This is a genomic window from Novosphingobium sp. SG919, assembly GCF_012932495.1.
Taxonomy (GTDB): domain Bacteria; phylum Pseudomonadota; class Alphaproteobacteria; order Sphingomonadales; family Sphingomonadaceae; genus Novosphingobium; species Novosphingobium rhizosphaerae.
Map to the genome: position 1 here is coordinate 1,947,901 of NZ_JABCNG010000001.1, position 115,343 is coordinate 2,063,243.

A 115,343-nucleotide genomic window follows, 5' to 3' on the forward strand; every position below is an offset into this window, starting at 1 on the left:
ATGCGCCGCCAGCGCTTCAAGATCGGCGCGATCGCGCACCCAGATACCAAGGGCGGCAAAGCCGGGCTCCCCGCGCTCGGTGGCATGAAGGAACGGTGCGCGCCCGGTGCCGCGCATGAACAGGCGATCGGGTTCCTGCTCGGCCACCGAATCCGCCATGCCGAAATCGAGCAGGAACGCCCGCATCCTGTCGAGGTCGGGCGCGCGAAAGCGCACATAGGCGACGTCGTAGGCTTTGGCGATGCTCATGATATCTCGCTCCGCGATGGGCCGGCCGAGACCCCGCGATCGGGCGGCGGGCCAGGGATTGCCCGGCTGACGGTGTCCGCGCCGGACTTCAAGTTAATTAAACTATATAGTCATTTTTGACCAATTCGGTCAATACGCCATTGGCGGTGCGTCCCCCCGAATGCACCGCCAATGGGTTTCTGCCTGCGTCCGCACCTGCCGGGGTGCGCATGGCGCGTGCGGGCCACAGGCAGAACCGGTCAATCCGGAGTACAAACGCCTTCGATATGGCCAAGGCCGGCGATCTCGCAGCGGCAAACATCGCCGGGCGAGAACATCGCCTGCGGACGCCGGGCCCAGCCCACGCCGCCAGGTGTGCCAGTGAAGATGATATCGCCCGGCTCCAGCGTCATCGCCTGCGACAGATACTCGATCTGCGCCCACACATCGAACACCAGGTTGCCGGTGTTGGACGATTGGCGCACTTCGCCATTCACCGTGCAGGTGATCGCGGCCCCATGGGGATCGGGCATCTCGTCGGCCAGGGTAATCCACGGACCGAACGGCGAATGCCCGTCGAACGACTTGGCAACAGACCATTGCGGGGAATGGCCCTGCCAGTCGCGGACGCTCACATCGTTGCCAACGCAATAGCCAAAGACGGCAGCAGGTGCGTCTTGGCGGCTGATGTTGCGCCCGCCCTTGCCGATCACCGCGACCAGCTCCACTTCATAGTCGACGCTGTCGGGCGACGCCTTGGGCAGCGGGATCGGGTCGAACGGGCCCGAGGTCGAGCTCGACGCCTTGAGAAACCACATCTGCTGTTCGGGCCGCGGACGGCCGGACTCGGCAATGTGGTCGGCATAGTTGAGACCGATGGCGAGGATCTTGCCAGGACGGCGGATCGGCGCGAGCAGGCGCACCGTGTCGAGCACGATCCACCCCGTTTCCGAAGCCTCTAGCGCGCGCAGGCGATCCTGCCAGGCGTCGAACCCGGCGATCAGGTCGATCATGGCCGGTGCCCCGGGAACGGGCAGGATCGCCCCGTCCTTGACGATGCCCACCTGTTCGGCGCCGCCGGCCTCGAATGTTGCGAGTTTCACTCTGGTCTATCCCTCTGCTCGAACCAGCCGCGACACGCACCACGCGTCGCGGCGGCTTGCCTGTTTCATTGCCCTTTCAGCGCGGGCGATGTTAGGTGCCTCAATCGGTCAGAAATGAACGCGAACGCCCATGCGCAGTGTGCGCGGCTCGACCACGCGGCTCAACCGCCCCTCGACCGGGGCAGCATCGAAGCCGGGAATATAGGACTGGTACCAATAGGCGATGTCTTTGTCCTTGCTGGCCAGGACGTTGAGCACTTCGCCATAGACCTGGAAGGCGCCGAAGGTTCGTGCCGCGCGGACGTTGACGACGTTGCTGCCCTTGTCCCGCTGGGAATTGTCCTCGACCAGCGGATAGGGCCCGAGATGGCGCAACCGCACGCTGGCTTCCCACGGCCCATCGACGACGGAAATACCCGCCGAGGCTGCGTTTTCAAAGGCATTGGGAATGTATTGACCGTTGTCGTAGCGGGCATGGCTGGCAGTGTAGTTGCCATCGAGCGCAAGCCACGGCACCGGGCGCCAGAACGCCACCAGTTCATAGCCGCGTCGACGGCTGGCAGCGGTGGGTTCCACGGCATTGGAATCGCCCACGAACTTCAATTCGCTGCCAAGGTCGAGCCACCAATAGGTTGCCGTCAGGCTGAAATGCCCGAGCTGGAAGCGCGCGCCCAGTTCCTTGCCCGTTCCCGGCACCAGCACGGGCACCGGCGTGGTCGTTACTGCACCACGCACGTCGTTGGAGTGGAAGCCGCGCCCCCAGCTGGCATAGAGCTCGACGTGGGGGCCGACTTGATAGGCCACTTGCAGCTTGGGCGAGAGGATCGCGTCGTTCCCCCTTCCCTGCCCCAGGGCCACGGCCTCGGGATCGAGCGCGTGGACCGAATAGTGATAATAGTCCCCGCGCAGGCCACCGATGACGCGCAAGCCCGAAAGGGGACGCCAGGTGGCCGAAGCGTAAAGCGCTGCCGACGCTTCCTCCACCGAATAGGTGCCCTGCGACGCAACGAGGCGACGGGCATCGGTGTGCAGCACGCCGACGCGGCCGATATCGTCGTAGCGGTTTTCGGTACCGATTGTCAGCGCAAGGCGATCGGAAACGGTCCAGTCCCGGCTGCCGGTCAGGCCGTAGATCTTGCGCCGGTCGACCTGGTGGATCTGTGCGCTCTGCCCGGCCGCATCATAGTACTCGGGGTTGGAGTACATGTTCCAGTTGTAGTACTGGAAATAGGCATTGGCGCGCCAGTCTTTGCCGGTGTAGCCAACATTGCCGATCAGGCGGGTGGTTTCCCCCGTCGCGGTGGGATCGGGCGAGCAGTAGGCATTGGCACAAAACGACGAGCCGATGATCCGCTCAGGGATCTGCTCGGTCGGCCGCCAGGTGCCGCGATAGCCATGCAGCGTCACGTCGAGTTCGCCAGCGCCAACGGGCCGGACATATTTGACGAAGCCGGCATAGTGGCGCAGCCGCTCGGGCTGTTGCCACGGCCCGTCATAGACCCGGAAATCGCCAACCGCGGTGAGCAGGCCGCCATCACCGGTCTTGATCGTGCCGCCCGCCGCAAGCCGGCGATGCCCATAGGAGCCGATCTCCGTCGAAATCCACGGGGCATCGTACTTGCGGATGGTGGTCATGTAGGCCGCGCCGGCCATGGCAAAGTCGCCGCCATCGGCGCGGTAGGGCCCTTTGCGGAAATCTTCGCGCGCAACGATTTCCGGGATCAGTCCATTGAGGTCGAGATAACCCTGGCCGTGGCCGTGGGTGCGGAAGTTCATCTGCACGCCATCGATATAGGTGGTGAAGTCCGAGCCGTGGTCGAGGTTGAAACCGCGCAGGAAATACTGGTTGGCCTTGCCGCTGCCCGAATGCTGCGCGGCGACCATGCCAGGAACGGCCTCCAGCAATTCGGCGGTGCGCAACAGCGGCCGCACCAGCAAGTCCGAACCACTAATCGTCCCTTCGCTCGCCGATTGCGCCGTGCCGATCTTCAATTCGCCGCGGCCGAACACGACGATGTCGGCGCCACTTGTCCCAGCCTGTGCGGGCGCTGCATCCGGGGCGGGCGCTGCATCCGGGGCGGGCGTTGCATCCGGCGCTGGCGTTGCCGCTTCCTCGGCGAAGGCCGGCATGGCGGCCATCGGCATCATGGCGAGGACCGCGACCGATGCGACGCGGCGAGGCAAACTGGTGTGCAAGACTTCATCCCCTCAGGTGTTCTTTGACGGCGTGGCCGGCGTGCCTGTGCGGCAGCCGCGGCGAACACCGTCGGTTGGTAGGCATCGCCTTGGGGGCAAGTTATCGGGAACGCATGCACTTTACCGTTGCGATCGACGTTTTGTAACGCAATCCTCGTTCTCGTAACTATCTATAGAATATGAATTTTATTCAAAAGACATTGATAGCCCCGAAACGACGAACGCCGCCCCCACCTAGTGGCGGGGACGGCGCTTGTCAGCCAGGATCGCGCGACGCGGCGATCAGATCGGATAGTGGCCCGGTTGGGTTTCCATGGTGATCCAGCGCAGCTCGGTGAAGCTGTCGATCCCGGCCTTGCCGCCAAAGCGCCCATAGCCAGAGGCGCCGACACCGCCGAACGGCATCTGCGCTTCATCGTGCACCGTCGGGCCGTTGACGTGGCAGATGCCCGACTTGATCTGACGCGCCACTTTCAGGCCGCGTGCGGTATCGCGGGTAAAGACCGCAGCCGAAAGCCCGTATTCCGTATCGTTGGCCAGTTCGATTGCATGGGCTTCGTCGCGGGCACGAATTACGCCCACGACCGGACCAAAGCTTTCATCGCGGAACAGCTTCATGCCCTGCGTTACGCCATCGACGACATGCGCGGGCATCAGCACGTTGTGGGTGGTTTCGCCGCCGACCAGCAGCGTGGCGCCCTGCGCCAGCGCGTCGTCGACCAGCGAGCGACAATGCGCCACGGTCTTGGCATCGACCACCGCGCCCAGCGGGGTCTTGCCCTCGCGCGGGTCACCCACGGCGAGCGTTTCGACCTTCGCCTTGAAGCGCATGGCAAATTCTTCGGCCACGGCTTCGACCACGATGATCCGCTCGGTGCTCATGCAGATCTGGCCCTGGTTCATGAACGCCCCAAACGCCGCGGCCTTGACCGCTTCATCCAGGTCAGCATCTTCCAGCACGATCAGCGGCGCCTTGCCGCCCAGTTCGAGCAGGCAGGGCTTCAAGTGGCCGGCCGCGCGGGTGGCGATGATCTTGCCCACTGCGGTGGAGCCGGTGAAGTTGATCCGGCGCACGGCCGGATGGTCAATCAAGGCACCGACGATTGCTGCGGCATCCTCGGGCGCATTGGTCACGATCTGCACCGCCCCGTCCGGCAGGCCGGCAGCCTGAAAGGCTTCGACGATAAGGGCGTGGGTGCGCGGGCACTGTTCGGAAGCCTTGAGCACCACGGTGTTGCCGCAAGCCAGCGGCATTGCAATCGCGCGCACGCCCAGGATGATCGGCGCGTTCCATGGCGCGATGCCAAGCAGCACGCCGACCGGCTCGCGCACGGCCATCGCGATGCACCCCGGCTTGTCGCTGGGGATCACTTCGCCGCCGATCTGCGTGGTCATCGCCGCGGCCTCGCGCACGATGCCCACGGCCAGCATGAGGTTGAACCCGGCCCAACCCTCGGTCGCGCCGATCTCGCCCATCATCGCGGCGATGAAGTCGGGTGCGCGCGCTTCGAGTTCGGTGGCCGCGTTCAGCAGCAACGCCCGGCGGGCATTGGGGCCAATCGCCGCCCAGGCGGGAAAGGCGGCCTGGGCCGCATCGCAGGCCGCTTGCGCATCGGCCACGGTGGCCGCGGGGGCTAGGGTGGCAACGTCACCGGTCACCGGGTTGCGCCGCGCAAAACTGCGCGGCACCGGGGTTTCGATCTGTGCAACGCTCATCGTGCTCTCTCCCGTTGTGCAGTCGTGCTGCATTGCTTGGCCTGGTTCAGCCAGCGTCGGCAAAGCGGTTTTCGATATGGCCCAGGCCATCCACGGCAACGCGCACCACGTCGCCCGCCTTCATGAAGCGATGCCCCGCGATGCCAACGCCGGCCGGCGTGCCGGTGGCAAGCAGGTCACCCGGCTCAAGCGTCATGACCTGGCTGAGATAGGCGATCTGGTCGTAGATGTCATAGATCATCTCGCCGGTCGAGGCACGCTGGCGCTCTTCGCCATTGAGTTCGAGCGTGAGCGTGAGCGCGTGCGGATCGGCCACTTCGTCGTCGGTGGTGATCCACGGGCCGATCGGGCCGTGCGTGTCGAACGACTTGCCTAGCGTGAAGGTTGGCGAACGGAACTGCCAATCGCGCGCGGTAACATCGTTGCACACCACGTAACCGGCGATGACCGATCGGGCATCCTCGCGCGAGACATGGCGGCAGCGCTTGCCAATCACGACGCCGAGTTCGGCCTCGTAGTCGACCATGTCGGGCGCAGAGCGCGGCACTTCCACTTCGGCATAAGGCCCGTTGATGCAGGTCACCTGCTTGTTGAACCAGATCTGGGTCTTGGGCGCAGTCACGCCCGCCGCTTCGGCTTCGTCGACATGCGACTGGTAGTTCATGCCGATCGCCAGGTACTTCTGGGGATCGCCGATCGGCGCTTCGAGAGTGACGTCAGCCAGCGGGAACGAAGGTTCGGACAGCGCATCGATCGCGCTGCGCAGCGCATCGAAATCTTCCAGCAGGGCGCGCATCGAATCCCCGGCACCGGGCGCGGCCGCGCTGATATCGACGACATGGTCGCCAACCACCTTGCCAAGGCGGGTGCGGCCATCAACGGAAAACCTGGCAAGTTTCATCGTTCGCAGTCCTTTCAGATCATCGTCCCAGAGCGGTGGCGCGGCCTTGCCGCAGGCGGCCGCGGCGGATCGCGCCCGGCCTTGGCGGCGGGAACGTCGCGCCTTGCTTTTGGCTGACTAGTTTGTACAATGATGACTGTCTAGTTCATTTTTAGCACCAAGACGGCCAGGACAGGAACGATCCTGCGCGGCCCTGGGCACGACGAACCAAGGCCGGAAACGGCGCTCATCAATCACGGGACGGAGGATAAGGAATGGCAGCGAACGCCGCCGAGGATGGCCAGCGTTATACCCGCGTCGCGATCGTGCTCCATTGGGCAATCGCGATCCTCATTATCTACAACCTGGTCAGCGGCCTGCTGGTCTGGGACATCGGCCGGGCCTGGTTCAAGGCGCACAAGCCGTTCTATGCGTTCGGCATCACGTCGCACTTGTCCTCCGGCCTCACCGTGCTCGCGCTGACGATCGTGCGCATCGTCTGGCGCCTGATGCACGAGCCGCCCGCGCATGCGCCTGGAACAAAGACATGGGAGCGGCACGCCGCCCATCTTGCTCACTTCCTGCTTTACGCCGGGATGGTGCTGATGCCGCTGTCGGGCTGGGCGATCCTTTCGGCCCATCCGCCGGTCGGGTCGGAAGGCGCCAAGATCGCGCGGATGGCGATGGGCGCATCGCCGATGGCCGCACCGGCCCCGGGCGCAGCCAAGGCTCCCCCGCCCCCCGGCCCCGGCGCACGCCCCGGCGGTCCGCCGCCGCCTCCGGGTATCTGGTGGCTGGTGCCCCTGCCCGCGATCACCCCGATTGCCGAGATCGGCCGCGAACCCGGCGGCGTGAAGCCGCAGATGGAACTGCACGAGGAATTCGCCGCCTGGCACAAGGTGGGCGGATACCTGATGCTGGCGCTGTTGCTGCTCCACATCGGTGCCGCGCTCAAGCACCAGTTCATTGATGGCCAGGCCGAATTGCAGCGCATGAGCCTGCGCCGCCGGCGCGACGCCTGATCACCCAACCGCAACAATGAAGGGCCGCCGGGACATAAATCCCGCGACCCTTTTTGTGTTTAGGTGGTGAACCACAAACGGCGAGCATATCGGGCCGAAGCGAACGCCGCGAAGGCTGGCTGCCTTTGCAAGGGGCACTTCGGGCTGAGATAGAAGCCATTTCGGCGTCCCGTCGGGATTTGAACCAAAGCCCCCGCCACAACGCGGCCTTTGGCCTCAAACCTCGGGGGCGCCATTCATGAATTCACACTCTAGTCCACGCCAGGCGCGTAGACCTTATGGCAGGCGTTGCAGGCATCGTTAATTTCCATGCCGGCGGCCATATAGGTATCGTCGTTGCGGCGCCCCGTGGTCTCGGCAACGCGCAGCGCCGCGGCACGCAGGCGAAGTACCGCTTCGGTCCACGCGGGCTGGTCCACGCGGCGCCCAGGGATAAGCAGGACATTGCTCAGTTCGGCCAGCATCTGCGCATCGTTGCGCGCTTCCTGCCACTCCTGGTCGGTGCGGGGAAACAGCGAGCGGAGGCCCTTGTCGTCCGAGACATAGCCCTGTCGCTTCCATGTCTGCTGCGCAGCGTGGCTCATCACCTCGGCCATGAAGCGCTTCATCGGCAGGCGCGTGTCATAGGGCGTGGCATCACCAACCGTTCCAGACGCGGCGGTGGTGGTCGCCCCGGCAGTGGGTCCGCCAAGCGGCGCGAAACGCTCGACAGGGCCGCGAACCGTCGCGGTAATCACCACGGGGCTGGTGCCCGTGTTCTTCCAGAACCAACCGTGACGCCCGGCAAATCCGGCTGTGAAGCGACCTTCGCCATGCGATGCCGTCCCGCGGGCATAGGAGGTGTAATCGCCCGGCCTTGACGGCCGTTCGGGATCGCCGTGGAATTCGAACTCGACCGGCTGGCCATCGGTCGCCCACTGATAGGTCATTGCCACGCCGGCGGCCATTACCGCCTTGGCCTCGCGCCCGCCAAAGGGGCCGATCACCATGCGCACTTGCCGCGCGCCATCGGGCAAGGTCGTCACGCTGTCACCAGCAGTGGCAGTGGCGGCAAGCCCGGCTCCATCGCGCTGGGCAACCTTCATCGCCCCCATCTGCGTCAGGCCCAGCACGCGGCCCAGCCCGGTGATGTCGATCCCCCGCTCGGCGGGCAGCACCGCCACCACGAGGATCAGGGCGGACATACCGACGGCGGCAGCCACGGCGGTATTGAGACCACGCCGCGATAGCGGCTCGGGTGAAACGGTCACGCGGCACCTCCTGCGATGAGACCGGCAATCTGCTGGCCGAAAAGAACAAGACCCGCCGTCATCAGGGCGACGTTGGCGACCAGCGCCTGGCGAGGGAAACGGGGGCTGCGGCGCCACCACGACATCACCAGCACGATGGCGCCCAGCGCCATCAGCTGACCCGCCTCAACCCCCAGGTTGAAGGCGACGAGATTGACCACCAGCCCGTCCCGCGCGAGGCCGAGATCCTGCAGCTTGGTGGCAAGACCCAGGCCGTGGCACAGGCCAAAGCCGAGCACCATCAGCCGCGGGTCGGGCCGCCACCCAAACCAGCGGGTGAAGGCATCGAGATTATCGAGCGCCTTGTAGACGATCGAAAGCGCAATGATGGCGTCGACGGCGCGCGGATCGACCGGCAGCGCCAAAAGCACGCCGAGGATCAGCGTAGCGCTGTGACCAAGCGCGAAGAGCGATACGTAGAGTGCGACCTGCCGCCAGCGAAACAGGAAGAACACCACCCCCACCAGGAACAGCAGGTGATCCGTGCCCGTCACCATGTGTTTGGCGCCCAGATACGCGAAGGGACCCGACTGGATGCCATGGGTCAGCGCCAGGAACCCACGATCGCCTTGGGCCACATCGTGCGCCAGCGCCGAGCCGGCCAGGCCGAGTAAGGACGCCAGGGCCATCACCCCAGCGCACCCGGCCCGCAGCGCCACCGAAAACCGCCTGCCGTCCATCGCTCTCCCCTGCCTCGTTTGTGCAGAAGGTCTGCGCTAGCGGGATCGGGTCACGCTAGTTTCGTACGGTGACGGATACGATGAAACGCGCTTTTCGGGGTTGCCGCCGCTTCATCTTGCGCTGGCGGCGGGGCGTGGCGACGCGGCCGGCGCAGGGCTCGACGGCGCGATGTCCCCAGGCTGCCAGATCCCGCCGTCGCGGATGGGCCGGGCAAGGACGAGCGAACTGCCCAGGTTGAGGTTGCCCTGGGTGCGCACTTCGAACAGCGCCTCGAAAGCTCCATCGCCGGTGCGCGTGTCGATGGCATCAAGCTGCGCGCGATCGGCGGCGATCTCGGCCATTTGCACCACTGCCGCGTCGCGCGTGCCCGCCACGATGACGATGCGATTACCGGTTGGCCCGATCAGGCTGGCGATATAGCCATAATCGCGTTGCGGCACCTTTCCGGCCGCAACCAGGCTCCAATCGGAGCGGAACCGCCTGCCGCTGGGCTTGTCGACCAGTTCGTCGAAATCCTCGCCCAGCCGGAAGCCCGAGGCGCGGAACAGCGGATCCTGCAAGGGGCCAAGCCCGCTGAGGAAACCGATGTAGACGATGTTGGCGGCCTTGAACACGTCGGGCTTCACATCTGACATGGCTTCTACCGGCGGCCGCTCGGAACTGCGCATGGCTGCGGCATTGACCGTGGGGAGTATGCTGCGCAGCGCCATCCCGGTGCTGACCGGCAGGTAATGCAGGTCAAGGTCCATGTTCTGGCCGACCTTGTCGGGATTGAGCAGCAGGTAGGCATCGAGATCGGCGCGCGAATTGATCGCGAAATCGCGTACCAGGCGAGTCACCACGATCCCGTCGCTCGCCTCGCCATAGACATAGTAATCGCCCAGCACGACCATCATCGGCCGGCGATTGTCGAGCAGCGGCTTCCACAGCTTGTTGAGCACCGGGCCAGCCCCAACGGGTGGCCGCGTGCTGTAGATTGCCCAGCAGACAAGATTGAGCAGCACCAGGCCGATCGCAAGCGCGACGAAGGGCCGATCGGCCAGCCGCCGACGCCAGCCGGGCTGTGGGGCTGCATCGACAGGAGACGCGGGGGCCAGGGCAGCCGGTGCCGCGGCGGCCGCCTCGGCGTCTTCGGGCGTTGCCAGGACAAGGCGGTATTCACCCAGCGGGATCGACAGCCGATCGCCCGCTTCCGTCGCACGCGCATAGTGTTCGCCCAGCTTGCGCCGCAGCCGGTGGATGTAGACCCGCACCGATGCGTCGAGCATGACGTCGAAATCTTCGCGCTTGGCAAACACCTCCTGCGCGATCTCGATCTCGCGCGGGGTCTGCCCCTCGAGAGAGCGGGCAAGCAGGTAGTCGAACAGGCGGATCAACGGTTCCGACCGGCCCAGGTCGCCGCTCTCGCGGACGCGGGTCGCCTCGGCCGCGAGCCGTTCGCCATACGTGGTCTCGGCCAAGTTCATCCCCCCTCGCTACCAAGCCTGCCGACACGGGCAAGCGCAAAGTGCATTTGGCCGCTTACCGCCCGGCTCGGGCCCGTTACGCAAGGTGTAACCTGAAGATAACTGTACGTTGCTGGACGCAAGACTGGGGAAAAGCCACCCGACTGTTCGATGACCGCACCATCTTCGAAAGCCGCGCCGCCGCGCGCGCGCCGCCTGCTCCTCATCTTGCCGCTGATCGCCCTCGGCACGTTGGCGATCGCCGTCGCCATGTCGCACGGCGGCAAGGCCGCCGGCGTGTTGCGCGCGGACCCAGAGACGATCCTTGACGATCCCGCGCTGCGCGAAACCGCGCTCAAGGCCGGGAAAGAGGTTTTTGCGCAGCATTGCGCCGCGTGCCACGGTGAAAACGGCAAGGGTGACACCCGTATCGGCGCGTCCGACCTGACCGACCGCGACCGCCTCTATGGGGATGGCACGGTGTCGCAGATCGAGGACATCGCACGCTATGGCATCCGCGCCGGCAACAAGCGCGGCTGGAACCTTGCGGTGATGCCCGCCTATGCCTCGCCCGTGCCCGACAAGGCCGAAGCGCTGCCGCCGCAAAAGCCCGCCGACATCGAGGCGCTGACCCAGTTGCTGCTCTCGTTCACCGCGCGGGCCACCGACGAAGCCGCCGTCGCGCGCGGGCGGCTGGTCTATTCGAAGGCCGGCTGCTGGGACTGCCACGGTCGTGACCTGGGCGGCGATCCGGCAATCGGTGCACCCAACCTTACCGACGATGTGTGGATCTACGGCGGCCGCGCCGACGATATCCGCCGCTCCATCTCGCATGGCCGCGCCGGCACGAGCCCGGCATTCGGCCGCACCCTCACCCCCGCGCAGCTGCGCAGCGTCACGGTCTATGTGGCCTCGCTGTCGCGAACCGAACAGGACGGGAAATGACCAACCAGATTGCCTCACCCGACGGGCCTCGCGCCTGGACCCGCGACCTCGACAAGCCCATGGCGCGGCGCTCGCTGCTGCTCGCCGCAGCCGGCGCGCTCATCGGCCTGGGCATCGCCGGCTATGGCCTGTTCACCGCGCAAGGCACCCGCACGGCATCGGTGCCGGCCGAAGACGCCGCACTGGTCAACAATGTGCCGGTGCTGCGCGCCGACCTGATCGCACAGACCACCGCGCTCCATGGCATTCCTTATGCGCAGGCAAGCCAGGCGCAGCGCAAGGCCGTGCTCGACGGCATGATCCGCGAAGAGCTTTACGTCCAGCGCGGGATCGAAATGGGCTTGGCCAACGACGATATCGATGTGCGCCAAGCGCTGGTCCAGGCCACCGAGGGACAGATCGCGCAAGATGCCGCCACTGCCAAGCCGGCCGAGGACGAATTGCGCCATTGGTATGACACCCACCGGACCCAGTATGCCAGCGAAGGCATGATGACGCTGCACGAATGGCTTGCCCCGCGCGGGACCGATGCGGCGCGGCTTGTTGCCTCACTGCGCGCCGGGGCCACGCCAGCCTCGCTCGGCCTGCGCACGACCGGCCGTGTCGACGATGGCGAGGAATTCTACTTTGCTGCCGAGGAACACCTGGGCAAACCGTTGTTCGCCATTGCCAGGACCATGGCCGATGGCGCGGTTTCCGACCCGCAACCGGCGCCCGATGGGATGCATATCCTGCAGATGGTGCGCAACCGTCGCCCGGTGCCGACCGCGTATGATGCCGTGCGCGACCAGGTTTTGCGTGATTTCATCGCCGACAAGGTGGCGCGCCTGCAGGATGGCAACAACCGCTTCCTGCGCAAACGGGCCGATATCAAGATCGCGGCCGATCTCAAATGAGCCCGCGCCCCCTTGCCCGGCTGCTGCTGACCCTGGCCGCTGCGCTGTTTGCGCCGTTTTCTGCCGCAAGCGCGCACACCCGCTCGGAATCGCATTCGACCTGGCTGGTCGATGGCAGTTCCGTCCACCTGACCTTTTCGGTGGCCGATCTGGAAGCGCGCCGGCTGACACCCGACGGACGCCCACCCAATAACCCGCAGCTGATCGGCTACCTCCTGCCGCGGGTGGGTGCCACCGCGGGGGGCAAGGCCTGCCCCATCGCCGGCAAGCCCCGCCCGGTTGCCGCGGCAACCGGCTATCGCCGGGTCGAATTCTTCTACGATTGCCCGTCGAGCGAAGGCATCGTGCTGCACGACACCGCATTTTTCGAAATCGTGCGAACCCACGTCAACATGGCGCAGATCCAGACGGCGAAGGGCGATTTCGCCGAAGACGTGCTGACCGCCGAGTCGACCGAAATCGACATGACCAGCGCGCAGGGCGGCGAGATCGAGGGCGCCGGGTTCTTCACGTTCGTGAAGATGGGCATCATGCACATCTTTACCGGCGTCGATCACATGAGCTTCCTGCTCGGCCTGGTGCTGATTTCGCGCCGGTTCAAGGACCTGATCTTCGTGATCACCGGGTTCACCATCGGTCACAGCCTCACTCTGGCGCTGGCGGTGACCGGGATCATCCGCCCGCATGCCGAATTCATCGACGCGCTGGTGGCGCTGACGATTGCGCTGATTGGCGTGGAAAACCTTGCCGTGCAAATCCGTCGGCCCGGCCTTTTCGCGCTGTGGACCGCCGGCGCGCTGTTCGGCATGGCCGTGCTCAAGCTGCTGGGCATAGGCCTGCTGCCCTTTACCCTGCTGTTTGGCGCCGGGCTTTTTGCCTCGAACTATCTGATGGTGGCCGGCCATGTCCGCGATGCCGATCGCCTGCGCCTTGTCGTCACGCTGGTGTTCGGTTTGATCCATGGCTTCGGCTTTGCGGCCGACCTGCTCAACGAATCGATCCCGCCGGCCAAGCTGGCCGAGCTGCTGGTCGGGTTCAACCTGGGCGTGGAAATCGGCCAGTTGACGGTCGTCTCGTCGCTGGTGGCCGTGGTCACCGTGCTGCGCCGCTATCGCCTTACGCTGCCGCGCCCGATCACCGTTGACTTGTGCGCCTCGTTTCTCGTGCTCGAGGGCGTCTACTGGTTCGTCAGCCGCAGTTACAGCCTGAGCTGACCACCGCTGTTCCCTGCCCCACCCGGGGCGCTTCCCACCTGCGCCCTTCTCTTCGGAGAAGGGCGTTTTTTTGCGCCCAGCGCCCCGCCAGGCGCAGTGCCACGCCACCCGTGTGGCACCCCATTGGATACGCACGCCGTGCCGCTGCTGCGCCCGGCATTCGCCTCGGATCGAGCTTGCGCGCAGGACGGGCACAGCAACCCTCGCCCTGCCCAACGCCGATCAGGCGGCAACCCACCGTCCACGCCAAAGGACCCTGCCGTGCTGCACACCACCCCTGCGCAATGCTGCACGCAAAAAAGCCGGGCCGATCCTTGAAGGATCGGCCCGGCTCGTTCGGGCAATGCGTTGTGCCAGGCGATCAGGCCAGCGGGTAGGCGTAGCCGATCCAACGGCCAAGGAAGATGATCACCAGCCACAGCGTGAGCGACGTGACGCCGGCGACGCGGGCGCTGATGGACGTGGGCAAGCGATCGTCCCACTCGCCGATCTTGCGATAGGCGGTTATGTGGAACACCGCCATGTTGATCCCGGCAATGGCGATCGCCACAAGCTTGAGCCGGAACGGAATGCTCTCGGCATAGCCGGTGGCGTTGGACACGAACAACAGCGAGCCGGTGATCGCCGCGATCACGAACGCAACCCAGGTAAAGGGCAGCATATCCATGATCAGCTGGCGGGCGCCACGACGATGCGAGGCAAAGCCGAGCAGGCGCAGGTCGACGATCACGATAGTGCCGACCACGACGGCAATCATCAGGACATGGGTGCTTTCGATCCACGGAAACAGGGTGCCGCTTTCGCGGATGGCCGTGGCGATCGACGAATCGTAGAGCGCCTGAAGCAGGCCGCCTTCGGAGCCATCGGGTTCCATCTCTTATCCTCCAGACAAATTTCGTTTTTTACAGGTAGGCGATCCAGCGGCCGCAGAAGATCACCACGATCCAGATGGCCAGCGAAGCCCAGGCCAGCGGCTTGACCAGCGCAGCGGCGCGGGCGTGCTCGGCCCGGTATTCGGGGTGCAGGATCGGATAGCGGAACAGCAGGGTGAGCACGAAGCCGGTCAAGACCAGCGCCATCTTCGCCCAGAATGCAGTGTTGGTCAGCACGCGGTAGGGTTCGGCCATGCCGAGCACCAGGCCGCTGCACAGCAGGATCGCCAGCGACGTCCACATCCATGGCAGATGGCGGCGGACCACTGCCTGGGGCGTCTCGTCGGTGGCGAGCACGCCGGCAAGGCGCAGGTCCATCACGATCGCCGAGCCGACGACGCCGGCAATGGCGATGATGTGGATGCTCTGCACCGTGGGGATGATCCAGGTGGCTTCACGGATGCTCGTGCTGAGCTCGGAGCTATAGAGATTGCTTGCGAACTGTTCGACGGACATGTCGGTGGGTTCCTCGGGATTGGCAGGCAGTCGGCGTTCATCGGAAGTGCCGGCGGCGCGAGCGGCCGGGATGCACCTCCACGCATGCAGCGATGACCGAGCCTGCGGGACAACGCTTGTTATTTACGGTTCCAGGCAACAAAGCCCGGCGTAACAAGCACGTTACGGTTGCGCCGGGGCGGGTGCGCCGCTGCCTGCGGGCGGCATCGGCGTTCCAACGTCCCAGTGCTCGACCAGTTGGCCATGGGCGATGCGGAACATGTTGAAGATATAAGTGGGTCGCGGGCGGCCGTCGGGGCCGGGCAGGTCCCGTGCGGTCAACAGCATGACGCGGTCGCCTTCGGCCATGACCGCGACGGTGCGCGCCGGGGGCATGCCCTTCATTGCCGGCATCGCCTCGAACATGGCAATCAACTTGTCCCGCGCGCTGCCCGGTCCAGGCAGGTCTGCCAGGCCCGCAGCGTGCTGCACATAGTCAGGCGAGAGGAAGCGCTCGGCAATGCCCCGGATGCGCTCGCGGGTCGTGCCAGCGGCATCCGCCTCGTCAAGCGCGCGATAGAATTCGAGCACCAGTTGCTTGTTCGCAGCCTCGGCCGGCGCCGGGTGGGCACCGGCTGAAGTCGCGACCGCGAACAGGCCCGAAAGCGCCAGCGCCAGAGCGCCCTTGCGGAGCGGGCTCATTCCTGCGGCTCGGGAATAAGGCCCGCATCGGGGCTGACGCTGGGATCGCCGACCTGCTCCTCGCAGTTGTATTCGGCAAAGACGGCCTGGTGCGGAATCCAGCCATAGCTGCGCACGATCGTCCACGGCGCGGTATAATACGTCGGGTCGACGATGGTGGTGGCAATTTCCAGGAAGGGAACATGGCCGCCATCATCGACCTTGCGGATGCGCTGGATCAGCTTGCCTTTGGCCGACAGCGGCGTGCCATCCACGTCGAGCCAGATCGACTGGCGGAAATCGCTGCTCTCGACCACCAGCGTGTTGCCATCCCAATGCCCGACCGAGCGCCCCATGTATTGCTTGGCGGCCGGCAAAGGCGCGCGCTGCGGATCGAGCGAAATGTACCAGCGTCCGTGGTACTCCTCGAACACGAACTCGACGTAATCGCGCGTCTGGGTGATCAGGAACGGGAAATTCAGGTCCCGCTGCCACTGCGGGCCAGGCGGCCGGCAGATCGCGGACGCATTGATGAACGGCGTGCCTGCTGCCAGCGACTTGACGCGCCGCGCCAGCACTTTGGCACCTTCCATCGTATAGGGCGCCGGAGCGCCATAGATATCCTTTTGCGAACGGAACTGCAGCGGCTGGTTGTTGAACCAGGTGCCCTGGAAATCGCGCGGGTCCGACGCTGGCATGGCAGCATCGGCCGGCAGCGGCGGACGCGGCGGCAGGACACCGGGCCCCGGCGGCGGCAGTTCGGCCACCAGCTTCTGTGCCGGGGTCAGGACCGGCCCGGGGGGCGGGCCCCCAGCGGGCGGGCCGGCCGAAGCGCCGGGTGGCAGGCGAAGCTGGCCACCTTGCGCGGGCGGGCCATCAGCACCGCCGGCCGGCGGTGCCTGGGTGGCGGACGCACCCGGCGGTGGCCCGGCAGGCGGTTGTTGGCCTTGGGCCAGCGCCGGGGCGGACGCTGCCGAGAGCAGCAACGCGAGCGCGGAAGCGACCGTGCCGCTCCTCCGCCCGCCCGGAAACGGAAAGGGGATCGTCATGCAGACTTGCTCCAGATCGGGTGGCAGGCGCCTCAGCCGGGGAATGCCGGCTTGTGGGCGGTGATGCGGTCGAGGCAGACATCTTCGGGGAAGATCGCGTCGGGCTGGCGCTTGTAGGTCACCACCGCTTCCCAGGGATGGGTGAAGTAGGCCGGATCCTCGATCGTAATGCGATCCTCGAGCGTGTCGGCATCGAGCAGGCGATAGCGCTCGGTCACCTTGAGGTCGTATCCGTGCGGGACAAGATCATCGATCAGCGTGCGGTCGGACGCGCCTTCCATTACCGAAACCAGCGTATCGCCTTCCCAGTGTCCCTTGGACTTGCCGGTGGCGGTGGGCACCAGGCCCTGCCCCAAAAGATCGGGCTGGGGCGGCACACCCACGTTGATCTGGCGCAGCGCGCGGTTCCATTCATAGTCGAACGTCACCACGCCCTGGCGATACCAGATCTTGAAACGCATTGGCGACAAGGCCAGCCGCGGCACGCCAGGATTGGAGCAGCGCGACAGGGTGATGTCATAGTCGTCGATCTTGTTCTGCGCCCGCAGCTTGCGATTGGCCTCATAGGCCTTGCGGCCCTCGGCGGTAAACGGCACGGCGCCGGCAACAGGCTTGAGCGTCGTGGTGGGTGTGGCGATCTTCCACACCCCCTCGATCGCTGGCGTGGCGGGCTGGGCTGCGGCCTGGGCAGCGCCGCCCAGCAGGACAGCCGCCAGCAAGGCGCGCAGCGCCGGGCGCGCGCGGGTGGTTTCGATCGCCATGTCGGATCCTTCAGTTGCCGCCCGCGCGGGCGGCTTCGACGTCGGAAAAGGTCTTGCCACTGGGCAGGCGCAGGCTCGCCATGGCCCCGCCGGGCTGGCCGCTGATGTTCGGGTGGAACACCACCTTGACCTTGTCACCACGGCGGAAATCGCGGGGCGTCAGACCCTGCTTGGAAAACATCAGCGGGCTGCCGGCCACGATCGACATCTGCCGCTCCTGCCCCTTGTCGATGTAGATCAGCACCATCGAGGAGTGCGGCGCGCCCCAGCGGAATTCCTTGAGCGTGCCATCGACCGACACCGTGCGGTTCATGTCGTAGGCCGCAAAGGAGTGGTGCGCCAGCGCCGGTGCGGAAAGGCCGAGGGCCACCGCCGCAAGGGGCGCCGCCAGCCGTGCTCTTTTCAACGTGATCATTATGTTACTCCAAACGGGCGGCCCCGGATGGACGGCACGGACGATGCCTTTCCGGCACGTCCCTTCATAACGGCGGCACAGCTGCGCCACCGCCAGGATCGGCCAGTCGCTTGCGCAGGTCATGCAAAGTCCGCAATCGGACTGGCGCCTTGCAGGCAGGACCGGGCCGTTGGCTCGTCGTGCGGTTCCATCCTTGCCCCCCACCCCATGACGGTGAGCGTCAGGTTGACCACATGCTAGATCGCTATGCCGCAGAAGTTAGATGAATCATCTCGTTGGCAGGAGCGGTCAGGCCACTGCGCGCAGAACCTCGGGCAAGGGCTGCATGACATCGAGCTTGAGCTGGGCAAGCGCGTCGGCAGCGGCAACGTCACCGGCCTGGATCGCCGCGAGAATGCGCCGGTTGAGCGCAATCACGTCACCGCGGTCCACCGGGGGCATAGGGTCTGCCGCCAGGAACACGCTCGCCACGCCCAGCGAGCGCACGACCATGGCCAGCAGGGCGTTCCCGCTCAAATCGAGCAACAGGTTCTCGAGCGTCAGGGCCTCGAACGCATCGTGCTTGGGCACGGTCAAGGCCGGGGCGACAAGGCGGCCGGCAAGCTGCCGCGCCGCAGCCAGGCCCGGCGCTCCGCTCACCAGCAGGGAGATAGCCTCGCGATTGTCGCGCGGCGAGGTGGCGCTGGCCATGAGGCAGGGCGCCAAAAGGCGGATCACCCCAGTCGGCGCGGCCGGCGGCGCCAGTTCGGCGCCCTTGCGGCCCTGGCGGCAGCGCACGATGCCGAAGTCCTGGAGGATGCGGCGCGCCTGGCGAACCACCGCGTCGGTATAGCCCAGGCGCATCGCGGTTTGCCATTCGGCTTCCTGGCTGGCAGGACTGCCGCTCAACTCGCGGGTCAGCCGCGCGGCAAGCGCCATGGCAGACTTGCGGCCTGACAACGAAAACGCCCGCTCCGCGATTTCCAGCGAGATGATCGGTGACGCCGCCTGGTCGCTTGCCCCCAGCACATCGAGCCTGGCGATGGCCGCAGCAAGATTGCCGTTGCAAACCGCTTCGGCAAACACCGCATCGTCATCCGGCGCCTCTCGCCCGGCGGCCGTGCGCACCAGCATTTCGGCAAGCCGTGCCAGCAGAACCATCGTCGTGTTGCCGGTCTGTTCGGCCAGCGCCACGGCAAAGCCGTGCGAAGCGCCCGGCGTGATGGACGCCACCGGCGCGATCCGCCGGCGGATCGCCGCGCTGGCAACCATGCGCCACACCAGTTTCCGGAATTCCTCGATCGCCGCGCGCGTTTCGCCCGCCAGCGCAAGATACATCAGCACCGCGCCGACAATATCTTCGAGCGCGGGCGCAGCCACGAACAACCCGCCACCCGGCCCGCGTCGCACGTCGAGCAGGCCACGCGCTTCGAGAATGGTGATCGCCTCGCGAAAGGCGGGGCGGCCAAGGCCAAGGCGCTTGCGCACGTCGGGCAGCGCGCCGAGCGACTGGCCCACCGGCCAGCCCTGTCGCAGCAGGCCCATCTCCATGTCGTGCACCGCCTCGTGCGCCAGACTTGCCGGATCGAGCGCTCCAAGCATGCAGGCGCTGATGCGCTGGAGTTCGTCCGCGCCGCCTGCCCGCGTAAGGTCAGCCATAACCACTTTCCGCCTTCTCCCAAGGTCCTCTCGCGCCGGCCGATTTTCGGCTCAGCCCTTTATGAATTCTGCGTCGAGGACGACCGTGACCTTGCCCACCATGCGCGACATTTGCGTCTGAGTAAATTGGGCGGTGTCGATAACCATCGAGCCCGTAAAACCTGCCGTCGGCGCCCCTTCCATCGAGCGACCGACGCCGACGAGTTCTGCCTCGATCGTAGCGGGCTTGGTCACGCCCATCAGCGTCAGGTCACCATCGATCAGCGCATGGCCGGGCGTGGTCTGGCGCACGCTGCGCGACACGAACCGAGCCTCGGGATAGGCGGCAACATTGAGCGATTGCGCGCTTTCCGGGGGAATCTTGTAGACGATCGGAGCGTAGAAAGGCTTGGCGTCAACCGTCACGTCCAGCGCGATGGCCCCGGCATTGGCGGGATCCCACTGCAAGGTGCCCTGGCGCACGCCAAAGCGCAGCACGTTGTAGGACATGCCACGGTGCAGCACGCGTGCAACCACCGACGAATGTTCCAAGTCGACGTTATAGCGGCCCGCGGGCGCTGCGGCCGGATCCTTGCTGGCCGGGGCCATGGCCACGGCCGGTGGCATCGGCGCGGTGGCCGGCGCACCCTGCGCGTGAACGAAACCGGCGATGCCTGCCGGAATGGCGGCCATGGCGATCAATCGTCCCCAGGTCATGCCCATCGTGAACTCTCCCGTTTGCGGTGCCGGAACCGACCGGTCTTCCGTTTGGCGCCGCAATGAAACGCGGCCGCCACGCGCCGGCCTGCCGGCAAAAACCTTGGCCACGGGCCAGAATCGGTGCAAAACTGCCGATGCTGCCTGCGACTCCGAATTATTTGACCTATTTAGTCATATTTGAACATTACGGTCAAGTAAGGCAAAAATAGCGCTGCGGCTTGGGACGGACCCTGGATACCAGGCCCCGCCCCGCGCCACGCAGTAGAGATGCCTCAGGCCGGCTCGACCGCGCGGTGGGCATTCATCGCCACGCCGATGCCAGGGCCGCTGAACGCCACCATTTCGGCATCGACATATTCGATGATGTCGAGATCGGCGATGCCGTTGACGATGTGGGACGAAAGCGGCAGCTGCTCGAACGTGGCACGGTGCCAGTTGACCGCACCCTTGCCCGTCCAGCGACGGAACTCGAATTCGTCAAAGCTGATATTGACCTGCGCACCGCCACTGCCGGCCGGCGCCGCCGAGGTGGTGACATAGGCCAGGTCGGCGCCTTCGCTGCCATTCGGGCTCGTGCGGGGCATGTACTTGTAATACATCTGCGCCCCGCCGTTGGAGCCAGGCAACTGCTTGACCGGATTGGCTTCCTCGACGAGATTCGACATCTCGATATCGAAGAAGGTGTGTTCATACCACGAGGCTTCGCACGTGGCGTGGCCCGCGGCCTCGTCCCAGGCAATGTCGGTGAAATTGGCGAACATCTTGGGGAAGCCCAGCTCTTCGCGACCAGTCATGATCGCGTCTGGCGCGCCTTCCCAGATGATGGGGCACAGTGCCCCGTCGAGCCGCTCGGTCTTGCCCTGATACGTTACCGGGAAATCGACCGAGAGGATGCCATAGCCACGGCCGGCCAGCCAGTAGAGGTCCTTGAACCAGGCGCAGCTGACCGACACGATCGGTTCGCCACGCAGGCTGAAACCGACCGGCAGTAGCTTCTCGAGCTTGGCAGGATCGGTCCGATAGGCAACCTTCATCCATTGTGCGCGCATCCGCCCTGCTTCCTCGGCCGTCCACATGCGACCTTCGGGATGCTGGCGCGGACCGGGCGCAGGGCCGAACATGATCGGCATGCGATAGCGCGAAGAGGAATCGGGAATAAACGTCATGTCGATGCTTCCGTTCGTGTTGGAGTGAATAAAAGGTGGTGATGGCCCTGCCCCTGCCCGGCCATGAAACCGGTGGGCACGGCCGAGTCGGCCCAAGCCGGCGAGGCGAGAGGCGTCGATCTGTGAAACTGGATTGCAGGTGCCGGATGCGCGTTGTGCACGTCCACGCAACCCGTGCCCCGTCAGGCGTGCTCTCTCCCGTTCATGCTCATTTCTGGACTATAAAGTCATATTTGAACCAATTGGTCAAACTCAAACTCGCTGTCTGTCCCAAAGGGCAGGACACCGCATGTGCGAACATGACAAGAACGCAATTCATGCATCTATCTTGTCCGCCACCGCTTGCTAGGCCCATGTCGATAGTGGCGCGGCAAAGACGACGCCCAGTCCTGCCCAACAAACAAGTCTGACACGGGGAACGTCAGGAAACGTGAGGGGAAGATAATGAAGCGAATCCCATATATGATGTCGACGTCGCTGCTGGCGGCACTAGCGGCCGCGCAGCCTGCTTTCGCCCAAGAAAGCACGCCTCCCGCTCCAGAGCATGCGGCCAGCGACACCGGCAACGCCGGCCTTCAGGAAATCATCGTCACGGCCGAGCGCCGCTTCAACACCGCGCAACGCACGGCCGCCGCGATCAGCGTGCGCACCGGCGCGGATTTGCAGCTCCAGGGCCGCTATGAACTCAAGAACATCCTGGAAGATGTTCCGGGGGTTTCGGGCGGCGCCTCGTTCGGGGTGAACACCTCGCAGGCCGGCGGCACCGACAATGCGGCGACGGGCCTGGTGTTCCGCGGCATCCAGTCGAACTCGGGCGTGGGTGGCAGCGCCACGTCGACCGCAGCGGCCGCAGCGATCTATGTCGACGATGTCTACAACGGCATCGGTGGCGGCTACGACATCGGCCGGGTCGAGGTTCTGCGCGGTCCGCAAGGCACGCTCTATGGGCGCAGCGCCACCGCCGGCGTGGTGGCGATCCACACCAACGATCCCGATTCCAAGGCGATTGCCGTCAATGCCACGGCCGAAATCGGCAATTACAACCTGCGGCGTTTTTCGGGCGAAGTGAACCTGCCGATTGTCACCGACAAGCTGGCGCTGCGCGTTTCGGGCAACCACTTCGAACGCGATGGCTATTACACAGCCCAGGGCGACGCGCGCCGCAGCACCAGCTTCCGCGGCAAACTGCTGTGGACACCCACCGAAAACTTTTCGGCGCTGCTGGGCTATGCCCAGGAATTCAACCAGACCCGCTCTGGCGGTGTCGCGGTCAGCCAAGGCTCTTCGCCCACCGATTTCGTCTTCGTGCCCCAGGCAGTGGGCACCGGTCGCAATCACTTCCGGCAGTACTGGGCCAACTTCAACCTTGATCTTGGCGCCGTGGCGGTGACGTATATCCCGGCCTATCGGACCTGGTACCAGAACGCCACGACGATCGCGCGCAGCGCCCCTCCTGGGCCGAACATCGACAACTTCGTCTATGTTCCCAAAGACAACTTCATGACCCACGAGGTCCGCATCCGCAGCACGGCGACCGACAGCAAGCTGCGCTGGCAGGCCGGCTTCATGTACTATCGCAACGCGCTGAGCGAGACGAACAACCTGTTCAATCTCGATCTGCCGCCGGCCGGCGCCTATCTGTTCAAGTCGAACACCCACAAGGTGACGACGGCCGAAGGCGTGTTTGCCGAAGCGACCTATTCGTTCACGCCCGAAACCCGCCTGACCGCGGGCCTGCGCTATGACCACACCAAGATCGAAGTGGACCAGGACTACACCGGGTTCACCGGCATCACGGCGTCGCTCAGCGGGCCGCAGCGCGTCGCCGCGTTCAACAACGTGACCTACAAGGCGCGTCTCGAACACGACGTGACGCCACAGAATCTGGTCTATGCCTCGATCTCCACCGGCTTCTCGCCGGGGGACACCTCGCTGACCCAGGACCTTGCCGGCGTGCCCCAGGTCCAGGTGCTCAAGGCGCAGACGCTCACCGCCTATGAAGTGGGCACCAAGAACCGCTTCCTCAACAACCGCCTGCAACTCAACCTTGCCGGGTTCTACAACGACTACGGCGGCTATCAGACCGCAGGCATCAACGTGGCGCCTCCCGGTCCGCTGCGCATCTTCCAGACGATCACCGTGCCGGTGAAGACCTATGGCTTCGAGTTCGAACTGCAGGCGCGGCCCTGGGCGCGCGGCACGTTCCAGCTCAACGGGTCGTACACCCACGCGCGCTATGGCGACTTCGGGATCTATGCGGCGTACTTCTCGACGCATGAGGTTTCGCCCTCGCCGCCGTGGCAGGTTGCCGCTTCGTACGATCATCGCCTGAACCTGGGCGATACGACGTTCGTGATGCGCGGCGCGCTGCGCTTCGTTTCGGCCCACGACAGTTCGCGCATCACCGTGCAACAGGCGCTCGACGGTGCCTCGCCCTATATCCGCGTGCCCACGGTGCTGTTGGCAGACCTCAACGCCAACTGGATCATCAACGATCACCTGTCGATCGCGGGGTATGTGCGCAACCTCACCGACAAGCGCTATCTGCCCGACAACTGGAACGTGGCGCAGGTGACGGCGGGCAATCCGCCGGTCGTGACGGTTTCGGCCAACTCGCTGAGCGAGCCGCGCACATTCGGGATGCTGGTCGACGTGAAGTTCTGACCAGCCCCACCGGCACCAGCCAACGCAACGGCGCTGCCCGGCCCCAGCCGGCAGCGCCGTTTTCGTTGGCGAAATTGCCGGGCGCTCCGCCGCCCCACGTTGCGGCGCTCCGCAGCGGTGCCAACGGCAAAAGGCCGGAGCAGGTTGTCCCGCTCCGGCCTTTGCTGCGTCATGGCTGTCAGCCGGCGCGCTGACGGCGCGCCGGCCAGATCGTCAGCGATCCTGCGCCTTGTCCTTGACGTTCACCTCGAGCTTGCCCGTATCGGGATCGAGATAGTCGCGGTTGTCGGTGCAGGCCCATTCCTGCGGCTCGTTGCGCCGCTCGATGCCGCGGATGAACTTGCGCGGCGGAAGGGCATAAGGGCTCTTGAAGATCGTATCGTCGTAGATCGTCGTCTGGATTTCGAGCGTGTTGAAATCCAGCAAGCGCATCCGCTCCACCAGGCGCAGGTTCGGGCCATGCGGACCGAACACCACGCCCGCCAAGGGCGAGTGATCGCCCTGCACCCGCACGTCATTGGTCAAGCGGCCGATCTGGAACACCGTATCGGGCGCGAGGCCGGTGGTATCGACCACCAGCGTCCCGCCTTCCCAATGCCCGATCGATTCCCCGAGGTATGAAGGATTGGGCATTTCGCTGTGCTGCCGCCCATCGGTGTGGATGAAGCGCGTCATCCCCGACGTCTCGATATAGAGCGCGATCATGCCGGGCGACTGGAAGAACTTCATCGGCATGCCACCGATGTTCTGCACGAACGGCATGCCGAGCGGCTTGCAGTTGGTGAACGGGCTATCCTCGGCGGGCTTGTACTTGGCGATATAGTCACGCGCGAACGGCGTGTAATCGGGCGGCGTGGAGAAATCATCGGCGATCGGGTTGATCGACTGCCAGGTGCCTTGCCAGAAATCGGGCTGGCGGGCGATCTCCTGCCAGGCCGCAGCCTGTTGCTCGGGCGTGCGCGCCACGGCCGGTGCATCATCGGCGCGGGCTGCGGGGGCGGCAAGTGCCAGGGCCGACAGCGCGACAAGCGCGCCGGTGCGAAGCTGGCGATGAACGCGGTTGGGGCTCATTTGTAGGGTTGTCCCTGCGGCTTGGTGGGAACCTTGACCGGGCCGCCGGCCAGGGCCTGGCCGTTGGAGCCGGCCGGATCGACCAGGACCTTGCCCTTGGCCAGGAACACGTTCTGGATCGAACCGATCGGACGCCCATCAAGACCGGGGTGCACATCGACCACGATCTTGTCGCCAGACTTGATGTCGCCCGCGTTCCAGCCCCAGCGCGCCATCATGTTGGGGCTCGATCCAACCAGCGACCATTGCTCGGTGCTGCCATCGGCCTTGCGCACCACGACGATGAGCCAGGTATGCGGATTGGCCCAGGTGAACTCACGCACCGTGCCGGTCAGCGTGGTCAGCTTGGCCATGTTGAACTTGGCGAAGGAGTGGTGCGCGTCGGCGTTCTGGGCCCAGAGCGCGGCCAGCGCGGCAAGGGCAAACTTCCATTTGCCGTGTCTTTTATGCGGTACGTCCATGGTGACACTCTCGCTATGCATAAGGTTCTGCCAGTAAATTGCGCGCATCAGCCGGCCGCCTTGGCCGCCCGCGCGCGGATCGCGTAGCGCCCGACCGACATGATGCCGTTGGGATCGACCGCGTCCTTGATCGTTTCCAGGAAATCGCGAAGCGCGTGGTCGTTGTAGGAATAGGTGCCCATGATCAGTTCGTAGAACGCAGGGGCGGTCCGGTATTCGCCCCAGCCACGCTCTGCGGCCACTGTCACCAGTTCCCGGAAAATCGCACGCACCTTGGCATTGACCTCGGGCGAGCGCGTCACCGGCAGGCCCATGGCGAACAGGAACGCGCGCTCGAAGATCGCCGAGGGGAACTGCAGCGGCAGGCCAGGCAGCTTGTACTTGCGGCCGATCCGCGCAAACACGTCCATCGCCTCGATCGCGGCCTCCCCCGTGCGCGGAATGACCGGCGAGAAGAAGATGTGGCCGACGACCTCCTGGTCCTCGTAGGTGTACATCGGGCCCAGGCTGAACGTGCGCAACGAGGGAATGCCGAGCGGACCTGGATCGAACATCCGGGCGACGTCCTCGGCCGGCAGCGGCAGGGCACGGACCGGGTTGAGCGTGAATTGCGCGCCGGGAATGGCGGAAACGGCCTCGCGGATGCACTCCCACTGCGCCTCGATGAACCGCGCCGGGCCATAGAGCTGGAATTCGCAAGACCAGAACGGCAGGCCGGCCGCCTGCGCCGCCGCTTCCAGCTTGGTCATGTCGGCGCCCGCCGGGTCTTCAAGGATCACGCGGATCGCGGGATCAATCGCTGGCGGCCCGCCGAAATGGGCCGCATCGCCACGCGTCCCGGTCGTCGGGCTGGACAGCGTCCACAGCCCCTGCACGATCTTGCCCTGCTCAAGCCGGCCGATGATATCGACCAAGGGGATGATGTCGTGGAACCGCGGCACCGTCAGCACCCCAGTGGCGTGGCTTTCGGGCTGGGGCATCAACCAGAACCCCATCTTGGTGACCACGCCAAAGTTGGACTGCTTGAACAGGCCATCGATGCGCGGGCCAAAGCCAGGGCGGAACTGCTGCCATGTCTTGGCGCCGGGCATGGCCCCCATGCCGGTGCGCAACACGCGCCCGTCGGGCAAGACCACTTCCATCCCGCATTGCGCATCGAAATGGTTGCGATAGGGGGCCAGGGTCACGCCCACCCCGCCATCAAGGGCGTTGCCGATCAGGCTCCCCCAGCCGGGACTGGGGCAGTCGATCCACAGCTTCAGGCCCTTTTCCTGGATGTAATTGTACAGATCGAAATAGCTGACCCCAGGCTCGACCACCACGTAACCGTTGCGTTCGTCGATCTCGATCACGCGGTTCATCCGCTTGAGATCGAGGACGACGCTGCCGGCCACGGCCGGGGCGGCGCCACCATAGCCCAGGTTCTTCCCCGTCGAGATGGGATAGACCGGGATGCGATAGCGATTGGCGATCCGCACCAGCGCGGCCACCTCTTCGGCGCTGGCGGGGGCGACGGCAGCCGCTGCGCGCGGTTCGTCAGCCTCTCCCCACAACACCGAGTAGGAATCGCGGTAGAGTTCGAGATCCTCGTCGCTGGTGAACAGCCAGTCGGCGCCGACCACTTCGGCAAAGGCCCGCAGCGCGGCCGCAAAATCGGCCGGGCTGACGTGGGGGGGCACGTTCACGGTCAACTCTCCTGTCGAGCGGCGCGCAAGGGGGCGCCGGCTCGCTTGTGCATGGTCCACACGTGCAGCCGCCCGGCCTCGCACGATCGGTTGTAAGTTGCGCGCCCGGCTTGCATGGCCGGCGCGGCGGGCGCGATGGCACCCAGCGCGGTACCCAGGGCGCGGCTGCAGGCTGGATCGTCGGCGGCATGGCAGGCATGGCCGGTGAGACGGAAACCATGATCCGCGGCGATCTGCTCAAGGCAGAACAGCGTTGCACCCGACGTCACGCCCGAAACCGCCTGGCTGTCCGCAAACATGCGCGCCATCGCGGCATAGCCGGTCACATCAGGGGTGAACTGCAGCACCGATGCCGGCGCGGCGGCGAGCCTGCCGGACAGCTCGCGCGGCAAAGGCGCCCTGCCGTCGATGACGACGGCATCTATCGGCCGCCAAGCCACCCGCGCTTGCGCGCCAGCACCCAGCCCTGCGCCACCTGCCAGCGCCAGCGCTCCGCCGAGCATGGCACGCCGGGTGCAGACGGGCGTGAGCAAGTTCATGGCTTGCCCCCGCCAGACCGGCGGCGGGCCGGCGGCTTCGTCAGGTAAGTGGCAACAGCCGCCAGTTCGGCGTCGCTGATCTCGGTCTTGCGGAACGAAGGCATGAACGAAATGCCTTGGCGCACCACCTGCCGCACATAGTCGGGCGACAGGTCGCTGCGCTGCTCGAGGATTGCGGGCACGGCGCCCTGGTACTTGCGCTGGAGCGCCAGGCTGCCCGGCCCGGTGGGCGTGGCATGGCAATCGGCGCACCACTTGCGATAGACCGGCAGCGCTGCAACCGGCGCTGAGGCCACGGGCTTGCCTGCCACAGGAGCGCGCGCGGGCCGGGCCTGCCCGATGGCAGCCCCCGCGCCCAACGCCAAAACGGCGGCCAGCACAACGGGGACGCGGGTTGCGGCCCCGCGCCGATCCACGCCCGAATTGCCCTGCATGTTACTTCGCTCCGATGACCGTCTTGCGCTGCAGAATCCGCCACTCGCCGTTGCGCTTCTCCAGCACGTCTTCGTAGTGCCCGGGCAGGCCGACCGTGGTGATCTTGGTCGCAAGGTCAGGATAGACGCTCACGAAATAACCGTAGTGCGTTGCCCGGGTGGCACTCTGGAACTCGAAATGGTGGCTCAGCGACAAGTGCCACGGCGGATTGCCGTTGCCGATGGCATTGACGCGCGGCATTCCTGCCGGCGCGGCGCCAGGACCAGCCGGTGCGCCAGGCGCCCCAGGGCCACCCGGCCCACCAGGCGGCGGGAACCCGGGTGGTGGCGATCCGGGCGGACCACCGGGCGCGCCGCCCGCCGAAGGCGGGGGCATCGCCGCCGCGCGATAGGGCATCGTAAAGCTCTTGCCGGGTTCGGGCTCGGCGATGATCGTTGCTTCGGGCCAGAATGCCCGGTCGAAGCGCGCCATATCGTGCTGCTCAAGCCCGAGCGTGTAGTTGTCGACCGCATCGTTCACGCCGACCCAATCGTCCACGGTCGGATGATAGGCCGCAGCGGCGGGCGCCGTCTGGGCCTGCGCCCCGGCCGCAGCGGCGAACGTCAGGACGCTCCCCGCCAAGGCCATTGCAAGTTTCATATCGCGCATCACGTCCGCTCCCCGGCAAGGCTCGATGAACCTTATTTGTTGGCTTCGTTTTCCTTGAGCTTCTTGAGAACCGCTTCCGGATCTTCCATCACCGTCGCATTGGCATTGGGATCGAAGTTGACCGGATCGTCGGCGGTTCCGCAAACCCACTCGGCGGGCCAGCCGGCTTCGCCGCGGTTGCGCTTGAAGATCTGGGGATCGGCCTCGTAAGGCTTGGTCCAGATCGTGTCGTCATAGATGGTCAGGCGGATTTCCATCGTATCGGGATCGAGCAGGCGGAAACGTTCCACCATGCGCATGTCCGGCCCGTGCGGACCAAAGATGGAATCCGGCGGCAGGACCAGGCGCCCCGTGCCCTTGCCCGGGAAATTGGTGTACTGCGTCAGCACGTCATCATGGAAGCTGATGCTGTCGACCACCAGCGTATCGCCTTCGAAATGCGCGACCGATTCACCCAGGTAGCTGGGGTTCGGCCGGTCCGAATGCTTCCCGTTGAGACGCAGGAAGCGCGTCATGCTGCTGTTTTCGATATAGATCGCGATCATGCCCGGTTCGTAGAAGAACTTGAGCGGCGACCCGAGGCGCTGGATGATCGGCATGCCGGGCGTCTTGCAGCCTGCCCCGGCGAACGGAATGTCCTCGATCGCCTTGAACTTGTCGGCATGGGCCTTGGCCTGCGGCGTCAACGGCGTGCCATTGGCCTTGTCGAGGAACGAGGTAACGCTCTGCCAATTCCCGGTGAAGAAATCCGGCATCCGCGTCACGTCACCCCAGGCCGAACCCAGTGGCTGGGCGCCGGCCGGTGCCGCGGGCGCAGCAGGCGCGGGCGCTGCAGGTTGCGCCACGGCCAAGGTCGTCGCGATCGGCATGGCAGCGCATAGCGCGGCTGCAAGCACGGTCTTGGAATGAAACATCGATCGACCTTTTCGCTTAGCGGGGGTGCGGGGCAGAACCGGGACCGCCAGGGCCGCCAAGGCCGCCGCCGGGCGCAGCGCCAAAGCCCGAACCGAGCACGCGGCCAGTGGACAGGCGCACTTCGTTGATCAGGCCCACCGGCTTGCCATTGCGGCTAGGGAAGCCCGAAACGGTGACTTTGTCACCAGCCTTCATGTCGTGAGAATTCCAGCCGCTGCGGGCCAGCATACCGGCGCTGCCGGCCTCGAAGCCCCAGATCACCTGGGTGCCGTCGGGCTTGACCGAACGCAGGTAGAGCCACGAATGCGGGTTGGACCAGACCCACTTTTCCACCGTGCCACTCACGACGACCTTCTTGGTCATGTCAAACGGGGCGGCCGAGTGGTGGGCCGACGCCGGCGCCGCGACCAGGGCAAGAGCCGGGCCACCAGCTACGATCAGCGCGGTTTCCAGCAGGCCGGGGAAGCGAGGTAAACGAAACACTTTCACCGCAGTCACCTTTCGAAGTTTCAGGCACGCCTCTCCAACGGCACGCCCCCGCTGGCCCCATTGTGCCGGCGGTTGTCCCATTATGTGCGCCCAGCCGCGTCCGAAAGCTAGGTGCCACAATTAGATGTCCGCGCCGGGCACTGCCGGGCAATTGGCGGGAAACTGCGAATTTTTGCACCTAACTCGGATCGGGCCAAACGATACGATCGGCCTAGCATGCAGCGCGCCGGCCGGTCTCTTCCGCCGGCAAGCGCATGCGGCGGGCGTCGCTTGCCCGCCCTTCCCGTTCCTGACCAAAAGGGCCCCATCGCGTGAAGCTCGCGACCATTCGTAATGCCACGCCCGACGGCGCGCTCCACCTTGTCTCGCGCGATCTGTCGCGCATGGTCCCGGCCGCGCCGATCGTGGCGACGCTGCAGCAGGCCATCGAGCAGTGGGCGCTTGTCGCGCCGCGCCTGGCCACGCTTGCCCAGCAGCTCGAACTTGGCGCGGCACCTGGCACGACGCCGTTCGAGCCCAGGCTCGCCGCCGCGCCGCTGCCGCGTGCATGGCAGTGGCTCGACGCCTCGGCGTTTCACGCGCATGGCGACTTGCTTGAAACGGTCTTCGGCATCGATCCGCCCCCCGAAAAACGCACCGTTCCGTTGATGTACCAGGGGGCGGGCGACGACCTGCTGGGCCCCTGCGACGATATTGCACTCCCCAGCGCGGACGATGGCATGGATTTCGAAGGCGAAATCGCCGTGATCGTCGATCGCGTGCCGATGGGCACGCCGGCCGATGTGGCCCACCGACATATCCGCCTGCTGATGATCGCCAACGACACCAGCTTGCGCGTGCTGGCCGGGAAGGATCTGCGCACCGGGTTTGGCTTCCTCAATTCCAAGGCTTCGACCAGCTTTGGCCCCGTGGCGGTAACGCCCGACGAACTCGGGCCGGCCTGGCGCGACGGGCGCATCCACCTGCCGCTGCAGGTTCATTGGAACGGCACGCTGTTCGGCAGGCCGCATTGTGGCGCGATGGGCTTTTCGTTCAGCGAACTCATCGCCCACGCCGCGCGCACCCGGAACCTTGCGGCGGGCACGATCATCGGCTCGGGCACCATTTCCAACGACGATTTCCGCACCGTCGGTTCGGCCTGCATCGCGGAACGGCGCGCGATCGAACTGATCGATGAAGGACAGCCGCGCACGGCCTACATGGCGTTTGGGGACAGGGTCCGCATCGAGATGCTCGACGAAGCCGGGGCATCGATCTTCGGCGCAATCGACCAGGCCTATGTCCGCGCCGCACCGCCGGCCCTACCCCACGCCTAGCCGAAGGAAACGAACGGTGACGGGAAAAGCCTTGCCTCCGCCGATGCCAAGGATCGACCGCCGGCGCGTGCGCACCCGCAGCGCGCTGATCGGGGCCGGCCAGAAGCTGTTTGCCGCGCGATCGATCGACGGGGTGACGATCGACGACATCGTCGCTGCCGCCGACGTTGCCAAGGGCAGCTTCTACAACCATTTCGACGACAAGGAGACGCTGGCTGAAGCCATCGTCGAACTGGTCCAGGGTGACTGCGAACGCGAAGTGCAGCAGGCCAACCATGCGATCCAGCATGCCGCCTGCCGCATGGCGCGGGCCATGGCGGCGCTGATCCGCTATGCCGAGCGTCATCCCGATCGCTATCGCGCGATGGTCAACCTGTCGAAGCGACGCGCCCAGATGGATGCGCCGATCAACGCGGGCCTGCGGCACGACATCCGGACCGGGCTCGCCAATGGCGAGTTCTCGGCGCTCTCGGTCGAAGGCGGGATGCTCACCGTATTCGGGTTGGTGGCCACCGCCGTCGATCATCTCGTGGTCGCCACACCGCGGCGCGAACCCTCTGAAGTTGCGCGCGAAATGGCATTCCTGCTGCTGCGTGCGCTGGGCGTGCCAGGCGAGCGCGCCAGCCCCATCGCCGAACGTGCCGCGCAAGAGGTCTTCGCCGGCAGCGACGGCTGCTGACCTGCACCATGGGGCAGGCGGCGTGCGAAAAGCTGTACCGAGAAGTTGACTACTTCGTATAATAGTGGGATACATCGGGCAGATGGTGAGGATGACGATTGGTGGATATCAAGGCACTGCGGCTGAAGGCGACGCTGTTCGCGCTTCCCAAGGTTTTTGCGCTTAAGGCAAAGGGCAGCCCGCAGTTCCGGGCCTTTCTCGAACAGAAGACATGCGTGGTGCAGATCCGCCTGGCGGACGGCAGCATTGCCCGCAACTATGCCTTCGACCGCGGCCGGATCGTCAGCCGCAAGGGGCTGCACCCCAGCCCCGACGTGGTGATGCAGTTCAAGGACGTCGATACGGCCGTTGCCCTGACCACCCCGCCGATCAACTATGCCGAGGTGATCCACGCCGGTAAGAACTTCCGCGTAGCCCTGATGGGCGACGAGGATCTGATCGCATGGTTCACCCAGCTCGCCTCGCGCCTTGATTCCGACGGTTGGAAGATGGGCGAGCCCATGCCCGACGGCAGCACGCGCTATACCCAGATGACCAACGGTGGCCCGCTCCACGTCTACGTCAAGGACGGCAGGATCGTGCGCACTGCAATCATCGAATTCACCAAGGACGATCCCGAGACCTGGACGATGGAGGCCAGGGGCAAGCGCTTCACCCCGCGCCGCAAGGCTTATGTCGCGCCGCATTCGCTCGCCATGAAGTCGATCGTCTATTCCGAAGACCGCCTGCTCTACCCGATGAAGCGTGTCGACTTCGATCCCGACGGCGAACGCAACCCGCAGAACCGCGGTACATCGGGTTATGAGCGGATCAGCTGGGACGAGGCGCTCGATATCGTCTCCAAGGAAATCCTGCGGCAAAAGCAGGTCCATGGGCCCGGCGCGATCGCGCTTGCCCACCCTTCCCACCACCAGTGGGGCAATGTCGGCTATTACCTGTCGGCGATGATGCGCTTCGGCAATACCGTGGGCGTCACCCGCGTGATGCTCAACCCGGACAGCTGGGAAGGCTGGTACTGGGGGGCGATGCACCACTACGGCAATTCGATGCGGCTTGGCGCGGCTGCCGGCTATGGCGGCCTGGAGGATGCGCTCAAGGAAGCCGAGCTGATCGTCTACTGGTCGAGCGACCCGGAATCGCAGTTCGGCGCCTATGGCGGCACCGAGGCGAGCGAGCGGCGGCTTTGGGCCAAGGAACTCGGCATCGAAGCGATCCACATCAACCCGCACTATTCGCCCACGGCGGCGTTCACCGGCGGCAAGTGGCTGCCGATCCGCCCGGGTACTGACACCGCCCTGGCCCTGTCGTTGATGTACGTGTGGATCCAGGAAGATCTCTACGACCGCCATTTCGTCGAAAACCGGTCTACCGGGTTCGACGAATGGAAAGCCTATGTCATGGGCGAAACCGACGGCGTGCCCAAGACCCCCGAATGGCAGGAGGAAGAAACCGGCATCCCGGCGCGCGAGGCCCGCGCACTGGCGCGGCTGTGGGGCCGCAAGAAGGTCTACCTGGGCTGCGGGGTCAACGGTGGCGGCTTTGGCGGCGCGTGTCGCAATGCCAGCGGCATCCAGTGGGCGCGCGCCATGGTCATGCTCATGGCCATGCAGGGCTGGGGCCGCCCGGGGGTGAACTTCGGCAATCTCACCAACGGCACCCCGGTCAATCTCGAATTCTATTTCCCCGGCTATGGCGAAGGCGGGATTTCGGGCGAACTGATGGCCACTGGCTCGGCCACCAACAATTACGTTCGCATGCCGCACCTGCTGTCGATGAACCCGGTTCCCCAGATCGTCCCGCGCCAGAAGCTGCCCGAGGCGATCCTCGAAGGCTTCGCCGAAGGCTACCTGCTGGAGCCGACCAGCATGGAAATCCAGTTCCGGCCCTACTTCTACCCGGCGCCGGGCTGTTCCAAGATTCACATGCTCTATCGCTATGGCGGCTCGTCGATGGGCACGATCGCCAGTTCCGCGCGCTTTGCCGAAATGTATCGCTCGCCCGAACTGGAATGCGTGGTGGCGCAAGGCATCTGGAACGAAGGCGAAACCCGCTTTGCCGACATCATCCTGCCTGCCTGCACCCAGTTCGAGCGGCATGACATCGGCGAATGGTCGAACTCTTCGGGCTTCGGGTATCACTGGCAAGCCCAGCTCAACCACCGCGTCATCGCCATGCAGCACAAGTGCATCGAGCCGCTGGGGGAATCGAAGTCCGACTACCAGATCTTCTGGGACATCTGCAAAAGGCTGGGTCTGGGCAACTATTACTCCGAGGGCTGCTCCGAGCTCGACTGGGCGAAGCGCGTGTTCGACTCGTCCGACCTGCCCAAGCACATCTCGTGGAAGAAATTCCTGCGCAAGGGCTACTACGTGGTGCCGCCCGAAAAGCCCGAGACGCGGGTGGCGGTCGACATGCGCTGGTTCTATGAAGGCCGTCCCAAGGACGTGCCCGAGCCCTTCCCGCTGCCCGCCGGATATAGCCACAAGTGGCTCCATGGTCTTCAGACCCAGTCGGGCAAGTTCGAATTCGTGCCCAACTCGCTCAAGCGGTTGCGGCCCGAACGCCCCGACCGCCCCGCGCTGATGCGCTATACCCGCCCGTTCGAAGGCGCGCGCGAGGGCGAGCGGTATCGCCGCTATCCCATCCAGTTGCTCACGCCGCACCAGCGCTTCAGCTTTCACACCGCGCAGGACGGCAAGGGCAGCGCGATCAGCGATCTTGCCGATCACCGCGTCTGCGTCGATGGGCACTATTACTGGATCGTGCGGATCGCCGAAGACGACGCGCGGCGGCGTGGGATTGCCCACCATCAGCTGGTGCGCGTGTTCAACGATCTGGGCAGCGTGATCTGCGCGGCCGAAGTGACCAACCGCCTCGCCGCCGGCGTCGCCCATTCCTATGAATCGTCGGCGAGCTACCAGCCGCTCGGCGAGCCGGGTGCATCGCCCGATATCGGCGGCTGCATGAACATCCTCACGCCCAACCGCATGCAGGCAGACGGCACCGTCGCCTCGGCCGGATCGCTGTGCCTTGTCGAAATCGAGGCCTGGTTGGGCACGTCCACGCTGCAGGAAGCCGCCGAATGAGCAAGTACAACCTGATCTTCGATGTCGCGCGGTGCAACAGCTGCAACAACTGCGTGCTGGCGACCAAGGACGAATACCTGGGCAACAGCTTCCCGGGCTATTCCGAACCCGCACCGCGGCTGGGTGACCTGTGGTTGACGCTGGCCCGGCACGAACGCGGCGCCGCGCCGATGATCGACGTGTCGCACTATATCGAGACGTGCCAGCAGTGCGATAATCCGCCGTGCCTGACGCCCGAGACCAGCGATGTCGTCTCCAAGCGCGCCGATGGGATCGTGGTGATCGATCCGGTCAAGGCCCGTGGCCGCAGGGACCTGGTGGGTACCTGCCCCTATGGCCAGATTCACTGGAACGAGGAATTGCAGCTGCCGCAGAAGTGGTCGATGGATGCGCATCTGCTCGACAACGGCTGGAAAGAGCCGCGCGCCGTGCAGTCTTGCCCGACACAGGCCCTCACGTTGGCCAAGCTGGACGACGCGCAGATGGATGCGCGCGCAAACGACGAGGGGCTGGTTCGCCTCCACTCCGAACTCGGTACCCGCCCACGCATCTGGTACCGCAACTTCGACCGCGTCAGCCACTGCTTCCTTGGCGGTGCGCTGGTTCGCCGCGAGACCGGGCGCGAGGATTGCGCCGCCGGCCTGCGGGTGCGCCTGCTACAAGATAACAAGGTCCTGATGGAACAGGACAGCGATCCTTTCGGCGAGTTCAAGTTCGAACCGCTCGAGGGTCGGGGAGAAGTCTACCGACTCCAGGTGGCCCATGCCACCGGCGCGGTCGTCTTCGAAACGGACGTCACCTTGGATGACAACACCTATCTCGGAGTGATCGAAGTCCGGTGAGCCATCGGGTCGGTGTTTCCACCGACAAGAAGGACTTACCCATGGCAATATCCGAAGAAACCGCCCGCGAGGAGATCCTGGCCCGCAGCGACATCCGCCCTTCGCAATTGGCCCATATCGTGCTGCGCACCGCGCAGTTTGCGGTCATGCGCGATTTCTACCTGGCGTTCCTGAACGCCCGGGTGGCCTATGAAAACGCCTTTGCCAGCTTTCTGCGCTATGACGAGGAACACCACCGCGTGGTGATCATCGCCATGCCCGGGCTGGCCCCGGTCCAGCCCCGCGCCTCCGGCCTAGAGCACTATGCGTTCAGCTATGCCTCGCTCGGTGGCCTGCTCGCCACCTACCAACGGCTCAAGGCCTTGGGGATCAGGCCGGACTGGTGCCTCAACCACGGGTTCACGATGTCGATCTACTATCGCGATCCCGATGGCAACCAGGTCGAAACCCAGTTCGACACCATGGCTTGCGCCCAAGCCGACGCCTACATGCGCAGCCCCTATTTCGACATCAATCCGATCGGCGTCGACTTCGATCCCGAAGTGTTGCTCGCCCGCTATCTGCGCGGAGACCCGATGGGCGAACTGATCCGCTTTGGCTCGGCGCCCTACCCCGAGGGCGCGCGCCATATCCGGCCAGGCGGCGTGCCCGATTACGACTTTGACGGCGCCCTGTTCGCCAGCACGTCGGCCCCAGCAGGATAGGTCACGACCTAGATCGCACCGCCGAGGTGGTCGTCTTCGTCCGCTGGCTCGGGAAACAGATCGGCGACTGCCTTTTCGGCAATCGACTGCGCACGCCGGGTGCTCACGCCCAGCGCGCGCAGCAGGATGAATGCCATTTCGCGCGCGACCTCGGGCGGGGCGCTGCGCGCGCGGGTTGCTGAAAGATACTCCACGGCGGTGGCGATCAGCCCGAAGACGGTGAGCATCCCGCCCTGCAGGGTGATGCCGCTGAATTGGCCAACATCGAGCCCGGCGGCGATGTCGCGGCGCAGCCCGGCGTTGATCGGAGCCTCGATGTTGGTGCGCCGCTTGGACAGGCTGACCATCGAGCGATAGCGATCCGGGTGCGCGCGAGCGTAGCGGATCAACGCCGCCATGGCCCTCGCGACGCGACTGGCCGGATCGGTCACATCAAGGTTGGCACTGGCCACCTCGCGTTCGCAATCGCCTTGTACCAGATCGACGATCGCGCCGGCCAAGCTCTCCTTGTCGTCGAAATGGTTATAGAAACTGCCCTTGGCGACATCGGCTGCGGCGACGATATCGTCGATCGTCACGCCGTCGATCGAACGCGCGGCAAACAGGCGCTGCCCCGCCCCGATCAATGCCGATCGGGTACGCAGGCGCCGACGGTCTACCTTGACCTCGTGGGCGTCATTGGTGGGTTGCGACACGGCGAGTCTCCGGCAGGCTGGGCGTCCATGCGATCCACCGCAAAGCCCGAATGGCATGCGGCAATTTGACTGCGCTATTGCACAAAACGGGCGATGAGCAACCCCCTCAGCGGCGCGGCCGATTGCCAATGCGCATTGGCCAAGGGCGAAATACGCCTGTTCCAAGGGGTAAGGTATCCCCCAGGGCACCGCGCTCTCCATTCAGGCCATGGCTGGAACCGCTGGCGTCAAGCGCGTCGGCAGTTCCAGCATGCTGGCGAATTGCGCGATCGCTGCCGTCAGCGTGGGCATCATCATTCCGCGTTCCGTGCCAAGTGGCGCGTGACGCGGGCGCGCGGCGACCCAACCCATTGCCGCTTGCGGCAGTGCCTCGATCCGCCCGGTCGGAAGGTTGAGCGCGGTGGCCAGGTCGACGGCGAAATCGGCCCACGACACGGCGCCAGCATTGGCAAGATGCCACAGGCCCGTTTCGCCATCGATGACCAGATCGACCGTCACGCGTGGCAGATCGGGCACATAGGTGGGCGACGTGACGCAGTCCGCCGCGGCGGCAAAGCTGCGGCAGGCATTGGCAAGCGCAACGGCACCGACATGGTTTGCCGCCAGGCAGGCAGCGGGGTGGCTTCGGCGTCATCCACCCGCACCAGCCCGCGGCATTGATCACCGCGCAACCGGCCGGGTGGAATATCGGGTTCCTGCCAGCGGCCGCCTGATCTTGAGCTGGGACCGAGCGGCAACGCGGCCAACCTCGCCAAACCACTTCGCTTGGCGCCGATCATCTTGATCGGGCGTTCGCCACCGATACCGGCGACAACGACTGGGCGATATAGAGATAGTCCGGGTTGAACTGGCCCCGCGCGGCCAGGCGATCGGGATCGGGAATATCGACGAGCGACGAGCGGAATACGCATAGCCGTTCTTCGCGCAACTTGCGCATCACCCGGTTGACGTGAACATTCGTCAGGCCGCAAATTTCGGAAAGATCGGCCTGGGTCAGCGCCAGGGTGAAGCGGTGGCCATCGCTCAACCCCGCCGACACCAGCCGCGCATTGGTTTCGCACAGGAAATGCGCGACCCGCCCCATGGCATCCAGCCGGCCCAGGCGGAACAGCCAGGCGCGGTGGATGGCCGCGTCAATCAGCGTGGCAAACCACAACTTGCGCATGAGGTGGGGCCGCCCCACCAAGATAGCCTCCAATGCGGAATGCGGGATCGTGGCGGTCTTGGCCGCGGTGACAGTCTGCACATCGTGGTCCAGCTCTCCCAAGGGAAAAGCATGCAGATCAACAAAATCGCCGGGAAAATGCACCGCAACCAGTTGGCGCAACCCGCGGCGATCATCGATGTAGCGAGACACGATGCCTTCTATCAGCAGCGTGCTGTAATCGAGTTTCACCCCGGCGCGCACGATCGTTGCTCGCGGCGGCAGGGTGTTCACCTCCACGACTGCTGATTCCAGGGCCGCGCGTTCATCGTCATCCAGCCTGACGCCGCGTTTGCCGCGTAGAAACCTCTCGGTGAACATGCACGCTCTCCTCTCACGTCGCGCGTATGCCCGTTGCCGCACCACGAAGCAGGTGCGCGGCATGCGGACGGTAAGCTGCCATCAATCGTATCAACGCAGGTTAGTTTGATCCGCGTTCCTGCAACTTCCCTGATCCCCTGGGGTTCCGGTCGAGACGCTGCGCGTAACTTACGACGCCATCATGCTTTTGCTGGCGGCGCCGGCACCACCGCTCGCAGCGATCAATCCAGCTGACAATCCGCTCACCGACAAGGACACGACATGGCGATCAAGCCCGAGAACACGGAATCTTCCGCACCACCCCCCGGCACTTTGGCGCCTGCGCAGCTTTCCGGGACGGACCTGGGCGGAGAGACGCCAGCAAAGGCATCGCCCGTGCCCGCCGATGCCGACATCAGCTTTTCGTTCGACGAACCGCTGGGCGATGGCGGCGAGACGCACCAGGTTGCCGATGGCGACGTGGCAACGCTTACCACGCAGCAAGGCATTCCGGTGTCCGATGACCAGAACAGCCTGCATCAGGGCGCGCGCGGCCCATCGCTGCTGGAAGACTTCCATTTCCGCGAAAAGATCTTCCATTTCGACCATGAACGCATTCCCGAACGCGTCGTGCACGCGCGCGGCTATGGCGCGCATGGCTATTTCGAACTGACCGACAGCCTGGCCGACGTATCCCGCGCCGACGTGTTCCAGCGGGTGGGCGAACGCATGCCGGCGTTCGTGCGGTTCTCAACGGTTGCAGGCTCCAAGGGCTCGTTCGACCTTGCCCGCGACGTGCGCGGGTTTGCGGTCAAGCTCTATACCCAGGAAGGCAACTGGGACCTGGTGGGCAACAACATCCCGGTGTTCTTCATCCAGGATGCCATCAAGTTTCCCGACCTGATCCACGCCGCCAAGCCCGAGCCGGACCGCATGTTTCCGCAAGCGCAGACCGCCCATGACAATTTCTGGGATTTCATCAGCTTGAGCCCGGAAAGTTTCCACATGATCATGTGGACCATGTCGGACCGCGCCATTCCGCGCTCCTTCCGCACCATGGAAGGCTTTGGCGTCCACACTTTCCGCCTGGTCGATGGCGAAGGCAAATCGACCTTCGTGAAATTCCATTGGAAGCCCCGCCAGGGCCTGCAATCGGTCGTGTGGAACGAAGCGGTCAAGATCAACGGGGCCGATCCCGATTTCCACCGGCGCGATCTGTGGGATGCCATCAACGCCGGCGATTTCCCCGAATGGGATCTGGGCGTCCAGCTGTTCGACGACGCGTTTGCCGATAGCTTCGATTTCGACGTGCTCGATGCCACCAAGCTCATTCCCGAAGAGCTGGTGCCGATCCGCATCGTCGGCCGCCTCGTGCTCGATCGGGTGGTCGACAACTTCTTTGCAGAAACCGAACAAGTTGCCTTCTGCACGCAAAACGTGCCGCCGGGCATTGATTTCTCCAACGATCCGCTGCTCCAGGGCCGCAACTTTTCGTACCTCGACACGCAGATCAAGCGCCTGGGCGGCCCCAACTTCACGCATATCCCGATCAACGCGCCGAAATGCCCGATGGCGCATTTCCAGCAGGACGGCCACATGGCCATGCGCAACCCCAAGGGCCGCGCCAACTATGAGCCCAACAGCTGGGGTCCCACCCAGGGCGGCCCACGCGAAGACCCCGCCCGCGGGTTCGTCACCCACGCCGAGACTGCCGACGGGCCCAAGCAGCGGGTGCGCTCGGAAAGCTTTGCCGATCACTACAGCCAGGCCCGGCAGTTCTATATGAGCCAGGCGGCGATCGAGCAGAAGCACATCGGCGATGCGCTGGTGTTCGAGCTGTCGAAAGTGGAGCGGCCGGACATTCGCGCACGCACTGTCTCGCACCTGCGCAACATCGATGAAACGCTGGCGGCCACCGTGGCCGATGGCCTTGGCCTCGCGCTTCCCGAGGCGGCCGTCGCGGCGCGCGAGACGATGACGGACCTGCCCACGTCCGACAAGCTCAGCATCGTCAAGAACAACCCAGAAAGCTTCAAGGGTCGCAAGCTCGGCATTCTGGTCAGCGACGATGCCGATGTCGATCTGGTGCTGGGGCTGGTCGATGCGCTTGAAGCCGAAGGCGCGGTCTACGAAATCGTCGCGCCCAAGATCGGCGGCGTCACGCTGTCGGACGGAACGACGCTTGCTGCCAAGCACAAGATCGACGGCGGCCCGTCAGTGCTGTTCGATGCGGTGGCGATCGTGGTTTCGACCGATGGCGCAGACCTGCTGGCGCGCGATGCGGCGGCCAAGGACTTCGTCACCGATGCCTTTGCCCACTGCAAGTTCATCGGCTTTTCGGCCCAGGCCGAAACGCTGTTGGTTGCCGCCGGCGTTGCCGGTTTACTCGATGAAGCCTGCCTGCCGCTTGACGTGACCGAGGATGCAACCGCGTTCATCACGGCCTGCCGCACCTTGCGCTATTGGCCGCGTGAACTCACGGTCGATCTTGACGCGCAGAGCTGAACAGGAATGAGGGGTTTGCCGCAGCCAGATCGTTACGGATCGTGGTTGCGGCAACCCCCGCCTCCCCCATGGCATGGGTGATCTGGTCCAGACCAAGCACGACATCGCCGGCCGCATAGAGACCGGGCAGCGAAGTGCGCTGGTGGCTATCGACCAACACGCATCCTTCGGCGGCAAGGTCGGCGCCCAGGTGCTGGGCAAGTTGCGAGCGCACCGTCGATCCGAGCGCGGGGTACAACGTGTCGAAAGCGCGCGTTTCCCCCTCGATATCGAGTTCGATCTTGTCGAGCCCCAGCCGCATCGCATGGCACCGCCCCGCCAGGATAACGCCCGCATCGGCGAGGTTCTCCAAAGCTGTGGCGTCCAGGTCGTGGCCCGATGCCGGGGCGACAAGGGTGATGCGCGAGGAAAAGGACCGCAAGAACAGCGCTTCGCCGCAGCCTCTTTCGCCCGTGCCGAACACGGCAATGTTCAATTCGCTGGCTTCATGGCCATCGCAGATCGGGCAATAGCGGATAAGCCCGCGGGCAACGCCCTGGTCGTGGTCCGCCTCGCTCAACAGTTGAGGCCGATGATTGACGACACCGGTTGCCAGCAGCACGGCCTGGGCCCGAATGGTGCTTTGTGCCGTGCTCGCGACGAAGCCAGGGCCGCTTCGCACAAGCCCGGTTACCTCGCCCCGCCGCAGATTGGCACCGAACCCGCGCGCTTGGCGGCGCATGCGGTCAAGCAGCACCGGCCCGGCGATCCCATCGGGAAAGCCGGGCGTGTTGTACGACATGGGGATCGATGCCGCCCGGCTTTGGGCGCCATCGACGACGGTGACGGAAAGATTGAACCGTGCGAGATAAATCGCTGCGGTCAGGCCCGCGGGCCCACCGCCAATCACCAGGCAGTCGCAATTCGTGCCTGCCCACTCATCCACGCGGCAGGCCCTGCCGATGGAGGACGCGCCGGCGATCATCCGGCGATCGCCGGCGCATCAGGGTCATTTGCTCGCCTGGGCCATCAGTTCGGCCTTGCGCGCGGCCAGCTGTTCACCAAGCTTCTGAAGGTCGAGATCGCTGTCCTTGCTTTCGGGGAACATCTCGCCTTCTTCTTCCTCGACGTGGTGGTTGATATATTCGCCCAGCACGGTCACCTTGGCGTCGAACAGGCGGTCGCCAGCCTTCATCGCCTGGATTTCGGCGATCAGTTGCTTGGCGCTGGCGTGCTCCACTTCGGCCTCGTCGAGCAGATCATCGTCATCGATCGCCTCGCGCGTGGCGGGATAGTAAATCTCTTCCTCGATCTGGGCATGAACGATCAGGGCAAGGCAGATCTTGTCGGCCAGTGCCTGCTTTTCGGCATCGTCTTCCAGTGTTTCGTACTTCTTGAAGAAGTCCTTCACTTCCTTGTGATCGTCCTTGAGCAGCTTGATCGCATCGCTCGGCTTGGACGCGGCGCGCGCGGTCTTGCGGGCGGTCTTGGATGCGGGTGCCGAGGCCTTGCCCTTGGTGGTCTTGGTGGTTGTGGTCATGCGGAGGTCCTCATCACGATCGCGGATAGCCCGCGCGTTTCCACATGAACGTTCGGCAGAGTGAACGGCGCCGGCAGCGGCCTGAAAACTAACCTCGATCAAAGCGAATTTTAAATGCCGCCAGACCGGCTGCATGAACATCGCGCGCGATGCGGCAAAGCTTCCGTGTCCATTACGGCGCCAAAACGCTCGTTCATGCGGGCGTTAGGCCCCCTGCTTGCGCAGCCTTGATCGTGTTCGACAGCAGGCAGGTGATGGTCATCGCTCCAACGCCCCCCGGCACCGGCGTGACTGCGCGCGCATGGTCCATTTCATCGATCGCGGCATCGCCGACCAGGCGATCCTTCTGCCCCGCACTCCCCGCCAGCCGCGTGATGCCGACGTCGATGACCACCGCGCCCCGCTTTACCCAGAATCCACGCACCAGCGCGGGCGATCCCGCCGCGGCAACGACGATATCGGCCTGGCGCGCGATCTCGGGCGCTCCAGCTGGCTTACGAGCAGCGGATCATCCCGCGCAAGATCAGCCTGGACGAGTTGTTCGATCCGGCGATGCAGGCGCTCAACTGACGCGAGAGCCTTTGCGGCCGGTCATGGCGGCGTGGCGGCGGCATTGCGCCGTTCCATCATGTCGCGCTTCCACCGCTGGCGCAGTGCGGCCGGCCGGATGCCGTGCAGTTCCTCCAGGAAACGCGCGGCGAGGATACGATCGGCCCGGAAATGCCGGAAATCCTGCCGCAGCTCGCACCACGCAGCCAGCATCCGGGTTTCGTCAAGGAAGCCGACGATGACCGGCCAGACGACGCGGCAGGTCTGATGGCCGTGCTGGTCGATATAATCGATCTCGATCTTGCAGCCGGCGCGGATCCATTCGCGCGCGCGGGCAAGGTCGATGCCATCGGGGACTGGCGTGGTGATCGACCGCGTGCCGATGGCCGGATCGGCGATAAGGGCACGCAACTGGTCGGGCACGACGCGGGTGATCTTGGCGATCAGGTCGCGCGCGGCGTTGGCAAGCACCGGGTCACCGCGACTTGCCACCCACTGGGCACCCAGCACGGCTGCCTCGATCTCGTCGGGTGTCAGCATGAGCGATGGCATGTCGAACGCATCGTCGAGGATATAGCCGAACCCGGCCTCTCCCTGCACCGGCACGCGCTGGGCGATCAGATCGGCCACGTCGCGATAGACCGTTCGCTGCGAAACCTCGAGTTCACGGGCGATCTCTGCGGCAGTCACCGGCCGCGACGAGCGACGAAGAATCTGGATGATCTGGAACAATCGATCCGCTCTGCGCATGATGGCATCTCCTGCTGACAGAATGCTGTCAGCAGGGTCGGTGTACAAGGTAAATCGTTCTGCACACCGGTGCATAACCCCTTGCCTTGAGAGGAACCGCTCGATGATTACCCTTTTCCACGCGCCCAAGTCGCGCTCGTCCCGCATGATCTGGCTGCTTGAAGAGATCGGCGTTCCCTATGAAATCCGCCCGGTCTCCATCTTCCGGCCGATGACCGGTGACGGGCAGCCCGACCCGGCCAATCCCCATCCCGACAAGCGCGTGCCCGCCGTCGTCCATGATGGAAGGCTGCTCGCGGAATCGGTTGCGATCGTGCTCTATCTGCTCGACGCCTTTCCCGAAGCGAACCTTGCCCCGGCCCAGGCCGATACGGGCCGCGGCGATTACCTCACGTGGATGGCGTGGTACGTTGCCGAACTGGAACCTGCGCTGTTCGCTGCCCAGGCTGGCGACCTTGCTGGTTCGGCGCAGAAGCAACGCGGCCATGACGCGGTCGTCGCGCGGTTGAGAAATGCGCTCGCCGCGGGCCCTTATGTCATGGGAGACGCGTTCACCGGGGCTGACTTGCTGATCAGCAGCGCCATGACGTTTGGCCGCGCGGCCTTTCCGGCCGACGCCCTGTTCGATGCCTATCTCGAAAGGTGCCGCAACCGCCCCGCCGCCATCCGCGCACTTGCCCTCGACGATCAGGCGGGCCCCCAGCCGGCGGCCTGACGCCGGCCGCACGATCCGCAGCAAGGCCTGATCAGCACCGTTGCCACGGCGCGCCCCGCCGTGGCGCGGGGTTTATCGCGCGTCCATCACGCCGCCCGGGCAAGCCGGCGCAGGGTTTGCGGCGGCTGCCCATACTGCCGCATGAAGGCTTCGCGCATGCGGCGCAGATCGACAAAGCCGCTTTCCTGCGCGATCTGGTCCATCGGGTGGCGCGTTTCCTCGATCATCAGGCGCGCGGCTTCCAGGCGGATCTGCTCCACCGCCTTGGCCGGCGTCTGGCCGGTTTCGGCGCGGAAGGCGCGGCTGAACTGGCGCGGGGAAAGTGCCGCAACCTCAGCCAGCTCCTCCACGGTGAGCGGATTGGCGAGATGCGCCTTGGCAAAGATCAGCGCCTTCTGGATACGGTCACTGCTCGGCGAAAGTTCCAGCAGTTCCGAATGCTGTGATTGTCCGCCCGCGCGGCGATGATGCATGACAAGCCGGCGGGCGACTGCCGATGCCACGTCGCGGCCGAGATCCTTTTCGATCAGGGCCACTGCAAGGTCGAGCCCCGCAGTCAGCCCTGCCGATGTCCAGACCGGCCCCTCATTGATGAAGATGCGGTCATCCTCCACCCGCACATCGGGAAAGGCTGCCCGCATCTCGCGCGCGTAAGACCAGTGGGTGGTCGCCCGCCGGCCATCGAGCAAGCCCATCTGGCCCAGCAGGAATGCCCCGGTGCAAAGCCCGGCCACCCGGCGCGCCTCCTTTGCCATGGTGCGCAGCCTTTGGAGCACCGCCTCGTCCTGCTGGGGCGGCGGCACCAGGCCGGCCAAGAGCAGCAACGTGTCGATCGGTCCAACATCATCAAGCCGGACGGTGGGAACGGCAAAGCCACTCGACGACATGATCGGCCCGCCATCGACCGAGGCAATCGACAAGGTGTAATAGTCTTCGCCCTGCAGACCGTTGGCGAGTTCGAAGGCCGCCTGCACGCCCAGCGCGAGAAACTGAAATCCTGGCGTCAGCACCATCGAAACATGTGGCACGGTGGTTTCCGATCTTATGTCCTGAAAACGTACTTTCTACGTCATATCAGACATCACGCATCAGGTCCATAAGGTCCGTGTCGAGAGCAAGCACGCTCTCTTGCCAGACAAGGACCAAGGCCATGAACACCAAGGGTACTGCACTTATCACCGGCGCCTCCACCGGGATCGGCGCGATCTATGCCAATCGCCTGGCCGCGCGCGGCCACGATCTCATCCTGGTGGCGCGCAACAAGGACAAGCTCCAGTCGCTCGCCGCGACGATCTCGGACAAGACGGGCCGTGCGGTGGAAGTCCTGGCCGCCGACCTTGGCGATACTGCCGATCTGGCGCGGGTCGAAACGGTGCTGCGCGAAGACGCGAGCATTTCGGTGCTGGTCAACAATGCCGGCATCGGCACCCACACCACGCTGCTGGAAAGCGATGTGGAGCGGATGGAAGCCATGGTGCGCCTGAACGTTACCGCGCTGATGCGGCTGACTTATGCCGCGGTGCCGGGCTTCGTGGCGCGCGGCGGCGGCACGGTGATCAACATCGCTTCGATCGTGGCCGTGGCGCCCGAACTGCTCAACGGCGTCTATGGCGGCACCAAGGCTTTCGTGCAGGCCTTCACCACGTCGCTCAACCACGAACTGTCCGCACAGGGCATTCGCGCCCAGGCGGTGCTGCCCGGCGCAACCCGCACGGACTTCTGGGCGCTTGGCGGCCTGCCGGTGGAGCATCTGCCCAGCGAAATCGTGATGCGGGCCGAAGACATGGTCGACGCCGCGCTGGCCGGGCTCGACCAAGGCGAAACCAGCACGATCCCGGCACTGCGCGACGTGGAACTGTGGCACGCCTTCGAAGCTGCGCGCCGCGCCCTTGGCCCGCAGTTGTCGGCGACCCAGTCCGCCCCGCGCTTCCACGCCGCGGCCTGAACCCGTCCCCACCCTCACCAAGCAGACAGGATTGAACCGATGAAACTGACCGGCAACACCATCTTCATCACCGGCGGCACCAGCGGCATTGGCCGCGGCCTTGCCGAAGCGCTGCACAAACTTGGCAACAAGGTGATCATCTCGGGCCGGCGCACCGCGCTGCTGGCGGAAGTGACCGCAGCCAACCCGGGAATGGCCGCCATCACGCTGGATGTTACCAGCCTCGACAGCATCCAGGCGGCGGCACGCGAGCTGATCGAAAAGCACCCCGATCTCAACGTGGTATTCAACAACGCCGGCTTCCTGCCGTTCGACGATGTTTCCGGCCCGGTGGACGACGCGCTGACGCAGGACCTGATCACCACCAACCTGCTGGGCCCGATCCGCGTGACATCGGCCTTGATCGAGCACCTCAAGACCAAGGCGGACGCCACCGTGCTCTATACCAGCAGCGTCCTGGCCTTTGTGCGGATCGCGAGCAACGCGGTCTATTCGGCCACCAAGGCGGCGCTCCATTCCTTCGCGCTGTCACAGCGCTTCCAGTTGCGGAACACCAATGTGCGCGTGCAGGAAATCGCGCCGCCGTGGGTGGATACCGATCTGATCTACAAGAGCGGAGACCCCCGCGCGATGCCTTTGCCCGATTTCATCGAGCAGACGCTGGTCGCCCTGGCGGCGGACGATCCCGAAGTGATCGTCGAGGCCGTCCGCCCGCTGCGCGACAATCCGGGCGCAAACGAGCATGCCCTGTTCGACGCGTTCAACCAGAGCCTGGTGGAAAACCCGATCCCGGTCGGGGCCTGACCGCCCCGCGGCGGGAGAGGCGCAGCGTCGGCCGCCCCTCTCCCGCGCAGGCACGGCGCATTCTTGCGGGCCGATCAGGCGCCAAAGCCGCCATCGATGGTCTGCATCGAGCCGGTGATCATGGCGCCATGTGGCCCGGCAAGGTAGGCAGCCAGTTCGGCAATCTCGTCGCCCCGCGCGTGGCGCTTGATCGCCATGAAGCCGTGCATCATCGCTGCCATCGGCCCTTCGGCCGGGTTCATGTCGCTGTCGGTCGGCCCAGGCTGGATGCTGTTGACCGTGATCCCGCGATCGCCGAAATCGCGGGCCAGCCCCCGCACCATGCCCTGCAGGGCCGCCTTGGTCATGGCATAGGCGGCGCCGCCGGCAAAGGGCATGCGATCGCCATTGACCGAGCCGATGACGATGATCCGGCCATCATCGTTCATGCGCCGCGCCGCTTCTACAGCAGCATGATAAGGCGCCCGGATGTTGACGTCGATCATGCGATCGATGTCATCGGCATCCAGGTCCAGCGGGTTGCCAAGCACCAGCGTGCCGGCATTGACGACCAGGACATCGAGCGCGCCGCGTTCGGCCACGGTGGCAATGAGCGCTGGGCGGTCGGCGCTGTTCGCCTGGATTGCCTTGGCGCCCGTCTCGGCGGCTATCGCGTTGGCCGCGTCGTGCGAGCCTGCATAAGTGAAGGCAACCGAAGCGCCAGCCGCGCTGAAGCGGCGAACGATTGCAGCACCGATGCCCCGGCTGCCGCCGAGGATCAGGATATTCTTTCCGGCAAAATCACGCATGATCAGTCTCCTGTGAATCGATTTCCAGCAAGAGCGAACCTTTTGCGTGTCAGGCCCCTCCCGCTGTCTGGACCTGAAGATGCCAACGATGCATCGTTCGAACTAGCCATACAATTCTGGAACTGGATGACGGAAAATCCGAACAATGATGAAAGTTGACGGTATTGCCGCATTCGTCGCCACGGTTGATGAGACGTCGATCAGCGCGGCATCACGGCGGCTTGGCCTTGCCAAGTCGGTGGTCAGCGAACGGCTGGCCGAACTGGAACGATCGCTCGGCGTGACCCTGATCCAGCGCTCCACTCGCAAGCTGACCCTGACGAGCGCGGGCCAGGCGCTGCTCCCCCGCGCACGGCGCATCCTGCGCGAAATGGAAGAGGCCATGACCGAACTCGACGCCAGCAGCGGCAAGCTGGCGGGACCGCTGCGCATCTCTGCCCCAGTGGGATTTGGTACGCTGCACCTTGGCCCCGCCATTGCCCGCTTCCTGCACGATCATCCCGGCATCGAGATGGCCCTCGAACTGGACGACAGCTTTGTCGATGCCGCAACCGGCGGGTTCGATGCGGTCTTGCGGCACGGCGCGATCGGGGATGGCCGCCTCATCGCGCGGCGCCTGGCGCGCAGCCGGCGGTTGCTGGTTGCCTCACCAGCCTATCTTGCCTTGCACGGCGTCCCTGCCTCGCTGCCCGATCTCGAACGCCATCGCGGCGTGCTCTATGCCAACCGGGCGGGCGACTGGCGCTTTGCCGTGAGTGCGGGCTGGTCGGTGGTCAGGCCCAAGGCGCCCTTGCGCGTCAACAACGGCCTCGTGATGCGCGACGCTGCCCTCGCCGGCCTGGGATTGGCACTGCTGCCCTCTTTTTTCGTGCACGCGGAAATCCGCAATGGCGCGCTAGTGGAAATCGACGTCGGCGCGCCGGCAGAAGGCGCGGAACTGTTCCTGACTTATCCGCGCGATCACGGCGCGGCGGCGAAAATCCAGGCCCTGGGCGAAAGCCTGCGGCGTAGCTTTGGCGACCCGCCCTATTGGGAAGCCTGACGGCACCGCGCCAGTCATGGTGGCCCTCAGGCCAGCTCGACTTCCAGCGGCAGGTTCGCCAAGGCATAGAGCGTGTTGTTGATCCGGCGCGTGGGCGGCGCGGCCAGGCGCAGCGCTGCGACGCGATCGACCAGCGCGTCCAGCACGATTTCCGCCTCCTGCCGGGCGATCATCTGCCCCAGGCACTGGTGAATGCCGAACCCGAAGCCGACATGGCCACTGGTCTGCCGCGTGATCACGAATTGGTCGGGATCGTTCCATTGCCGCGGATCGCGGTTTGCCGCGGCCAGGAACGTGACGATCTTTGCGCCTTCAGGAAGGGAAACGCCGCCAAGCTCGACCGCGCGCGTGGTCGTGCGGAAGAAAACCTGCGCGGTCCCTTCCCAGCGCAGCGCTTCCTCGAACGCGCGCTTGACCAGCGATCGATCGCTGCGCACGGCCGCCCAGGCTTTGGGATGCCGGGCAAAGGCGTGGATCATGTTGCCGATGCCGTTGATCGTGGTGTCCACGCCGGCCGACAACAGCGAGCGAACCAGCAGCTCGCATTCCGGCTCGGCCAGACCGGCTTCGCGTCCGAAATCATGGACATCCCGCCCCCACCCGCCCGGTTGCAGGTTCTGATAGCGGCAGGCATCGGCTATCCACGCCTGCGCTGCCTCGATCCCCACCAGGCTTTGTTCGAACACGGCGTTGCGCGGGCCAAAGGCGTTGAAGACCGACGTGGCATAGGCCAGCAGGTGATCGCGCCCGTCAGGCGGCAGGCCGACCATGTCGGGGAAGATGCGCAGCGGAAACAGCTCGGCAAGCTGGGTGACGGCATCAAACCGGCCGCGTTTCACCGCCGCTTCCACCAGGTCCGCCGCCACTGATCGCCATCCTTGGGCCAAGGCCTTGAGCCGCGACAGGGCAACCACCTTGTTCATCACGCTGCGGGTTTGCCGATGCAGCGGCGGATCGCGTTCGAGCAGCAGCGAGGGCGTGCGGAATGGCGTTTCGCGCGCGAAATCGGCCAATCCCACCCCCCGGCTGGAACAGAATGTCTGCCAATCGGTGAGCACCTGCTGCACTTGCGCATGGCGCGCGACGCCAAACACGCCATAGCGCGGGAACCACAGCACCGGCCCTGCTTCGCGCAGCGTGGCGTGATGGGCATAAGGATCGGCCAGGAACGCCGGGCTGAATGGGTCCAACGCAATGCTTGCCGGTTCGCTCGTCGTGACAGTCATGGCCCCTCGTTCCACCGCTTGCTTGTGTGTCCGGCATAGAGGGGCAACGTCACGCTGTTTACCTGATAACCTCGATAGCCTAAATCCAGAATATGAATATCTCCCGCCTCGACATGAACCTGCTGGTGGTGCTCGACGCCTTGTTCGAAGATCGCACCACCACGCGCGTGGCCGAGCGGCTGGGGATGAGCCAGCCGATGGTCAGCTATGCCCTGGGCAAGCTGCGCCAGACCTTTGGCGATGCCTTGTTCGTGCGCAGCGGCAACGCCATGGCCCCCACGCCGCTGGCCGAAACGTTGCGCGATCCAATCCGCCGGGTCTTGCAGACCGTGCGCGGCGAAATCCTCAAGGAAACGCGGTTTGCGCCCGCCACGGCACAGCGGCGCTTCACCATCTGCCTGTCCGATATCGGCGAACTGGTGTTCCTGCCCCGCCTTGTGGCGAGGCTTGCCCAGGCTGCCCCGCTTGTCACGGTGCGCAGCGTCTCGCTTTCACCGCGAGACATCCGCGCAGGCATCGCCGATGGCACGATCGACCTTGCCCTGGGCTATTTCCCCGATCTGGCCGACGGCGCGACCTATCAGCAAACGCTGTTTACCCATCCGTTTGCCGTGATGATGCGGCGCGGGCACCCCTTGCTCGCCACGCGGCTGACGCTCGATGCGTTTCTTGCCGCCGACCATGCGGTCGTCTCGCAGGAAGGGCGAAGCCAGGAAATCTTCGAAACGCACATGACAGAGCTGGGGCTATCGCGGCGCGTGGTGATCCAATCACCACACTTCCTCAGCCTGCCGCTCCTGATCGCGCAGTCCGACGTGATCGCCACGGTGCCGCAAGCGGTGGCACGTGCCTTTTCCCACATGGCGCCGGTCACTAGCGTCGATCCGCCGCTTGCCATTCCCGCCATCGTGCTCAAGCAATTCTGGCACCGGCGCGTGCACGACGATCCTGCGGTCCGCTGGCTTCGGGGCGTATTGGCCAGCCTGTTCCTGGGGCGCGACCCGACGCTGGAAGAAAGCGACCCGATCTTTTCCAATCCTGTCCGCGCCGCACCCTAATGGCGGGAAGGTGCGATCAGACGCCGTAGAAAGCCCGGGCCGCGTCCACGAACAGCCGCTGCGGTGCCAGCCCGGCTGCGGCAGCCAGTCGCTGCGCCGCTGTCAGCCAATCGGCATAGCGATCACCGGCAAGATGCAGCACCGGCCAATCGCTGCCCCACAGCAACCTGTCGCCAAAACACCGCGCCAGATGTTCGACATATGGCGCCAGCGCTTCGGCGTCCTGATGTGCAGCCTGCTCGGTCCGCAAGCCTGACAGCTTGCACCACAGGCCGCGATCAGCCAGGCGCGCCATGTCATCGCGCCACGGGTCCAGTTCATTGCGCGCAGCAAAAGGCTTGGCCGCGTGGTCGATCACGATCGGCAAATCGGGCCAACGCCGGGCAAACGCTTCCAGGATCGGCAGGTGGCGCGGCTGGACCAAGGCGTCGAAGCGCAAGCCGTGTGCCAGCATCGCCTCGAGCGCAGGGGTCAGCGCGTCTCCCAAGATCCACGCGCTATCCGCAATGGACTGCAGCATGGGGCGCAGGCCCCGCAGCTTGCCGTGCCCGGCCAACGCAGCAACCCTGGCTGCCGCCCCCGGCGCCGCCAGATCCACCCAGCCAACCACGCCCAATACCCATGGTGTCGCATCGGCGAGCGCCAGCATCCAATCGGTATCGGTATCGCTGGGTTGGGACTAGACCAGGATCGTCCCGGCAAGCGGCACCGCCGCCGCTTCCTGCAACAGATCGGCCGGGCCGAAATTGCGGTGGATCGCCGCTTGGGCCGGCGTCGGCCATTCATGGCCAGGCGTTGCCAGGTCCCAGAAATGCTGGTGGGCATCGATTACCCGCATGATGCGTCTTCTCGCAACAGGCCTTGCGCTTTCAATTCCGCCCAGAAATCGGCGGGAATGGGCCACTTCAACCAGGCCATGGCGCGCTCCACCTCGGTGGGGTGGCGAAAACCCGCGATCACTTGGGCGACGGCCGGATGATGCAACGGGAACTGCAATGCGGCGGCGGGCAAAGGCACGCCATGCCGCGCAGCGACCGCGTTGATCCGGCGCACCTTGGCCACGAGTTCGGGCGCAGCGGGGGCATAGTCATAATAGGGCGTGCCCGGCCCGTCCGGCCCCGTGGCCAGGATGCCCCCATTGAACGGCGCGGCCAGCCAGACTTGCGTCCCCGCCTTGAGGCAGGCCGGCAACAAGGCATCGAGGGCCGATTGGTCGAGCAGGGTATAGCGGCCGGCAATCAGGATGGTATCGACCTGCGTTTCCTGAAGCAGCGAGAGACAGACGGCCGTTTCGTTGACGCCGAGGCCGATGCCGCCGATGCAGCCATCTTCCCGCAGACGTTGCAGCGCGCGCCAGCCGCCACCCTGCAACAGATCGTGCCAATGCCCGCCATGATTGGCGCCGTGGGTCTGGCTGCCGATATCGTGGACCAGGAGCCGGTCGATATAGGCCAGGCCCAGGCGGTGCAGGCTGGCCTCGTGCGAGCGCAGGATGCCAGCGGCCGAATAGTCGTAACGGGCGCGAAACGGCATGGGCGAAACGAAGCCATCGTGCAGGCCGGCCCTGCCCATGGCGGTATCGGGCTCAAGCACCCGCCCCGCCTTGGTCGAGAGGGTGAAGCCGGTACGAGCGCGCAAGGCATCGCCCAGCCGCCGCTCGGCCAGGCCGCGCCCATAATGCGGGGCGGTATCATAGTGGCGCAGACCCAGCTCCCAGGCCTTGTTCACGGTGCTGGCGGCGTCTTCGGCCGAAACCGGGGCCATGAGATTGCCCAACGAACTGCCGCCGAACCCCAGGCGCGTGGCAAAGCCGGTCATGCCACGGCCACCCTTTCACCCAGGCGGCGGGCAAAAAACGCCACGCCGGCAAAGCACAGCAGCGGCAGCACCAGCGCCGGATGCAGCGACCCGGCATGAAGCGCGATCTGTCCCATCAGCGGAGGAACAACCGCGCCGCCAACGACCGCCATGACAAGGCACGACGCACCCAAGGGCATCAGCGGGCCCAGATCCTCGATGCCGAGGGCAAAGATCGTGGGAAACATGATCGACATGAAGAAGCTCGACAGGATGAGCGCCGCAACCGCCGCCGTGCCGCCCGACAAGACGGCCAGCGCCATCAGCACCATGTTCACCACCGCATAGCCCACCAGCAGCACCGCCGGGCGAAACCGGATCATCAGCGCCGCGCCGGCAAAGCGCCCAAGCATGAACAGGACCAGGCTGAACGACAAGAGGTATGCCGCCTCCCGCTCGGTGATCGTCGGCAGGGCATCCTTGGCAAAATCGATGAAGAAGCTCCAGATGCCCACCTGCGCGCCGTTGTACAGGAACTGGGCGATGACTGCGCTGCGCAGCTTTGGGCGCGCCAACAGGCGGCGCGCGGCACCGGCTTGCAGGGGCGCCGCCGCGCCGGCCTGGAGCCTGGGCAGCGGGGCAAAGACAAAGGCAAGCCCAACCAGCAGGACCGCCAGGCCGAGCACGAGGTAGGGCACCTGCACCGTCTGCGCCTCGCTCGCCCGATAGGCCGCCCGCTGCGCCGCGCTCATCGCTGCCAGCGCGGCGCTGGAATGCTCCACGCCGGAAAAGATGAAGAGCCCGCCGATCAGCGGCGCCACGACACCGCCGATCCCGTTGAACGCCTGCGCCAGGTTGAGGCGCTGCGACGCGGCAGCCGGCGCACCAAACGCCGCAATGCAGGGGTTGGCAGCGGTTTCCAGAAATGCGGCGCCCGCCGCGATGGCATAAAGCGCGGCCAGGAAAAGGGAAAAGGTGCGTGCAAGCGAGGCAGGATAGAACAGGAACGCACCCACGGCATAGAGCGTCAAGCCAACCAGGATGCCCGCACGATAGCCATAACGGCGCATGATGATGCCGGCCGGCAAGGCCATGGTGAAATAGCCGATGTAGAACACGAACTGGATAAACCCAGCCTCTGCCCGGTTGAGGCCCAGCGCCTTCTGGAATTGCCGGATCAGGATATCGTTGAGATTGTTGGCCAGGGCCCAAAGGAAGAACAGGCTGACGACCAGCGCGAACGCCACGCCGAAGCCCGGAAGGATGAACCCGCCCGCGCCGGAATGCCCCTCGTCTGCCGGCCCTGCCTTGGCCGGGTCACTGCCGGCCTGCGGCGCAGTGTGCATCAATCCTTCTCCTGTTGCTTGTCTTATCAACCCGATCTGCGCCGGGGCCTAACACACCGTATCGGTCAGACTTCCACAATAGCTTTCAAGATCCGGTCGGCATCGGCGATCAGAATGGCCATCTGATCGGGCAGATCCGCCATCTGCACGCTGTGGGTGTGCAGCGCCGCCACGGGGATGGCCTCGCTGCGCATCGCCGCGATCACCCGTTCGAAATCCGCCTTCAAGGCATTGCGGCAGGCAAGCAGCGTGGTTTCGCGCTTGTGGAATTCCGGATCGGGAAACACGAGGTCGTCCTTCACCACGCTGACCAAGGCGTAAGTGCCGCCGTGCGCCACGAAATCCAGGCCCCGCTGCATCGCCGCGATGCTGCCGGTGGCATCGAACACCACGTCATAGAAATCGCCGTTCGTGCGAGCGGCCAGGTTGGCGTTGAGATCCGCATCCACCAGCAGCACATCGGCAAAGCCGAGCGCATCGCGGGCATAGTCCAGGCGGGCGGCGCGCGTATCGAGCAAAGTCACCAGCGCGCCATCGAGTTGGGCGAACAGGGCAACCGCCACACCGATCGGCCCAGCGCCGGCAACCAGCACGCGATCGCCTGCGGTAACACCGGCCCGCGCAACGGCATGGGCGCCGATGGCCAGGAATTCGATCATCGCCGCTTCATCGAACGACAGGCCATCCACGTCCATCACCGCTTGTTCGGGCACGGCGATCCATTCGCACAGCCCACCATCGGCATGGACCCCCAGCACTGCGATGTTGACGCAACAGTTGGGCTTACCGCGACGGCAGGCAACGCATTTGCCGCAGGGTAGGTAGGGATTGATCGTCACCGTCTGGCCGGCGCGGAACGCGGAACCCGCCGGCGCTTCCACCACTTCGCCCCCCAGTTCATGGCCGATGACACGCGGGTAGCTCAGGAACGGCTGGTTCCCGGTGAAGATGTGATAATCGGTGCCGCATAGCCCCACGCGCCGCATCCTGACCAGCACCTCGCCTTCCCCGGCGCCGGGCGAGGCCCGGTTGGCCGCCGAAAGTTCAAACGGCTTCTGGCAAACGATCGCTTTCATGGAATGGCCTTGCACGCGGTTGCGGAATTGATTGCAAATATGAAATGCAATTATCGTTTATGCAATGACGGATTTCGTTCGAGACTCGGACGAAGGCCATGAGGCTGGCAATCGGCATCACGCGAGGCTGATAACAAGGGCGGTTCCCCGCGCGGGCAGGCCAAGCAAGATACGCCGAGAGCGCGCCACCAGCTGAATTTTATTTATTTGTATTCAATATTTTAAGTTCACCTTCACGCCTCACCTTCCGTCGCCTCGATCACCGCAAAGCACCTCGATAATTTTCACATATGCATTTGTATTTTCATTTGTGGCAAGTTGCACTATGATACCGCTCACAACGCAGATGCCGCGATGCGCGGCCTGGATCATGGGAGGGCAATTCGTGATTGCGATCAGACAGGTTTTCGGTGGGGCGTCGACACTCGCATTGGCGCTGGCGTGCAGCCATCACGCAGTGGCCCAGACCGCAGCGCAAACCGACGCGACGGCGCCCCAAACGCCGCAATCCACCGTCACCACCACCACCACCGGTGCACCGCCAGCCAGCGCAGATGAGGATAGCACCACCCAGGGTGCCATCGTGGTCAGCGGGCTGCGGCAGAGCCTGGCAACGGCCCAGGCGATCAAGCGCAACGCCAGCCAGTTGGTCGACTCGATCACGTCGCAGGACATTGGCCGCCTGCCCGACACCAACGTGGCCGAAGCGCTGCAGCGCATTTCGGGGATTCAGATCCAACGCAATCGTGGCGAAGGCAGCGCGATCGCCATTCGCGGGCTTACCGAAGTGCGCACCGAACTGAACGGCCGCGACATCTTCTCGGCCAACGGCGGGCGCGGCCTATCGCTGGAAGAAATCGGTCCCGATCTGCTTTCGGGGGTGGATGTCTACAAGAACCCGTCGGCCGAACTGATCGAAGGTTCGCTGGGCGGTACGGTCAACCTGCGCACGCGCATGCCCTTTGATTCCAAGGGCCAGGTCGTGTCTTTGACCGGCAGCACCACGAACTACGATTTTGCCAAGAAGCAGCATTTCGGCGCTTCGGGCCTGTACAGCAATCGCTGGGAAACCGGGCTGGGTGAGATCGGCTTCCTGGTAAACGCCTCGTGGCAGCAAACCGCGTTCCGCCAGGATGCGGTTCAGATGGAGCCGTATTACTACCATGGCCCCAACGCCATGTCGGGCGCCACGGTGCTCGACTCCCTGGTGCCGGGCTATGAAACGCAGAACGTGCAGGTACCGGGAGGCGGCGGCTTCAACGATGCAGTGGGTGACCGCAAGCGCTTCAGCGCCGCGGCCGCACTGCAGTGGAAGCCTTCGAGCAACCTGGAAATCTACGCGCAGTTCCTGACGGCGCACTATCGCTATCACGACTATGGCCTGTCGTTCTTTGCCTATGGCAGCGACCTGGCGCCAACCCCGGGATCGACCTACACGGTCGACAACGGCGTGGCGACTTCGGGTTCGTTGCAAGATCCCAACGGGGCTGCGGTTGTCTATCAAGGCAATCGCAAGACCATGACCAACGATTATTCGGCGGGCATGAAGTGGGAACTGGCCAGCAACCTGCATGCCTCGGTGGATTACCAGCACATCCATTCGACCGCGCAAGTCCAGCAGGTCAACCTCACGATGACACTGCTGACGCCGGCGCAATCGGGCCAGCATTACAATCTGCTGTTCGATACCCGCGGCAAGACGCCCTCGCTGTTGATCGACACGCCAGGCTATCTCACCGATCCGGCCAACTATGCGTTTACCGCGATCCAGCCCTATGCCGAAGACAACAAGGCCGATGCCGACAGCCTGCGCGCCGATCTCGATTGGGACTTTGGCGAAAGCGGCCTGCTGCGCAAGATCACCGTGGGCGCCCGCTATTCCAACAAGCGTGCGATCAACCGCAATACAACCTGGGGCACATGGACGGCGATCGATGGCTCCAATTGCCCCAATTCGGTGTGCACCGGGGCCGATTTCCCCGAATTCGTCGAGGCCAATGCGCTGCAAAGCTCCCTGCTGCGCGGCCAGGCCGCAAGTTCGGTGTTCGGCAAGGTCTTGCAGTGGCGGCTCAGTTCGGCGGCCAATCCCAGCCAGGCCTTTGCCGATGTGAAGGCCATTTCCGGCCAGAACATTGCGTTCCGCTCGTTCGATTCACCCGACGCGTTCAACGGCCGCGTCACGGAAAAGACCACCTCGGCCTATATCCGCGCCATGTTCGGATCCACCGTGCTGGGCATGGACTGGGACGGCAACGCGGGCGTGCGCTATGTCCAGACCAAGCAGACCGGCGTGGGATCGAGCGTGCTGAGCTATCGCACCGACAGTTCGACCTCGGCCGTCACCGTGGTTGAGCCCTATATCGGTGGGCAGGACTATACCAAGTGGCTGCCCAGCGTGAACCTGCGCCTGAAAATGACGCCCACGCTCCAGGCTCGCTTCGCGTTTTCCAAGAACATCAACCGTCCTGATTTCACCCAGCTCAACCCCAGCTATTCGCTGACGCCAACCTACAACGGCACCAGCACCACGCCGACCACCGTCAACCCCAGCCTGCCCTATGACGCCCAGACCAACCCTTATGCCGGCACCGGCACGGTTGCGGGCAATCCCAACCTGAAGCCCGAGCGCGTGACGTCGTTCGATGCCTCGCTGGAATGGTATTTCTCGCCCACCGGCTATGTCTATGCCACGCTATTCAAGAAAAACCTGCGCGATCTGGTCGATAACCGCACTTATTCGATGACGCGCGATATCGAAGGCGTTGGCAACGTCGAATTCAATGTGACCACGCTGGTCAACGTGTCGAAGGGCGGCGTAAAGGGTTTCGAAATCGGCGCACAGCGCTTCTTCGATTTTCTGCCCGGCTGGCTCTCGGGCTTCGGGGTTCAGGCCAACTACACGCTGGCAGACAGCAACGCCGGCGTGATCGCCCAAGGCACGGCAGGCAGCACCAACCAGGTGGCGGTGCCGCTGATCGGCCTGTCGAAGCACAGCTTCAACCTGATCGCGCTCTATGACAAGTTCGGCTTCAACTTTCGCCTGGCCTATAACTGGCGCAGCAAATACCTGCTGACCACAACCGGCGTGGGCACGCAGACGCTACCCGAATTCGTCCGCCCCTATGGCGTGCTCGATGCATCGGCGAGCTATGATTTCAACGAGCACCTCTCGCTCACGCTCGATGCCTCCAACGTCACCAACACCGCTTATCGCAGCTATCTTGGCACTTCGGCCAATCTGCGCGATTTCAAGTATGATGATCGGCGGCTGTCGGCGCGCGTGCGCGTGCGCTTCTGACCGGTTGCGGGCGGGCCGCTTTGCATGGCCCGCCCGCTCACCATGCTATCGACGGCAAGGCCGGAGGAATGAAAATGGGCCAGAGCGCGGTGCGCCATGTCACGATCGTGGGCGGCGGCACGGCCGGTTGGATGGCCGCCGCCGTTTTGGCGCGCAGCCTGCCGCCGGGCCGCGTGACGATCACCGTGGTGGAATCATCGGCCATCGGCACGGTCGGCGTGGGCGAGGCAACGATCCCGCCGATCCTGCGCCTCAATGCGCTGCTCGGTGTTGACGAAGATGAACTCGTCCGCCGCACCCAGGCCACCTACAAGCTGGGCATCGAATTTCGCGATTGGCGTGCGCGGGGCCACACTTACTTCCACCCGTTCGGCACCCTGGGCGCAGACCTGAACGGGGTGGATTTCCATCACTACTGGCTGCGCACGCGCCAGGGCGAACTGGCCGACTATTCGCTGCCGGCGCAGGCCGCGCACGCCGGGCGGTTCGCCAGGCCTGCCGATGATCCGCGCAACGTGCTCTCGCGCATGGCCTATGCGCTGCATTTCGATGCTACGCTTTATGCGTCCCTGTTGCGCGACATCGCCGTGCAGCACGGCGCCGTGCATGTGGACGGCCGCATCGTGGATGTTGCCCTGCGCGATGACGATGGCTTTGTCGAAAGCCTGCGGCTGGAAGACGGGCGCGCGATCCGCGGCGACCTTTTCATCGATTGCTCGGGCTTTCGCGGGTTGCTGATCGAACAGGCGCTGTCGACCGGTTATGAAGACTGGTCACACTGGCTGCCGATGAACCGGGCCCTGGCGATCGGCACCCGCACGCACCAAGCACCCCAGCCCTTCACGCGGGCAACCGCGCAGGATGGCGGCTGGATCTGGCGCATTCCGCTGCAGCATCGCGTGGGTAACGGCCATGTCTATTGCAGCGACTTCATCAGCGACGAAGCCGCGCATGACACGCTGATCGGCCAATTGGATGGCGAAGCACTGGGCGAAGCGCGCCCGCTGCGCTTTGTCACCGGGCGTCGCAAGCAGGCATGGAACCGCAATGTCGTGGCGCTGGGCCTGGCGTCGGGATTTATCGAGCCGCTGGAATCGACATCGATCCACCTGGTGCAGCAGGGCGTGACGACGCTGTTGTCCCTGTTCCCCGCCGACCGCATCGATCCAGTCGAAGTGGCCCAGTACAACCGCCTGGTTCGCCGCGATTTCGAAACGGTGCGAGATTTCGTGATCCTGCACTACAAGCAGACACACCGCCGCGACACGCCGTTCTGGCGCCATGTCGCGGCGATGGAGGTGCCCGAAAGCCTGCGCGATCGGATGGCGCTGTTCGCCGCCAATGGGCGCCTGATGATCGAGCCGGGCGAACTGTTCACGCAAACCAGTTGGGCCGCCGTCATGCTCGGCCAGGGGCTGATCCCGCGCGGCTATGATCCCCAGGCCGATCTGGTTCCTGCGCCAGAGCTTGAAGCGCAGCTTGGCCGCATGCGCGGGTTGATCGCCCGGGGGGTGGACGCCCTGCCCGCGCACCTCGATTTCATCAGGCACGCGGGCGGCCTGGCGGTTTCAGCCTGAATAGCGCGCGGTCAGGGCTGCTCGGCCAGGGTATAGATCCGTTCCGCGGGAACCCATTTTACCTCCGCCGGCGCAAACGGCAGTCGGCGCTGAAACTGGTCCATCAGCGTTTCCCAGGCACGGACATCGGGATCGGTGGCATCGCGCTGCGCCTTGGCCGCGGCCGAAAAGGCCGGCCCGGTTTCCATGATCATGCACAGCCGGTCGCCCACCTGCCAGATTTCCAGCGCACGGATATCGCTTTCCCGGATCGAGCGGGTGACGGCCGCTGGCGGGCCGCCGGGCCGATGCCACATGCGATAGGCGCGGATCGCCTCCGCCTCGTCATGGAGATCGAGCATCAGCACGTGCCGTTCGGTCGGCGTGCTCACCGGTAATGCCCCATGGTCACTTTAAGCACTTGCGGGCGATCGGTCAGGTTCAGGCCATAGTCGGTCTGATCGCCGTTCCAGATGCGTGTCATCACCCACTTGCCATCGACCATGCGGCCTTCTTCGGCGCGCAGCATGATGCCCTTGCCGGGCGAGCCGGCCGCTGGCGCGAAATTGACCCGCACGTGGTCTCCGATCAGGAGAAACTCATCGTCCGAAAGCTGCATCACGGCAAAGCCACCGACCGGCTTGTCGGCGGCCGGCGTGGGATCGGCCTTGAAGAACGTCCATTCCTTCATGCCAAACTGCCACTCGCCCCAATCGCCGCTGATGGTCCAGTTGCCCATGGTGGTGGAAATCGGCTTGCCGTCATCGGGCTTGGCCCCGCCCCAGGTGGGGTGAGACATCGCCAGCTTGGCCCAATCGCGCATCATCGGCGCCAGCATGCTGTATGGCAGGGCAAAGGCCCCCAGGGTCTTGTCGTCGAGTTCCTTGGCGCCCAGCGGGTAGTTCATATAGCCGCTCAGATCCATGCCGAACGGAGAAAAGCCGATCGCCCCACGCCCCAGCGCCGGATAGAAATAGCGGCCGAACAGCACCGAATTGCCGATTTCCGGCACCATCAGAGCGTTATCCGGGCGGTTGTACTTGTCCATATAGAACAGCACGTTGTCGCTTTTTCCGTCATAGATGTCGGGCGCGGCCAGGTCGATCGCGGGCGCGGCGGCCTTCCACACGTCGATCACGTCCTGCTGCGGTCCGCCGCTGGCCACGCCATCGGGATCAGGCAGGTTCGATGGCCCGGCCAACGCCGCGTTGACATACATCGGCAGCGGCTTGATCGCCTTGCCGGCCCGGGCAATCTCGTTGACGTAGCTGGCGGTGTACCAGGTGTTGAAATAGCGATCGGCCTGAGCCCCAAACGCCTGCGACCAGGTGCCAGTGCGGCCGGTTGCTCGCGCCAGCGCCGTGGGAATCGGCTGGGCAAACAGCCGCTCGGCTTCCGCGCCATGGTCACGGGGCAAGCGATAGCTGCCGGTTTCGTTTTCCACCTGCACCATGATCACGGTGTTGCGGGCGTCATGCGCGCGGATGTATTCCATCAGCTTGACGAAGGCGCGCTTGTCGCTGGCCAGGGTATTGGCGCCATGCGCGCTCAGCACCTGGTGGTCTTCACCGTCCTTGCGCTTCATGCGCGGGAAACGCCGGTTGTCCAGCTTCACCCAATCGGGCGTATAGCTGTAGTTGGTGTTTTTCCAGGTGCCAAACCACAGCAGCACCAACCGCTTGTCATGCTGGCGCGCCTGATCGAGCAGCGTGCCGAGGTAGGAGAAATCGAACTGGCCTTCGACCGGTTCGATCTGCTGCCAGGCAACCGGCACCTCCAGCGTATTGGCGTGGATGCGATCGAGCACGGGCCAGATGGTATCGAGATAGGCCGGGTAGTTGACCGCATTGTTGGCTTGCGCACCGAGCATGAAGAACGGCGCGCCATCGACGATCAGCGCGTGACGGCCGTTGCGCGTCTCGATCCGGGGCAGTGGCGTGGCGGCATCGGCCGCCGGGCCACCCGCCGCCCATGCCGTCGTTGGGCTCACCAATGCAAGGCCGATAGCCGCGATCAAACTCTTTTGGTGCTTCATGACCTCTCCTCGCCTGGGCTTGCGGACGCTTGATCCTGTCACAAGCAGGCCGCCTTATGTTAGCGCTATCTACATCGCGCCGGCAAATCTGCAAATCTGTCGATTCGCTTGCCAATGATGTTGCATTTTGAAAATGCATTTGCAAATATGGTAATACAGCAAGCACGGACGCAGGCTTTCACGCCTTTTGCCGCCGCGCGCCAGGGGAGGTAGAAATGGACGCAATCACCAAGCGCGATCTGCTGCGAGGATCCGTGGCCACCGCGCTGGGCCTTGGCGCCGCCGGTGCGAACGCCGCCGCCCTGGGCCAAAGCGCCGGCCAGCAGGACACTGCCCCCGAACCCGGCCTGCCCCCGATTGCCAAGGGACGTTTCGATTCCAGCGTGGCGTCGCTCAAGACCTATCAGACGCCGGACTGGTTCCACGACGCCAAGTTCGGCATCTGGTCGCACTGGGGCGTCCAGGCCGTGCCCCGACAAGGCGATTGGTATGCCCGCTTCATGTATGTGCCGGGCCATCCGCACTATGACCATCACCGCAAGACCTATGGGCACCCTGCGGAATCCGGCTACAAGGATATCATCCCGCTGTGGAAGGCCGAGCGTTTCGATCCCGAAGCGCTGATGGATCGCTATGCCGCCGCCGGCGCGAAGTATTTCGTGTCGATGGGCGTGCATCACGACAATTTCGACCTGTGGAAGTCCACCCATCACCGCTGGAACGCGGTCGCGATGGGGCCAAGGCGCGACATCGTGGGCGAATGGCAGCGCGCCGCCCGCCGCCGCGGCCTCAAGTTCGGCGTGTCGGAACACTTGGGCGCAAGCTATACCTGGTGGCACCCCAACGGCCTTTACGACCAGTTCTGGCCCAAGCTGGGCGTGGCCTATGACGGGGCCGATCCGGCCTATGCCGACCTCTATCATGGCAACCATGACGAGCCGTTCCGCAACACGCCGGAAAGCTGGTACACGCAGAAGACGGCCTATCACCGCATGTGGCTGCGCCGCTTGCGCGATCTGGTCGACAATTACGAGATCGACCTGCTCTATTCCGACGGCGGCCTGCCGTTCGGCGAGATCGGACGCTCGCTTGTCGCGCATCTTTACAACACCAGCATCGCGCGCCGCGGGCGGCTCGACGCGGTCTATACCTGCAAGGATTCCGGCTCGGGCGAGTTCCACAAGGAAGCCTGCGTGCAGGATGTGGAACGCGGCGTGATGAACGGCATCCATCCGCTGCCCTGGCAAACGGACACCTCGAACGGCGACTGGTTTTTCGCCGAAAATTCCGATTACAAGACGGCCCGGCAGATCATCGCCATGCTGGCCGATATCGTCAGCAAGAATGGCAACATGCTGCTCAACGTGGTGCAATATGCCGATGGCAGCCTGCCGCCACAGTCAGACCAGCTGCTGGCCGATCTGGCCACCTGGATGAAGATCAACGCCGTTGCGATCCACGGCACGCGGCCCTGGCACGTCTTTGGCGAGGGGCCCACCGAAACCGCGTCGGGCATGTTCAAGGAAAGCGGCGACTATACCGCGCAGGACATCCGCTTCACCACGCGGGGCGAAACGCTTTACGCGCTGACCCTGGCCGAAGCGACCGGCCCGGTGGCCATTGCTGCGCTGGCGCAGGGCAATCCCCATGAACGCCGCCAGGTTCGGCGCGTGCGCATGCTGGGCCATGGCGGCCGGGCTTCGTTCCGGCAGACCGACCAGGCGCTGGTAATCGATTTGCCCGCCGCCAGCCCCACCCGCCAGGCCACCGCCTTCGAAATCACCTTCGCCTGAATTCATCGCGTTTTGCCAAGGATCATCAGACCCATGCCACGCCGCTCCACCGCTTTCGTCCGCGCCGCCCGCACGGCTGCCACCCTGGGCCTGGCCATCGCCCTCCCCGCCATCGCCGCGCCGCAACCGGCTGCCGCGCAAAGCGCACAAGGGCATCCTGATTGGCCGGGTGCCGGCGATCTGTTCGTCGGCACGTGCTACCAGCCGATCGATCGCTCGCCCGCGCAGATCAAGCAGGACATCGCGATCATGAAGGCGGCCGGTTTCAACATGGTGCGCATGGGCGACCTTTCATGGGATTCGTTCGAACCGGAAGAAGGCCGCTTCACCTTCGAATGGTTCGACGATGTCATCGCGCAAATGCACAAGGCCGGCATCAAGGTGATTGTCGATATCCCCGGCCAACCCGCACCGATCTGGCTGCACAAGGCCTATCCGGGGGTGGACCTTGTCAACCAGGAAGGCGCCCGGCTGCATCCGGCCACGCGCTATTGGGACAATATCAGCGATCCCGATTACCGCCGCCTCATGCGCCGCATGGCTGAAAAGATCATGCAGCGCTATGCCCACAATCCGGCGGTCATCGCGCTGGGTTACACCAACGAGATCGGCAATGGCCAAATGTCGTTTTCCGAGGCGGACCGGCAGCGCTTCATCACCTGGCTCCAGCACAAGTACGGCAGCATCGAAGCCTTGAACAAGGCCTGGGCAACCCAGCGCTGGTCGCGCCGGATCAACACCTGGGATCAGGTCGACTTGCCCTATCTCCACGGCCCCGGCCCCAACGAACGCTATCTCGACCTGCACCGCTATTGGTCGGATGACACGGTGGGCGCGCTGCGCGAACTGGAAGCGGTGCGCAAGCAGTTTGCCCCCAACCTGCCCGTGGCATCGAACTTCTGGCCGACCGCCTGGGGCAAGGGCTTCGACTATCTGCGCGCCTGGGAAGGCATTTCCACATATGGCGCGCAAGGGTTCTATCCCGGCGAACCGGTGGGCGCGGCGTTCGAGGTGATGATGAACAAGGCGGGCCACACCACCCCGGTGTGGTTCAACGAATTCACCGCCGGCGGTGGCGGTTTCTATGGCACACCCGGCCGTTCGCGCATGTGGGCCTATTTCGGGCTGCTCTATTATTCGCAGACGTTCCTGGCCTGGACATTCAATTCGCATAGCGGTGGCGAGGAACAGGCGCTGTTCGGCCTGGTCGACCACGATGGGCGGCCATCGTGGAAAGTGGACGAATTCGCCACGATCACCCGCGAATTCAAGGCGATCAAGGCGCTCGGCTTCCCGCGCTATCATACACCGCAAGTGGCCCTGCACTATTCCTTCGACACCAACTGGCTGACCTCGCCACCCGAGGGGCCCAACACCATGCAGGAATACTTCAAGGGCAAATACCAGGAACAGGTGAAGGCCGGCTTCGAACCGTTCTACCGCGACAATATCGACACCGCAGTGATCGACATCGGCCACGATGCCATCGACAAGTACAAGCTGGTGGTGCTCTCCAGCGCCTATGTCATGGACCAGGCCACGTCAGACGCGATCCGCAAGTATGTTGCCAATGGCGGCACCGTGATCATGACCGGCTATTCCGCGAAAGTGGACAGCACGGCCAAGTGGTTCGAAACGCCCCTCCCCGGCGGTTTGACCGATGTGTTCGGCCTGCGCACCAACGAATTCTATCGCGCGCCACAGCCGCTCAAGGTCTCGTTCGCCGGGCAGGCGCTGACCGGCACCGACGACTACTATGAAGTCCTCGAACCCTCTACCGCGCAAACGCTGGCGACGTTCGAAAACACCCCCAAGCGCAGCCCGGCAATCACCGCCAACCGCTTTGGCAAGGGCCGCGCGATCTATCTTGCCACCGCGCCGCAGGCGGCCCTGCTCGGCCCGCTGGTCCGCTCGCTCTATGCCCAGCTGGGCATCGCGCGCGGCCCGGAAACGCCCGAAGGCGTCGTCGCGCGCGAAGTCGATGGGCGCACGCTCTACGTCAACACCACGCCCGCCCCGATCACCGTGCCCATCGCGGGTTCCAAGACCGGCGCGATCAGCAAGCAACGCTACACCGGGCACCTGGATCTGCCGGGCTATTGGGCAGAGATCGTGCAGTGAAGGAACCGCCGTTTGACTGCCGCCATATCTCATATAATGCAAATCCGCCCTGAACCAGGACGGACGGAGCATTGATGCGAACAGGTCCCAAAGCGAGTTATGCCGCGCCCGCGGTGGAGAAGGCTTTCGAGGTGCTGGAGCTTTTCGCCAGCCGCCCCGATGGCGCCTTGATCAGTGAAATGGCGGTTCAACTGGGCCGATCCGTGGGCGAGATTTTCCGCATCGTCATCGTCATGGAAAAGATGGGAATCCTGCGCAAATCGCACAAGGATGATCGGTATTCGGTGGCCTACAAGTTCCTCGATCTGGCCTACCGCGTGACCCATGCCAAGGATCTGGTCGAAACCGCAAAGCCGGCCATGCGCCAATTGGCGCTGGATACCGCGCAATCCTGCCATCTGGTGGTGATCAACGACAGCGCGGGCATGGTGATCGCCCGCGAACAGAACCCGGGCACGCGCGGCTTCTCGCTGCGCCTGGGGGCCGCGGTGGATATCCTCAACAGTTGCTCGGGCCAGGTCTTGCTGGCGTTTTCACCCGAGGAACTGCGCGATCACGTGATCGAGCAGGCATCCCGCCTGACCCCGCAACCACCATCGCGCGCCACGTTGGACAAGCGGTTTGTCGCCATTCACCGCCGCGGCCACGAACAGCGCAAAAGCCCGATAACCCGCGGCGTGACCGACATCAGCTATCCGGTGTTCGGGCCCGATGGCATGGCCGCCGGCGCGCTGACCATCCCCTTTCTTGAACTGATCGACGGATCGCAACGCGTGGACATGGAAACCGCACGGCAAATGCTCGACCGGGCCGCCCAGGAGATTTCCATCTCGCTTGGCCATACGCCCAGGCCTTGACGCGCTAGCGCGGCCGACAGCAGTGATACCGCTTCAAGCGCACTGGCGCTATTTCGGAAAGGCCGCCGCCAGATAATCGATCAGGGCACGCACTGCCGGCGGCAGGCCGCGCCTGGTGGTGAAGACAAGGTGGACGATCCCCGTCTGCGCCCGCCATTCGGGCAGCACGTGAACGAGCCGGCCATCGGCCAGGGCGGCTGTGCAGACATGATCGGGAAGCAACGCCACGCCAAGGTCATCAACGGCTGCCGCGCGCACCGCGGTAAAATCGCTGCACGTCATGCGCGGTTCGTGGCGGATACGATGCGCCTCGCCACTCTTGCGTTCAAGCACCCATTCCACTTCGCCGATCTCGTCGGACGTGCCCAACGTCGGCACTTTGGCTAGCGCGGAAAGATCGTTGCCGATGCGGTTGGCCACCTGCGGGCTGGCAACCAGGATGCGCGCCGATGTGCCGAGCGTGCGCATCGTCAGCGCGGCATCGCTGGTCAGCGCCACGCGCACGCGCAGGGCCAGGTCGATGCGCTCCTCGATCAGATCCACGGCCCGGTCCGTGGCGACAAGCTGCAACCGCACCCGCGGATGGCGCGCCAGAAACCCCGGCAGGATTTCCGAAAGGATTTCGACCAGGCCGGTGGGGCAACTGAACCGGACGCGCCCGTGCGGCTCGGCCTGCGCTTCGGCAACCAGTGCTGCGGCCTGCTCCGCTTCGGCAATCATCGCACGGCAGCGCTCATAAAAGGCCTGGCCCACATCGGTAACGCGAAAGCGACGGCTCGATCGCTCGATCAGCCGCGCGCCAAGCCGCGTCTCGAGCGCAGCGATGCGGCGACTGAGCTTGGACTTGGGCTCTCGCAGTGCCCGGCCCGCCGCGGCAAAGCCACCGTGGGCGACCACTTCGGCAAAGTAAGCGTAATCGTTGAGATCAGCGCGCATCATCGTTCCCCTGATGGAACGATATGTATCATTTCTGCAGACTACAGCCAAGATCGTTGCAGGTTCATATCCCTTTCCAGCGGCGCAGGAACGCGCCGACCATACAATCAGGAGCATGAACCATGACGCAGGATTTCAACAACAAGGTGGTGGTGATTACCGGCGGCACCTCGGGCATAGGCCTTGCCACGGCGCAGGCCTTTGTGGCAGCGGGCGCATCGGTGTTCATCACCGGCCGCCGCCAGGACACGCTCGACGCCGCCGTGAAAGCCATCGGTGGGCGAGTGACCGGCGTGCGCGGCGACATGTCCAACCTGGCCGACATCGATCGGCTCTATGATGCCGTCCAGCAGCAGCATGCCCAGATCGACGTGCTGTTCGCCAATGCCGGGGGCGGCAGCTTCGCCCCGCTCGGCGCGATCAGCGAGGAACAGTACCAGCAGACCTTCGACACCAACGTGAAGGGTGTGCTGTTCACCGTGCAAAAGGCGCTGCCGCTGCTGCGTAACGGGGCTGCCGTGGTCATGACCAGTTCGACCGCCGCGGTTACCGGTACGGCCGCCTTCAGCGTCTATTCTGCCACCAAGGCCGCCGTGCGCAGTTTCGCGCGTAGCTGGATTCTCGACCTCAAGGACCGCAAGATTCGCGTGAACGCCGTAAGCCCCGGGCCGATCGAAACCACCGGCCTCGTCGAACTGGCTGGCCCCGATGCCGCCGCCCAGCAAGGCCTGCTCGACATCCTGGCCGGGCAAGTGCCGCTCGGTCGCGTTGGTCAGCCCCAGGAAGTGGCCAAGGCCGTGCTGTTCCTCGCTTCGGACCAGGCGAGTTTCGTCAATGGCATCGAACTCTTCGTCGATGGCGGCATGGCCCAGATCTGACGCGATCGGTGCCTGGCGGCGCTGTTCGCTTGTCGAGCAGCGCCGCCAGGCCTGCGCCATCAATCAGTCTGCGGTCCAGCCACCATCGACAACCAGGCTGGTTCCGGTGATCAGGGCCGAAGCATCGCTGGCCAGGAACACGACCGCGCCCATCAGGTCTTCAACCGTGCCCAGGCGGCCCAGCTTGATCTTGGCGAGCACGCTTTGACGGAACGCCGCGTCTTCGAAAAACGGCTTCGTCATCGGCGTTTCGATGAACGTCGGGGCGATCGTGTTGGAACGGATGCCATGCGGCGCCAGGTCCAGGGCGAAAGCCTTGTTAAGCCCCTCGATCGCCCATTTGCTGGCGCAATAGAGACTGCGGTTGGGCCCACCGACATGGCCCATCTGGCTGCCGATGTGGATGAGGCTGCCCCCTGCGACGCCTTCGGCCAGCATGGCCTTGACCGCGGCTTGCGCGACAAAGAACGCCGACTTGACGTTGAGATCGAGCACGGCGTCATAGTCTGCCTCGCTCACCTGCCACAGCGGCATGGGGCGATTGGTGCCGGCATTGTTGACCAGCACGTGGAACGCCGGGCGCGCGGCAAAGAAGGCGGCCACCGCGGCCGTGTCGCTCACGTCGAGCACGGCCGCCTGGGCCTTCCCGCCGGCAGCCACGATCGCCGCAGCGCCCGCCTCGATTTCCGCAGCGGTGCGGGCAACCAGGGTCACCTCGGCGCCGGCCTGGGCCAGGGCTGCCGCCATGGCCAGGCCGATACCCCGCCCTGCCCCGGTGACAAGCGCGCGCCGCCCGTCTAGCCGGAAGCTGGGCGTTTGCGGCAGCGCGCTGATGCTCTCCCCGCTCATGCCCTGGTCAGTTCCGAAGGTTCGGCCTGGCCGGCATAGGGCACGTTGCGCCCACCAAAGCGGCGCACGCGGATATTGGCCTGTTCGCCATGGCCGGCAAAGCCTTCCAGTGCGCACAGACGGCTGCAATATTCGCCCACCAGCGCGCTTGCCTCATCGGTCAAGACCTTTTGGTACGTGCAGGTCTTGAGGAACTTGCCCACCCACAGGCCGCCGGTATAGCGCGCCGCCTTCTTGGTCGGCAGGGTGTGGTTGGTGCCGATCACCTTGTCGCCGAACGAAACGTTGGTGCGCTGGCCCAGGAACAGGGCGCCATAGTTGGTCATGTTCTTGAGGAAATAGTCGGGATCTGCGGTCATCACCTGCACGTGCTCGCTGGCGATATCGTCGGCGATGCGCACCATCTCCTCATAGCTGTCGGCCACGATCACTTCGCCAAAGCTTTCCCACGCCTTGCGGGCGTGTTCGGCCGTGGGCAGGATGTCCAGCAGGCGGTCGATTTCAGCCATGGTGGCGCGGGCAAACTTCTCGCTGTTGGTCAGCAGGACGCCGGGGCTGTCGGGGCCATGCTCCACCTGACCGAGGATGTCGGTCGCGGCCATTTCGGGGTCGCAGCCGATCTCGTCGGCAATGATCAGGGTTTCGGTGGGGCCGGCAAACAGGTCGATCCCCACGCGGCCGAACAGCTGGCGCTTGGCTTCGGCGACAAAGGCATTGCCCGGGCCAACCAGGATATCCACCGGATCGATGCTCTGCGTGCCGATGGCCATGGCGCCGATCGCCTGGATGCCCCCCAGCGCATAGATTGCATCGGCGCCAGCCATGGCCTGCGCGGCAACAATGGCGCGCGCCGGCTTGCCCTGGAACGGCGGCGCGCAGGTGATCACGCGCGAAACCCCGGCAACCTTGGCAGTGATCACGCTCATGTGTGCCGAGGCGAGCAGCGGATACTTGCCGCCCGGCACATAGCAGCCGGCCGCGTTGATCGGCACGTTCTTGTGGCCCAGGATCACGCCAGGCAGCGTTTCGACTTCCACATCCTTCATGGAATCGCGCTGGATCTGGGCGAAATTGCGCACCTGCGCCTGGGCGAATTCGATGTCCTTGCGCTCTTGCGGCGAAAGACTGTCGACCGCCGCATCGATCTCAGCCTGGCTCAGGCGGTAATCGTCGCGATCCCAACCGTCGAACTTGATGCTCATCTCGCGCACGGCCACATCGCCGCGCTGCTCGATATCGGCCAGCGCCGCCTCAACGATATCGCGCACCTTGCGGTCGGTCGCTGCCTTCACGTCTGCGGCCGCGCCGCGCTTGAGCCATTGGGCCATCTGCGAAAATCTCCCTGGCGATCGGTCACGCCCGTCGCTTCACCCATCAATGAATACATATTCACGGATATTTTGGAATATGCAATTTTCGATAGAGAGAAATTCGCTTTTTTGATTTGAATGCATATTCACCGATCCGCGCATGCCAGGCGCTCATCGCGCTGATCTCCGTTTGACCGCCTGCCTGCCCAACGATAGGAACCAGGGATGGTTGATCCGTCCGACGCCAATCTGCCCCCTGCCGATACCGCGGCGCCGTCCGTCACCGTGCACGACGTGGCCCGAGAGGCAGGTGTCTCGCAATCGGCCGTTTCGCGCGCCTTCACACCGGGTTCCAGCCTCGCCGCGGACAAGCGCGAACGTATCATCGCCGCGGCTGCGCGGCTTGGCTATCGCCCCAATCCGCTGGCTCGATCGCTGATCCGGGGCAGATCGGGCATTGTCGGCGTGGGGGTGGGCAATCTTGCCAACCCCTTCTTCGTCGAGACGCTGCAACTGCTGTCGGATTGCCTGGACAGGACCGGTCTGCGCCTCATGCTGTTTCCGGCACAAGGCGAACCCTCGATCCAGGACGTGCTGCATTATCGCATCGATGCGCTGGTGCTGTTGTCGGTAAGCCTGTCGTCCATGCTCGCCACGGAATGCCGGCGTGCAGGCGTCCCGATCATCCTGTACAACCGCACCACCGACCAGCGTGAAACCTCATGCGTTGTGGGGGACAACGCGATCGGTGCCCGATCCGTTGCCGCGCACCTGCTGGCTGGTGGCCACCAAAGGCTCGCGTTCATGGCAGGCTCGCCCGACGCGTCGACCAATATCGAGCGTGAGGCCGGGTTTACTGCCTATCTGGCGGAACAGGGCCATCCCGCGCCGCTGCGCGAATGCGGCCATTTCGCATTTGATGCTGCCATGGCCGCCACGCGCCGCCTGCTCTTGCGGCCCGATCGACCGGACGCGCTGTTTTGCGCGAACGACACCATGGCGCTGGCCGCTGTGACCGTGGCAAGGCACGAGTTCGGGCTCGATGTCGGCCGCGAGATTTCGATCGTCGGCTATGACGACGTGCCGATGGCCGCGTGGCCCGGCTTTGCGCTGACCAGCTATTCCCAGCCGGCGTCGCTGATGGTCGATGAAACCGTGCGCCTGATCCACGCCCTGCGCCAGTCTCCCAAGAGTCATGAAGCCGTGGTCTGCCCCGGCACCCTGGTCATCAGGGGCAGCTCGCGCCCGGTGCGGGTGGAGCAATTCACCCGCTAGGCCGGCGCAGGGTGGCAGCGGTCAGGCCCCGCCCTTGCTGACTGGCAGCGCGGTCTTGTAGACAACGGGCCGCAATGCGAAACTGGTCGTCACCTGAGACACGCCCGCCACTTTCGTCAGCTTGTGGCGCAGGAAATCCTCGAACTCGCTCAACGAGCCGACCAGCACGCGCAGTTGATAATCGGCCTCCCCGGTCATCAGGTAACATTCCATCACTTCCGGAAAGTTGGTGACCGAGGCTTCGAACAACGACAGGCGCGTGTCGTCCTGCTGCTCCAGCCGGATGCGCACGAATGCGGTAACGCCCAGCCCAACCGCTTCGGGATTGACCAAGCCGACATAGCCCTGGATGACCCCGCTGTCCTCCAACTGGCGCACCCTGCGCAAGCAGGGGCTGGGCGATAGGCCCACGGCATCGGACAACTGCTGGTTGGTGATTCGACCATCGGCCTGGAGGCGCTCCAGGATCCGCAAGTCAATGCCGTCTAACCGGTCGATTGGCATAAAATTGCTCCAAGCCCGCCCTAGCAGCAGATCATGCTAATATACTGCGCAACACGCGCAATCTTTGCAATGACCTCTTGGACCATGGATGGCTAAATTCACACACAGCAAATCAGAGGATCGCCATGGCCATCGTTGCACAACAGCAAGACCTGCAGGACAACGTTGAGGCGCTCGAAGCGCTCGATACGCGCCTGCGCTGGCTTTCGGCCTGGACCGTCCACAATGCCAATCACGTGCGCAAGAAGCGCGACGGGATGAAAGTGGGCGGCCACCAGGCCAGTTGTGCCTCGATGACGACCATCATGTCCGCGCTCTATTTTCATGCGCTGCGCCCGCAGGACAAAGTGGCGGTCAAGCCACACGCCGGGCCGGTCCTGCATGCCATCCACTATCTGCTGGGCAACCAGAGCCTGGACCAGTTGCAGCGCTTTCGCGGGCTGGGCGGCATGCAAAGCTATCCTTCACGCACGAAAGATCAGATTCCCGTCGATTTTTCGACCGGGTCGGTTGGGCTGGGCGTTGCCATCACCGCCTTTGCGAGCCTGGTGCAGGACTATCTGATTGCCCATGGCCAGTTGCCTGCCGACAAGGCCGGCCGGATGATCGCCCTGATGGGCGATGCCGAGCTCGACGAAGGCAACATCTACGAATGCCTGATCGAGGGCTACAAGCACGAAATCCGCAATTGCTGGTGGATCGTCGATTACAACCGCCAATCGCTCGACAGCACGACGGCCGATCGCATGTTTCGCCGTTTCGACGATATCTTCGAAACCTGCGGCTGGCGCGTGCTGACGCTGAAATACGGCAAGCTGCAACGCGCCGCGTTCAGCCAGCCGGGTGGCAAGAGCCTGCAGGATTGGATCGACAACTGCCCCAACGCCGACTTTGCGGTGCTTACCTACCAAGGCGGGGCCGCCTGGCGTGACCGCCTGATGGCCGACATCGGCCACAAGCCGCACGTCAAGGCGCTGCTCGACGGGTTCGACGATGCCACGCTGGCGCATGTCATGACCAACCTGGGCGGTCACTGCGTCGAAACCCTGCTGGAAGCGTTTGCGGCGGCCGATGACGATACGCCCACGATGTTCATCGCCTATACCATCAAGGGTTACGGCCTGCCGCTCGCCGGCCACAAAGACAACCATTCGGGCATGATGAACCCGCAGCAGATCGCGCAACTGCGCGAAAGCCTGAACATTGCCGAGGGCGCGGAGTGGGAGCCTTATGGCGGCCTGGGCAACAACGTGGCTGCCGCGCTGCGCGACTTTGTCGGCCGCAGCGCCTTTGCCGCAACGCCGCCCGAGCACGAGGCCCCTGCCGTGCCGGTGCCGGCGCGCCTGCCTGCGCCCGACGGCCAGGACCAATCAACCCAGTCTGCGTTCGGTCGCATCCTCATGGACCTGGCCAAAAGCGGCGATAGCCTTGGCGACCGCATCGTGACCACCGCGCCCGACGTGACGCAGACCACCAACCTGGGTGGGTTCGTCAACCGGCGCGGCCTGTTCCGCCGCAGCGAATTGCAGGACGTGTTCCATGCCGCCAAGATACCGTCGGCCCAGCGATGGTCGGGGCATGCTGCTGGGCAGCACATCGAACTGGGCATCGCCGAGAACAACTTCTTCCTGATGCTGGCGGCCCTTGGCCTTGCCGCCCCGCAATTCGGCACGCGCCTTCTGCCCGTGGGCACGGTTTACGATCCGTTCATCGCCCGCGGCCTCGATGCGCTCAACTATGGCTGCTATCAGGACGCGCGCTTCCTGCTGGTGGGGACGCCATCGGGACTGACATTGGGGGCCGAAGGGGGCGCCCACCAATCGATCAACACGCCGCTCATCGGCATGGGCCAGCCCAACCTCGACTACTTCGAGCCCGCCTATGCCGATGAAGTGGCGATTTTGATGCGCCACGCGTTCGAGCACATGCAGAAGCCTGACGGCAGTTCGGTCTATCTGCGGCTCAGCACCCGCTCGATCCCGCAGATCGAACGCACCGACGACGCGTGGGAAGCCGATGCGATCCGCGGCGGCTATTGGCTGCGCAAGCCAGCGCCCGATGCCGAAGCCGCCATCGTTTTCACCGGCGCCATCGCGCCCGAGGCGCTTGCCGCATGGGAAGCCTTGGTGGAGGACATGCCTGGGCTGGGCCTGCTCAACGTCACGTCGCCCGATCTGCTTCATCGCGGCTGGTCGGCCCGCCGCGCCGCGCGCTGGACCGGTGGCCCGATCGTACCCAGCCATGTCGAGCATCTGCTTTCGGGGCTGCCCGCTACGGCCGGGCTCGTCACGGTGATCGATGGCTCGCCAGGCGCGCTATCCTGGCTGGGCGGCGTCAAAGGCATGCGCGTAAGCCCGCTGGGTATCGACCGCTTTGGCCAGACGGGCGATCTGCCCGATCTCTATCGGGCGTACCGACTGGATGTCGATGCGATCATCGACGCCGCATCGGAACTGTTTCTGGACGCTTGACGCGCCCTAGAATCCAGACATCGCAGCGCATTTTGGTGCGGCAGGGCCAAGCACGCCACCACCTTGGCAGGGCCGGACCCTGCCGTGTCCGTGTCCACCAGCACGCCCAAGCCTCCGCCAAGTTGTGACGCGCAGGCGTTTGGTGGCGCTTGCCGAACCGACGCCATTCGAACCCTCAATAAAGTACCTTGCTATCTAAAATCACATTAGGTAGCTTGCGACTCAACGGGAAGATACCCGACGAGAGGATCGACATATGAGGAAGGCGTATTGTGACCAGCCTGCGTGCAGGCTTGTTTCCATCATCGCTCTGGCCTGGACGACATTGCCGACGATGGTCCTGGCCCAATCGCTCCCCAGCGAGCCGCGCACCCCTGCCGCCCAGGCAGACGATGGTGCCGCCGAGGAGAGCACGACCGCTTCGGGCGGCCCCATCGTGGTTACCGGCACGCGCATCGCCAGCGGGTTCGATGCCCCCACCCCGGTTTCGGTCATGGGCGCTGAGCGCCTGGCCGAGCGCGGCGCCGGCAACATCGGCGACGCTCTGAACGAACTGCCCGCCTTCCGCTCGACACAGACGCCGGCGTCCACCGGCCTGTCGGCTGCCGCCGGTTATGTGGGTGGGCGCATCCTCGACTTGCGCGGTCTTGGCTCGGTGCGCACGTTGACGCTGGTGGATGGCAAGCGCTTCGTGCCTTCGACCACGCAGGCCACTGTCGATACCAACATGATCCCCTCGATCCTGCTGCAACGGGCCGAAGTGGTCACCGGCGGCGCTTCTGCAGTCTATGGGTCTGACGCGGTGTCCGGCGTGGTCAACCTGCTGCTCGACAAGAAGCTGACCGGCTATCGCTTCAACGCCCAGGCCGGCGTTTCGAAATACGGCGACGCCAGCACGCGCCAGATCGGTATCGCCGGCGGCTGGGCGATCGGCGATCGCGCGCATCTTATCCTGGGCGGTGAATACGAGACCAACGATGGGGTAGAGGCCTGCCGCGTGCGCGAATGGTGCGCCAACGGGCAGATCAACTGGGGCCGCAATCCCGGCCAGACCGGCCTTCCGGCAAACAACATCCTCAGCAACGTTCATCCCTGGTCGGCCTCGTACAATGGCGTGACCACCCCGCCCTCCTCGGCTTACACCGGCAACGCTGTTCCCACCCTGCGCCCGATCGACGGCATCACCTTTGGCCGCGACGGCACGCCGCGCCGCTTCCAGTTCGGCTCGCTGGTCAATTCGCTCTACCAGGTGGGCGGCGAAAGCGACGGGCCGGGCGAGAACATCTACTTCGATTTCCCGATCGTCTCGCCGACCAAGCGCTACAACGCCATGGCGCACCTGACCTGGGAGGCGAGCCCTGCCCTCACGCTCGAATTCACCGGCAACTATGGCCATGCCGAAGGGTGGCACCGCGCGGTCGCCTATCGCAACACCGCGCTCACTATCCGCGCCGACAACGCGTTCCTGCCACGTTCGGCCGACCCGACGCTCGACATCCCGACGATCCTGGCCGCCAGCGGGCTGACCAGCTTCACCCTGGGCAAGGGCTTCGACGATATCGGCCCCGGCCAGATCCACGTGCGCAACAACGTGATCCGCGCTGTCGTCCAGGCGCGTTATGACCTTGGTGGCGGATGGAAGGCCGATGCCTACTATCAATTCGGGCGCAACAGCTTCCGCAGCGACCTGACCGGCGGCACCGTCACTTCGCGGCTGCTCAACGCGATCGATTCCGTCTCGGTCAACGGCACCCCCACCTGCCGGATCAACGCCGACGCTTCCACCGCCAACGACGATCCCGCCTGCGTTCCGCTCAACCCGTTCGGCTACGCCAACGGGTCGACCTTCGCCGCCGCCAAGGCCTATGTCACTGCCAACGGCTATCAGACCAACATCACGACCGAGCATGTCGCCGCGGCCAACGTGACCGGTTCGCTGTTCAATTTGCCGGGCGGGCCACTGGGCGTGGCGGTGGGCGGCGAATACCGCAACGATGCGGTCAAGGGCGATGCCGACCTGCTGTCACAGAGCAACCGCTTCTTTACCGGCGGCGGCTCGCTGATTTCGGGCCGCATCGCCGTGGCGGAAGGCTATGGCGAAATCGAGGCACCGATCCTGCGCCATGTTCCCTTCTTCGACGAACTGGGGCTCAACGGCGCGGTTCGGCGCACGCACTACAAGCGTTCGAGCGACTTCTTCCCCTCCAGCTCGCTGAGCGTGACCACCTGGAAGTTCGGCGGCACCTGGGCACCGATCGAGGCGCTCCGCCTGCGCGCCACTCGCTCGCGTGATATCCGCGCGCCCAACGTGTCCGAACTGTTCGGCCCCACCACGCAGACGCAGGGCATCCTCACCGACCCCCAGCGCGGCGGCGTGCAGACGGTGGCGCCGATCACGCAAGGGTCCAATCCCAATCTCCAGCCCGAAAAGGCCGACACTTTCACCGTCGGCGCGGTGATCCAGCCGCGCGGCGGGTTCCTCGGCCGCTTGCGCGCCTCGGTCGACTATTACCGGATCGAGATCAAGGATGCGATCAGCACGCTGGGGCAGCAGAACATCGTCACCCGCTGCTTCCAGGGCGATCCGCTCAGTTGCTCGCTGGTGACCCGCGACTCCTCCGGCGCGATTACCAACATCGTCGATACGCAGCAGAACGTGAACAAGCTGATCGCGCGCGGCTTTGATATCGAGGTGTCCTACCGCCAGCCCCTGGGTGGCGACGCCAGCCTCAACACCCGCGTGCTGGCCAGCAACGTGATCGACCTTATCACCGTCGACGCGGTTGGCCCCACCGAGCGTGCCGGGCAGACCGGGCTGCGCGCGGGCACGCCGCCGGGCATTCCCGACTGGACGGTGGACGGCATGGTCACGCTCGACCTGCCCGACCGGTTCAGCTTCTCCACCCATGTCCGCTGGATCAACAAGGGCTTCTACAACGCCGCCTTCATCGGCCCGGATCAGGATGGCTATGCCATCACCTCGCCGACCAGCTCCAACACCAACAGCGTGCCATCGAAGACCTACGTCGACCTGCTCGCCAACTTCCGGGTGCGCCAGCAGGGGGCGCAGAAGTTCGACGTGTTCTTTGGCGTAGACAATGTCTTCAACACCGATCCGCCGCGCGTTCCCGGCGCCAACGGCTCGGGCAATAACGTGCTGTTCAACCCGGTCGGCCAGTCCTTCAAGGCCGGGGTCCGCGGCACGTTCTGATCACTCTCACTTGCCCCGGGGCGCTTCCTCCTCCCGCGCCTCGGGGATTTTTCTCCCTTGCTGACAATGGATTGTGCCAAGATGCTCGAACGCCCCTTCGACCCTGAGACCCGCATCGTTTCCCGCCGCGACGCGCCCGGCCTGATCGAGCGCGAATGCGATATCTGCGTGGTCGGCTCCGGCGCATCGGGCGCTTCGGCGGCGATCGAGGCAGCCCGCGCGGGCAACCGCGTGATCCTGGTCGACGGCTTGCCCTCGCTGGGCGGACAGGCGGTCAATTCGATCATCGGCATGTTCTGCGGCCTCTATACCCCCGGTCTGGATGGCCGCCAGCTCACCCACGGCATCGCCGACGAGATCATCGCCGAGCTGACCGCCAATGGCGACGCCCACATCATCCAGGGCGGGGTGATGAAAGTGGTGATGTACAACGAGGTCGCGCTCGGTCGCTGGGTGGAGAAGGCCGTGATTGCCGCCGGTGTCCAGCCCTTGACCGGGGCGATCATCCGACAGGTCCATGTCGAAAGCCGGCGGGTTACCGCGCTCGACATCGCCACGCGCCACGGCGACGTGCGCATCCGCGCGCAAGGCTTCATCGATGCCTCGGGCGACGCGGCGCTGACCTGGCAGGCCGGCTTCGATTGCCGTGTCCAGGCCGAAGGCCAGATCTACGGCTCGCAGATGCTGATCGTCGAGGGCATCGACGACGCACACAAGCCCGATTGGGACACGATGGCCCGCCGCATCGCCGAGCGAGGCGAGCAATATGGCATGATGCGGCGCGACGGCTTTGCCGCGACATTCCCCGGCACCGACATCGCCATGGTCAACATGACGCACATCGAAACGCCGCTCGATCCGTTCGAAGCGGCCGAGAAGCAGATCGATGGCAAGGAGCAGGCCGACCGCACGCTGGTGTTCCTGCGCGCTGAATTTCCCGAGGCTTTCGGCAAGGCGCGGGTACGGGCCTATGGCCTGCCCGGCGTGCGCCAGACCCGCTGGATTGTGGGCACGCACCATCTCACCACTGCGGAAGTGCGCGCCGCCACGCGCTTTGACGATGCCATCGCGCGCTGTTCCTGGCCGCTCGAGCAGCATCACAACCGCGAGGGCTATGTCTGGGAAACCTTCGGGCCCGACCATATCCACACCGTGCCGCTGCGCTCGCTGGCGGTGGCCGGTGCCGACAACCTGCTGGCCGTGGGGCGCTGCATCGATGCCGATTCCACCGCGCTGTCATCGGTGCGGGTCATGGGGCCGTGCATTGCCATGGGGGCCGCCGCCGCCCATGCCCTGACGATCGCCGGCTCGGGATCGGTCCACCAGGTCGACATGGGCTTGCTCCGCCAGAAGATTGCAGCAAATCTCGAAGGATAAGGTCGCGCACCAAGCCGGCCAGCCGGGAAAGGATCCCTGAATGGGAAAGGCCAGCAGGACCATCGACGTTGCCCGCGTGATCGACGCGCGCAGCCTTGGTCCGTTCAATTACCGCCTGATCGCGCTGTCGTGGCTAATTACCGTGTTCGACGGCTTCGACATGATGATGATCAGCTTCACCGCGCCCTACATGCGCGACGAGCTGGGGCTGACCAAGCCGATGCTGGGCAATGTCTTCTCTGCCGGGCTGCTCGGCATGATGATCGGCGGCTTCGTGCTGGCCTGGCTGGGCGACCGGCGCGGCCGGCGCCAGACGATCGCGCTGGCGGCGGTCGCCTTTGGCATCCTTACCGCCGCCACTGCGCTCGCGCGGTCCTATGAAGCGCTGCTGGTGCTGCGCTTCCTCGACGGTTTCGCGATCGGCGGCATGCTGCCGCTCGCCTGGGCGCTCAACATCGAATATGTGCCCACCCGGCTGCGCTCGACCGTCGTGACGGTGATCATGATGGGCTACAGCCTCGGAACCGCGCTGGCCGGGCCGGTCACGGTGTGGCTGGCGCCGCGCTTTGGCTGGGAAGGCGTGTTCGTCGCGGGCGGCGCCGCGACTTTGGTGATTGCCGCCGCGCTGTTCGTCTGGCTGCCGGAATCCGTGCGGTTCCTGGTGGCGCGCAACCGTGATCCGGTGCGCCTTGCGGCCACGCTCAACCGCATCGATCCCGCGCTCGGCGCCACGCCCAGCGACCAGTTCGTGCTGGGCGACGAGGCCCGGGTGGCGGCGGGCAACTTCCGCGTCGGCCAGCTTTTTGCCGGGCCGCTGCGCTGGATCACCCCGCTGCTGTGGCTGGGCTATATCGCCAGCACGCTGGCGGTCTATTTCAAGGCCAACTGGGGTCCGATCGTTTACGAGGACCTGCATTTCCCGCGCGACCTGGCCGCCTATCTCTCGTCGTTCTCCGGCATGATGGGTGCGGTGCTGGGCCTGCTCCTGATGCGCTTTACCGATCGCAAGGGCGCCTTGGCCGTCGCCTTCTTCCCGGCGCTCGCCGCGCCGGTGCTGCTGCTGATCGGGCTCGTGCCGTTGAGCCCCATGGCCTTCCTCGTGCTCTCGGTGATCTCCACCAGCCTGGTCGGCGGGGCGCATTTCGGCATCCTGTCGATCGCCGGGATCTATTACCCGACCGCGATCCGCGCCAACGGTTCGGGCTGGGCCACCTCGGTCGCCAAGATCGGCGGCATTGCCGGGCCCATCCTGGGCGGCCTCGTGCTCGCCTCCGGCCTGCCGGTGGTCACCAGCTTTGCGATCCTTGCGATCTGCCCCGTCGTGCTGGCGCTCTCGGCGTTCGGCATCGCCTTCGCCGTCGGCCGCGAACAGCGCGCCGGCGCAGCCTCCGCCCCTGCCCCCTCGTTTTCCCCCATATCCTGAAAGGCCGGCCATGACCGCTCCCGATCCGCAGACTCAACGCCCCCTGCGCAGCCTTGCCGCCAACTCCCCGGTTCGTCAGGCCCACTGGCGCGCGCTTGGCCTGACCGACGCCGACTTGCTCAAGCCCAAGATTGCCGTGGTCAATTCCTCGTCGGAACTCGCGGTGTGCTTCGCCCACCTCGATGGGGTGGCCAAAGTGGTCAAGGACGCGATCCGCGCCGCGGGCGGCGTGCCGTTCGAAGTGCGCACCACCGCCCCTTCCGACTTCATCACCGGTGCCGGGCGCCAGGGGAGCTACATCCTGGCCGCGCGCGACCTCGTAACCAACGATATCGAGGCCCAGGTCGAAGCGGCGATGCTCGACGGCATGGTCTGCCTCACCAGTTGCGACAAGACCCCGCCGGGCCACCTGATGGCGGCCATGCGGCTGAACATCCCCACGCTGCTGGTGATCGGCGGCTACCAGGCCTCGGGCACGGTCGACGGCGATCCGGTCGATATCGAGGACTTGTTCTCTGGCGGGGTCGGCGCCAGCCTGGGCAAGCCAGGCAAACATGCGATGGAAGACGTGACCCGCAATGCCATTCGCGGTCCCGGCGTTTGCGCCGGTATGGCCACGGCCAACACCATGCATTGCGTGGTCGAGGCGCTGGGCATGTGCATCGCCGGTTCGGCCCCGGTGCGCGCCAACAGCGACAAGATGTTCGACGCGGCCCGCGCGGCCGGCGCGCGCATCGTCGAGATGGTTCACGAGGACCTGACCCCACGCCGGATCATGACGCCCGGCGCGTTCCGCAACGCTGCGGCCATGGTCCTGGCCGTTTCGGGCTCGATCAATGCGATCAAGCACCTGCAGGCAACAGCCACCGAAGGCGGAGTAGACGCCGATCTTTTCGCCATCTGGGATGACATGGGCCGCAAGGTCCCCACGCTTTCGGCGGTGCGCCCCAACGGCCCGGTTCGGATCGAGGGTTTCGAGGACGCCGGCGGCGCCCGTGCGATGCTCAAGCAGTTGGAGCCGCTGCTCGACCGCGAGGTGCTGGTAGCATCGGGCCGCACCATGGGCGAGGATCTGGCCGACGCGACCATTGTCGATGCCGAGATCATCCGTCCGCTCGACCGCCCCGTATCCGAGGGGCCGTCGATCGCGATCCTCAAAGGCTCGCTCGCGCCCGAAAGCGCGGTGGTCAAGCTGGGCATCCGCGACGGCACCCGGCCCGAGGCTTTCGAAGGCACGGCCCGTGTGTTCGAGGATACTGCCAGCGCCATGAAGGCAATCGCGGCGGGACAATTGCAAAAGGGCGACGTTCTGGTGCTGCGCGGCCAGGGGCTGAAAGGTGGGCCGGCGATGGGCGGCGGCGCGTCGATCGTGCTGTTCGCCATCGACGCGGCGGGCCTCGCGCGCGATGTCGCCTTCATCACCGACGGCCAGCTTTCGGGCTTGTGCCTCAAGGGCCTGACCATTGCCGAAGTCGCGCCCGAGGCGGCCGTCGGCGGCCCGATCGCCCGGGTGCGCGACGGCGACCGCATCGAGATCGATGTCGCCACGCGGCGCCTTGATCTTGCCGTCCCGGCCGACGAACTGGCGCGGCGGCCAGCACCGGGCAACGCCTTTCCCGTGCCGGCGGATGGCTGGCTCGGGATCTATCGCCGCGACGTGCGACCGATGGCAACCGGCGCGGTGCTGCTCGACCTGCCGGTCGGTGGGCGAGGCTGACTTCGCCCATGGCCTCGCCCCGGTCACGCCCGGCCGCGCCCGCTTCGGTAGCAGACTATACAATCCCGCCGGCCTCGGGCATGGTGGCGCCGATGGACGATACCGACGGCAAGGCGCGAACGCGCGACCGCACCGACCACAAGCGTGGCCCCAAGGCCGCCCCGCCCAAGGCGCCGGCACAGGCGCGGCCTGGCCGCCGGCGCGAGGAGATTGCCTTGCCCGGTGGCTTTGCCACCGATGAATCCGAACGCCACCTGATGCGCTACCGCCGCGCCAGCGGCGATAGCACCGACGACGGCCTGTTCCGCGTCACCCGTGCCATCGTCGTGGCGGGACGGTTGTGGCGCAAGGTTGCCAACGACCGCATCAAGGCGCTCAACCAGACGATGGCGCGCTGGGAAACGCTGTTCCACGTCGCCTATTCCGACGCGGCGTTGACCCAGGGCGACCTCGCCAGGTTGATCAGCGTGGAAGGGCCAACGATGGTGCGCATGCTCGACGCGCTGGCCCGCGACGGACTGATCGAGCGCGAGCAGAGCACCGAGGATCGGCGCGTCACGCTCAATCGCATCACCCCGGCCGGGCAAAAGGCCATCGAGGACATCATGGCGATCACCAATGAACTGCGCGGCGACGTGCTGGCCGGGATCGAACCGGAAAAGCTGGCCGTGACCGTCGAAGTGCTCACGCGCATTCTCAAGCGCCTCGATTCGATGCGCTAAGCACCATTGAGCGCCCCCGATACTGGGGGATTTTGCTAAAATAGATAGCTTGCTACAAGATGGAGAGGATCGACATGGTGACGCTCACCACGCAAGAAAAGGCGATGCTCGATGGCGCGCAGGGGCCGGCGGTGGCCCGCGCCATGGCGCTGCTGGTTCGCTATGCCGAGGCGCTGGGCGCCGAGGATTTCGTTGAAACCAACAATGTTGCCGGGGTGCCGGGCTCCGCCTCGCCGTGGATGAAGGAATATTACGCAGCTGACGGCGGCGACTATCGCGCGGTGTTCTCGCGTTTCGATCTCGATTCCGATGACGTCGTCGACGTGCCGCGGATGAATGCGTTTTCGTGCCACCTCCAGGGCGGCATGGACCCCGAACTGTGGCGCGAACAGGGCATGACCGAGGCCGCCAATGCCAACTTCCGCTCCGACGAGGCAGAAGTGGCGGCCCATGGCATCCAGTTGCTCAAGACCTGCACGCCCTATCTTGCCGGCAACGTGCCGGTGATGGGCGAGCACTGCGCGTGGATGGAATCGAGCGCGGTGGTCTTCTGCAACTCGGTGGTCGGCGGGCGCACCAACTGCGAGGGGCGTGAATCGACCAGCGCGGCGATGCTGGCAAAGCGTATTCCCAACTGGGGCTTTCACCGCGATGCGTACCGCCTGGGCCAGCACGCCATCGACGTGCAAGTGCCGGTAGACGATGTGTTCGACTGGGGCCTGCTCGGCTATTTCACCGGGGCGGCAGTGGAGGACACGATCCCTGTGCTCTCGGGTGCCATCGCCAACCCTTCGCTGATCCGCCACAAGCACTTCGGCGCGGCGGCGGCCTCTTCGGGCGGGGTGGAGATGTACCACATGGTCGGCATCACGCCCGAGGCGCGCGATCTGGAGACCGCGTTCGGCGGGGCCCCGCGCGGCGAGCGCTTCATCTATGATGCCCGCGCGCGGCGGCGCACCTGGGAAACGCTCAACAGCGTCGGGCAGAGCACGGCAGTCGATTTCGTCATGCTCGGCTGCCCGCACTACTCGATCGAGCAGATCGCCGAGGCTGCGCATCTGATCGAGGGCCGCCGGGTTCACGCCAACTGCGCGCTGTGGATCTTCACCAGCCGCGCGGTGAAAGCCGTGGCCGATGCGGGTGGCCACACCGCCACCCTGCGCGCGGCCGGCGCCCTGCTGATGACCGACACATGCTCGGCAATCAGCCAGGCGATCCCGCCCGGCACCCGCGTGGCCGCTTTCGACAGCGCCAAGCAGACTCATTACCTGCCGGCGATGATGGGGATCGAGGGCTGGTTTGGCACCACCGCCGAATGCATCGATGCCGCCTGTACCGGCGTCTGGCGTGGAGACCTCGCATGAGTGCCGCCCCGCTCCCCACCCGCGCGCCCGATTATGTGATCCACGGGCGCTGCGTCGTTCCCGGCGTCATCGTTGGCGAAGCGCTGGTCACGCGCGACACGATCTCTGGCTGGGGCGGTGTAAACCCCATGGCCGGAACCGTGATCGAAAGTCGGCATGAACTCAACGGGGTAAGCTTTGCCGGCAAGATCCTGGTGTTCCCCGGCGCGAAGGGATCGTCGGGCTGGTCGTCGATCTTCCATATGACTCGGCTTGCCGGCACCGCCCCGCTGGCCCTGCTGTTCAACGTGACGACCACGAAAGCGGCGCTGGGCGCGGTGGTGCTGCGGGTACCGGCCCTTACCGATTTCGACCGTGACCCGCTCGATCTGATCGCCAGCGGTGACCTGCTGCGTGTGGACGCGGGCGAAGGCCGCGTGGAAGGCTGGCGCGCGCTGCCCTAAGGCGCGCACGCGCCATTCCACCGGCGAGGCCGTGGACAAAGCGCCCGCTCCCCGCGATCGGTGCGCGGCGGATCGGCGTTGCGAATTCGGGCACGCGCGCGTGCGGGATGGGCTACAGACCCAAGGCGGCCGCCTGCTCAGGCTTTGCCGGCTGGCGTGCCTGTTTCTCAGGATGGTTCGCAGGACCGGGGCGCCAGAAAGAAAGGCACGGTTCCATGTCCACGCTTGATCGTCGCAGCTTCCTTTCTGCCGGTGGCGCCGCGCTTGCCGCCACGGCTGCATCGGCCCACACGCCAACGCGGCAACCGTCCGTCGTCACGGTGACCGGCGGCAAAGTCGCCGGCCGTGCAACCGCGGTGCCTGGTGTGACGGCCTGGCTCGGCATCCCTTACGCAGCGCCGCCTGTCGGACCGATGCGTTGGCGCCCGCCTGGCCCGGTTCAGCCGTGGCGGGGGGTGCGGCCGGGCGATCGCTTCGGCGCCAGCCCCTGTGCCATACCGCAATCCTTCGATGGCCCTGACCAGCGCGTGCCGGGCATGTCGGAAGACTGCCTCACGCTCAATGTCTGGGCTCCGCCCCGCGCGGACAAACCGCGCCCGGTGATGGTGTGGATCTACGGCGGCGCCTATGTCTCGGGGACGACGGACGATCCACGCTATGACGGTGCGGCGATGGCCGGCCAGGACGTGATTTTCGTCAGCATCAACTACCGCGTCGGCATCCTGGGCTTTTTCGCCCATCCGGAATTGGCAAGTGAGTCGCCCGATGGCGTTTCGGGCAACTATGCCCTGCTCGACCAGATCGCCGCGCTGCGCTGGGTCAAGGAGAACATCGCGGCGTTTGGCGGGGATCCGGGCAATGTCACGATCCTGGGCCAGTCGGCCGGCGCCTTCAGCGTCGCCTATCACCTGGTCCTGCCCCAATCGCGCGGCCTGTTCCATCGTGCCATCGCGCAAAGCGGCGCGCCGATGGGCCAGGTGAACGGCCTGTCGATGATTGCCGATCTGGCCCCGATGGAGCAGGCCGGCCTGGCCTTTGGCGCAAAGGTCGGCGCGCCCCGCCTGGCAGACTTGCGCAAGATGGACGCCATGGCGCTGGTCAGGGCTTATGACGGATCGTGGAATTTCCAACCGGCGCTCGACGGGCACGTGATCCCCGCCCACCCCTTTGCCATGATCCGCGACGGCAACCACGCCCGCGTGCCCCTGCTAGCTGGCTACAATGCCGACGAAGGCGCGATCTTTGCGCCGATGGGCGGAGGCACGGTGGCCGGCCTGGACGCAGCGCTGACAGAAACGTTCGGCCCGCTGGCGGCCAAGGCGCGCGCGGTCTATCCCGCGCAAACCGCGCAGGAAGCCACTGCACGTGGCGCGGAAGTGTTCGGCGACCTGATCTTCAACTGGAACACCGCCGCGCTCGCCTCTGCCATGGCCCGGTTCGGCAGCGATCCGGCCTATCTCTACCATTTCACCTATGACGGCATGCCGCGCCTGGGCAACGGCACGCGTCGTTGCGCCTTCCACGGGGCAGAGATCGGGCTGGTGCTGCGCACCCTGGGCGCGCGGGGCGAGCCGGTCAGCGCCGAACAGCGCGCGATCAGCGCCATGCTATCGGGCTATTGGCTGGACTTTGCCTGGCAGGGCGATCCCAACGGCGGGGGGCGCCCAGCCTGGCCCCGGTTCGTGCCCGGAACCCCCAGCGTGTTTCATCTTGAAGGGCTGCAGCCACGCGCGGGAGAAATCCCCTTCGCGCGCCGCATGGCACTCATCGGCGAAGCCTGGGCCAATCCGATCCTGCAAGCCTGAACGCGAAAGGGCAGCGGGACGGGCAAGCGCGCCCGCCCCGCTGCCCCGCGTTCAATCAATAGCGATACTGCAAGGTCGCGCCGATCGTGCGCGGGCGATAGGTCTGGTTGAAGTACAGATAGCTGCCCACGCCGTCGTGATTGCGGGCCAGGAGGTCGCGCGAGTTGGTGAGGTTGTCGACGAACAGCGAGGCATCGATCCCGCCCATGCGACCACCGAACCGCAGTTGCAGGAAATTGGTGCCGCCCAAGGCATAGAGGCCCGGGTCATACCCATAGGCGCCCTTCACCGTATCGAGCGCGCTGCTGCTGGCAAAGCTGTAATCGAGGCGCAGGTAGCCGTCGATCGCAGCGCTCACCGGGCGTTCCACCGTGGCATAGAGGTGGCCGCTCCAGATCGGGCCACTGATGCGCTGTCCAGCGGCCTTGAGCAGCAGGCCGTTGCCGCCATAGACGTTGTCGTCATAAGTCAGGTTGGTATAGCCGATGTTGCCGCCCAGCACGACGCCCTTCGCCGGCTTGACTTCGATCGCCGCTTCCACGCCGCGGCCGGTGGCGTTGCCCAGGTTATCGATGAACGAGAAGCTGCAGGTGGGCAGGCGGATCGACTGCTGCATGTTGCGCCACTTGAGCAGATAGCCGCCGACATCGAAGTTGAGCAGCCCAGCCAAGGCCTTGCCCTTCGCTCCGGCCTCGTATGACCACAGCGAGTCCGACTTGTAGGCGGAGGGGACGTTGGTCATGCCCAGCGTTGCCAGATCGCCATCGCAGGCGGAGCTATAGGTCGAAGGCTGTGCGCCGGCCGGGCGGAAACCCTTGGTGGCAGAGGCATAGAGCATCGTGGTGGGCGTGACCTGGAAGTCGATGCCGAACTTGGGCGTCCAATCCCCTTCGGTGTTATGCGCGGGCGAAACGATGTCGGTACCGCCGGTATAGGGCCCCTTGACCGTATCGACGAAGTTGAACACGTCGTGGGTATAGCGCAGCGCGGCGGTGATCTTGAGGCGATCGACCGGCTTGAAATCGACGCTGGCAAAGCCGGCCACCTGGGTGTCGCGCGCCTCAACGAGGTTCACATAGCTGTAGACCCCTTGGTATTGCGGGCTACCAAAGACCAGCGTCCCCTCGACGAGGCCGGACTGGGTGAAATTGCTGAACGATTGCTTGGTCTTGGAGAAAAATCCGCCCACGCTCCAATCGAGCGTCTTGTTGCCATAGGACTGGACGCGCACTTCCTGGGTGAAGTTGCGCTGCTTCATCGTCAGGAAATCCTGGCTGTTGGACGGATCTTCGTCCGCGTATGTGCCGAATGGATCGCCGGTGTTGATGAACCCGAAATAGGTTCCGTAGCTCAAGGTCTGCTGCTGATCGCGCGCGAAGTACGACGTGGTCGAGACCACTTCGAGCGTGCCATGCTGCCAGTCGAGCGTCAGCGACGGCAACCAGAACTTGTCGGTGGTGGGGTCGGCTTGCGGTGTCCCGGTGACGTAGTTGGACTTGGCCGCATTGCCGTAGCCTTCCCAGTAATCGTCCCGGCTGTTCTGGCGGGTACGCTGGAAGAACAGCTTGGGCGTAACGGTCAGGTCCGGGGTGGCTTTCCAACCCAGCGCCAGGCGCACCGAATAGTTGTCCTGGTAATTCACGTCCTGCTGCTGGACGATCCCGGTGGTGGGCGAGACGCGATCGACATAGCCGCCGACATGCTGGTACCAGCCACTGGCCCGGAATGCGAGGGTCGGGGTGATCGGCGCGCCGACCGCAAGCCCTGTCTCGAAACTGGGCGAACCGTTCTGGGTGAACGAGAGCTGCGAGCGCGAATAGACCGAAAGCTTGTCGAAGTTCGGGCTGGTGGTGATGAACCGCACCGCACCACCTTCGGCACTGGCACCAAACTGCGTGCCTTGCGGCCCGCGCAGCACTTCAACGCGTTCCAGGTCGAACACGCGTGGATAGGGATTGCCGCCGTAATAGCCCACATTGCGCATCTGGATGGGGGTATCGTCGATATAGAGGGCCGTGGTGGCCGAGCCGACATCGGACTTGAGCCCGCGAATGGCGATGTTGGAGCCGTTGTTGCCGGTGACGCCCGCCGTGGTCGAGAAGTTCAGCGCCGGCGTGAGACGGGCGATATCATCGATCGAACGGATGTTCTGCTGGTCCATCAATTCCTGGGAATAGGTCACGATGGACAGCGGAACCTTGCTCAAGACCTCGTTATGGCGCTGGGCAGAGACGACGATCTCATCATCCGAGGCAGTCTGGTCCGCCGGGGAAGCCTGCGCCAATGCCTGGTGGCCAGTACCGATCGCCATCAGGATTGCAGCCGGACTCGACAGGCTTCTTATACGCGCATTCTGACGTGGCAAAAATCCAATTGCTCTATCGCACATCAACATTACACAACCCCTCATTTTCATGACTTGATGGTTTCGATATTTTGCGAACGCTGGATTTTTATATCGGCCTATTTGCCGGGATTTTTGCCCTGGCGATCAGACTGCCGCAGCGTCGCGGCAGACAAGCCCGATGGCTATTGCATTTTAGGCACCGCGGTGTTGCCATTGTCACCGCCATGGGCCGCACGGAGGGCGCCTGTGGTCGCTGTGACCGATCCACCTTTGCGAGCACGCGCACCTGTCAGGCGCGTGCAGGCAGGGCTATCTGCCCACATTGCCAGGGAAACATTGCCCAGCGCCGGGGTTGAACTCGCCGCGTATTGGAAAAAGGCGGCAGGCGTGGGCGCAACAGCAGCAGATGCAATCGATAGTGGCCAGCGGCCGTCATCAGCCACCACGGACCAGCGGCGCGCTGCGCGCGCGCTCCAGGCGCTCAATTTCTTCATGGCAGACATGCAGGCCGGCATCGGGCCGTTCCTGGGCGTGTTCCTGCAACAGCGTGGCTGGCAGACCGGCCCGATCGGCACGGTGATGACCGCCGGCGGCATTGCCGGAATGGCCATGACCGTTCCCGCCGGCGCGTTCATCGACCACACCCCGCACAAGCGCTGGGTGGTGGTGATCACCGGCATCTGCACTGTGCTCGCCTCGTTCCTGCTGCTGTGGTCGCAATCCTTCGCAGTCGTGGCAGGCAGCCAGGTAGCCACCGCGATCGCCGGCGCAGCGATCGGCCCGGCGGTGGCCGGCATTACTCTGGGCGTGGTGCGCCAACGCGGCTTCAACGCGCAGAACGGGCGCAACCAGGCGTGGAACCACGCCGGCAACATGGTTGGCGCCGGGCTTTCGGGCTGGCTGGGCTGGCGCTTTGGCATGCCGGCGATCTTCTTTCTGGCCGCTGCGTTCGGGGTCCTGGCGATCGCTTCGGTTCTTTCCATTCCCGAACGCGCGATCGATCACCGTGCCGCACGCGGGTTGGAGCATCACGACCAAGCCCAAGCCAATGGACAGGCCGAAGGCTTTCGCGAACTGCTGCGGCACAAGCCGCTGATGATCCTGGCTGCGGCGCTCGCGTGCTTCCACCTGGGCAACGGGGCGATGCTGCCGCTTTATGGCATGGCGGTGGTCGGCATGGGCAAGGGTGACCCGGCGATGTTCACGGCCACCACGGTGATGGTGGCCCAGGCGGTGATGATCGTGGCCAGCCTCGTGGCGATGAAGCTGGCGCAGGGGCGTGGCTATTGGCTGGTCCTGCTGGTTTCGTTCGCGGCGCTGCCGCTGCGCGGCGTTCTGGCCGGCACCTTCATCGAACATTGGGGCGTATGGCCGGTCCAGGCGCTCGATGGCATCGGCGCGGGCCTGCAGAGCGTGGCGGTGCCCGGCCTGATCGCCTGCCTGCTCGATGGCACGGGCCGGGTCAACGTGGGCCAGGGCGCGGTGATGACCGTGCAGGGCGTGGGCGCCAGTCTTTCGCCCGCGATCGGCGGCTGGCTGGCGCAGATGCTGGGCTATCACGCCACGTTCCTGATCTTGGGCGGCTTTGCGCTGGTCAGCCTGGCGCTGTGGATCGGCTTTGCCGCTACGCTGCGGCCGGCTTGCGCCGTGGGCGATAGACGCCCATGAGCGCGACGATGTCTTCTGCCACCGGCGCCATCTGGGCGATTGCCAGCCTTTCCACCGCCGGGGTGATTGCCCGCCCGATGCGCTGGCCAGAATGGATCTGGGCGGTCAGCGGCGCGGCCTTGCTGCTGGTCACCGGGTTGATGCCACTGGCGGCAGCGGGCGCGGCCGTGGCCAAGGGGCTGGACGTCTATCTGTTCCTGACCGGCATGATGCTGTTGAGCGAGGCGGCGCGCCAGCACGGCGTGTTCGACTGGATCGCCGCCGCTGCGGTCAATCACGCCAGCGGTTCGCGCGCATGGCTGTTCACGTTGGTCTATGCCACCGGCGCGTTGGTCACGGTGTTCCTGTCGAACGACGCCACCGCCGTGGTGCTGACCCCGGCGGTTTTTGCCGTCGCACGCAAGGCCCGGGCCGAACCGCTGCCGCTGCTGTTCGCCTGCGCGCTGATTGCCAATGCGGCCAGTTTCGTGCTGCCGATTTCCAATCCCGCCAACCTCGTGCTCTATGGCGGCCATATGCCACCGCTCGGCCCCTGGCTGGCGGCCTTTGCCCTGCCCTCGATCGCCGCGATCGGCGCGACCTACGTTGCGCTGCGCTGGTATTTCCGGCGCGACCTGGCCGGGCAATGCGCAACCGTGGTGGAGCGCCCCGCCCTGTCGCGCGCCGGCCAGGCGGCCCTGCTGGCCATCGTGCTGACGGCCGGCGTGCTGATCGCGGCCTCCGCGCTCGATCGCCCGCTGGGCCTGCCCACCGCGCTGGCCGGTCTTGCCTGCGCCATCGGCGTCTCGCTGCAGGCCCGACAATCCCCGCTGGGGCTGGCGCGGCACGTGGCATGGGGCGTGCTGCCGCTGGTCGCGGGCTTGTTCGTGGTGGTCGAAGCAGTGGCTCGTACCGGTGCGATCGGCGCCGTGGCCAACCTGCTGGCGCAGGCTTCGGCCCATCCTGCCAGTGCGGCCCTGGCATCGGGCACGGTGCTGGCACTGGTGTCCAACATCATGAACAACCTGCCTGCCGGGCTGGTCTCCGCCAGCGCGGTGGCCCTGGCGCACCCGCCCCGCGTGATCGTCGATGCGCTGCTGATCGGGGTCGATCTTGGCCCCAACCTGTCGATCACCGGCTCGCTCGCCACGATCCTTTGGCTCCAGGTGATCCGGCGCGAAGGCGAAGACGTGGGTTTTGCCACGTTCCTCAAGGTGGGCCTGGTTGCCATGCCGCCAGCGCTGCTTTTGGCACTGCTATGCCGGATCATCGCTGGCTAGGCAGCATTTGGGCTGATTGCCGCGTCAAAATCCGGCGGACCACGTCAACAGCAGTTGCCGCCCGCCCAGGATCGTCTGCGGCACGGCGTCGCTGTAGCGGCCGATCGTGGCACGATAGGCGGTGTCGCCCAGCGCATTGCGCAAGGCGAGGCGCAGCGTCTGGGCGCCCCAACTGCGCGCCATAGCGAAATCGATCTGCCGCGAAGGCCGCACCCAGGTATCGAGCGCGCTGCCCGAAAGCGGTGTCGTGCCGGCAAAGCTCGGCACCTCGATGCCGTATTCCTGGATATAGGCGCCGGTCAGGCGGCAGGCCGCATCGGCCGAGAAACGACCATCATCATAATGCAGCCGCAACAAGAGGTTGCTGGCCGGGGCATATTGCGTGCGCTCCACCCTGTCCAACGCAGGGTTTTCCAGATGGACGGCACTGTGCAGCAGCGTGAGATCGCCGGCCAAGGCAAAATGGCGCAACGCCGCGGCCACTAGGCCAAGCGGCAGGGCCATGCTCGCCTCTGCGCCCAGGATCGTGGCGGTGCCGCCGTTTTCGGGGCGGATCAGGCGAACGGCGCGATATTGCATCACGCTGGCCGGATTGTTCAGGTCATTCCCGGTATCGTTGAGATAGCGGGCTAGGCGCTTGGCAAAGGCGCCCAGTGCGAGATGAAGCCCCCCCGGCCCCTGCCAGGCCAAGCCCAGATCGAGGTTGGTCCCGCGCACCGCCTTGAGATCAGGGTTGGACACCTGGATTTCGGTAACGCCCTGGCTGTCGCGCGTGGCGCTGCCACCGCCGGTCAACTGGAAGGGCGATGGCCTGGTCATGCTGGTCCATAGCGCCGCATCCGCAGTCCATGGCCCGGCGCTACGCCAGTGGAGCGTCACGCTGGGCAGCAGCGCGGCATAGCGCGCCGCCAGCCGGTTCCAGCCATAGGCCACCCCATCGGCCGGCACACCATCGTTGCCCGCCAACCAATAGCGGCCGCCGATGTGCGACCATTCCCCGCGCAGGCCCAGTGCCGCGTCCAGCCCATCGGCCAATGGCCGGCCCACCACGACATAGGCCGCAAGCCGGTCTTCCTGCACGGCATAGGCATTGGCATTGCTGTCATCGATCGTGCGCGGCTGGACGGTGGCGCGGCCGATTGCGCGCAGCAGGGCGGCATCGGAAATGGTCGGGATGGTATAGTCATAGATCCCGCGCAGAACGGGGCCGATCTGTCCGTCGACCAACCCGCTGTTGCCCAGCGTGGTGCCCGCTGGCAGCGTATCGGCATAGAGGAAATGCGCGGTCGCGCGGCTGCGCCACGATCGCACCGCCAGGCCGCCGATCTCCCCATGCCAGGCCGCATCGTCTGCCACGCGCACCCGCCAGTCGCCGCCCAGGCGATGGTCCTGGCTCGTCTCGCTCTCGCGCTCGCCCTGGTTGTGCACGGGAAAGGCCAGCGGATTGGCGACCAACGCGGCATCGCCGGGATCGAGCCGGAGCACGGGAAAGCCGCGCACATAGGCGGTGCGCACCCCGCCCGAAAGCCGCGTGGCATCGGAATCCCAGAACGAAATCTCGATATGGTCGGGTCGGTCGGTGCGTCCCAGCGCGCCAAACACCCGTGCCTGCGCCTGCACGCGCCCCGCGTTCCATGCCAAGGCCAGTTGGGCCATGCCCAGCCGGTCGCGCTCGGGGTTGGTCTCGAACCAGTAATGCGCATCGGCGCGCACACTTTGCGTTTGCAACAGGCCGGCCGATGTGGCCGTCTGGGCAAAGAACCCGGCGGCGCGGCCGCCCTGCACGCTCACCTGGTACACATCCTGCGCGATGGCGCGGCTGGCCCACATCGCGCTGGCGGTCACCGTCAACCGGTCGTCGGCGCGCCAGCCCAGCGCTACGAATGCGGTTTCCTCGTGCGCAGAGCCGCGCGTTACTTGCGCGTTGACCGAGGCGAGCAGGAGATTGGCCGCAGGGTCCAGCCCCGGCGCGCTCTGGCCCTGCGCGTCGGTCAGCGCATAGGCCAGGTTGCCCGACTGATAGGTCTGCTCGACGCTGGCGAAATGCCGCCGGCTCAACGCCGCGCTGGCCGTCAGCGCCAGCCGCCCATAGGGCGCCTGCCAGCCGAACCCGGCGTTAGCGCCCCACGTGCCGGCGTTCTGGCCAAAGCGCCAGGCCTGGTCGTCTGCCCCGGCGGTCAGGCCGATCCGCAGGCCCCGCGTCTTGGTGGCAAAGGGGGCCAGGTGATCGATATCGAGCGTTCCAGCAATCGCCTCGCCCGCCAGGCGGGCATCGAGCACGCGGTGCACTTGCAGGGCCATGTCGGGCGCCAGGGCCATCAACCCCAACTGCGTTCCCCGGCTATAGGGCAGGCTCTGCGGGATTTCGAAGCCATCGATCCGCGTTTCCACATAAGTGCCCGGCAGGCCGCGCATCGCCACGAAATCACCGGTGGCGCGCCCGGCATGGTCAACCCGGCCCATCGCCCCTTCCAACGAGGTGGCCAGCGTTACGATGCCGGGCAGCCGGCCCAATGCCTCGGCAATCGTGCGGTCGGGCAGCCGGCGGATCTGCGTGCTCGCCAGCGCATCCTGCGGCCGCACCGCGTCGCCCGCGGTCCAGGCCCGCGCAGCCAGGCTGGCTTCCACGACGATCGCCGTGCGATCCTCGATCGTGGGTGGAACGGGCGGGGCCACCGTGCGGCAGGGTACGGCCGGCCGGACGCGTGGCGCAGGGGATTGTGGCCGGCGCAGGCGCACGGCGCCGCCCGCCAGCCGCGTGGCGACCAGGCCATTGCTGCGCGCCAGGATATGCAGGGCCTGGTCGAAATCGCGGGCGCGGATGGCCGGCGCCTGCGCCCCGGCCACGTCGCTCGCCGCAAACAGGATGTTGCGCCCGGTCTGGCGCGCCAAGGCCAGCAGGGCCTCGCCCAGCGGCATCGCCGGCAGGACAACGCGCGCCGCCACCACCGGCGCCGCCATGGCATGGGCCGGGGCGAGCGCCAGGCAAAGCGCACCCAGCCAAGCGGCGCTAGCGGCGGAAAACCTCATACCCCTGCTCGGTCCGGCGCCAGGCCACGGGATAAAGCGCCCCAAGGGCATCGAGGAACTGGGGCACGTCGCCGATGCGATAGGTGCCATAGACATGCAACGCACCGATAGTGGGATCGTGCAGCACGATCGGCATGCCGCTGAGTTGCGCCAGCCGCGCTGCCACGGCTGCCAGCGGTTGATCCTCCACCACCAGGCGCCCTTCGCGCCAGGCCAGCGCCGCATCGGCATCGACCGGCGCAATCGTTGCGGTATCGCCGGCCAGCGAGACCTGCTGCCCCGGCCGGGGCGTGGCGATCAACGTGCCATTGCGGCTGTCTTCGATATCGATCGCGCCGCGCGCCAGGATCACGGCGGTCTGGCCATCGCGGCGCGCCACCGAAAACAGCGTGCCGCGATCCACCACGCGCACCTCGCCAGCCGTCACCGCAAATGGCCGTCGCTCGTGCTTCACGTCGAACGTGCCCTCGCCATCCAGGCGCACCGACCGGTCGAGCAACGTGGCGCGCAGCGTCACCGCGCTGCCCGGTGTCAGCCACACCCGGCTGCCATCGGCCAAGGCAAAGCTGGCCGTGCGATCAGCCGGCGCGGCCAGGTGCTGCTCCTGCAGGTTGAGCGTCCACACTGCCACCGCCGCCAGCGCGGCCAAGGCCGTGCCCAGCACCGGGACCGCGATCTGCCAGCGCAACCGGGACTGGCTTGCCGGTGCCGCTGCCGCGCCGCGCACGTGCAGCCCCTTGGCCGCCGCGGCGCGCGGCGCGCCGCGCCAGGCGCGCTCGACAAGGTCCATCGCCGCCAGGTGTTCCGGCCTTTCCCGCAACCAAGCGCGAAACGCAATGCGGTCTTCCTCGCTGCCGCTGCGCGCACGCTCCAGCCACTGCGCGGCCTGTGCCAGCAGGGCGCTTTCCCCAGAGTTGGGCGCACTCATCGGGCGCTGCCCTCCTTCAGGCGTTCGGCCATGCGGGCCAGCGTGCGTTCCACATGATGCGAAACCGCCTTGGGCGTGATCTTCAGCCGTTGCGCGGCCTCCTTGTGGCTGAAGCCTTCCACGCGCACCAGGAGGAACGCATCGCGCGCCACCGGCCCGATCGCTTCCAGCGCATCGCCCAGCAGCGCCAGTTCCTCCCGGCCCGATGCGATGCGGTCGGGCGCCAGGGCACCATCATCGACGATATGCTCGTCCAGCGTGATATGGTCGTCGGACAAGCGGGCAGTCTTCCTGCGGTAGCGGTCGATCAACAGGTTAGACGCAACCCGGCGCAGAAATCCCCGAACATTGCCCACCGGGCCGGCTTCGGGCGCTGCCAGCACGCGCAGATAGACGTCCTGGACCATGTCATCCAGGTCCTGCCCCTCGCGCATGCGCCGCCTGAGATAGGTACGCAGCGCCGCCATTTCGTCCGCGCTGGTCGCCGCCTCCAGCGGCCCGGGCGCCAGGCTCTGCGGCGCATGACAATCCCCGTCGATGCTCCGCATGTGTGACCCCGTTCTTGCCATGACAGCCCCTTGCGGCACCCGGCCCATCCAGACGGGAACGATCGCCCGCAGGCGCATAGCCGGGCGCCCTAGGGGCCTGCCGTGACAGCGGCGTGACATTTGTGCCGTCAAATTTTTTCGGGGAATCGCGGGGTGTGTCTGCGTCCTTCCGGGCAGACCCGTCCACTGCGGCCGGTCGTGTTTCTCGAAGGGGGAAAACATGCCAGTTTCGTATCTGCGCCCGGCCCTGCTGGCCAGCGCACTCCACACGATGATCGTTCCGGCCATGGCGCAACAGGCGCCGCAAGCGCTGCCTTCGGCCGATGCCGATGCCGCGCCCACGCAGGACGAACGCGCCATCGTGGTGATCGGCACGCGCAAGCAGGCAGCCGATATCCAGTTCCAGTCGTCCCACCCGATCTCGGTGCTTTCGGAAGAAGACCTGCGCCACACCGCCGTGCACAACGTGGCCGAAGCGCTGGGCCTGTTGCCGGGCGTCAACGTCGTCAACACCGGCTCCTCGTTCATCGGCGGCGTCGATGGCGCCTCGCGCGGGGAAGGCATGTATGTGGCCATCCGCGGCCTCAATTCCGAATACAACGTCAACCTGATCAACGGCGTCAACGTCGCCCAGGGCCAGCCCTATAGCCGCGGCGTACAGCTTACCCTGCTGCCGCCCACGGGCCTCAACACCATCGTGCTCAACAAGGCCTCGCGCGCCGACATGGATGGCGATGCCATCGGCGGCACCGTGGATTTCCGCACGCCCTCGGCTTTCGACTATTCCGATCGCCTGCACGGCAGCGTGACCGCCTCGGGCCGCCTCGAAACCCGCGCCCGCACGTATGGCGACAGCGGCCTGGGCGGCGGCGTAGCGGCAGAACTTTCGTCGCGCTTTGGCCCCGGTCACACCATGGGCATCTACGTCAGCGGCTATTACGACAAGCGCACGTACACCAACAGCGAGATCCGCGGCGCGCAATCGGCGCACGATGATGGCAGCTGGGGCTATCTCAATGCGTCCAACAGCTCGGGCACCAGCTATCCCGGCCTCGATCCCGAACGCAATGCCGCGCTCACCGGCTTTGACGCGGGCGTGTCCAGCGGCAAGACGCGCCGGTTTGGCGGCAATGCCTCGCTCGACTGGCGCCCCGACGATACCACGCGCGTCTATCTGCGCGGCACCTATGCCAAGGCGCTGACCGAGCAGGATTCCACCCTGGCGCAGTACAACGGTGGCACCAAGGCCTGGGTGCTTTCGCCCGGCACCGATCGCTATGTCCTCACCGTGCCTTCGGTCTCGGTGCGCAACTACTTCGAAACCAACCCGGAGACCGCAATCCTCGCCACCGCCGCCTTTGGCGGGGAAAAGCAGCTTGGCGCCTGGAAGATCGCGCCCGAAGTGTTCTACAGCGAAGGGCACAACAACCGCCCCAACCATATCGAGGCCTCGGCCCGCATCAACCAGTCCGACAAGTATACCAGCGGCTCCAAGATTCCGCTGGGCGGACAATCGGTTGGCTATAGCGACAACTACCCCGTCGCGCTCTATAACCAGGCCATCTTCGACGCGTTCGACAATTCCGCCAGCGTCCTGCCCGCGCGCCGCGCCGGCCAGCTCACCGAACAGTTCAGCGGCCAGCGCAAATGGGGCGGCCGTATCGACGTGAGCCGCGAATTTGCCGATGACAGCCTGCTGCACAGCATCGCCTTCGGTGCCAAGCTGCAAAGCAGCAAGCGCAACGTGACCAGCCGCGACTGGACGACCGACTACGTGGCCAACTACCTGGGCCACAGCACGACCTGGGCGCAACTGGGCCTGACCAACGGCACTTATGCCCACACTTATCCGGGCCTTTATGACTGGTCGCTGCCGCGCTTCAACAAGGCCGCGTTGTTCAACTTGTTCTACAAGTACCAGTTCGCCAACGAAGCCGATGGATCAAGCTACAACAGCTTCGACACGTGCGGTTCGCTCTATGTGAACAACTACAATTGCGGCACGCTGTCGGGCCGCGAAACGGTGGCGGCGGGCTATGCCACGGCCACGCTCAAGGCTGGCAACCTGGAAGTGATCCCCGGCCTGCGCTTCGAACACACCACGATCAACAACACCTACTGGGTCATGGCCTATTCCGCCGGGGTCGAACAGCCCGGCGCCTTCTCCAGCAACCGCACCACGTATGACGTGCTGCTGCCCAGCCTGTTTGCCAACTGGCGCCCCAACGACAAGATTGTGGCGCGCGGCGACGTGTGGTTTTCCTATACCCGCCCACCGTTCTTCCAGCTGGGCGGCAGTTCCACCGCCCGCGCCGGCGACGATGGCAAGACGACGATCGTGGAAGGCAATCCCAACCTGAAGCCGATCCGCGCGATCAACGTCGACACCTCGGTGGAATGGAACTTTGCGCCCTCGGGCCATGTCATGCTGGGCGGCTATTACAAGCGGCTGACCAACTACCTCTATGACAGCGGCACCACGCTGCTCAACACCGCCACCAGCGACGGCACCGGGCAAACCTTCGTCACCCGCCCCCTCAACGGCGGCAGCGGCAATGTCTATGGTGTGGAATTCCAGGTGCAAAAGACCTTCGTCGAACTGCCCGGTGCGCTGCGCGGTTTCGGCATCGGCGCCAATCTCACCCGGCAGTGGACCAGCGTGGACATCGGCAACGGCGTGATCCGCAATATCCAGAACGCACCCGACGTGATGGGCCAGGCCCGGGTGTTCTATGCGCTCGGCGGCTTCTCGATCGATGCCATCTACAACTACACCGGCGCCTATCTCGAATCCTACAATTACCTGGGCCAAGCCACCCGCTGGGACGATCGCTGGGTGCGCCCGGTCAAGCGGGTCGACCTCCACGCTGGCTACGATTTCGGCAATGGCCTCAAGGCCGACATCTCGGTGGCCAACTTGTTCAACAACTACACCTATTGGGCGCACATCGGGCGCCATTCGCTGGCCATTTCCGACATCGTCAACTCCGGCACAACCGGGCTGGCCAGCATCAAGTATTCGTTCTGATCGATCTCTGATCCTTCACTGGTCCCTCACCTGGGGCGGCGGCCGTCATCGTGCGGCTGTCGCCTCCCTTTCGTATTTCGCAGGTAACCGTCCGCCATGCTCCGTCCTGCCCCAATCGCCCTGTCCCTGCTGGCCGCGCTGCTGCCGGCCATGGCCGTCGCCCGACCTGCGGCCCATCACTCGGCCCCAGCCCCCTCGGGCTACCGCGTCGATCGCGTGGTCCTGCTCATTCGCCATGGCATCCGCGCGCCGCTTGATGGCGAAGCGGCAGCGGCGCCCTTGGCAGACCAGCCTTTTCCCCAGTGGGACACGCCCCCCAGCCAGTTGACGCCGCATGGCGCCCAGGCCTTGGCCCTGGTTGCCGGATATGCGCGCACGCGCCTGATCGGCCAGGGCCTGCTTCCGGCGCGGGGCTGCCCCCTGCCCGGCCACGTGGCCCTCTGGACCAACAGCAAGTCGCGCACGATCGCCAGCGGCCAGGCCCTGGCCCAAGGCCTGGCGCCTGGCTGCCCGCTACCGGTCGACCATCGACCAGAGGGGATTGCAGATCCGCTGTTCGATGCCTTGGAAGCGCAGGCGGTGCCGTTCGATGCGCCGGCCGCTGCAGCCAGCATCAATGCGCAGCTCAACGGCGGCGCAGCGCTGATGGCCGGCATGGACAAGGCCGTGGCCACGATGACGCGCGTGCTCGGCTGCAATCGGCCCTGCCCCATCGCCACGCTGCCCAATCGTATCGTGCCGTCGGCCGACGGCAAAGGGTTGAGCCTGACCGGCCCGATCGACCTTGCCTCGGGCACGGCGCAAGTGTTCCTGCTGCAATATGCGCAAGGCATGCCGCTTTCCCAGGTCGGCTGGGGCCGCGCCGGCGCGGCCGACATTGCCACGATGTCCCCGCTCCATGCCCGGCTGTTCGATGTCTTCGCCCGCTCGGCCTATATGGCCCCGCGCGTGGGCGGCCTGATCGCCCGGCGGATCGCCGCAACGCTCACCGTGCGCGAGGCACCGGATGTCACGGTCCTGGTGGGCCACGACAACACCATCGCCGCCGTCACCGCGCTGATCGGCACGCAATTCCAGCTGCCCGGCTATGGTCGGAACGATCCGCCGATCGGTGGCGGCCTGCTGTTCGAACGCTTGACCGAGCGGCACACGGGCCGGCACCTGTTGCGCCTGTCGTACCTGGCGCAAACGCCCGATCAGGCCCGCAAGCTTCGCCCCTTGCCGCAAACCGGCACGGGCCAGCCGCTGCACCGGCTCTCACTCGGTCGATGTGGCACCACCTGCACGCCGGCCAGGTTTGCCGCCCTGATCGCCCGCCAAACTGCAGCGCTGCCGCCCACTGCCGGGATGGACCGCTGAATACGGTGAATGGCAACGAGCCCATGCTTTCCTTGACCAGCGCGGCCATACGAAGCATATACGTTTCATATATCGAAACGGAGATTGCGGCATGGGTATCGTCAAAATCGAAGACAACCTGCACGAGGAAGTCCGCAAGGCGAGCGCGGTCATGTGCCGATCGATTAACGCCCAGGCCGAATTCTGGATGAAGGTGGGCATGCTGGCCGAAGCCAACCCCACGCTCTCGTTCAACCAGATCGTCAAGGCGCAGCTGGAAGCGGCGCAGGTCCATATTCCCGAGGCGGCCGCGGCCTGACATGGTCAAGACCCCCGATGAACTGGCGTTGATGCGGATTTCCGGCCGCTTGCTGGCCCGCGTCTTCGAAATGCTGGATCAACAGCAATTGGCGGGCATGACCACGATGGCAGTCAACGACCTGGTCGAGCGCTATATAACCGAAGAGCTTGCAGCCCGCCCGGCCAGCAAGGGGCAGTATGGCTTTGCCTATGTGCTGAACTGCTCGATCAACGATGTGGTCTGTCATGGTGTGCCGGACGGTTCGGCGGTGATCGGCGATGGCGATATCATCAATCTCGACATCACGCTCGAAAAGAACGGATATATCGCCGATTCCAGCAAGACGTACCTCGTCGGCGAAGTAGCGCCTGCCGCCAAACGGCTTGTCCGCGTGGCGCAAGAGGCGATGTGGCAAGGGATTGGCCGCGTCAGACCCGGTGCGCGGCTGGGCGATATCGGCCACGCCATCGAACGCCACGCCAAGAAGCATGGCTATTCGGTTGTGCGCGACTATTGCGGCCATGGCATCGGGCGCGAAATGCACGAAGAGCCGCAGGTTCTGCATTTCGGCAAGCCGGGCAGAGGCCTGCCGCTGCACGAAGGCATGGTCTTCACCATCGAACCGATGATCAACCAGGGCACCTGCCGGACTTTGACAAGGGACGATGGTTGGACGGTGGTAACCGCCGATGGGAAATTGTCCGCGCAGTTCGAGCATACCATCGCCGTGACCAGGGACGGGTTCGAAGTGCTCACCTTGCGCAGCGGCGAAAAGCCCGCGCTGGCAGCGCCAGGCTTACGGTCGGCCTGACAACGCCCCCGCGGGCAAACCTTGCTGGCTGGCATTACGATCCACGGCGTCCGAAACTTCGCCGATAGGCCGTGGGCGCAAGCCCGGTCGCGGCACGGAAATGCTGGCGGAAATTGGCGGCGGTGCCAAAACCGGCGCGCTCCGCAATTGTTTCGATCGACTGGTCTGTCTCTTCGATCAGCATGCGCGCCAAGGCGATGCGCTGCTGCTGAAGCCATCCGCCCGGCGTCAGTCCGGTCGCGCCGAGCACATGGCGATGCAGGCTGCGCGGGCTCAGATGCGCCGTGGCCGCCATGCGCTCGACGCTCCAGTTCTCGTCAAGGCGGGCCTGCACGGCGGCAAGAAGGCCGGCAAGGCGATGGCCCGCCGGCGGCGGCACGGAACGCTCGACGAACTGGGCCTGCCCACCCTCGCGGTGGGGCGCAATCACCAGGCGCCGTGCCACGCTGTTCGCCGCCTTCTGGCCAAAGTCCTTGCGCACCAGATGCAGGCAAAGATCGAGGCCGGCGGCGCTGCCGGCCGAGGTCAGGATGTTGCCTTCGTCGATATAGAGCACATCGGGTTCCACCACCGCTGCGGAGGCCTGCTGGGCAAGCGAGGCCAGATGGCGCCAATGGGTGGTGGCGCGCCGGCCATCGAGCAGCCCCGCCTGGGCCAGCACGAAGCTTCCCCCGCAGATGCCCACCAACCGCGCCCCGCGCATGCTGGCGCGTTTGAGCGCGGCCAGCAAAGCGGCGGGCGCTGGCTCGTGCGGCCCCCGCCATCCCGGAATCACGATCGTATCGGCTTGGTCGAGCAGGCCCAGATCGCCATCGGGCACCACGTGCAACCCTCCGTTGGCGCGCAAGGGGCCAGGCTCGCCCGCAGCGGTAAGGCAGCGATACCAATGGGGGCCCATCTCCGGTCGAGCCAGGCCAAAGACCTCGTAGGCGCAGCCGAACTCGAAGGTGCAAAGGCGATCATAGGTCAGGATGACGACCAGGGGATTGGCGTTTGGCATGATCCTTTCGATAGTTGTCATCTCTGCCAGTGGCAACGGCGGCAACGCGGTTTTATCGTGGTCAGGCAAACCACAACGGGGAAGATTGTGATGAAACTGATCGGCATGCTGGATTCGCCCTATGTGCGGCGCGTCGCTATCTCGCTGCGCCTGTTGGGACTGGATTTCGAGCATCAGGCTATCTCGGTATTCTCCACGTACGATGCCTTTGCCGCGATCAATCCGGTGGTGAAAGCGCCCACGCTGGTGACCGACGAAGGCGTCGTCCTGATGGACTCCGGCCTCATCCTCGAACATGCCGAGCGCCTGGCCGGGCTTACTTTGTCACCTGCGGACCTTGCGGCGCATGCCCGGTCACAGCGGATCATCGGACTGGCCCTGGCCGCCTGCGAAAAGAGCGTGCAGATCGTTTACGAACAGCTGCTTCGGCCCGAAGAAAAGCGTCATCAGCCATGGCTTGATCGCGTTCGCGGCCAGTTGGTCCAGGCCTATCACCTGCTGGAGCAGGAAGTCAGCCTGGCGCGGCCGTGGTGCTTTGGCGACCAGCCGCTTCAGGCGGACATCACCAGCGCCGTGGCCTGGCGCTTTACCCGCGAGATGGTGCCCGAAACGCTTGATCCGCAGGCCTTGCCAGCACTCAACCGTCTGTCGCAGCGGGCCGAAGCGAGCGAGCCCTTCGTGGAGTTTCCCTTCCACTGAGCCAGATTCGCGGCGCTGGCATTGCATCCCAGGCAATGATGTCGTGCCGCGAATGGGCATTATCGCGCGGGCGGTGGAGGCGCATCTTTCGGGTGCGGGCCGGATGCGGCCTTCGAACCACGCAGGAGCACGTCCATGAAGCTGTACCATCATCCGCTCTCGGGCCATTCGCATCGTGCCCGGCTCTTCGCATCGCTGCTCGGCCTCGATGCCGAGCTGGTCGAAGTCGATCTCCTTGCCGGCGAACACAAGCAGCCGGCATTCCTGGCCCTCAATCCGCTGGGGCAGGTTCCCGTGCTGGTCGATGATGAAGGCACGGTTGTTGCCGACTCCAACGCGATCCTGGTCTACCTTGCTCGCAAGCATGGCCGCACCGACTGGCTGCCGGAAGATGCCGTTGGCGAGGCCGCCGTGCAGCGCTGGCTTTCCGTCGCGGCGGGCGAGCTTGCCTTTGGGCCGGCCGCCGCGCGCCTCGTCACCGTGTTCGGTTCGCGCCATAACCCGCAGGAAGTGATTGCACGGGCCCACGCCCTGCTGGCCAATCTGGAGCGCCATCTCCAGCACCGCGACTGGCTGGTTGGCAATGGCCCGACCATCGCCGACGTTGCCCTCTACAGCTACCTGTCGAGCGCGCCGGAAGGGAACGTCGACCTCGACGCCTACCCCCGCGTTCGCGCGCTGCTGTCGCGGATCGAGAACCTTCCCGGCTTCGTGCCTTTCGTCGAGACGGCCGCCGGCCTTCGCGCCGCAGCCTGACGCGTGACCGGTGGTTTGCGCAACGTCCCGCAGGCAAACCACCGGCGCCCTCATGATGGAGGCAACCATGCCCGAAGCCGCTCCGATCGAGCCCCAGGCCATCTGGCACGAGGGCGAGCGCGCCATCCAGGCCCATGTCGGCGCCGTGGCCCGCATGGCCGAACTGGGCGCTCGGGTGATCCGGCCGTTCATGCCCGACCAGCATCGCACCTTCTACGCACAACTTCCCTTCGCAATCCTGGGCAGCGTCGATGATACCGGCGCGCCTTGGGCAACCGTGGTGGAAGGCGCGCCTGGCTTCGTCTCCTCGCCCGATCCCACCAGGCTCGCGCTGGCCGCCTTGCCGCATAGCGGTGATCCGGCGTTGGGCGGCATCTATGATGGCGCGGGATTGGGTCTGCTGGGCATCGAGCTGCACACCCGCCGCCGCAACAGGGTCAACGGAACCCTGCGCCAGACCAGCGATGGCGCGTCGGTGCTGGAAGTCGGGCAAAGCTTCGGCAATTGCCCGCAGTATATCCAGCAGCGTGACGCAACGCTGTCGCGCCCACCAGCCAGTGCGCCAGCGCAGCCTGCGCAGGCTCTGGAAGGGCTGGACCCTGCGGCGCGCGCGATGATTGCCGCGGCCGATACCTTCTTCGTCGCCTCCTACGCCGATCGGCCGGGGATCGGCCGCCAGGTCGATGTGTCGCATCGCGGCGGCAAGCCCGGCTTCGTGCGGGTGGACGCGCAAGGCGTGCTCACCGTGCCAGACTTTTCGGGCAACCTGTTTTTCGCGACGCTCGGCAACATCATGCTCAACGGGCGCGCTGGCCTGGTGTTCATCGATTTCGAAAGCGGCGATCTTCTGCAGATGTCCGGCACGGCGCAGGTCCTGCTGGATTCGCCAGAGATTGCCACGTTCGCCGGTGCCGAGCGGCTCTGGACATTTACCCCAGACCGCATCGTGCGACGGCCCGGTGCCCTTGCGCTGCGCTGGGCGTTTCGCGAACAGGGCTGGTCACCCACCACGCTCGCCACCGGGCAATGGCGCAAGGCTTCGGACTGGCACAAGATGCGTGTTGTGCAGGTCGTGCAGGAAAGCGCCAGCATCCGCTCTTTCCACTTGCGCCCCGTGTCACCCGCGCCGGCTTGGCAGCATCGCGCCGGCCAGCACCTGCCGATCCGCATCAACCTGCCCGGTGCCGACCGGCCGCTGGTCCGCACCTACACGCTCTCGTCCGCTCCCTCCGATCCGCTCTACCGGATCAGCGTGAAGCGCGAGGGGGCGGTCTCGTCCTGGCTGCACGATCACCTGCACGAAGGCGATACGATCGAGGCCCGCGCCCCGGCAGGTGGTTTCGTTGTCGATGCCGATGCGCCCCGGCTGGCGGTGCTGATCGGCGCCGGGATCGGCATAACCCCGATGGTGTCGATGCTGCGCGAGCTGGTCAGCCGTGGCCATGGCGGCAAGCCGGCGCGCCCGGTCGTGCTGATCCAGTCTGCACGATCCCTGGCAGAGCGCGCGTTCGCGGCGGAACTGGGCCAAGTTGGCAAGGGCGTTCGGCTCGTGCGCGTGTTGGGCGATACGTCCGGCGCGCAAGACGGCGCAGATTACGACGCTGCCGGGCGGATAGACCTGCCGCTGCTGGCACGCGTGCTGCCCTTTGGCGACCATGACTTTTACCTGTGCGGGCCAGGCGGCTTCATGCAGGCCATCTACGATGCGCTGCGCGGGGCCAACGTGCCGGATCACCGCATCCATGCCGAGGCATTCGGTCCCTCTGCCCTGCAACGGCGAGGCGATAGCAAGGCTTTGGCCGCGCCCGCCGTGTTGCCGGCCACCAAGCCGGTCCCCGTTCTGTTCACCGCCTCGCTCAAGGAGGCCCGGTGGGCGCCCAAAGACGGCACCTTGCTCGAACTTGCCGAAGCGCGTGGCCTCACCCCGGCATTCGGCTGCCGCAGCGGATCGTGCGGATCGTGCAAGGTCAAGCTGGTCGCTGGTTCGGTCGCTTATCCGCGCGCGCCTTCGGCCAGCGTTGGCCAGGACGAAGTCCTGCTTTGCTGCGCCGTGCCGGCGCAGCAAAGCGAGCAACCCCTGCAAATCGAAGCCTGACACTCTCCCCTCTCTCTATCGACAGGACATGCCATGACCCGCCCACCTCTGCCCCCGTTCGACGAAGCCAGCGCGCGCGAAAAAGTGCGCCTGGCAGAAGACGGCTGGAACAGCCGCGATCCTGCGCGCGTCGCGCAGGCCTATACGGTCGATAGTCGCTGGCGCAACCGTGCCGAGTTTTTCACCGGCCGCGACCAGGTCGAAGCCTTTTTGCGCCGCAAATGGGATCGCGAACTGAATTACCGCCTCATCAAGGATCTCTGGGCGTTCGGCGGCAACCGCATCGCGGTACGCTATGCCTATGAATACCACAACGACAGCGGGCAGTGGTTTCGCGCCTATGGCAACGAGAACTGGGAGTTTGCCGCCGACGGCCTGATGCACGTGCGCCATTGCAGCATCAACGAGCATCCGATCCGCGAAGAAGACCGCCAGTTCCACTGGCCGCTCGGCCGTCGCCCCGACGACCATCCCGGCCTCGAGCACTTCGGCTTCTGATGCGCGTGGGGGCGGATGACCTCGGGACATTGTTCGATCGGGGGGCGGCAGACTTGCGCGAAACGCTCCCCCGCGTACTCTAGGGCGAAGAGGAGACGATGGTGGATCGCTGGCAATCGATGCGCATCTTTGCCGAAGTGGCCCGGCATGCCAGCTTTGCCGAGGCGGCGCGGCGGCTGCACATGAGCGCCCCCGCCGTCACGCGCGCCGTCGCCACGCTCGAGGAGCATATCGGCACACGCCTGCTGGTCCGCTCCACGCGCTCGGTCAAGCTCACCGAGCCGGGCGCGCGCTACTATGCCGATTGCCAGCGCATCCTTGCCGATATCGCAGAGGCCGAGGCGACGGCAGCAGGATCGTTCGCCACGCCTTCGGGCACGCTGACCGTTACCGCGCCGGCGATGTTCGGCCGGATGTACGTCCTGCCTGTGCTGACCGAGTATCTTGACCGCTACCCGCAAGTGGTGGGGCGCACATTGTTCGTCGACCGGCCGGTCAACCTGATCGAGGAAGGGGTCGATCTTGCGGTGCGCATCGGCCACCTGGCCGATTCGGCGCTGGTGGCAACGCGCGTGGGTTCTTCGCGCATGGTCGTCGTCGGCGCGCCAGACTACCTGCGCCAGCACGGCACGCCAACCAGCCCGGAAGATCTGCGCCGCTTTCGCATCGCTGCATCGACGGCAGCCTGGGCCTCGCCCGAATGGCAGTTCGCCAATGACGTGCGGGTGCGCATCGAACCAGCCATGCTGTGCAACACCAACGACGCGGCGATCAACGCCGCCCTCGCCGGCTGGGGCCTGACGCGCGTCCTGGACTATCAGGTTGGCGCCGCGCTGGCCGATGGGCGATTGCAAATCCTGCTCGAAGACCACGAGCCGCCTGCCTTCCCCATTCACGTGCTCCACACCGGCGGTTCGCATGCGCCGGCCAAGGTCAGGGCCTTTATCGACCTTGCCGTGGCCAAGCTGCGCACCAGCCGCTTGCAGGCCCGCGAAGCGCCACACCCATGAAGCAGCCAAACGCCACGCAGCCCTTTCGCGAAAACGGGTGCCTGGCGTTCAGCCAAAGCCGTGCCGCGTAAAGTCGATGAAGGCGCGCAGCGGTGGCGGCACGTGCCGGCGGCCGGAATAATAGAGCATGGGGCCCGAAAACGGCGAACTCCAATCCTGCAACACAGCCTTTAGCGCGCCGCTGTCGAGATATGGCGCGAGCCAGTCTTCGAACAGGGCGATCAATCCAAGTCCCGCCACGGCCGCGCTGATCAGCAGATCGCACGCCATGCCAGGCCGGACCAGCAGGCGCGTGGGTGGATCGACGCGCACGATCTCGTTGTCTTTTTCAAATTCCCATTCGGCCGGCGCTCCGCTGAAAAAGCGCAGCCCCAGGCACGCGTGCGCCAGCAGATCGCGGGGATGCGCCGGGCGCCCTTGCGATGCCAGATACGCGGGCGATGCAGCCACCACGATACGCTGGGTTCGCGGCCCGATCGGCAGTGCGATCATGTCCTGCTCCAACCGTTCTTCATAACGGATTCCGGCATCGGCCCCGGACGCCAGAATATCGACGAAGCTGTCTTCGACCGTCACCTCCACCCGGATCTTGGGGTGGGCCATCAGAAATGGCGGAAGAATGCCGGGCAGCACCGTGCGCGCGACGTTGGCGGGCACATTGAGACGCAACGTGCCCGCTGGTTCGTCAGTCTGCGCCTGCACGCCTTCCAGCGCGGCACCGATTTCCGCAAGGGCCGGAGATAGCCGCTCGAACAGCCGGGTTCCGGCCTCGGTCAGCGATATGCTGCGCGTGCTGCGGTGGAGCAGGCGCACGCCAAGCCTGCCTTCCAGCCTCCGCAAAGCTTCGCTCAGCCCGGACGCGGAAACGCCGGACATGCGCGCCGCCTCGCGAAAGCCGCCGGCGCAGGCCACGGCCGCAAAGGCAGAGAGATCATCCAACTCTATAGGCATTGTGCGAATTTCCGTACAGACCGTTTGGAATGGGCTAGCTTATCGATCATCGACGCCAGGTCTATATCCTCGCCATCGCTAGAGGAGATTTGCCATGACCGTTGCAGCCAAGGCCGGAAGCTTTCGTTTGGGCACCCGCATCGTAAACAGGATGGGCTATGGCGCGATGCAGCTTGCCGGGCCCGGCGTGTTCGGTCCGCCGCGCGACCGCCAGGAAGCGGTGGCCGTGGTGCGCGCCGCCGTGGCCGCCGGCGTCAACCATATCGACACCAGCGATTTCTACGGCCCGCACATCACCAACCAGATCCTGAGCGAAGCCTTGCACCCCTATGGCTCCGACCTGACGATCGTGACCAAAGTGGGCGCCGTGCGCGGGGACGATGCATCGTGGCTGCCCACGCAAAGCCCCGCCCAGCTTACCCAGGCGGTACATGACAATTTGCGCAACCTGGGGCTGGAGCGGCTGGACGTGGTCAACCTGCGTCTGATGGGCGATGTCCATGCGCCCAGCGAAGGGTCGGTGGAACAACAATTCTCGGCGCTGGCCAGTCTGCAGGACCAGGGCCTGATCGCGCATCTGGGCCTGAGCAACGCCACGCCCGCACAGGTGGCGCAAGCGCAGGCCATCGCCCCGGTCGCCTGCGTGCAGAACCATTACAACCTGGTTCACCGTGGCGATGATGCGCTGATCGATGAATTGGCAGCCCGGGGCATCGCCTATGTCCCGTTCTTTCCCTTGGGTGGTTTCAGCCCGATCCAGTCTGACGCCCTGTCCGCCCTCGCGGGCGATCTTGGCGCCACCCCCATGCAGGTTGCGCTGGCCTGGTTGCTGGCCCGCTCACCCAACATCCTGCTGATTCCCGGCACGTCGCGCACGGCCCATCTTCATGAAAACCTGGCAGCGGCCGAACTGAACCTGCCCACGCCGGTGCAAGCGCAGCTCGATGCGATCGGTGCGGCGCCGCGTTGAAAGCCGGTCAGACGACCGCCAAGGCGCGCCGCGCCGCAGTGGCATCGGCGCGGTAATGGTTGGCAAGGAAGTCTGCCGCGATCTGCAGCCGGCGATCGGCACGGGCGCGTGAGGTCAGGACCAGCAGGGCCTGCGGCGATGGCAGGTTGAAGGCCAGGTCAAGCATCTCCAGGCGATGCGTGATCGCGTCGAGCGCCCGCGCCTCCGCAAACAGGCAGGCGACAGCGCCATCGCCCACGACGCTGGCAAGGATCGCGTTGTAATCATCGGTTTCGACATCGTACCGCATCGCTTGCAGCCCCGCCCGGTGCAGCGCGGCATTGACCACCTGGCGCAGCGGGTGTGGCGGCGACAGGCCAGCCAGCGGCCAGGCCATCAGGTCCTCTCGCGTGATCGCCGGGCGCCCGGCCAGCGGGTGATCGTGGGCGACGAACATCGCCAGCGGCTCGTCGATCACGCCTGCCGCGGTGACGGCCTGGCCAGCGCCAAGCTCGGCAAAGCCCAACCCCTCGTCTGGCTCGGCAAGTTGGTCGGCAATCACGATGGCAAGGTCGAGCGTGCCGCTGCGCACGTCGGCCATGGTCTGGGACGCGGTCAGGTCGGTTGAATGCAACACGATCTGGCATTCGGGAAAGCGGCGCCGCAATTCCCCCACCCGGTGCGCAAGATGGCGCAGCGCATAAGGCGCGATGCACACATGCCAGACGCTTTCCCCGGCCTGGACATGCGAACGCGCGTCATCCTCAAGCCGCGCGATGGCCAGCAAGACGTCTTCGGCGCGGATGACGATCTGCTCGCCCAAGGGCGTCAACGTCGGCACCATGCCCGGGCGCCGCAGGAAAAGCGGCCCGCCCAGCCTGGCTTCCAGCGCCCGCACATGCTCGCCCACCACGACCGGCGCGAGGTTGAGCATCGCCCCAGCCGCGCGAAAGCTGCCCAGCCGGGCGACAGCCAGAAATATCTCGAGTTGGCGCAAGGTCAGATGGGTCTTCATGCCTCTCCCCGCCCCGCCATCTTTCGCAGGTGCTAGGTTTTATCCTAGCACCTGCACGGTATTTTCGCAATTCTTTGCGTCGTCTGCGCAAGCCTATCCTTGCCCCACAGATCGCGCGGCCCGCCAGAGGCTGCCGGCCACATGGGAGAAGGAAGTTGGACGCGACCCCAGGACAGTCCACGCACGCCAATCGCCTTGCCGTTCCGCAGGCCGGGCCGCGATCGCGTTGGGCCGCAAAGCCCCTCGCCTTGGAAACGCGCGCATGAACCTGGCGCGCATGGCGGCCGAAGCCGAGGTCATCGTCGTTGGCGGAGGATCCGCCGGCTGCGCCATGGCCGCGCGGCTCGCCGAGGCCGGGGTGGCGACCTTGCTGCTCGAGGCCGGGAAAAGCGACGTGACGCTGCGCAGCTATGTTCCCGCGCTGACGTTCGCGGTGGTCAACAACCCGGCTTTCGACCGCAGCATTGCGGCCGAACCCGATACCAGCCTGGGCGGGCGGCGCTACCTGTGGCCTGCGGCGCGGCGCCTGGGCGGTGGCAGCGCGATCAACGGCATGATCTACGTGCGCGGCCATCGCCGTGACTATGACGGCTGGGCCGAGCGCGGCGCAACCGGGTGGGGCTTTGACGATGTCGTGCCCTATTTCCGGCGCATGGAACGGGCCGAGGCCGGTGGCGACGCCTGGCGCGGCGATTCCGGCCCGATCACGGTGGCGCGCAATCGCATGTCGTATCCGGTGGTCGATGCTTTCATTGCGGCGGCTGGCGCGGTCGGCATCCCGCGCAATCCCGAGCAGAACGGGCGCCTTTCTGGCGAGGGTGCGTTCCACTCCGAGGCCACCCAGCACGGCGGGCTGCGATGCAGCGCGGCGCGCGGCTATCTGCGCGGCGCGATCGACACCAGCCGGCTGCGCGTGGTGACGGGGATCGACGTCCTCAAGGTGATCATCACCGCTGGCCGCGCCACCGGCGTCCTGGTGCGGCACGAGGGTGTCGAGCAGGTGCTGCCCGCGCGCCTGGGCGTGGTGCTGTCGGCCGGCACGCTGAACACACCGCGCCTGCTCATGCTCTCGGGCATCGGCCCGGCCGCCGACCTTGCCCGCCACGGCATTGCCTGCCACGCAGACAGCCCCGACGTCGGCGCCAACCTGCAGGAGCACGTCGGCGCGCACGTCGTGCTCGCCACCCGCAGCCGGTCGATCAACAGCGATACACGGGGATGGCGCGCCCTTGGCGAAGGGCTGTCGTTCCTGCTGCGTCGGCGCGGCGCGCTGACCACATCGATGTGCCACGCCAACGCCTTTGCGCGCACTTCGGCAGAGGCAGACATTCCCGATGTGCAGATCTCGTTGACGGCGATGGCGTTCACCTTCGGGCCCAACGGGAGGGCGGTCCTGCTCAAGCGCCCGGCGGTAAGCGTCACGGTTTGCCTTGCCCGCCCGGAAGGGCGCGGGCGCGTGGAGTTGCGGTCTGCCGATCCTGATGCCCCCCCGCTGGTGCAACATCGCCTGCTGGGCAGCGACGCCGATCTTGAGCGGCTGGCTCGCGGCATTGAAATCGCCCGCGACATCGCCGCGCAACCGCCCTTGGCAGACCTGGTGGAGGCCGAGCTTGCCCCTGGCCGAGCGGTATCCGGCCCAGCGCTGCGGGCGCATCTGCGCGACAACGCCATCCCGCTCTACCACCCGGTCGGCACCTGCAGAATGGGCAGCGACGCGGCCGCTGTGGTCGATCCCGACCTCGCGGTACACGGGGTGGCAGGGCTGTGGGTGGCCGATTGCTCGGTCATGCCGACGCTGCCGGTCGGCAATACCAACGCGACTGCGATGATGATCGGCGACAAGGGCGCCGACCACGTCCTCAAGGCCATCCGCCAGGCTGGCATGGCCCGCGCTTCATAACAACGGGGAGAGAAGAACCATGACTGATCGTACCGCAATTGCGCAACGGCGCGTTGCCCGCGCCGCCTGGCTTGCCGCCGGCAGCGCGTTTGCACTCACGGCCGCGCCGGCTTTCGCGCAGGACACCGCCGCCACGCCCACGCAGGCCAGCCCGGCCGAGGCCGAACGCAGCCCGGCGATCGAGGAAATCGTCGTCACCGCGCAGTTCCGTGGGCAGAAGGTGCAGGATACACCGATCGCGATCACCGCGATCAGCGCCAGCACGCTCGCCGCCAAGGGGCAGCTCAGCATCACCGACCTTGGCGCCACGGCACCCAACGTCAATCTTTCCAGTTCGACCGGGCTTAACGGCAGCGCCGTCGCTGCGTTCATCCGCGGCGTCGGCCAGGGCGATTCCAGCTTTGCGCTCGAACCTGGCGTGGGCATCTACATCGACGACATCTATTATGGCACGACCTACGGCGCGGTGATGGACCTGACCGACCTCGACCGGGTCGAGGTGTTGCGCGGCCCCCAGGGCACGCTCGCCGGCAAGAATTCGCTGGGCGGTGCGATCAAGCTGTTCTCGGCCAAGCCCAATGCCGATGCAGGCGGCTTCGTCGAAGGCACCTATGGCCGCTTCAACCGCGTAGATTTGCGCGCCAGCGCCAACATCCCGATCACCGACGGCGTCTATGTTCGCCTATCGGGCGTGTCGAAGCACACCGATGGCTACATGCAGTTGCTCGACTACGGCTGCGTCAATCCCGGTAGCGGCATCGCCCCGACCACCGGCAACAACGATTGCCGCAACGGCACTGAAGGTGGCATTGATGTCAAAGCCCTGCGCGCCGCGCTGCGCATTGCCCCCGCCGGCTCGAAGCTCGAGGTCAACCTCGTCGCCGACGTGGCGCAGAACGATTCCGAGCAAGTCGCGACCAAGCTGGTCTATGCGAACAACCCTGGCGTGCGCAGCTATGTCGCCGGCGATCCGGCGGGCGGCGTGCCGTTCGACAGCCGCTTTATAACCTGCGCCCATTGCTA

98 protein-coding genes and 1 pseudogene (2 of these 99 only partly in view) are annotated in these 115,343 nt (G+C 65.4%); 46 read left to right on the forward strand and 53 right to left on the reverse strand.

Going from position 1 to position 115,343, the window contains the following annotated elements:
* The 5 genes from FHT19_RS08695 to FHT19_RS08715 form a co-directional block, all read right to left on the reverse strand.
* On the reverse strand, positions 1-249 hold the 5' end (the start) of the coding sequence (locus FHT19_RS08695; RefSeq protein ID WP_169474608.1) for a VOC family protein. 702 nt of this gene lie to the left of the window's left edge; 249 of the gene's 951 nt are visible here — the first part of the coding sequence; its start codon is at positions 247-249; its stop codon lies off the left edge, out of view.
* 239 nt (positions 250-488) lie between these two features.
* Positions 489-1,331: a fumarylacetoacetate hydrolase family protein gene (locus tag FHT19_RS08700; RefSeq protein WP_248290330.1), complete on the reverse strand. Its 843-nt coding sequence runs from the start codon at positions 1,329-1,331 to the stop codon at positions 489-491.
* Positions 1,332-1,439: 108 nt separating this feature from the next.
* Complete coding sequence (locus tag FHT19_RS08705; RefSeq protein WP_248290331.1) at positions 1,440-3,479, reverse strand: TonB-dependent receptor; 2,040 nt, start codon at positions 3,477-3,479, stop codon at positions 1,440-1,442.
* A gap of 330 nt (positions 3,480-3,809) precedes the next feature.
* Positions 3,810-5,243, reverse strand: a complete 1,434-nt coding sequence (locus FHT19_RS08710) for an aldehyde dehydrogenase (protein ID WP_169474609.1) — start codon at positions 5,241-5,243, stop codon at positions 3,810-3,812.
* A 46-nt stretch (positions 5,244-5,289) separates the two neighbouring features.
* The gene (locus FHT19_RS08715) at positions 5,290-6,144 is read right to left on the reverse strand and encodes a fumarylacetoacetate hydrolase family protein (protein ID WP_169474610.1); all 855 of its coding nucleotides are present in this window, start codon (positions 6,142-6,144) and stop codon (positions 5,290-5,292) included.
* 254 nt (positions 6,145-6,398) lie between these two features.
* Here FHT19_RS08715 and FHT19_RS08720 point away from each other — a divergent pair, with 254 nt between their 5' ends.
* Complete coding sequence (locus FHT19_RS08720; RefSeq protein WP_169474611.1) at positions 6,399-7,145, forward strand: cytochrome b/b6 domain-containing protein; 747 nt, start codon at positions 6,399-6,401, stop codon at positions 7,143-7,145.
* Between the two features lie 251 nt (positions 7,146-7,396).
* Here the strand turns inward: FHT19_RS08720 and FHT19_RS24270 are convergent, their stop codons facing one another.
* The 3 genes from FHT19_RS24270 to FHT19_RS08735 form a co-directional block, all read right to left on the reverse strand.
* Entirely contained in the window at positions 7,397-8,395 is a 999-nt protein-coding gene (locus FHT19_RS24270) for a hypothetical protein (protein WP_211184741.1), read from the reverse strand.
* On the reverse strand, positions 8,392-9,114 hold the full coding sequence (locus FHT19_RS08730; RefSeq protein ID WP_169474612.1) for a HupE/UreJ family protein: 723 nt from the start codon (positions 9,112-9,114) through the stop codon (positions 8,392-8,394). The genes FHT19_RS24270 and FHT19_RS08730 overlap by 4 nt, the downstream gene beginning before the upstream one ends.
* A 111-nt stretch (positions 9,115-9,225) precedes the next feature.
* Positions 9,226-10,581, reverse strand: a complete 1,356-nt coding sequence (locus FHT19_RS08735; RefSeq protein WP_169474613.1) for a helix-turn-helix domain-containing protein — start codon at positions 10,579-10,581, stop codon at positions 9,226-9,228.
* 150 nt (positions 10,582-10,731) lie between these two features.
* On the opposite strand from FHT19_RS08735, the gene FHT19_RS08740 reads away from it, so the two are divergent.
* From FHT19_RS08740 to FHT19_RS08750, 3 genes are read left to right on the forward strand one after another with little or no spacing between them, the layout of a single operon-like run.
* Positions 10,732-11,505, forward strand: coding sequence for a c-type cytochrome (locus FHT19_RS08740; protein ID WP_248290332.1), 774 nt, complete (start codon positions 10,732-10,734; stop codon positions 11,503-11,505).
* Positions 11,502-12,401 (forward strand): peptidyl-prolyl cis-trans isomerase, encoded by a 900-nt coding sequence (locus tag FHT19_RS08745; protein ID WP_248290333.1) that lies wholly within the window; start codon positions 11,502-11,504, stop codon positions 12,399-12,401. The genes FHT19_RS08740 and FHT19_RS08745 overlap by 4 nt, the downstream gene beginning before the upstream one ends.
* Positions 12,398-13,615, forward strand: a complete 1,218-nt coding sequence (locus FHT19_RS08750) for a HupE/UreJ family protein (RefSeq protein ID WP_169474614.1) — start codon at positions 12,398-12,400, stop codon at positions 13,613-13,615. The genes FHT19_RS08745 and FHT19_RS08750 overlap by 4 nt, the downstream gene beginning before the upstream one ends.
* 361 nt (positions 13,616-13,976) lie before the next feature.
* Here FHT19_RS08750 and FHT19_RS08755 read toward each other — a convergent pair whose 3' ends face one another.
* The 9 genes from FHT19_RS08755 to FHT19_RS08795 form a co-directional block, all read right to left on the reverse strand.
* Positions 13,977-14,489: a hypothetical protein gene (locus FHT19_RS08755; RefSeq protein WP_169474615.1), complete on the reverse strand. Its 513-nt coding sequence runs from the start codon at positions 14,487-14,489 to the stop codon at positions 13,977-13,979.
* 28 nt (positions 14,490-14,517) lie between these two features.
* Positions 14,518-15,003, reverse strand: a complete 486-nt coding sequence (locus FHT19_RS08760) for a DUF6644 family protein (protein ID WP_169474616.1) — start codon at positions 15,001-15,003, stop codon at positions 14,518-14,520.
* Between the two features lie 162 nt (positions 15,004-15,165).
* Positions 15,166-15,684, reverse strand: coding sequence for a nuclear transport factor 2 family protein (locus FHT19_RS08765; RefSeq protein WP_169474617.1), 519 nt, complete (start codon positions 15,682-15,684; stop codon positions 15,166-15,168).
* Positions 15,681-16,712, reverse strand: coding sequence for a hypothetical protein (locus tag FHT19_RS08770; protein WP_169474618.1), 1,032 nt, complete (start codon positions 16,710-16,712; stop codon positions 15,681-15,683). Before FHT19_RS08770 ends, FHT19_RS08765 begins: the two co-directional genes overlap by 4 nt.
* Before the next feature lie 32 nt (positions 16,713-16,744).
* The gene (locus FHT19_RS08775) at positions 16,745-17,473 is read right to left on the reverse strand and encodes a hypothetical protein (RefSeq protein WP_169474619.1); all 729 of its coding nucleotides are present in this window, start codon (positions 17,471-17,473) and stop codon (positions 16,745-16,747) included.
* 10 nt (positions 17,474-17,483) lie between these two features.
* On the reverse strand, positions 17,484-17,888 hold the full coding sequence (locus tag FHT19_RS08780; protein WP_168555155.1) for a DUF6152 family protein: 405 nt from the start codon (positions 17,886-17,888) through the stop codon (positions 17,484-17,486).
* Positions 17,889-18,176: 288 nt separating this feature from the next.
* On the reverse strand, positions 18,177-19,526 hold the full coding sequence (locus tag FHT19_RS08785; protein WP_169474620.1) for a hypothetical protein: 1,350 nt from the start codon (positions 19,524-19,526) through the stop codon (positions 18,177-18,179).
* 51 nt (positions 19,527-19,577) lie between these two features.
* Positions 19,578-20,228, reverse strand: a complete 651-nt coding sequence (locus tag FHT19_RS08790) for a YceI family protein (RefSeq protein ID WP_169474621.1) — start codon at positions 20,226-20,228, stop codon at positions 19,578-19,580.
* A gap of 269 nt (positions 20,229-20,497) precedes the next feature.
* Complete coding sequence (locus FHT19_RS08795; protein WP_169474622.1) at positions 20,498-21,391, reverse strand: acetoacetate decarboxylase family protein; 894 nt, start codon at positions 21,389-21,391, stop codon at positions 20,498-20,500.
* A 444-nt stretch (positions 21,392-21,835) separates the two neighbouring features.
* Between FHT19_RS08795 and FHT19_RS08800 the strand changes: the two genes are divergently transcribed.
* Complete coding sequence (locus FHT19_RS08800; RefSeq protein WP_169474623.1) at positions 21,836-24,055, forward strand: TonB-dependent receptor; 2,220 nt, start codon at positions 21,836-21,838, stop codon at positions 24,053-24,055.
* Positions 24,056-24,268: 213 nt separating this feature from the next.
* Here the strand turns inward: FHT19_RS08800 and FHT19_RS08805 are convergent, their stop codons facing one another.
* From FHT19_RS08805 to FHT19_RS08840, 8 genes are all read right to left on the reverse strand, one after another.
* The gene (locus tag FHT19_RS08805) at positions 24,269-25,126 is read right to left on the reverse strand and encodes a hypothetical protein (RefSeq protein WP_168555160.1); all 858 of its coding nucleotides are present in this window, start codon (positions 25,124-25,126) and stop codon (positions 24,269-24,271) included.
* The gene (locus FHT19_RS08810) at positions 25,123-25,635 is read right to left on the reverse strand and encodes a DUF6152 family protein (protein WP_169474624.1); all 513 of its coding nucleotides are present in this window, start codon (positions 25,633-25,635) and stop codon (positions 25,123-25,125) included. The genes FHT19_RS08805 and FHT19_RS08810 overlap by 4 nt, the downstream gene beginning before the upstream one ends.
* On the reverse strand, positions 25,635-27,272 hold the full coding sequence (locus tag FHT19_RS08815; RefSeq protein WP_169474625.1) for an FAD-binding oxidoreductase: 1,638 nt from the start codon (positions 27,270-27,272) through the stop codon (positions 25,635-25,637). The genes FHT19_RS08810 and FHT19_RS08815 overlap by 1 nt, the downstream gene beginning before the upstream one ends.
* Positions 27,273-27,274: 2 nt before the next feature.
* On the reverse strand, positions 27,275-27,811 hold the full coding sequence (locus FHT19_RS08820) for a hypothetical protein (RefSeq protein ID WP_169474626.1): 537 nt from the start codon (positions 27,809-27,811) through the stop codon (positions 27,275-27,277).
* The gene (locus tag FHT19_RS08825) at positions 27,808-28,122 is read right to left on the reverse strand and encodes a cytochrome c (RefSeq protein ID WP_248290334.1); all 315 of its coding nucleotides are present in this window, start codon (positions 28,120-28,122) and stop codon (positions 27,808-27,810) included. The genes FHT19_RS08820 and FHT19_RS08825 overlap by 4 nt, the downstream gene beginning before the upstream one ends.
* A 124-nt stretch (positions 28,123-28,246) precedes the next feature.
* Complete coding sequence (locus FHT19_RS08830; protein WP_169473147.1) at positions 28,247-28,867, reverse strand: hypothetical protein; 621 nt, start codon at positions 28,865-28,867, stop codon at positions 28,247-28,249.
* Between the two features lie 59 nt (positions 28,868-28,926).
* On the reverse strand, positions 28,927-29,808 hold the full coding sequence (locus tag FHT19_RS08835; RefSeq protein ID WP_169474628.1) for a hypothetical protein: 882 nt from the start codon (positions 29,806-29,808) through the stop codon (positions 28,927-28,929).
* Positions 29,809-29,824: 16 nt separating this feature from the next.
* Positions 29,825-30,298 carry a DUF6152 family protein gene (locus FHT19_RS08840; RefSeq protein ID WP_169474629.1) on the reverse strand — a complete coding sequence of 158 codons (474 nt, stop codon included), beginning with the start codon at positions 30,296-30,298 and terminating at the stop codon, positions 29,825-29,827.
* 311 nt (positions 30,299-30,609) lie between these two features.
* Here FHT19_RS08840 and FHT19_RS08845 point away from each other — a divergent pair, with 311 nt between their 5' ends.
* The 5 genes from FHT19_RS08845 to FHT19_RS08865 all read left to right on the forward strand — a co-directional run bounded on the left by FHT19_RS08845 (position 30,610) and on the right by FHT19_RS08865 (position 36,925).
* Positions 30,610-31,614: a fumarylacetoacetate hydrolase family protein gene (locus tag FHT19_RS08845; RefSeq protein ID WP_169474630.1), complete on the forward strand. Its 1,005-nt coding sequence runs from the start codon at positions 30,610-30,612 to the stop codon at positions 31,612-31,614.
* Between the two features lie 67 nt (positions 31,615-31,681).
* Positions 31,682-32,293: a TetR/AcrR family transcriptional regulator gene (locus tag FHT19_RS08850; RefSeq protein ID WP_168555168.1), complete on the forward strand. Its 612-nt coding sequence runs from the start codon at positions 31,682-31,684 to the stop codon at positions 32,291-32,293.
* A gap of 101 nt (positions 32,294-32,394) precedes the next feature.
* A complete protein-coding gene (locus FHT19_RS08855) occupies positions 32,395-35,379 on the forward strand; it encodes a molybdopterin-dependent oxidoreductase (protein ID WP_211184739.1) in 2,985 nt (994 codons plus the stop codon).
* A complete protein-coding gene (locus FHT19_RS08860) occupies positions 35,376-36,221 on the forward strand; it encodes a 4Fe-4S dicluster domain-containing protein (protein WP_169474631.1) in 846 nt (281 codons plus the stop codon). Before FHT19_RS08855 ends, FHT19_RS08860 begins: the two co-directional genes overlap by 4 nt.
* A 41-nt stretch (positions 36,222-36,262) precedes the next feature.
* Complete coding sequence (locus tag FHT19_RS08865; RefSeq protein ID WP_169474632.1) at positions 36,263-36,925, forward strand: VOC family protein; 663 nt, start codon at positions 36,263-36,265, stop codon at positions 36,923-36,925.
* 8 nt (positions 36,926-36,933) lie between these two features.
* On the opposite strand, the gene FHT19_RS08870 is transcribed toward FHT19_RS08865, so the two are convergent.
* The 3 genes from FHT19_RS08870 to FHT19_RS08880 form a co-directional block, all read right to left on the reverse strand.
* Positions 36,934-37,620, reverse strand: coding sequence for a TetR/AcrR family transcriptional regulator (locus FHT19_RS08870; RefSeq protein ID WP_169474633.1), 687 nt, complete (start codon positions 37,618-37,620; stop codon positions 36,934-36,936).
* A gap of 201 nt (positions 37,621-37,821) precedes the next feature.
* Positions 37,822-38,226 carry a sugar nucleotide-binding protein gene (locus FHT19_RS08875; protein WP_169475006.1) on the reverse strand — a complete coding sequence of 135 codons (405 nt, stop codon included), beginning with the start codon at positions 38,224-38,226 and terminating at the stop codon, positions 37,822-37,824.
* A gap of 169 nt (positions 38,227-38,395) precedes the next feature.
* Positions 38,396-39,145, reverse strand: coding sequence for a Crp/Fnr family transcriptional regulator (locus FHT19_RS08880; RefSeq protein WP_169475007.1), 750 nt, complete (start codon positions 39,143-39,145; stop codon positions 38,396-38,398).
* Positions 39,146-39,406: 261 nt separating this feature from the next.
* On the opposite strand from FHT19_RS08880, the gene FHT19_RS08885 reads away from it, so the two are divergent.
* A complete protein-coding gene (locus FHT19_RS08885) occupies positions 39,407-41,629 on the forward strand; it encodes a catalase (protein ID WP_169474634.1) in 2,223 nt (740 codons plus the stop codon).
* Here FHT19_RS08885 and FHT19_RS08890 read toward each other — a convergent pair.
* The 4 genes and pseudogenes from FHT19_RS08890 to FHT19_RS08905 form a co-directional block, all read right to left on the reverse strand.
* Positions 41,601-42,518, reverse strand: a complete 918-nt coding sequence (locus tag FHT19_RS08890; protein WP_248290336.1) for an NAD(P)/FAD-dependent oxidoreductase — start codon at positions 42,516-42,518, stop codon at positions 41,601-41,603. The two genes, FHT19_RS08885 and FHT19_RS08890, sit on opposite strands and share 29 nt — an antisense overlap.
* Before the next feature lie 99 nt (positions 42,519-42,617).
* Positions 42,618-43,148, reverse strand: coding sequence for a hemerythrin domain-containing protein (locus tag FHT19_RS08895; RefSeq protein ID WP_168555176.1), 531 nt, complete (start codon positions 43,146-43,148; stop codon positions 42,618-42,620).
* Between the two features lie 193 nt (positions 43,149-43,341).
* Positions 43,342-43,629 (reverse strand): annotated as a pseudogene (locus tag FHT19_RS08900) (bifunctional methylenetetrahydrofolate dehydrogenase/methenyltetrahydrofolate cyclohydrolase); the annotation flags it as partial.
* Between the two features lie 110 nt (positions 43,630-43,739).
* Positions 43,740-44,447, reverse strand: coding sequence for a YafY family protein (locus FHT19_RS08905; protein WP_169474636.1), 708 nt, complete (start codon positions 44,445-44,447; stop codon positions 43,740-43,742).
* A 103-nt stretch (positions 44,448-44,550) separates the two neighbouring features.
* On the opposite strand from FHT19_RS08905, the gene FHT19_RS08910 reads away from it, so the two are divergent.
* Positions 44,551-45,162 carry a glutathione S-transferase gene (locus tag FHT19_RS08910; RefSeq protein WP_169474637.1) on the forward strand — a complete coding sequence of 204 codons (612 nt, stop codon included), beginning with the start codon at positions 44,551-44,553 and terminating at the stop codon, positions 45,160-45,162.
* 86 nt (positions 45,163-45,248) lie between these two features.
* On the opposite strand, the gene FHT19_RS08915 is transcribed toward FHT19_RS08910, so the two are convergent.
* Positions 45,249-46,190: a GlxA family transcriptional regulator gene (locus FHT19_RS08915; protein ID WP_248290337.1), complete on the reverse strand. Its 942-nt coding sequence runs from the start codon at positions 46,188-46,190 to the stop codon at positions 45,249-45,251.
* A gap of 122 nt (positions 46,191-46,312) precedes the next feature.
* Between FHT19_RS08915 and FHT19_RS08920 the strand changes: the two genes are divergently transcribed.
* Both FHT19_RS08920 and FHT19_RS08925 read left to right on the forward strand, forming a co-directional pair.
* A complete protein-coding gene (locus FHT19_RS08920; RefSeq protein WP_169474638.1) occupies positions 46,313-47,107 on the forward strand; it encodes an SDR family oxidoreductase in 795 nt (264 codons plus the stop codon).
* A gap of 39 nt (positions 47,108-47,146) precedes the next feature.
* Positions 47,147-47,911, forward strand: coding sequence for an SDR family NAD(P)-dependent oxidoreductase (locus FHT19_RS08925; protein ID WP_169474639.1), 765 nt, complete (start codon positions 47,147-47,149; stop codon positions 47,909-47,911).
* A 74-nt stretch (positions 47,912-47,985) separates the two neighbouring features.
* On the opposite strand, the gene bdcA is transcribed toward FHT19_RS08925, so the two are convergent.
* Positions 47,986-48,699 (reverse strand): SDR family oxidoreductase, encoded by a 714-nt coding sequence (gene bdcA, locus FHT19_RS08930; protein ID WP_169474640.1) that lies wholly within the window; start codon positions 48,697-48,699, stop codon positions 47,986-47,988.
* 145 nt (positions 48,700-48,844) lie between these two features.
* On the opposite strand from bdcA, the gene FHT19_RS08935 reads away from it, so the two are divergent.
* Positions 48,845-49,741 carry a LysR family transcriptional regulator gene (locus FHT19_RS08935; RefSeq protein ID WP_169474641.1) on the forward strand — a complete coding sequence of 299 codons (897 nt, stop codon included), beginning with the start codon at positions 48,845-48,847 and terminating at the stop codon, positions 49,739-49,741.
* Between the two features lie 26 nt (positions 49,742-49,767).
* Here FHT19_RS08935 and FHT19_RS08940 read toward each other — a convergent pair whose 3' ends face one another.
* A complete protein-coding gene (locus FHT19_RS08940) occupies positions 49,768-50,967 on the reverse strand; it encodes a cytochrome P450 (protein WP_169474642.1) in 1,200 nt (399 codons plus the stop codon).
* 92 nt (positions 50,968-51,059) lie between these two features.
* Here FHT19_RS08940 and FHT19_RS08945 point away from each other — a divergent pair, with 92 nt between their 5' ends.
* Positions 51,060-52,025 carry a LysR family transcriptional regulator gene (locus FHT19_RS08945; protein ID WP_211184738.1) on the forward strand — a complete coding sequence of 322 codons (966 nt, stop codon included), beginning with the start codon at positions 51,060-51,062 and terminating at the stop codon, positions 52,023-52,025.
* A gap of 16 nt (positions 52,026-52,041) precedes the next feature.
* Here the strand turns inward: FHT19_RS08945 and FHT19_RS08950 are convergent, their stop codons facing one another.
* The 5 genes from FHT19_RS08950 to FHT19_RS08965 all read right to left on the reverse strand — a co-directional run bounded on the left by FHT19_RS08950 (position 52,042) and on the right by FHT19_RS08965 (position 56,244).
* Positions 52,042-52,674, reverse strand: a complete 633-nt coding sequence (locus FHT19_RS08950) for an amidohydrolase family protein (protein WP_248290338.1) — start codon at positions 52,672-52,674, stop codon at positions 52,042-52,044.
* Positions 52,675-52,704: 30 nt separating this feature from the next.
* Complete coding sequence (locus FHT19_RS24390; protein WP_248290339.1) at positions 52,705-52,863, reverse strand: hypothetical protein; 159 nt, start codon at positions 52,861-52,863, stop codon at positions 52,705-52,707.
* A complete protein-coding gene (locus FHT19_RS08955) occupies positions 52,854-53,843 on the reverse strand; it encodes an aldo/keto reductase (protein WP_169474643.1) in 990 nt (329 codons plus the stop codon). Before FHT19_RS08955 ends, FHT19_RS24390 begins: the two co-directional genes overlap by 10 nt.
* On the reverse strand, positions 53,840-55,168 hold the full coding sequence (fucP, locus tag FHT19_RS08960; RefSeq protein WP_169474644.1) for an L-fucose:H+ symporter permease: 1,329 nt from the start codon (positions 55,166-55,168) through the stop codon (positions 53,840-53,842). The genes FHT19_RS08955 and fucP overlap by 4 nt, the downstream gene beginning before the upstream one ends.
* 65 nt (positions 55,169-55,233) lie before the next feature.
* Positions 55,234-56,244 carry a zinc-binding alcohol dehydrogenase family protein gene (locus FHT19_RS08965; RefSeq protein ID WP_169474645.1) on the reverse strand — a complete coding sequence of 337 codons (1,011 nt, stop codon included), beginning with the start codon at positions 56,242-56,244 and terminating at the stop codon, positions 55,234-55,236.
* A gap of 385 nt (positions 56,245-56,629) precedes the next feature.
* Between FHT19_RS08965 and FHT19_RS08970 the strand changes: the two genes are divergently transcribed.
* The gene (locus FHT19_RS08970) at positions 56,630-59,542 is read left to right on the forward strand and encodes a TonB-dependent receptor (RefSeq protein ID WP_248290340.1); all 2,913 of its coding nucleotides are present in this window, start codon (positions 56,630-56,632) and stop codon (positions 59,540-59,542) included.
* A 68-nt stretch (positions 59,543-59,610) separates the two neighbouring features.
* Entirely contained in the window at positions 59,611-61,119 is a 1,509-nt protein-coding gene (locus FHT19_RS08975; RefSeq protein WP_248290341.1) for a tryptophan halogenase family protein, read from the forward strand.
* An 11-nt stretch (positions 61,120-61,130) separates the two neighbouring features.
* On the opposite strand, the gene FHT19_RS08980 is transcribed toward FHT19_RS08975, so the two are convergent.
* Together FHT19_RS08980 and FHT19_RS08985 are read right to left on the reverse strand one after the other, a co-directional pair.
* A complete protein-coding gene (locus FHT19_RS08980) occupies positions 61,131-61,460 on the reverse strand; it encodes an L-rhamnose mutarotase (protein WP_169475013.1) in 330 nt (109 codons plus the stop codon).
* A 26-nt stretch (positions 61,461-61,486) separates the two neighbouring features.
* The gene (locus FHT19_RS08985) at positions 61,487-63,133 is read right to left on the reverse strand and encodes a DUF5597 domain-containing protein (protein ID WP_169474646.1); all 1,647 of its coding nucleotides are present in this window, start codon (positions 63,131-63,133) and stop codon (positions 61,487-61,489) included.
* Between the two features lie 215 nt (positions 63,134-63,348).
* Here FHT19_RS08985 and FHT19_RS08990 point away from each other — a divergent pair, with 215 nt between their 5' ends.
* From FHT19_RS08990 to FHT19_RS09000, 3 genes are all read left to right on the forward strand, one after another.
* Positions 63,349-64,926 carry an alpha-L-fucosidase gene (locus tag FHT19_RS08990; RefSeq protein ID WP_169474647.1) on the forward strand — a complete coding sequence of 526 codons (1,578 nt, stop codon included), beginning with the start codon at positions 63,349-63,351 and terminating at the stop codon, positions 64,924-64,926.
* A 33-nt stretch (positions 64,927-64,959) separates the two neighbouring features.
* Entirely contained in the window at positions 64,960-67,047 is a 2,088-nt protein-coding gene (locus FHT19_RS08995; protein WP_169474648.1) for a beta-galactosidase, read from the forward strand.
* 74 nt (positions 67,048-67,121) lie between these two features.
* The gene (locus FHT19_RS09000) at positions 67,122-67,904 is read left to right on the forward strand and encodes an IclR family transcriptional regulator (RefSeq protein WP_248290342.1); all 783 of its coding nucleotides are present in this window, start codon (positions 67,122-67,124) and stop codon (positions 67,902-67,904) included.
* Between the two features lie 48 nt (positions 67,905-67,952).
* On the opposite strand, the gene FHT19_RS09005 is transcribed toward FHT19_RS09000, so the two are convergent.
* Positions 67,953-68,843 (reverse strand): LysR family transcriptional regulator, encoded by an 891-nt coding sequence (locus tag FHT19_RS09005; RefSeq protein WP_169474650.1) that lies wholly within the window; start codon positions 68,841-68,843, stop codon positions 67,953-67,955.
* A 119-nt stretch (positions 68,844-68,962) separates the two neighbouring features.
* On the opposite strand from FHT19_RS09005, the gene FHT19_RS09010 reads away from it, so the two are divergent.
* Positions 68,963-69,718, forward strand: coding sequence for an SDR family oxidoreductase (locus tag FHT19_RS09010; RefSeq protein ID WP_169474651.1), 756 nt, complete (start codon positions 68,963-68,965; stop codon positions 69,716-69,718).
* A gap of 63 nt (positions 69,719-69,781) precedes the next feature.
* Here FHT19_RS09010 and FHT19_RS09015 read toward each other — a convergent pair whose 3' ends face one another.
* Both FHT19_RS09015 and hisD read right to left on the reverse strand, forming a co-directional pair.
* On the reverse strand, positions 69,782-70,567 hold the full coding sequence (locus tag FHT19_RS09015; RefSeq protein ID WP_169474652.1) for an SDR family oxidoreductase: 786 nt from the start codon (positions 70,565-70,567) through the stop codon (positions 69,782-69,784).
* A complete protein-coding gene (gene hisD / locus FHT19_RS09020) occupies positions 70,564-71,895 on the reverse strand; it encodes a histidinol dehydrogenase (protein WP_169474653.1) in 1,332 nt (443 codons plus the stop codon). The genes FHT19_RS09015 and hisD overlap by 4 nt, the downstream gene beginning before the upstream one ends.
* Positions 71,896-72,102: 207 nt before the next feature.
* Here hisD and FHT19_RS09025 point away from each other — a divergent pair, with 207 nt between their 5' ends.
* On the forward strand, positions 72,103-73,152 hold the full coding sequence (locus tag FHT19_RS09025; RefSeq protein ID WP_169474654.1) for a LacI family DNA-binding transcriptional regulator: 1,050 nt from the start codon (positions 72,103-72,105) through the stop codon (positions 73,150-73,152).
* A 21-nt stretch (positions 73,153-73,173) separates the two neighbouring features.
* Here the strand turns inward: FHT19_RS09025 and FHT19_RS09030 are convergent, their stop codons facing one another.
* Positions 73,174-73,656, reverse strand: a complete 483-nt coding sequence (locus FHT19_RS09030; protein ID WP_168555199.1) for an Lrp/AsnC family transcriptional regulator — start codon at positions 73,654-73,656, stop codon at positions 73,174-73,176.
* A 125-nt stretch (positions 73,657-73,781) separates the two neighbouring features.
* Between FHT19_RS09030 and FHT19_RS09035 the strand changes: the two genes are divergently transcribed.
* The 9 genes from FHT19_RS09035 to FHT19_RS09075 all read left to right on the forward strand — a co-directional run bounded on the left by FHT19_RS09035 (position 73,782) and on the right by FHT19_RS09075 (position 88,189).
* Positions 73,782-76,127: a transketolase gene (locus FHT19_RS09035; protein ID WP_169474655.1), complete on the forward strand. Its 2,346-nt coding sequence runs from the start codon at positions 73,782-73,784 to the stop codon at positions 76,125-76,127.
* A 334-nt stretch (positions 76,128-76,461) separates the two neighbouring features.
* Complete coding sequence (locus tag FHT19_RS09040; protein ID WP_169474656.1) at positions 76,462-79,338, forward strand: TonB-dependent receptor; 2,877 nt, start codon at positions 76,462-76,464, stop codon at positions 79,336-79,338.
* An 81-nt stretch (positions 79,339-79,419) separates the two neighbouring features.
* Positions 79,420-80,715 (forward strand): FAD-dependent oxidoreductase, encoded by a 1,296-nt coding sequence (locus tag FHT19_RS09045; RefSeq protein WP_169474657.1) that lies wholly within the window; start codon positions 79,420-79,422, stop codon positions 80,713-80,715.
* 40 nt (positions 80,716-80,755) lie between these two features.
* The gene (locus FHT19_RS09050) at positions 80,756-82,138 is read left to right on the forward strand and encodes an MFS transporter (RefSeq protein ID WP_169474658.1); all 1,383 of its coding nucleotides are present in this window, start codon (positions 80,756-80,758) and stop codon (positions 82,136-82,138) included.
* Between the two features lie 10 nt (positions 82,139-82,148).
* Positions 82,149-83,855 carry a dihydroxy-acid dehydratase gene (ilvD, locus tag FHT19_RS09055; RefSeq protein WP_169474659.1) on the forward strand — a complete coding sequence of 569 codons (1,707 nt, stop codon included), beginning with the start codon at positions 82,149-82,151 and terminating at the stop codon, positions 83,853-83,855.
* 8 nt (positions 83,856-83,863) lie between these two features.
* Positions 83,864-84,577, forward strand: a complete 714-nt coding sequence (locus tag FHT19_RS09060; protein ID WP_169474660.1) for a MarR family transcriptional regulator — start codon at positions 83,864-83,866, stop codon at positions 84,575-84,577.
* Between the two features lie 59 nt (positions 84,578-84,636).
* Positions 84,637-85,941: an aconitase X catalytic domain-containing protein gene (locus FHT19_RS09065; RefSeq protein WP_248290343.1), complete on the forward strand. Its 1,305-nt coding sequence runs from the start codon at positions 84,637-84,639 to the stop codon at positions 85,939-85,941.
* Positions 85,938-86,384 carry a DUF126 domain-containing protein gene (locus tag FHT19_RS09070; RefSeq protein ID WP_169474661.1) on the forward strand — a complete coding sequence of 149 codons (447 nt, stop codon included), beginning with the start codon at positions 85,938-85,940 and terminating at the stop codon, positions 86,382-86,384. The genes FHT19_RS09065 and FHT19_RS09070 overlap by 4 nt, the downstream gene beginning before the upstream one ends.
* 215 nt (positions 86,385-86,599) lie before the next feature.
* Positions 86,600-88,189, forward strand: a complete 1,590-nt coding sequence (locus FHT19_RS09075) for a carboxylesterase family protein (protein ID WP_169474662.1) — start codon at positions 86,600-86,602, stop codon at positions 88,187-88,189.
* 55 nt (positions 88,190-88,244) lie between these two features.
* On the opposite strand, the gene FHT19_RS09080 is transcribed toward FHT19_RS09075, so the two are convergent.
* Entirely contained in the window at positions 88,245-90,500 is a 2,256-nt protein-coding gene (locus tag FHT19_RS09080; protein ID WP_169474663.1) for a TonB-dependent receptor, read from the reverse strand.
* A gap of 423 nt (positions 90,501-90,923) precedes the next feature.
* Here FHT19_RS09080 and FHT19_RS09085 point away from each other — a divergent pair, with 423 nt between their 5' ends.
* Both FHT19_RS09085 and FHT19_RS09090 read left to right on the forward strand, forming a co-directional pair.
* Positions 90,924-92,204, forward strand: coding sequence for an MFS transporter (locus FHT19_RS09085; protein ID WP_248290344.1), 1,281 nt, complete (start codon positions 90,924-90,926; stop codon positions 92,202-92,204).
* Positions 92,205-92,212: 8 nt separating this feature from the next.
* A complete protein-coding gene (locus tag FHT19_RS09090) occupies positions 92,213-93,463 on the forward strand; it encodes an arsenic transporter (RefSeq protein ID WP_169474664.1) in 1,251 nt (416 codons plus the stop codon).
* 24 nt (positions 93,464-93,487) lie between these two features.
* Here FHT19_RS09090 and FHT19_RS09095 read toward each other — a convergent pair whose 3' ends face one another.
* Genes FHT19_RS09095 through FHT19_RS09105 form a run of 3 tightly spaced genes read right to left on the reverse strand, consistent with a single transcriptional unit; the run spans position 93,488 to position 97,969 of the window.
* Positions 93,488-96,493, reverse strand: a complete 3,006-nt coding sequence (locus FHT19_RS09095; RefSeq protein WP_169474665.1) for a TonB-dependent receptor — start codon at positions 96,491-96,493, stop codon at positions 93,488-93,490.
* Entirely contained in the window at positions 96,474-97,421 is a 948-nt protein-coding gene (locus tag FHT19_RS09100) for a FecR domain-containing protein (protein ID WP_169474666.1), read from the reverse strand. The genes FHT19_RS09095 and FHT19_RS09100 overlap by 20 nt, the downstream gene beginning before the upstream one ends.
* Complete coding sequence (locus FHT19_RS09105; protein ID WP_169474667.1) at positions 97,418-97,969, reverse strand: RNA polymerase sigma factor; 552 nt, start codon at positions 97,967-97,969, stop codon at positions 97,418-97,420. The genes FHT19_RS09100 and FHT19_RS09105 overlap by 4 nt, the downstream gene beginning before the upstream one ends.
* A gap of 220 nt (positions 97,970-98,189) precedes the next feature.
* Between FHT19_RS09105 and FHT19_RS09110 the strand changes: the two genes are divergently transcribed.
* The 4 genes from FHT19_RS09110 (at position 98,190) to map (ending at position 103,447) form a co-directional block, all read left to right on the forward strand.
* Entirely contained in the window at positions 98,190-100,997 is a 2,808-nt protein-coding gene (locus FHT19_RS09110) for a TonB-dependent receptor (RefSeq protein WP_248290345.1), read from the forward strand.
* A 96-nt stretch (positions 100,998-101,093) separates the two neighbouring features.
* Complete coding sequence (locus FHT19_RS09115; protein ID WP_169474668.1) at positions 101,094-102,356, forward strand: histidine-type phosphatase; 1,263 nt, start codon at positions 101,094-101,096, stop codon at positions 102,354-102,356.
* A 91-nt stretch (positions 102,357-102,447) separates the two neighbouring features.
* Positions 102,448-102,654, forward strand: a complete 207-nt coding sequence (locus tag FHT19_RS09120; RefSeq protein WP_169474669.1) for a ParD-like family protein — start codon at positions 102,448-102,450, stop codon at positions 102,652-102,654.
* Position 102,655: 1 nt separating this feature from the next.
* Entirely contained in the window at positions 102,656-103,447 is a 792-nt protein-coding gene (map, locus tag FHT19_RS09125) for a type I methionyl aminopeptidase (protein WP_169474670.1), read from the forward strand.
* A gap of 34 nt (positions 103,448-103,481) precedes the next feature.
* Here map and ftrA read toward each other — a convergent pair whose 3' ends face one another.
* On the reverse strand, positions 103,482-104,447 hold the full coding sequence (gene ftrA / locus FHT19_RS09130) for a transcriptional regulator FtrA (RefSeq protein WP_169474671.1): 966 nt from the start codon (positions 104,445-104,447) through the stop codon (positions 103,482-103,484).
* Positions 104,448-104,537: 90 nt separating this feature from the next.
* On the opposite strand from ftrA, the gene FHT19_RS09135 reads away from it, so the two are divergent.
* From FHT19_RS09135 to FHT19_RS09155, 5 genes are all read left to right on the forward strand, one after another.
* Positions 104,538-105,146: a glutathione S-transferase gene (locus tag FHT19_RS09135; protein ID WP_169474672.1), complete on the forward strand. Its 609-nt coding sequence runs from the start codon at positions 104,538-104,540 to the stop codon at positions 105,144-105,146.
* Positions 105,147-105,281: 135 nt separating this feature from the next.
* The gene (locus FHT19_RS09140) at positions 105,282-105,902 is read left to right on the forward strand and encodes a glutathione S-transferase family protein (protein WP_169474673.1); all 621 of its coding nucleotides are present in this window, start codon (positions 105,282-105,284) and stop codon (positions 105,900-105,902) included.
* 52 nt (positions 105,903-105,954) lie between these two features.
* Positions 105,955-107,997 carry a pyridoxamine 5'-phosphate oxidase family protein gene (locus FHT19_RS09145; protein WP_248290346.1) on the forward strand — a complete coding sequence of 681 codons (2,043 nt, stop codon included), beginning with the start codon at positions 105,955-105,957 and terminating at the stop codon, positions 107,995-107,997.
* A 33-nt stretch (positions 107,998-108,030) separates the two neighbouring features.
* Positions 108,031-108,495 carry a nuclear transport factor 2 family protein gene (locus FHT19_RS09150; protein WP_168555220.1) on the forward strand — a complete coding sequence of 155 codons (465 nt, stop codon included), beginning with the start codon at positions 108,031-108,033 and terminating at the stop codon, positions 108,493-108,495.
* A gap of 98 nt (positions 108,496-108,593) precedes the next feature.
* A complete protein-coding gene (locus tag FHT19_RS09155; RefSeq protein WP_211184737.1) occupies positions 108,594-109,505 on the forward strand; it encodes a LysR family transcriptional regulator in 912 nt (303 codons plus the stop codon).
* 48 nt (positions 109,506-109,553) lie between these two features.
* Here FHT19_RS09155 and FHT19_RS09160 read toward each other — a convergent pair whose 3' ends face one another.
* A complete protein-coding gene (locus tag FHT19_RS09160) occupies positions 109,554-110,456 on the reverse strand; it encodes a LysR family transcriptional regulator (RefSeq protein ID WP_169474674.1) in 903 nt (300 codons plus the stop codon).
* A gap of 94 nt (positions 110,457-110,550) precedes the next feature.
* Here FHT19_RS09160 and FHT19_RS09165 point away from each other — a divergent pair, with 94 nt between their 5' ends.
* Positions 110,551-111,426, forward strand: coding sequence for an oxidoreductase (locus FHT19_RS09165; protein ID WP_169474675.1), 876 nt, complete (start codon positions 110,551-110,553; stop codon positions 111,424-111,426).
* A gap of 7 nt (positions 111,427-111,433) precedes the next feature.
* Here the strand turns inward: FHT19_RS09165 and FHT19_RS09170 are convergent, their stop codons facing one another.
* On the reverse strand, positions 111,434-112,420 hold the full coding sequence (locus FHT19_RS09170) for a LysR family transcriptional regulator (RefSeq protein WP_169474676.1): 987 nt from the start codon (positions 112,418-112,420) through the stop codon (positions 111,434-111,436).
* Between the two features lie 262 nt (positions 112,421-112,682).
* Between FHT19_RS09170 and FHT19_RS09175 the strand changes: the two genes are divergently transcribed.
* Together FHT19_RS09175 and FHT19_RS09180 are read left to right on the forward strand one after the other, a co-directional pair.
* The gene (locus FHT19_RS09175; RefSeq protein ID WP_248290347.1) at positions 112,683-114,320 is read left to right on the forward strand and encodes a GMC family oxidoreductase N-terminal domain-containing protein; all 1,638 of its coding nucleotides are present in this window, start codon (positions 112,683-112,685) and stop codon (positions 114,318-114,320) included.
* A 19-nt stretch (positions 114,321-114,339) separates the two neighbouring features.
* Positions 114,340-115,343: the beginning of a TonB-dependent receptor gene (locus FHT19_RS09180; RefSeq protein WP_169474677.1), read on the forward strand. It continues 1,435 nt past the right edge of the window; 1,004 of the gene's 2,439 nt are visible here — the first part of the coding sequence; its start codon is at positions 114,340-114,342; its stop codon lies beyond the right edge, outside the window.

Bases quoted from the DNA above. Each gene is read 5' to 3' on its own strand.
- FHT19_RS08715 (WP_169474610.1), bottom strand. From the start codon at position 6,144: ATGAAACTTGCCAGGTTTTCCGTTGATGGCCGCACCCGCCTTGGCAAG.
- FHT19_RS08720 (WP_169474611.1), top strand. From the start codon at position 6,399: ATGGCAGCGAACGCCGCCGAGGATGGCCAGCGTTATACCCGCGTCGCG.
- FHT19_RS08740 (WP_248290332.1), top strand. From the start codon at position 10,732: ATGACCGCACCATCTTCGAAAGCCGCGCCGCCGCGCGCGCGCCGCCTG.
- FHT19_RS09015 (WP_169474652.1), bottom strand. From the start codon at position 70,567: ATGAGCGGGGAGAGCATCAGCGCGCTGCCGCAAACGCCCAGCTTCCGG.
- FHT19_RS09165 (WP_169474675.1), top strand. From the start codon at position 110,551: ATGACCGTTGCAGCCAAGGCCGGAAGCTTTCGTTTGGGCACCCGCATC.
- FHT19_RS09040 (WP_169474656.1), top strand. From the start codon at position 76,462: ATGGTCCTGGCCCAATCGCTCCCCAGCGAGCCGCGCACCCCTGCCGCC.
- FHT19_RS08950 (WP_248290338.1), bottom strand. From the start codon at position 52,674: ATGCTGGCGCTCGCCGATGCGACACCATGGGTATTGGGCGTGGTTGGC.
- FHT19_RS08940 (WP_169474642.1), bottom strand. From the start codon at position 50,967: ATGACTGTCACGACGAGCGAACCGGCAAGCATTGCGTTGGACCCATTC.
- FHT19_RS09100 (WP_169474666.1), bottom strand. From the start codon at position 97,421: ATGAGTGCGCCCAACTCTGGGGAAAGCGCCCTGCTGGCACAGGCCGCG.
- FHT19_RS09075 (WP_169474662.1), top strand. From the start codon at position 86,600: ATGTCCACGCTTGATCGTCGCAGCTTCCTTTCTGCCGGTGGCGCCGCG.
- FHT19_RS09035 (WP_169474655.1), top strand. From the start codon at position 73,782: ATGGCCATCGTTGCACAACAGCAAGACCTGCAGGACAACGTTGAGGCG.
- hisD (WP_169474653.1), bottom strand. From the start codon at position 71,895: ATGGCCCAATGGCTCAAGCGCGGCGCGGCCGCAGACGTGAAGGCAGCG.
- FHT19_RS08800 (WP_169474623.1), top strand. From the start codon at position 21,836: ATGAAGCGAATCCCATATATGATGTCGACGTCGCTGCTGGCGGCACTA.
- FHT19_RS08980 (WP_169475013.1), bottom strand. From the start codon at position 61,460: ATGCTCGATCTCCATGACGAGGCGGAGGCGATCCGCGCCTATCGCATG.
- FHT19_RS08895 (WP_168555176.1), bottom strand. From the start codon at position 43,148: ATGACCACAACCACCAAGACCACCAAGGGCAAGGCCTCGGCACCCGCA.
- FHT19_RS09170 (WP_169474676.1), bottom strand. From the start codon at position 112,420: ATGAAGACCCATCTGACCTTGCGCCAACTCGAGATATTTCTGGCTGTC.
- FHT19_RS09110 (WP_248290345.1), top strand. From the start codon at position 98,190: ATGCCAGTTTCGTATCTGCGCCCGGCCCTGCTGGCCAGCGCACTCCAC.
- FHT19_RS09150 (WP_168555220.1), top strand. From the start codon at position 108,031: ATGACCCGCCCACCTCTGCCCCCGTTCGACGAAGCCAGCGCGCGCGAA.
- FHT19_RS09090 (WP_169474664.1), top strand. From the start codon at position 92,213: ATGTCTTCTGCCACCGGCGCCATCTGGGCGATTGCCAGCCTTTCCACC.
- FHT19_RS08745 (WP_248290333.1), top strand. From the start codon at position 11,502: ATGACCAACCAGATTGCCTCACCCGACGGGCCTCGCGCCTGGACCCGC.
- FHT19_RS08905 (WP_169474636.1), bottom strand. From the start codon at position 44,447: ATGCGCAGAGCGGATCGATTGTTCCAGATCATCCAGATTCTTCGTCGC.
- FHT19_RS09095 (WP_169474665.1), bottom strand. From the start codon at position 96,493: ATGAGGTTTTCCGCCGCTAGCGCCGCTTGGCTGGGTGCGCTTTGCCTG.
- FHT19_RS08795 (WP_169474622.1), bottom strand. From the start codon at position 21,391: ATGACGTTTATTCCCGATTCCTCTTCGCGCTATCGCATGCCGATCATG.
- FHT19_RS08920 (WP_169474638.1), top strand. From the start codon at position 46,313: ATGAACACCAAGGGTACTGCACTTATCACCGGCGCCTCCACCGGGATC.
- FHT19_RS09105 (WP_169474667.1), bottom strand. From the start codon at position 97,969: ATGCGGAGCATCGACGGGGATTGTCATGCGCCGCAGAGCCTGGCGCCC.
- FHT19_RS08885 (WP_169474634.1), top strand. From the start codon at position 39,407: ATGGCGATCAAGCCCGAGAACACGGAATCTTCCGCACCACCCCCCGGC.
- FHT19_RS08835 (WP_169474628.1), bottom strand. From the start codon at position 29,808: ATGTTTCATTCCAAGACCGTGCTTGCAGCCGCGCTATGCGCTGCCATG.
- FHT19_RS08785 (WP_169474620.1), bottom strand. From the start codon at position 19,526: ATGGCTGACCTTACGCGGGCAGGCGGCGCGGACGAACTCCAGCGCATC.
- FHT19_RS08710 (WP_169474609.1), bottom strand. From the start codon at position 5,243: ATGAGCGTTGCACAGATCGAAACCCCGGTGCCGCGCAGTTTTGCGCGG.
- FHT19_RS08780 (WP_168555155.1), bottom strand. From the start codon at position 17,888: ATGATCACGTTGAAAAGAGCACGGCTGGCGGCGCCCCTTGCGGCGGTG.
- FHT19_RS09025 (WP_169474654.1), top strand. From the start codon at position 72,103: ATGGTTGATCCGTCCGACGCCAATCTGCCCCCTGCCGATACCGCGGCG.
- FHT19_RS09175 (WP_248290347.1), top strand. From the start codon at position 112,683: ATGAACCTGGCGCGCATGGCGGCCGAAGCCGAGGTCATCGTCGTTGGC.
- FHT19_RS08860 (WP_169474631.1), top strand. From the start codon at position 35,376: ATGAGCAAGTACAACCTGATCTTCGATGTCGCGCGGTGCAACAGCTGC.
- FHT19_RS08760 (WP_169474616.1), bottom strand. From the start codon at position 15,003: ATGTCCGTCGAACAGTTCGCAAGCAATCTCTATAGCTCCGAGCTCAGC.
- FHT19_RS09065 (WP_248290343.1), top strand. From the start codon at position 84,637: ATGGAGAGGATCGACATGGTGACGCTCACCACGCAAGAAAAGGCGATG.
- FHT19_RS08865 (WP_169474632.1), top strand. From the start codon at position 36,263: ATGGCAATATCCGAAGAAACCGCCCGCGAGGAGATCCTGGCCCGCAGC.
- ftrA (WP_169474671.1), bottom strand. From the start codon at position 104,447: ATGCCAAACGCCAATCCCCTGGTCGTCATCCTGACCTATGATCGCCTT.
- FHT19_RS08750 (WP_169474614.1), top strand. From the start codon at position 12,398: ATGAGCCCGCGCCCCCTTGCCCGGCTGCTGCTGACCCTGGCCGCTGCG.
- FHT19_RS08985 (WP_169474646.1), bottom strand. From the start codon at position 63,133: ATGAAGCACCAAAAGAGTTTGATCGCGGCTATCGGCCTTGCATTGGTG.
- FHT19_RS08775 (WP_169474619.1), bottom strand. From the start codon at position 17,473: ATGGCGATCGAAACCACCCGCGCGCGCCCGGCGCTGCGCGCCTTGCTG.
- FHT19_RS08990 (WP_169474647.1), top strand. From the start codon at position 63,349: ATGGACGCAATCACCAAGCGCGATCTGCTGCGAGGATCCGTGGCCACC.
- bdcA (WP_169474640.1), bottom strand. From the start codon at position 48,699: ATGCGTGATTTTGCCGGAAAGAATATCCTGATCCTCGGCGGCAGCCGG.
- FHT19_RS24390 (WP_248290339.1), bottom strand. From the start codon at position 52,863: ATGCGGGTAATCGATGCCCACCAGCATTTCTGGGACCTGGCAACGCCT.
- FHT19_RS08910 (WP_169474637.1), top strand. From the start codon at position 44,551: ATGATTACCCTTTTCCACGCGCCCAAGTCGCGCTCGTCCCGCATGATC.
- FHT19_RS09030 (WP_168555199.1), bottom strand. From the start codon at position 73,656: ATGCCAATCGACCGGTTAGACGGCATTGACTTGCGGATCCTGGAGCGC.
- FHT19_RS08765 (WP_169474617.1), bottom strand. From the start codon at position 15,684: ATGAGCCCGCTCCGCAAGGGCGCTCTGGCGCTGGCGCTTTCGGGCCTG.
- FHT19_RS09000 (WP_248290342.1), top strand. From the start codon at position 67,122: ATGCGAACAGGTCCCAAAGCGAGTTATGCCGCGCCCGCGGTGGAGAAG.
- FHT19_RS08810 (WP_169474624.1), bottom strand. From the start codon at position 25,635: ATGCGCGCAATTTACTGGCAGAACCTTATGCATAGCGAGAGTGTCACC.
- FHT19_RS09160 (WP_169474674.1), bottom strand. From the start codon at position 110,456: ATGCCTATAGAGTTGGATGATCTCTCTGCCTTTGCGGCCGTGGCCTGC.
- FHT19_RS09045 (WP_169474657.1), top strand. From the start codon at position 79,420: ATGCTCGAACGCCCCTTCGACCCTGAGACCCGCATCGTTTCCCGCCGC.
- FHT19_RS08705 (WP_248290331.1), bottom strand. From the start codon at position 3,479: ATGATGCCGATGGCCGCCATGCCGGCCTTCGCCGAGGAAGCGGCAACG.
- FHT19_RS09070 (WP_169474661.1), top strand. From the start codon at position 85,938: ATGAGTGCCGCCCCGCTCCCCACCCGCGCGCCCGATTATGTGATCCAC.
- FHT19_RS08790 (WP_169474621.1), bottom strand. From the start codon at position 20,228: ATGGGCATGACCTGGGGACGATTGATCGCCATGGCCGCCATTCCGGCA.
- FHT19_RS09080 (WP_169474663.1), bottom strand. From the start codon at position 90,500: ATGGCGATCGGTACTGGCCACCAGGCATTGGCGCAGGCTTCCCCGGCG.
- FHT19_RS08805 (WP_168555160.1), bottom strand. From the start codon at position 25,126: ATGAGCCCCAACCGCGTTCATCGCCAGCTTCGCACCGGCGCGCTTGTC.
- FHT19_RS08880 (WP_169475007.1), bottom strand. From the start codon at position 39,145: ATGTTCACCGAGAGGTTTCTACGCGGCAAACGCGGCGTCAGGCTGGAT.
- fucP (WP_169474644.1), bottom strand. From the start codon at position 55,168: ATGCACACTGCGCCGCAGGCCGGCAGTGACCCGGCCAAGGCAGGGCCG.
- FHT19_RS09155 (WP_211184737.1), top strand. From the start codon at position 108,594: ATGGTGGATCGCTGGCAATCGATGCGCATCTTTGCCGAAGTGGCCCGG.
- FHT19_RS08955 (WP_169474643.1), bottom strand. From the start codon at position 53,843: ATGACCGGCTTTGCCACGCGCCTGGGGTTCGGCGGCAGTTCGTTGGGC.
- FHT19_RS08945 (WP_211184738.1), top strand. From the start codon at position 51,060: ATGAATATCTCCCGCCTCGACATGAACCTGCTGGTGGTGCTCGACGCC.
- FHT19_RS08995 (WP_169474648.1), top strand. From the start codon at position 64,960: ATGCCACGCCGCTCCACCGCTTTCGTCCGCGCCGCCCGCACGGCTGCC.
- FHT19_RS08965 (WP_169474645.1), bottom strand. From the start codon at position 56,244: ATGAAAGCGATCGTTTGCCAGAAGCCGTTTGAACTTTCGGCGGCCAAC.
- FHT19_RS08735 (WP_169474613.1), bottom strand. From the start codon at position 10,581: ATGAACTTGGCCGAGACCACGTATGGCGAACGGCTCGCGGCCGAGGCG.
- FHT19_RS08820 (WP_169474626.1), bottom strand. From the start codon at position 27,811: ATGAACTTGCTCACGCCCGTCTGCACCCGGCGTGCCATGCTCGGCGGA.
- FHT19_RS09145 (WP_248290346.1), top strand. From the start codon at position 105,955: ATGATGGAGGCAACCATGCCCGAAGCCGCTCCGATCGAGCCCCAGGCC.
- FHT19_RS08730 (WP_169474612.1), bottom strand. From the start codon at position 9,114: ATGGACGGCAGGCGGTTTTCGGTGGCGCTGCGGGCCGGGTGCGCTGGG.
- FHT19_RS09010 (WP_169474651.1), top strand. From the start codon at position 68,963: ATGACGCAGGATTTCAACAACAAGGTGGTGGTGATTACCGGCGGCACC.
- map (WP_169474670.1), top strand. From the start codon at position 102,656: ATGGTCAAGACCCCCGATGAACTGGCGTTGATGCGGATTTCCGGCCGC.
- FHT19_RS09060 (WP_169474660.1), top strand. From the start codon at position 83,864: ATGGCCTCGCCCCGGTCACGCCCGGCCGCGCCCGCTTCGGTAGCAGAC.
- FHT19_RS08770 (WP_169474618.1), bottom strand. From the start codon at position 16,712: ATGACGATCCCCTTTCCGTTTCCGGGCGGGCGGAGGAGCGGCACGGTC.
- FHT19_RS09140 (WP_169474673.1), top strand. From the start codon at position 105,282: ATGAAGCTGTACCATCATCCGCTCTCGGGCCATTCGCATCGTGCCCGG.
- FHT19_RS08925 (WP_169474639.1), top strand. From the start codon at position 47,147: ATGAAACTGACCGGCAACACCATCTTCATCACCGGCGGCACCAGCGGC.
- FHT19_RS09005 (WP_169474650.1), bottom strand. From the start codon at position 68,843: ATGATGCGCGCTGATCTCAACGATTACGCTTACTTTGCCGAAGTGGTC.
- FHT19_RS08935 (WP_169474641.1), top strand. From the start codon at position 48,845: ATGATGAAAGTTGACGGTATTGCCGCATTCGTCGCCACGGTTGATGAG.
- FHT19_RS09115 (WP_169474668.1), top strand. From the start codon at position 101,094: ATGCTCCGTCCTGCCCCAATCGCCCTGTCCCTGCTGGCCGCGCTGCTG.
- FHT19_RS08755 (WP_169474615.1), bottom strand. From the start codon at position 14,489: ATGGAACCCGATGGCTCCGAAGGCGGCCTGCTTCAGGCGCTCTACGAT.
- FHT19_RS09050 (WP_169474658.1), top strand. From the start codon at position 80,756: ATGGGAAAGGCCAGCAGGACCATCGACGTTGCCCGCGTGATCGACGCG.
- FHT19_RS08975 (WP_248290341.1), top strand. From the start codon at position 59,611: ATGAAAATGGGCCAGAGCGCGGTGCGCCATGTCACGATCGTGGGCGGC.
- FHT19_RS09120 (WP_169474669.1), top strand. From the start codon at position 102,448: ATGGGTATCGTCAAAATCGAAGACAACCTGCACGAGGAAGTCCGCAAG.
- FHT19_RS09135 (WP_169474672.1), top strand. From the start codon at position 104,538: ATGAAACTGATCGGCATGCTGGATTCGCCCTATGTGCGGCGCGTCGCT.
- ilvD (WP_169474659.1), top strand. From the start codon at position 82,149: ATGACCGCTCCCGATCCGCAGACTCAACGCCCCCTGCGCAGCCTTGCC.